Annotated in this window: 95 protein-coding genes, 2 tRNA genes, 1 other RNA gene and 1 pseudogene (1 of these 99 only partly in view); 69 read left to right on the top strand and 30 right to left on the bottom strand. The window is 62.9% G+C overall.

Features of this window, described 5'->3' with window-relative positions; translation table 11 throughout:
* From QCE79_RS08220 to QCE79_RS08195, 6 genes are all read right to left on the bottom strand, one after another.
* A protein-coding gene (locus QCE79_RS08220; protein ID WP_309843272.1) for a MaoC/PaaZ C-terminal domain-containing protein crosses the window boundary here: on the bottom strand, positions 1-268 show its beginning. It extends 629 nt beyond the left edge of the window; only the first 268 of its 897 coding nucleotides appear in the window; its start codon is at positions 266-268; the stop codon falls past the left edge of the window.
* A 3-nt stretch (positions 269-271) separates the two neighbouring features.
* Positions 272-1,699 (bottom strand): 3-oxoacyl-ACP reductase, encoded by a 1,428-nt coding sequence (locus QCE79_RS08215; RefSeq protein WP_309845254.1) that lies wholly within the window; start codon positions 1,697-1,699, stop codon positions 272-274.
* A 41-nt stretch (positions 1,700-1,740) separates the two neighbouring features.
* Positions 1,741-4,245 carry an acyl-CoA dehydrogenase gene (locus QCE79_RS08210; protein WP_309843270.1) on the bottom strand — a complete coding sequence of 835 codons (2,505 nt, stop codon included), beginning with the start codon at positions 4,243-4,245 and terminating at the stop codon, positions 1,741-1,743.
* A 101-nt stretch (positions 4,246-4,346) separates the two neighbouring features.
* The gene (locus QCE79_RS08205) at positions 4,347-5,567 is read right to left on the bottom strand and encodes an MFS transporter (protein WP_244825382.1); all 1,221 of its coding nucleotides are present in this window, start codon (positions 5,565-5,567) and stop codon (positions 4,347-4,349) included.
* A gap of 309 nt (positions 5,568-5,876) precedes the next feature.
* A tRNA-Leu gene (locus tag QCE79_RS08200) sits at positions 5,877-5,963 on the bottom strand.
* A 137-nt stretch (positions 5,964-6,100) separates the two neighbouring features.
* Positions 6,101-6,187: transfer RNA gene (locus QCE79_RS08195), tRNA-Leu, on the bottom strand.
* Between the two features lie 256 nt (positions 6,188-6,443).
* Between QCE79_RS08195 and rnr the strand changes: the two genes are divergently transcribed.
* The 5 genes from rnr to rpiA all read left to right on the top strand — a co-directional run bounded on the left by rnr (position 6,444) and on the right by rpiA (position 11,727).
* Entirely contained in the window at positions 6,444-8,906 is a 2,463-nt protein-coding gene (rnr, locus tag QCE79_RS08190; protein ID WP_309843268.1) for a ribonuclease R, read from the top strand.
* Between the two features lie 99 nt (positions 8,907-9,005).
* Positions 9,006-9,749 (top strand): 23S rRNA (guanosine(2251)-2'-O)-methyltransferase RlmB, encoded by a 744-nt coding sequence (rlmB, locus tag QCE79_RS08185; protein ID WP_244825380.1) that lies wholly within the window; start codon positions 9,006-9,008, stop codon positions 9,747-9,749.
* Positions 9,750-9,756: 7 nt separating this feature from the next.
* Positions 9,757-10,581 (top strand): N-acetylmuramoyl-L-alanine amidase, encoded by an 825-nt coding sequence (locus QCE79_RS08180; protein WP_309845251.1) that lies wholly within the window; start codon positions 9,757-9,759, stop codon positions 10,579-10,581.
* A 1-nt stretch (position 10,582) separates the two neighbouring features.
* Entirely contained in the window at positions 10,583-10,978 is a 396-nt protein-coding gene (locus tag QCE79_RS08175) for a SirB2 family protein (RefSeq protein ID WP_244825379.1), read from the top strand.
* A gap of 56 nt (positions 10,979-11,034) precedes the next feature.
* A complete protein-coding gene (gene rpiA / locus QCE79_RS08170) occupies positions 11,035-11,727 on the top strand; it encodes a ribose-5-phosphate isomerase RpiA (RefSeq protein WP_250465012.1) in 693 nt (230 codons plus the stop codon).
* 75 nt (positions 11,728-11,802) lie between these two features.
* Here rpiA and QCE79_RS08165 read toward each other — a convergent pair whose 3' ends face one another.
* From QCE79_RS08165 to QCE79_RS08155, 3 genes are all read right to left on the bottom strand, one after another.
* Positions 11,803-13,203, bottom strand: coding sequence for an undecaprenyl-phosphate glucose phosphotransferase (locus QCE79_RS08165; protein WP_244828053.1), 1,401 nt, complete (start codon positions 13,201-13,203; stop codon positions 11,803-11,805).
* A 29-nt stretch (positions 13,204-13,232) separates the two neighbouring features.
* Positions 13,233-13,979: a Crp/Fnr family transcriptional regulator gene (locus QCE79_RS08160; RefSeq protein ID WP_244825377.1), complete on the bottom strand. Its 747-nt coding sequence runs from the start codon at positions 13,977-13,979 to the stop codon at positions 13,233-13,235.
* A gap of 975 nt (positions 13,980-14,954) precedes the next feature.
* On the bottom strand, positions 14,955-15,995 hold the full coding sequence (locus QCE79_RS08155; RefSeq protein ID WP_309843267.1) for a DUF1839 family protein: 1,041 nt from the start codon (positions 15,993-15,995) through the stop codon (positions 14,955-14,957).
* A 422-nt stretch (positions 15,996-16,417) separates the two neighbouring features.
* Between QCE79_RS08155 and QCE79_RS08150 the strand changes: the two genes are divergently transcribed.
* The 4 genes from QCE79_RS08150 to QCE79_RS08135 all read left to right on the top strand — a co-directional run bounded on the left by QCE79_RS08150 (position 16,418) and on the right by QCE79_RS08135 (position 20,594).
* Positions 16,418-16,942 carry a GNAT family N-acetyltransferase gene (locus QCE79_RS08150; protein WP_244825375.1) on the top strand — a complete coding sequence of 175 codons (525 nt, stop codon included), beginning with the start codon at positions 16,418-16,420 and terminating at the stop codon, positions 16,940-16,942.
* 123 nt (positions 16,943-17,065) lie between these two features.
* Positions 17,066-18,217, top strand: coding sequence for a glycosyltransferase family 4 protein (locus tag QCE79_RS08145; RefSeq protein WP_250465008.1), 1,152 nt, complete (start codon positions 17,066-17,068; stop codon positions 18,215-18,217).
* 492 nt (positions 18,218-18,709) lie between these two features.
* A complete protein-coding gene (locus QCE79_RS08140; RefSeq protein WP_244825373.1) occupies positions 18,710-19,468 on the top strand; it encodes a FadR/GntR family transcriptional regulator in 759 nt (252 codons plus the stop codon).
* A 112-nt stretch (positions 19,469-19,580) separates the two neighbouring features.
* Entirely contained in the window at positions 19,581-20,594 is a 1,014-nt protein-coding gene (locus QCE79_RS08135; protein ID WP_309843265.1) for a Gfo/Idh/MocA family oxidoreductase, read from the top strand.
* A gap of 19 nt (positions 20,595-20,613) precedes the next feature.
* Here the strand turns inward: QCE79_RS08135 and QCE79_RS08130 are convergent, their stop codons facing one another.
* From QCE79_RS08130 to QCE79_RS08105, 6 genes are all read right to left on the bottom strand, one after another.
* Complete coding sequence (locus tag QCE79_RS08130; protein ID WP_244825371.1) at positions 20,614-21,273, bottom strand: amino acid ABC transporter permease; 660 nt, start codon at positions 21,271-21,273, stop codon at positions 20,614-20,616.
* A gap of 162 nt (positions 21,274-21,435) precedes the next feature.
* Positions 21,436-22,227 (bottom strand): transporter substrate-binding domain-containing protein, encoded by a 792-nt coding sequence (locus tag QCE79_RS08125; RefSeq protein ID WP_250465002.1) that lies wholly within the window; start codon positions 22,225-22,227, stop codon positions 21,436-21,438.
* Positions 22,228-22,338: 111 nt separating this feature from the next.
* Positions 22,339-23,361 (bottom strand): quinone-dependent dihydroorotate dehydrogenase, encoded by a 1,023-nt coding sequence (locus QCE79_RS08120; protein WP_309843262.1) that lies wholly within the window; start codon positions 23,359-23,361, stop codon positions 22,339-22,341.
* A 187-nt stretch (positions 23,362-23,548) separates the two neighbouring features.
* Positions 23,549-24,367 carry an arginyltransferase gene (locus QCE79_RS08115; RefSeq protein ID WP_309843259.1) on the bottom strand — a complete coding sequence of 273 codons (819 nt, stop codon included), beginning with the start codon at positions 24,365-24,367 and terminating at the stop codon, positions 23,549-23,551.
* Between the two features lie 105 nt (positions 24,368-24,472).
* Positions 24,473-25,204 carry a leucyl/phenylalanyl-tRNA--protein transferase gene (gene aat, locus QCE79_RS08110; protein ID WP_309843257.1) on the bottom strand — a complete coding sequence of 244 codons (732 nt, stop codon included), beginning with the start codon at positions 25,202-25,204 and terminating at the stop codon, positions 24,473-24,475.
* A gap of 27 nt (positions 25,205-25,231) precedes the next feature.
* Positions 25,232-25,777: an NUDIX hydrolase gene (locus QCE79_RS08105; RefSeq protein ID WP_244825366.1), complete on the bottom strand. Its 546-nt coding sequence runs from the start codon at positions 25,775-25,777 to the stop codon at positions 25,232-25,234.
* Positions 25,778-25,861: 84 nt separating this feature from the next.
* Here QCE79_RS08105 and QCE79_RS08100 point away from each other — a divergent pair, with 84 nt between their 5' ends.
* From QCE79_RS08100 to moaE, 4 genes are all read left to right on the top strand, one after another.
* A complete protein-coding gene (locus QCE79_RS08100) occupies positions 25,862-26,257 on the top strand; it encodes a hypothetical protein (RefSeq protein ID WP_309843255.1) in 396 nt (131 codons plus the stop codon).
* Between the two features lie 80 nt (positions 26,258-26,337).
* Positions 26,338-27,576, top strand: coding sequence for a gephyrin-like molybdotransferase Glp (gene glp / locus QCE79_RS08095; protein ID WP_404989362.1), 1,239 nt, complete (start codon positions 26,338-26,340; stop codon positions 27,574-27,576).
* Positions 27,577-27,587: 11 nt separating this feature from the next.
* Positions 27,588-27,845, top strand: a complete 258-nt coding sequence (gene moaD / locus QCE79_RS08090) for a molybdopterin converting factor subunit 1 (protein ID WP_244825364.1) — start codon at positions 27,588-27,590, stop codon at positions 27,843-27,845.
* A 1-nt stretch (position 27,846) separates the two neighbouring features.
* On the top strand, positions 27,847-28,311 hold the full coding sequence (gene moaE, locus QCE79_RS08085) for a molybdopterin synthase catalytic subunit MoaE (protein ID WP_244825363.1): 465 nt from the start codon (positions 27,847-27,849) through the stop codon (positions 28,309-28,311).
* A 177-nt stretch (positions 28,312-28,488) separates the two neighbouring features.
* On the opposite strand, the gene QCE79_RS08080 is transcribed toward moaE, so the two are convergent.
* Positions 28,489-29,031: a group III truncated hemoglobin gene (locus QCE79_RS08080; protein WP_309843251.1), complete on the bottom strand. Its 543-nt coding sequence runs from the start codon at positions 29,029-29,031 to the stop codon at positions 28,489-28,491.
* Positions 29,032-29,343: 312 nt separating this feature from the next.
* Between QCE79_RS08080 and QCE79_RS08075 the strand changes: the two genes are divergently transcribed.
* A complete protein-coding gene (locus QCE79_RS08075) occupies positions 29,344-29,829 on the top strand; it encodes an Rrf2 family transcriptional regulator (protein ID WP_309843250.1) in 486 nt (161 codons plus the stop codon).
* Positions 29,830-30,017: 188 nt separating this feature from the next.
* Positions 30,018-32,615, top strand: a complete 2,598-nt coding sequence (clpB, locus tag QCE79_RS08070) for an ATP-dependent chaperone ClpB (protein WP_250492287.1) — start codon at positions 30,018-30,020, stop codon at positions 32,613-32,615.
* 178 nt (positions 32,616-32,793) lie between these two features.
* Here clpB and QCE79_RS08065 read toward each other — a convergent pair.
* The 10 genes and pseudogenes from QCE79_RS08065 to trxA form a co-directional block, all read right to left on the bottom strand.
* A pseudogene (locus QCE79_RS08065) lies at positions 32,794-33,285 on the bottom strand (YidB family protein); the annotation flags it as partial.
* Between the two features lie 130 nt (positions 33,286-33,415).
* Positions 33,416-34,024, bottom strand: a complete 609-nt coding sequence (locus QCE79_RS08060) for a helix-hairpin-helix domain-containing protein (protein WP_250464988.1) — start codon at positions 34,022-34,024, stop codon at positions 33,416-33,418.
* Positions 34,025-34,252: 228 nt separating this feature from the next.
* A complete protein-coding gene (gene pbpC, locus QCE79_RS08055) occupies positions 34,253-36,475 on the bottom strand; it encodes a penicillin-binding protein 1C (protein WP_309843248.1) in 2,223 nt (740 codons plus the stop codon).
* Positions 36,476-36,479: 4 nt separating this feature from the next.
* Positions 36,480-42,497: an MG2 domain-containing protein gene (locus tag QCE79_RS08050; protein WP_404989233.1), complete on the bottom strand. Its 6,018-nt coding sequence runs from the start codon at positions 42,495-42,497 to the stop codon at positions 36,480-36,482.
* A 107-nt stretch (positions 42,498-42,604) separates the two neighbouring features.
* Positions 42,605-43,963, bottom strand: a complete 1,359-nt coding sequence (locus QCE79_RS08045) for an MATE family efflux transporter (protein ID WP_250465062.1) — start codon at positions 43,961-43,963, stop codon at positions 42,605-42,607.
* A gap of 39 nt (positions 43,964-44,002) precedes the next feature.
* Positions 44,003-45,766: a glycosyltransferase family 39 protein gene (locus QCE79_RS08040; RefSeq protein ID WP_250464983.1), complete on the bottom strand. Its 1,764-nt coding sequence runs from the start codon at positions 45,764-45,766 to the stop codon at positions 44,003-44,005.
* 256 nt (positions 45,767-46,022) lie between these two features.
* Positions 46,023-46,277: a type B 50S ribosomal protein L31 gene (locus QCE79_RS08035; RefSeq protein WP_016345518.1), complete on the bottom strand. Its 255-nt coding sequence runs from the start codon at positions 46,275-46,277 to the stop codon at positions 46,023-46,025.
* Positions 46,278-46,411: 134 nt separating this feature from the next.
* Entirely contained in the window at positions 46,412-47,236 is an 825-nt protein-coding gene (locus QCE79_RS08030) for a zinc-dependent peptidase (RefSeq protein ID WP_250464981.1), read from the bottom strand.
* Between the two features lie 212 nt (positions 47,237-47,448).
* Complete coding sequence (gene rho / locus QCE79_RS08025; protein ID WP_244825353.1) at positions 47,449-48,714, bottom strand: transcription termination factor Rho; 1,266 nt, start codon at positions 48,712-48,714, stop codon at positions 47,449-47,451.
* A gap of 240 nt (positions 48,715-48,954) precedes the next feature.
* Complete coding sequence (trxA, locus tag QCE79_RS08020; RefSeq protein WP_008349330.1) at positions 48,955-49,281, bottom strand: thioredoxin TrxA; 327 nt, start codon at positions 49,279-49,281, stop codon at positions 48,955-48,957.
* 347 nt (positions 49,282-49,628) lie between these two features.
* Here trxA and ffs point away from each other — a divergent pair.
* The 6 genes from ffs to QCE79_RS07990 all read left to right on the top strand — a co-directional run bounded on the left by ffs (position 49,629) and on the right by QCE79_RS07990 (position 55,628).
* Positions 49,629-49,727: signal recognition particle sRNA small type (gene ffs, locus QCE79_RS08015), an RNA gene on the top strand.
* A gap of 185 nt (positions 49,728-49,912) precedes the next feature.
* On the top strand, positions 49,913-53,053 hold the full coding sequence (gene dnaX, locus QCE79_RS08010; protein WP_309843241.1) for a DNA polymerase III subunit gamma/tau: 3,141 nt from the start codon (positions 49,913-49,915) through the stop codon (positions 53,051-53,053).
* 118 nt (positions 53,054-53,171) lie between these two features.
* Positions 53,172-53,498 carry a YbaB/EbfC family nucleoid-associated protein gene (locus QCE79_RS08005; RefSeq protein WP_244825351.1) on the top strand — a complete coding sequence of 109 codons (327 nt, stop codon included), beginning with the start codon at positions 53,172-53,174 and terminating at the stop codon, positions 53,496-53,498.
* A gap of 59 nt (positions 53,499-53,557) precedes the next feature.
* Positions 53,558-54,154 (top strand): recombination mediator RecR, encoded by a 597-nt coding sequence (gene recR / locus QCE79_RS08000; protein ID WP_244825350.1) that lies wholly within the window; start codon positions 53,558-53,560, stop codon positions 54,152-54,154.
* Between the two features lie 22 nt (positions 54,155-54,176).
* On the top strand, positions 54,177-54,401 hold the full coding sequence (locus QCE79_RS07995; protein ID WP_014191626.1) for a DUF1653 domain-containing protein: 225 nt from the start codon (positions 54,177-54,179) through the stop codon (positions 54,399-54,401).
* A 21-nt stretch (positions 54,402-54,422) separates the two neighbouring features.
* Positions 54,423-55,628 (top strand): CaiB/BaiF CoA-transferase family protein, encoded by a 1,206-nt coding sequence (locus tag QCE79_RS07990; protein ID WP_309843237.1) that lies wholly within the window; start codon positions 54,423-54,425, stop codon positions 55,626-55,628.
* A gap of 130 nt (positions 55,629-55,758) precedes the next feature.
* Here QCE79_RS07990 and QCE79_RS07985 read toward each other — a convergent pair whose 3' ends face one another.
* Complete coding sequence (locus tag QCE79_RS07985; RefSeq protein ID WP_309843236.1) at positions 55,759-56,733, bottom strand: NADPH:quinone oxidoreductase family protein; 975 nt, start codon at positions 56,731-56,733, stop codon at positions 55,759-55,761.
* Positions 56,734-56,836: 103 nt separating this feature from the next.
* Between QCE79_RS07985 and surE the strand changes: the two genes are divergently transcribed.
* The 6 genes from surE (at position 56,837) to rlmD (ending at position 63,051) form a co-directional block, all read left to right on the top strand.
* Complete coding sequence (gene surE / locus QCE79_RS07980) at positions 56,837-57,595, top strand: 5'/3'-nucleotidase SurE (RefSeq protein ID WP_309843235.1); 759 nt, start codon at positions 56,837-56,839, stop codon at positions 57,593-57,595.
* Positions 57,592-58,689 carry a protein-L-isoaspartate(D-aspartate) O-methyltransferase gene (locus QCE79_RS07975; protein WP_250464973.1) on the top strand — a complete coding sequence of 366 codons (1,098 nt, stop codon included), beginning with the start codon at positions 57,592-57,594 and terminating at the stop codon, positions 58,687-58,689. Before surE ends, QCE79_RS07975 begins: the two co-directional genes overlap by 4 nt.
* A gap of 5 nt (positions 58,690-58,694) precedes the next feature.
* Positions 58,695-59,636, top strand: a complete 942-nt coding sequence (locus QCE79_RS07970) for a peptidoglycan DD-metalloendopeptidase family protein (RefSeq protein WP_244825345.1) — start codon at positions 58,695-58,697, stop codon at positions 59,634-59,636.
* Between the two features lie 11 nt (positions 59,637-59,647).
* Positions 59,648-60,745, top strand: a complete 1,098-nt coding sequence (rpoS, locus tag QCE79_RS07965) for an RNA polymerase sigma factor RpoS (protein WP_250464972.1) — start codon at positions 59,648-59,650, stop codon at positions 60,743-60,745.
* Positions 60,746-60,790: 45 nt separating this feature from the next.
* Positions 60,791-61,567 (top strand): 3'-5' exonuclease, encoded by a 777-nt coding sequence (locus QCE79_RS07960; RefSeq protein WP_250464970.1) that lies wholly within the window; start codon positions 60,791-60,793, stop codon positions 61,565-61,567.
* Between the two features lie 65 nt (positions 61,568-61,632).
* Complete coding sequence (gene rlmD, locus QCE79_RS07955) at positions 61,633-63,051, top strand: 23S rRNA (uracil(1939)-C(5))-methyltransferase RlmD (protein WP_309843234.1); 1,419 nt, start codon at positions 61,633-61,635, stop codon at positions 63,049-63,051.
* Positions 63,052-63,121: 70 nt separating this feature from the next.
* Here the strand turns inward: rlmD and QCE79_RS07950 are convergent, their stop codons facing one another.
* Complete coding sequence (locus QCE79_RS07950) at positions 63,122-63,820, bottom strand: Bax inhibitor-1/YccA family protein (protein WP_250492297.1); 699 nt, start codon at positions 63,818-63,820, stop codon at positions 63,122-63,124.
* A gap of 356 nt (positions 63,821-64,176) precedes the next feature.
* Between QCE79_RS07950 and ndk the strand changes: the two genes are divergently transcribed.
* The 17 genes from ndk to QCE79_RS07865 all read left to right on the top strand — a co-directional run bounded on the left by ndk (position 64,177) and on the right by QCE79_RS07865 (position 83,727).
* Entirely contained in the window at positions 64,177-64,602 is a 426-nt protein-coding gene (ndk, locus tag QCE79_RS07945; RefSeq protein ID WP_244825340.1) for a nucleoside-diphosphate kinase, read from the top strand.
* Between the two features lie 163 nt (positions 64,603-64,765).
* A complete protein-coding gene (gene rlmN, locus QCE79_RS07940; protein ID WP_309843231.1) occupies positions 64,766-65,908 on the top strand; it encodes a 23S rRNA (adenine(2503)-C(2))-methyltransferase RlmN in 1,143 nt (380 codons plus the stop codon).
* Positions 65,909-66,095: 187 nt separating this feature from the next.
* On the top strand, positions 66,096-67,184 hold the full coding sequence (locus QCE79_RS07935) for a helix-turn-helix domain-containing protein (RefSeq protein WP_244825338.1): 1,089 nt from the start codon (positions 66,096-66,098) through the stop codon (positions 67,182-67,184).
* 150 nt (positions 67,185-67,334) lie between these two features.
* Positions 67,335-68,663, top strand: a complete 1,329-nt coding sequence (ispG, locus tag QCE79_RS07930; RefSeq protein ID WP_309843229.1) for a flavodoxin-dependent (E)-4-hydroxy-3-methylbut-2-enyl-diphosphate synthase — start codon at positions 67,335-67,337, stop codon at positions 68,661-68,663.
* Positions 68,664-68,669: 6 nt separating this feature from the next.
* Positions 68,670-70,010 (top strand): histidine--tRNA ligase, encoded by a 1,341-nt coding sequence (gene hisS, locus QCE79_RS07925; protein WP_250525902.1) that lies wholly within the window; start codon positions 68,670-68,672, stop codon positions 70,008-70,010.
* A gap of 111 nt (positions 70,011-70,121) precedes the next feature.
* Positions 70,122-70,751 carry a tetratricopeptide repeat protein gene (locus QCE79_RS07920; RefSeq protein ID WP_250492301.1) on the top strand — a complete coding sequence of 210 codons (630 nt, stop codon included), beginning with the start codon at positions 70,122-70,124 and terminating at the stop codon, positions 70,749-70,751.
* A gap of 128 nt (positions 70,752-70,879) precedes the next feature.
* The gene (gene bamB, locus QCE79_RS07915; RefSeq protein WP_244825334.1) at positions 70,880-72,025 is read left to right on the top strand and encodes an outer membrane protein assembly factor BamB; all 1,146 of its coding nucleotides are present in this window, start codon (positions 70,880-70,882) and stop codon (positions 72,023-72,025) included.
* Between the two features lie 390 nt (positions 72,026-72,415).
* The gene (der, locus tag QCE79_RS07910; RefSeq protein WP_244825333.1) at positions 72,416-73,756 is read left to right on the top strand and encodes a ribosome biogenesis GTPase Der; all 1,341 of its coding nucleotides are present in this window, start codon (positions 72,416-72,418) and stop codon (positions 73,754-73,756) included.
* A 149-nt stretch (positions 73,757-73,905) separates the two neighbouring features.
* Positions 73,906-74,142 carry an RNA chaperone Hfq gene (gene hfq, locus QCE79_RS07905; RefSeq protein ID WP_006999489.1) on the top strand — a complete coding sequence of 79 codons (237 nt, stop codon included), beginning with the start codon at positions 73,906-73,908 and terminating at the stop codon, positions 74,140-74,142.
* Positions 74,143-74,225: 83 nt separating this feature from the next.
* A complete protein-coding gene (gene hflX, locus QCE79_RS07900) occupies positions 74,226-75,491 on the top strand; it encodes a GTPase HflX (RefSeq protein WP_250492302.1) in 1,266 nt (421 codons plus the stop codon).
* Positions 75,492-75,574: 83 nt separating this feature from the next.
* A complete protein-coding gene (gene hflK, locus QCE79_RS07895; RefSeq protein WP_309843221.1) occupies positions 75,575-76,996 on the top strand; it encodes an FtsH protease activity modulator HflK in 1,422 nt (473 codons plus the stop codon).
* 13 nt (positions 76,997-77,009) lie between these two features.
* The gene (gene hflC, locus QCE79_RS07890) at positions 77,010-77,915 is read left to right on the top strand and encodes a protease modulator HflC (RefSeq protein WP_309843218.1); all 906 of its coding nucleotides are present in this window, start codon (positions 77,010-77,012) and stop codon (positions 77,913-77,915) included.
* A 54-nt stretch (positions 77,916-77,969) separates the two neighbouring features.
* Complete coding sequence (locus QCE79_RS07885; RefSeq protein ID WP_244825329.1) at positions 77,970-78,155, top strand: DUF2065 domain-containing protein; 186 nt, start codon at positions 77,970-77,972, stop codon at positions 78,153-78,155.
* A gap of 94 nt (positions 78,156-78,249) precedes the next feature.
* Entirely contained in the window at positions 78,250-79,401 is a 1,152-nt protein-coding gene (locus QCE79_RS07880) for an ATP phosphoribosyltransferase regulatory subunit (RefSeq protein WP_250464955.1), read from the top strand.
* 143 nt (positions 79,402-79,544) lie between these two features.
* Positions 79,545-80,891, top strand: a complete 1,347-nt coding sequence (locus QCE79_RS07875) for an adenylosuccinate synthase (RefSeq protein ID WP_250492305.1) — start codon at positions 79,545-79,547, stop codon at positions 80,889-80,891.
* 104 nt (positions 80,892-80,995) lie between these two features.
* On the top strand, positions 80,996-81,556 hold the full coding sequence (locus QCE79_RS07870; protein ID WP_244825326.1) for a phosphoribosyltransferase: 561 nt from the start codon (positions 80,996-80,998) through the stop codon (positions 81,554-81,556).
* 278 nt (positions 81,557-81,834) lie between these two features.
* Positions 81,835-83,727 (top strand): potassium transporter Kup, encoded by a 1,893-nt coding sequence (locus QCE79_RS07865; RefSeq protein WP_244825325.1) that lies wholly within the window; start codon positions 81,835-81,837, stop codon positions 83,725-83,727.
* 72 nt (positions 83,728-83,799) lie between these two features.
* On the opposite strand, the gene QCE79_RS07860 is transcribed toward QCE79_RS07865, so the two are convergent.
* Positions 83,800-86,148: a Tex family protein gene (locus QCE79_RS07860; RefSeq protein WP_309843213.1), complete on the bottom strand. Its 2,349-nt coding sequence runs from the start codon at positions 86,146-86,148 to the stop codon at positions 83,800-83,802.
* Between the two features lie 265 nt (positions 86,149-86,413).
* On the opposite strand from QCE79_RS07860, the gene QCE79_RS07855 reads away from it, so the two are divergent.
* From QCE79_RS07855 to QCE79_RS07845, 3 genes are all read left to right on the top strand, one after another.
* Positions 86,414-87,274, top strand: coding sequence for a colicin transporter (locus QCE79_RS07855; protein WP_244825323.1), 861 nt, complete (start codon positions 86,414-86,416; stop codon positions 87,272-87,274).
* Positions 87,275-87,318: 44 nt separating this feature from the next.
* Positions 87,319-87,540, top strand: coding sequence for a DUF465 domain-containing protein (locus QCE79_RS07850; protein ID WP_244825322.1), 222 nt, complete (start codon positions 87,319-87,321; stop codon positions 87,538-87,540).
* Positions 87,541-87,623: 83 nt separating this feature from the next.
* Positions 87,624-89,852: an ATP-dependent DNA helicase gene (locus tag QCE79_RS07845; RefSeq protein ID WP_309843209.1), complete on the top strand. Its 2,229-nt coding sequence runs from the start codon at positions 87,624-87,626 to the stop codon at positions 89,850-89,852.
* A gap of 96 nt (positions 89,853-89,948) precedes the next feature.
* Here QCE79_RS07845 and QCE79_RS07840 read toward each other — a convergent pair whose 3' ends face one another.
* Complete coding sequence (locus tag QCE79_RS07840; RefSeq protein WP_244828049.1) at positions 89,949-90,752, bottom strand: outer membrane protein assembly factor BamD; 804 nt, start codon at positions 90,750-90,752, stop codon at positions 89,949-89,951.
* 292 nt (positions 90,753-91,044) lie between these two features.
* On the opposite strand from QCE79_RS07840, the gene QCE79_RS07835 reads away from it, so the two are divergent.
* From QCE79_RS07835 to QCE79_RS07730, 22 genes are all read left to right on the top strand, one after another.
* Positions 91,045-92,277 carry an RluA family pseudouridine synthase gene (locus QCE79_RS07835; RefSeq protein ID WP_309843205.1) on the top strand — a complete coding sequence of 411 codons (1,233 nt, stop codon included), beginning with the start codon at positions 91,045-91,047 and terminating at the stop codon, positions 92,275-92,277.
* Entirely contained in the window at positions 92,274-93,107 is an 834-nt protein-coding gene (gene pgeF / locus QCE79_RS07830; protein ID WP_309843203.1) for a peptidoglycan editing factor PgeF, read from the top strand. Before QCE79_RS07835 ends, pgeF begins: the two co-directional genes overlap by 4 nt.
* A 319-nt stretch (positions 93,108-93,426) precedes the next feature.
* The gene (gene phaC / locus QCE79_RS07825; RefSeq protein ID WP_309843198.1) at positions 93,427-95,505 is read left to right on the top strand and encodes a class I poly(R)-hydroxyalkanoic acid synthase; all 2,079 of its coding nucleotides are present in this window, start codon (positions 93,427-93,429) and stop codon (positions 95,503-95,505) included.
* Positions 95,506-95,560: 55 nt separating this feature from the next.
* Positions 95,561-96,742 (top strand): acetyl-CoA C-acetyltransferase, encoded by a 1,182-nt coding sequence (locus tag QCE79_RS07820; protein ID WP_309843196.1) that lies wholly within the window; start codon positions 95,561-95,563, stop codon positions 96,740-96,742.
* 82 nt (positions 96,743-96,824) lie between these two features.
* Positions 96,825-97,565 (top strand): 3-ketoacyl-ACP reductase, encoded by a 741-nt coding sequence (locus QCE79_RS07815; RefSeq protein ID WP_244825316.1) that lies wholly within the window; start codon positions 96,825-96,827, stop codon positions 97,563-97,565.
* Between the two features lie 170 nt (positions 97,566-97,735).
* Positions 97,736-98,311 (top strand): polyhydroxyalkanoate synthesis repressor PhaR, encoded by a 576-nt coding sequence (phaR, locus tag QCE79_RS07810; protein WP_244825315.1) that lies wholly within the window; start codon positions 97,736-97,738, stop codon positions 98,309-98,311.
* A 355-nt stretch (positions 98,312-98,666) separates the two neighbouring features.
* Complete coding sequence (rimO, locus tag QCE79_RS07805; RefSeq protein WP_370652021.1) at positions 98,667-100,055, top strand: 30S ribosomal protein S12 methylthiotransferase RimO; 1,389 nt, start codon at positions 98,667-98,669, stop codon at positions 100,053-100,055.
* Positions 100,056-100,058: 3 nt separating this feature from the next.
* Positions 100,059-100,985 carry a sugar kinase gene (locus QCE79_RS07800; RefSeq protein WP_309843191.1) on the top strand — a complete coding sequence of 309 codons (927 nt, stop codon included), beginning with the start codon at positions 100,059-100,061 and terminating at the stop codon, positions 100,983-100,985.
* A gap of 30 nt (positions 100,986-101,015) precedes the next feature.
* Complete coding sequence (gene bktB / locus QCE79_RS07795; RefSeq protein WP_309843188.1) at positions 101,016-102,200, top strand: beta-ketothiolase BktB; 1,185 nt, start codon at positions 101,016-101,018, stop codon at positions 102,198-102,200.
* 29 nt (positions 102,201-102,229) lie between these two features.
* Positions 102,230-102,865 (top strand): hypothetical protein, encoded by a 636-nt coding sequence (locus QCE79_RS07790; RefSeq protein ID WP_404989215.1) that lies wholly within the window; start codon positions 102,230-102,232, stop codon positions 102,863-102,865.
* 120 nt (positions 102,866-102,985) lie between these two features.
* The gene (locus QCE79_RS07785; RefSeq protein ID WP_309843185.1) at positions 102,986-104,179 is read left to right on the top strand and encodes a cystathionine beta-lyase; all 1,194 of its coding nucleotides are present in this window, start codon (positions 102,986-102,988) and stop codon (positions 104,177-104,179) included.
* A gap of 145 nt (positions 104,180-104,324) precedes the next feature.
* Entirely contained in the window at positions 104,325-104,888 is a 564-nt protein-coding gene (gene ddpX / locus QCE79_RS07780) for a D-alanyl-D-alanine dipeptidase (protein ID WP_309843182.1), read from the top strand.
* Between the two features lie 29 nt (positions 104,889-104,917).
* Entirely contained in the window at positions 104,918-106,519 is a 1,602-nt protein-coding gene (locus tag QCE79_RS07775) for an ABC transporter substrate-binding protein (RefSeq protein ID WP_309843180.1), read from the top strand.
* Between the two features lie 19 nt (positions 106,520-106,538).
* Entirely contained in the window at positions 106,539-107,609 is a 1,071-nt protein-coding gene (locus QCE79_RS07770) for an ABC transporter permease (protein WP_250509082.1), read from the top strand.
* A 45-nt stretch (positions 107,610-107,654) separates the two neighbouring features.
* Positions 107,655-108,566 (top strand): nickel transporter permease, encoded by a 912-nt coding sequence (gene nikC / locus QCE79_RS07765; RefSeq protein WP_250509140.1) that lies wholly within the window; start codon positions 107,655-107,657, stop codon positions 108,564-108,566.
* A 1-nt stretch (position 108,567) separates the two neighbouring features.
* Positions 108,568-109,434: an ABC transporter ATP-binding protein gene (locus tag QCE79_RS07760; protein ID WP_404989211.1), complete on the top strand. Its 867-nt coding sequence runs from the start codon at positions 108,568-108,570 to the stop codon at positions 109,432-109,434.
* On the top strand, positions 109,431-110,189 hold the full coding sequence (locus QCE79_RS07755) for an ABC transporter ATP-binding protein (protein ID WP_309843173.1): 759 nt from the start codon (positions 109,431-109,433) through the stop codon (positions 110,187-110,189). The genes QCE79_RS07760 and QCE79_RS07755 overlap by 4 nt, the downstream gene beginning before the upstream one ends.
* Before the next feature lie 207 nt (positions 110,190-110,396).
* Positions 110,397-110,783: a DnaJ family domain-containing protein gene (locus QCE79_RS07750; protein ID WP_244825306.1), complete on the top strand. Its 387-nt coding sequence runs from the start codon at positions 110,397-110,399 to the stop codon at positions 110,781-110,783.
* 2 nt (positions 110,784-110,785) lie between these two features.
* Complete coding sequence (gene tadA, locus QCE79_RS07745; RefSeq protein ID WP_309843168.1) at positions 110,786-111,385, top strand: tRNA adenosine(34) deaminase TadA; 600 nt, start codon at positions 110,786-110,788, stop codon at positions 111,383-111,385.
* Between the two features lie 5 nt (positions 111,386-111,390).
* Positions 111,391-112,314, top strand: coding sequence for a muramoyltetrapeptide carboxypeptidase (gene ldcA, locus QCE79_RS07740; protein ID WP_250509077.1), 924 nt, complete (start codon positions 111,391-111,393; stop codon positions 112,312-112,314).
* A 295-nt stretch (positions 112,315-112,609) separates the two neighbouring features.
* Positions 112,610-113,371, top strand: coding sequence for a GntR family transcriptional regulator (locus QCE79_RS07735; RefSeq protein WP_250509076.1), 762 nt, complete (start codon positions 112,610-112,612; stop codon positions 113,369-113,371).
* A gap of 292 nt (positions 113,372-113,663) precedes the next feature.
* Entirely contained in the window at positions 113,664-115,160 is a 1,497-nt protein-coding gene (locus tag QCE79_RS07730) for an NCS1 family nucleobase:cation symporter-1 (protein ID WP_244825303.1), read from the top strand.
* The last annotated feature ends 183 nt before the right edge of the window (positions 115,161-115,343 follow it).

The raw sequence follows: 115,343 nt of genomic DNA, 5'->3' as shown, positions 1-115,343 counted from the left end.
TAAGCATCATCAGATGCAGCGGAAACGCGAGCACATGCGGGAACGTGAGCGGCACGCCGTGCTCGGGGATGAAGCCGCATACGCGCGCATACCGGCCGATATGTTCGGGGTCGAGCCGCACGTCGGGGCGAATCAGGCGTAGCGCGGGCAGATCGGTTGCGTGGCCGCGCCGGAACAGGCCCGGCAGCAAGCGGCCATAGAGCTTTGCGGGCGACGGCAGCGTATCGACGACGACGGTGCGCGGGCGGGGCATCGTGGAGACGTGCATCCGTCAGGCTCCGACGAGGCTCTGGCCGCAGACGCGCACCACCTGGCCGGTCACGCCCGCGCTGCCGGGACTCGCGAGCCATGCCACGGTTTCGGCGACATCGACCGGCAAGCCGCCCTGGCCCATCGAGTTGAGCCTTCGTCCGGCCTCGCGCACGCCGAATGGCATGCGCGCGGTCATTTGCGTTTCGATGAAGCCCGGCGCCACCGCGTTGATGGTAATGCCGCGTGCCCGCAGTATCGGCGCCATGCTCTGCACGCGCCCGATCACGCCGGCTTTCGAGGTGGCGTAATTGGTCTGGCCGCGATTGCCCGCAATGCCGCTGATCGACGACACCGCGACGATGCGCCCGCCCGCGCCGATCACGTTCTGCGCGAGCAGGGCTTCGTCCATGCGTTCCTGCGCGAGCAGATTGATGTCGATCACGCTGTCCCACATCTCTGCGCTCATGCGCGCGATGGTCTTGTCGCGCGTGATGCCCGCGTTATGCACGACGATATCGATGCCGCCCGACGCCGCAAGCGCGGCCGCGAGTTCGGCGGGCGCTTCGGGCGATGCGATATCGGCATAGAGCGCGGTATGCGCGCCGTTAGAAGGCGACGCGTCTTCTATGCCGAGCATGGTCTGATCGAGCGCGTCGCGCGCGGCGGCCACGTCGAGCCCGGTGACGATGGCGCCGTGCGCCGCGAGCACCGCCGCAATCGATGCGCCGATGCCGCGCGCCGCGCCCGTCACGAGCGCGCGCTTTCCGGCGAGCGGCGCGGCCCAGTTCGCGGGCGAGGGCGCCGCGCCTTCGAGATGCACGACTTGCCCCGACACATATGCCGAACGCGGCGACAAAAAGAAGCGCAGCGCGCCTTCGATGGAAGCCTGCGGACTCACGCGCAGTAGATTCGCCGTGCTGCCGTTGCGCGCTTCCTTGCCGAGCGAGCGCGTGAGACCTTCGAGCGCGCGCTGCGCGGTCGCCGCACGCGGATCGCTCAAAGCGCCGGGCGGGCGGCCGAGCACGACGATTCGGCCGCTTCTGGCAAGCGAGCGCAGCGCGTCGTGGAAGAAGGCGTAGAGCGCATGCAGTTCGCTGCTTTCGACAATGCCGGTGGCATCGAAGATCAGCGCTTGGACGCGGTTGGCGGGGCTGGAATCGGTGGCGCGCGCCTCGAAACGCCCGCTCATCGCGCCATGACGGCTTGCCACGGCGAGCCATCCGGACGCGCTGTCATGCGCGATGCCCGTCATGCCGATGCCGGACAACACCGCGAGGAGGTCGTCGAACAGTGCCGGCGACGGTCCCGCGCCGATGGCCGCCATACCGCCGAACTCGGCTTCGCCTGCGCGCAGGCGGCGCAACGCTTCGGGGCGCGGCAGCCCGAGCGAGCGGGCGATGCTCGTGCCGAAGGGCGAATTGACGAAGTCGAGGTAGCGGTCTTTCATCGATTGGCACGCGGTCGTCGGCTGGGTAGTGGGCTTGGACATCAGGCGACCGTTTCGGGCATTTGTTGCTCGATCTCGGCGCTGCGCTTTTGCAATGCTTCGAGGATACCGAAGTCTGCGGAAAAATCATCGACTTTCACGGCTTCGCGCGCAAGCGATGCCCATTCTTTGAGCAGAGCCGCCTCGCTCGTATCGATCAATCCGAGCGCGGTCGCTTGCCGCGCCCAGGCTTCGATCTCGTCCGGGCTTTGCGGCAGAGGAGCGGTCTTGCCGGATTTCACGGCGTCGCGCAGGCGCGCTTCGAGTGCGACGACGGCGGGCGTGAGCGCGAGCAATTTCTCGCCGACCGCGATCGGATCGTCCTCGAGCGCGGACACGTGCGAGCCTTCGACAAGGCGGCTGCGCGCATCGCCGGGCGTCTGCATCAGGAGCGCGACGTCGTTGCCGAGAGAGTCCGTGCTGGGTGTGTGCGGCAGGCCGAACGGGAACGCGAAGACGCGCAAGAAGGCCGCGGCGGCGCGGTTCGGATAGTTGGCGAGCAAGCCGTCGAAGGCAAGCCGCGCCTGATACAGCGCGTCCTCCACGCCCCAGCGCACGAGCGGCAAGTCGCTTTCCGGGCGGCCGTCGTCCTCGAAGCGCTTGAGCGTCGCGGAGATCAGATAAAGCTGCGCGAGGATGTCGCCCAGGCGCGCGGACAGGCGCTCGCGACGCTTGAGCTCGCCGCCGAGCGCGAGCATCGAGATATCGGCGAAGAGGGCGAACGCGCTCGACAGTCGTGTCGCGGCGCGATAGTACGGGACGAGGCGCGCGTCGGCCTGTGCGGGTTTGCGGATCGACACGCCGCCGCCGAGCGCGTAGACGAGGCTGCGGATCGCGTTGGACGCGAGAAAGCTCGCATGACCGAAGAAGGCCGCGTCGAAGTCGGTGAGTGCGCGTTTTGCGTCGGGCTCGCGCGTGGCCGCCATCTCCTTGAGCACATACGGATGACAGCGAATCGCGCCCTGTCCGAAGATGATCAGGCAGCGCGTCAAAATGTTCGCGCCTTCGACGGTGATCGAGATCGGCATCTGCTGATACGCGCGCGCGAGAAAATTCGACGGCCCCATGCAGATGCCCTTGCCCGCGACCACGTCCATGCCGTCGTTGATCACTTTGCGCGCGCGCTCGGTGATGTGATATTTCGCGATCGCCGAAATCACCGAGGGCTTTTCGCCGAGATCGACGGCCTGTGCCGACAGGCGGCGCGCCGCATCCATCACGTACAGATTGCCGCCCATGCGGCCGAGCGCTTCCTGAATGCCCTCGAAGCGTCCGATCGACGTCCGGAACTGGCGGCGCGCGGCGGCATAGGCGCCGGTGCCGCGCACGGCGAGTTTGGCCATGCCGACATTCGACGACGGCAGCGAGATCGCGCGGCCCGCCGCGAGACATTCCATCAGCATGTGCCAGCCGCGTCCGACCTGTTCGCGTCCGCCGATAACCCATTCCATCGGGATGAAAACGTCTGTTCCCCAGTTCGGGCCGTTCTGGAACACGGCGTTGAGCGGCCAGTGACGTCTGCCGATATGCACGCCGGGATGCGTCGTCGGAATGAGCGCGCAGGTGATGCCGGGCGCTTCGTTGCCGCCGAGCAGACGTTCGGGATCGAGCGCGCGAAAGGCAAGGCCGAGCACGGTGGCAATCGGTCCGAGCGTGATGTAGCGCTTGTTCCAGGTGACGCGAAAGCCGAGCGTCTCGCGGCCTTCGTGCATCGCGCGGCAGACGACGCCGACATCGGGAATCGCAGCGGCGTCGGAGCCGGCATACGGACTCGTCAGCGCGAAGCAGGGGATTTCATCGCCGCGCGCGAGGCGTGGCAAGTAGTAGTTCTTCTGTTCTTCGGTGCCGTAATGCAGCAGCAATTCGGCGGGTCCGAGCGAGTTGGGCACCATCACCGAGACCGCCGCCGCCGACGAATGCGTCGACAGCTTCATGATGACTTGCGAGTGCGCGTAAGCGGAGAACGCCTTTCCGCCGTACTGCTTCGGAATGATCATGCCGAGAAAGCCCTTCTCCTTGATAAAGGCCCAGGCTTGCGGCGACAGATCCTGCCAGATCGTCGTGGTGTCCCAGTCGTTGGCGATGTCACAGAGATGGGCGCATTCGTTGTCAACGAAGCTTTGTTCTTCCGGCGTGAGTCTTGGCGCGCCGTGAGCGAGGAGCGAGTCCCAGTGCGGGCGGCCGGAAAAGAGTTCGGCGTCCCACCAGACCGTGCCCGCTTCGATGGCGTCGCGTTCGGTGGCCGACATCTGCGGCAGGATCTTTTGAAATACGCCCAGCACCCGCCGGCTGATGAGCACGCGGCGCAACGGCTTGATGGAGAGGAGAAGCGCCGGAAGCACGAAGACGATGGCCAGCAGCGCGGTGACTATCGGCCCGACGATGCCGGTGAATGCGCCCGCCGCGACCCAGATCGTGAGCGCCGCGAGCCAGGCGACGGCGGGCGCTTGCACGAAGGTCAACGCGCCAGCGACAAGGAGGAAAGCGATGACGAAGAGGGCGAGCATCACGGGTCTCCGAAGCGGCGGTGGTTCGGAGGAGCAGCACGGGGCGTGCCGAATGCGTCGGCATCGCCCTCTAAAATAGCTTGTGGCGCCCGATGGCTCGCTTACGTCTGCGCCGCCACTTCCTCCGCCGAGCGCGTCATATCGATACCCCTACGCTCGCGGCTGAAGAAGATCAACGCGGCGATCACGACAGCGACGGTTCCCGCAACGATCGCCATTGCCGTGCCGTAGTCCTTGCCGTGTGCCTCGGCGATCGATGCCTGCATCGTCGCATTGACGGCCGCCAGCAGGTTGCCGAGCTGATAAACGAGCCCCGGAAACGTCGCGCGAATCTCATCCGGCGAAATCTCGTTCAGATGCACTGGAATCACGCCCCACGCGCCCTGCACGGAAATCTGCATGAGGAACGCGCCGATGGCGAGCATCACCGGGCCTGTCGAGAACGCCCATAGATACAGAACCGGCAACGCGATCAGCGCGGCGATGAAAATCGCCACGCGCCGTCCGATCTTCTCGGAAAGCGACCCGAAAAAGAGTCCGCCGACAATCGCGCCGATATTGAGCACGATGGTAATCAGCGAAACCGTGTGCGGGTCGAAATGATGCTGTTCGCGCAGGAAGGTCGGATACAGATCCTGCGTGCCATGCGAGAAAAAGTTGAACGCGGTCATCAGGACGATCGCGTAAAGCGAGAGCTTCCAGTTCTGCTTGAGCGTGGCGAGCAGACCCGGCCGCTTGCGCTTTTCGAGCGCGCGCCACGCGGGCGATTCCGGCACGTGCGCGCGCACATAGAGCACGAGCAGCGCGGGCGCGACGCCGACAAAGAACATCCCGCGCCAGCCGACGAACTGATAAAGCACGCCGAATACGATCGACGCGAGCAAGTAGCCGCTCGGATATCCCGCCTGCAGCAAGCCCGAGACGAAGCCGCGCGAGGAAGGCGGCACGGTTTCCATCGTCAGCGCGGAGCCGACGCCCCATTCGCCACCCATCGCGACGCCGAAGAGAAAGCGCAAGATCAGCAAAGTCGTGAGATTCGGCGATAAACCCGAGAGCAATTCGAGCAGCGAATAAATCGCGATGTTGATCATCAATGTCGGACGGCGGCCGAATTTATCCGCGAGCCGCCCGAAGATCAACGCGCCAAGCGGACGCGCCGCCAGCGTAAGCGTAATGGCAAAGGCCACCTTGGGAATGCCGGTATTAAATTCGGCGGCGATGTCCTTCAATATGAAGACCATCAGAAAGAAGTCGAATGCGTCGAGTGTCCAGCCCAGGTAAGCCGCAATCGTTACGTTTCGTTGTTCGCGCGTCCAACTCATTGCCGTGGTCTCCGTTCGATTAATTGATTGGCTTGCCTGGCGAGCGGCGAGGCCGGACAGGCAGGGCCGCAGGCACGCTGAGTGTACGCCCGTGTTTAATTAGCTGCAGGAGGTCAAGAAAGCGCGTGGCACGAATAAGCGCGATTAAATCGTGATCGTAAGCGCGAATGATTCGAATCGATTCGAATCAACAGAAGATCGAATAGACGACGTAAGAAAATTGAATAGGATTTGAAAAGAAAAGGCGCGGAAACAAAAAACCCCACGCGTCGATTCGTGGGGTTGTTTGCAAAACGCTGAAAGAGACCTTGGTGCCCAGGAGAGGACTCGAACCTCCACGGTGTTGCCACCGCTAGGACCTGAACCTAGTGCGTCTACCAATTCCGCCACCTGGGCCAAGGGGTACAGCGAGCCCGCTATTCTAGCGGTAACGGTCGCCGTGTCAACCAACTGCGCTTTTATGGAGCGCCGCCGGAAGCAGGACTTCCGCATAAAAAGAAAAAGCCACCCGAAGGTGGCTTTTTCAAACATCTTGGTGCCCAAGAGAGGACTCGAACCTCCACGGTGTTGCCACCGCTAGGACCTGAACCTAGTGCGTCTACCAATTCCGCCACCTGGGCAAGGGTGCGTGTACTGCGTTTTTGTGCTTCGTGAGCAGCAAAGAACGCCATTATATCGACCGGATTGCGTCTGTCAAGCATTTCCATTCGACGATTCGCAGCGCGAGCGTGATCCTCGCCGCGGCACGCTCAAGCGCCTGCACGCCTCATGAGGGCCCGAATACGGGTGTTAGAATGATCCGCAACGATGCCCGCCATTGAAGGCTGCAAAGTTCCGCGAAAGTCCATCTAAACGAGAAGAAAGACGATCAAGCCCTTGAGCAAATATCCGTATCCGATTCCCAGCCGCGAAGAGATTCTCGGCGTGCTGCGCACGAGCGAGACTCCGCATGCCGCGAACGACATCGCCGAGGCATTGTCGATCAAGCGCCAGGAGCGCGAAGGATTTTTCAAGCGACTGGCGGCCATGGAACGCGACGGGCAAATCCGCCTCGACAAGCGCGGTCACTACCAGCTCACGCATCCTTCGAACTTCGTTGCAGGCCGCGTGCAAGGTCATCGCGATGGCTTCGGCTTCCTGATCCGCGACGACGGCCAGGACGATCTCTTCCTTCCCAATGGCGAAATGCAGAAGGTCATGCACAACGACCGCGTGCTTGCGCGCATCGTCGGCTTCGACCGGCGCGGCCGGCCGGAAGGGCATATCGTCGAGGTCACGGACCGCGCGAACAAGCGCATCATCGGTAGGCTCATCAACGAGAATGGCGCGTTGATTCTCGTGCCGGAAGACAAGCGCATCGGTCACGACATTCTCATCACGCAGAACCCGAAGAAGGCGAAGGTCGGGCAAGTGGTTTCCGTCGATCTCACCGATTTCCCGAGCCGTCATTCGCAGCCGCTCGGCCGCGTGGCCGAAGTGATCGGCGATATCGACGATCCCGGCATGGAGATCGAGATCGCCGTGCGCAAGTACGGTGTGCCGCACGAATTCAGCGACGCCGCGCTTGCCGCCGCCGCGAAGCTGCCCGACGAAGTGCGTCCGGTGGACATACGCCATCGCGTGGACTTGCGCGATGTGCCGCTCGTCACGATCGACGGCGAAGACGCCCGCGACTTCGACGATGCCGTGTATTGCGAGCCCATCTCCGTGGGCCGCGGTTCGGGCTTCCGGCTGCTCGTGGCGATTGCGGACGTGTCGCATTACGTGCGCCCGAACGAAGCACTCGATGTCGACGCGCTCGACCGCAGCACGTCGGTGTACTTTCCGCGTCGCGTGATCCCGATGCTGCCGGAGAAGCTCTCGAACGGTTTGTGTTCGCTGAACCCGAACGTCGACCGTTGCGTGCTCGTGTGCGACATGGTCATCACCGCGCGCGGCGAAATCAAGGCATATCAGTTTTATCCTGGCGTGATGCATTCGGCCGCGCGTCTCACCTACACCGAAGTCGCCGCGGTGCTCACGAACACCAAGGGACCGGAAGCCGCGCGCCGCGCCGACATCCTGCCGCAATTGCAGGATCTCTACGGCGTCTACAAGGCGCTGCACGCCGCGCGTCAGAAGCGCGGCGCAATCGATTTCGACACCACCGAGACGTATATCGTCGTCAACTCGCAGGGCAAGATCGAGCAGATCGTGCCGCGTCATCGTAACGACGCGCATCGGCTGATCGAGGAATGCATGCTGGCGGCCAACGTCTGCGCGGCGGACTTTTTGAAGCGTAACAAGCATCCGGGCCTCTACCGCGTGCATGCGGGACCGACCGAGGAGAAGCTCGAAAACCTGCGCACGTTCCTGCGTGGCGTCGGTCTCACGCTGACGGGCGGCGCGAAGCCTCACGCAAGCGATTACGCTGCGCTGATCGCTCAGATTCGCGACCGGCCCGACGCGCAGATGCTCCAGTCGATGGTGCTGCGCTCCATGCAGCAAGCGGTGTATAGCCCGGACAACATCGGTCACTTCGGGTTGGCTTACGAGGCGTACGCGCACTTCACGAGCCCGATTCGCCGCTATCCCGACTTGCTCACGCATCGCGCCATTTACGCCATTTTGCAGGGCAAGAAGTATCTGCCCGAAGTGGGTCACGACACATCGCTTAGCACCGGCCTCACGAAAGCCGCGCGCGAGATGCAGAAGAACGACGATCAGTCGCGCGGCCGTTCGCGCAACAACGTCGCGATTTGGGAAGAACTCGGGCTGCATTGTTCGTCGAACGAACGTCGCGCCGACGAAGCCTCTCGCGATGTCGAAGCCTGGCTCAAGTGCTATTTCATGCGCGACAAGCTCGGCGAGGAATACGGCGGCATGGTGAACGGCGTGACGTCGTTCGGCATCTTCGTGCAACTCGATTCGCTGTTTATCGAAGGGCTCGTGCATATCACCGAACTGGGCTCGGATTACTTCCAGTACGACGAGATCAAGAACGAACTGCGCGGCGAACGCACGGGTATCCGGTATCGCATGTCGGATCGTGTGCGCGTGCAGGTGGGCCGCGTCGATCTCGATGCGCGCAAGATCGACTTCCGTCTCGTGCGCGACACGCCGGTGAAGCCGCCGGCGCCGCGTCCGTCCGCGAATGCGGGCGCCGAGCATGCATCGGGCGGCGATGCGGGCGGTCCGCGCATCCGCGCTTTCGACGACGACGTCACCGGCACGCGTACGCGTGGCGGCACGAAGAAGGGCGCGGCGGTGGCGTCGGCCACGCGTGGTGGCGCGGCCAGAAAGCGTGGCGTGGCGTCGAAGTCATCCGCGCAGGGCAGGCCGGCGCGCAAGAAACGATAAGACGCGCTTCAGGGCGCTAGCTGGCAATCGCGCGGTCCGACGCCACGAGCTTCGGACCGCGTCATGCTTTTATGGATTTCACGAAGGTTTGGATCAGTCATGTCACGTCTCAAGGTTCTATACGGTTTTCACGCAGTGACCGCGCGTTTGCGTGCGGATGCATCGTCGATCGAAGAGGTCTTGTACGACCCTTCGCGCAAGGACCGGCGCATGCAGGATTTTCTGCGGACCGCGAAGGAAGCGGGCGTTCGCCTGATCGCAGCCGAGGAATCGCGCTTGTTCGGGCTCGCGGGCACCATTCAGCATCAGGGCGTGGTGGCGCGCGGGCAAGACTTGCCGCTCGCGCAGAATCTGGCCGAATTGCTCGATGGCGTGACCGGCACGCCGCTTCTGCTGGTGCTCGATGGCGTTACCGATCCGCATAATCTCGGCGCGTGTCTGCGTGTCGCCGATGCGGCGGGCGCGCATGCCGTGATCGCGCCGCGCGACCGTTCCGCCGGGCTGAACGCAACGGCGGCGAAGGTGGCGAGCGGCGCGGCGGACAGCGTGCCCTACATCACCGTGACGAATCTGGCGCGCGCGCTGCGCGAATTGAAGGATGCGGGCGTGTGGGTGATCGGCACGGCGGGCGAGGCGTCAGCGAGTCTCTTTGAAACGAAGCTGGACGGCCCGGTGGCTATCGTGGTGGGCGCGGAAGGCGAAGGCATGCGCCGTCTCACGCGCGAGACGTGCGACGAGATCATGAATATCCCGATGGCCGGCGCGGTGGAAAGTCTCAATGTGTCCGTGGCGAGCGGGGTTTGTTTATTCGAGGCCGTGCGGCAGAGAAGTGTGAAGAAGTAACGTGCCAATGTTGTCCCGCCTGACCGCCCTGATCTGCGCCTGTGCGCTCACCGCCTGCACCACCACCATGATCGACCGCGGCACCTACCTCGCCGACACTCAGCACCACGCAAAAGGCGCCGATTCCCGCGTGCGCTTTCTCGTCATGCACTACACCGAGATCGACGAAGCGAAGTCTCTCTCGGTCCTGACCGGCGATCAGGTGAGCGTGCATTACGTCGTCCCCGATGCCCCGCGTATCGAACGAGGCGAGCCGGTCGTCTATCAACTCGTGCCGGAAGACCAGCGCGCGTGGCACGCCGGGCTGAGTTACTGGCAAGGCGCGACGGAACTCAACGCTTCGTCCATAGGGATCGAGAACGTGAATCTCGGGCCCATCGACACGCCGTCCGGCCGCGGATGGCAACCTTATCCGCCCGCGCAGATCGACGCGCTCATCGAGCTGTCGCGCGATATCGTCACGCGCTATCGCATTCCGCCGACGCGCGTCGTCGGCCATAGCGATATCGCACCGCAACGCAAGATCGATCCCGGTCCGCTTTTTCCGTGGCACACGCTTTACCAGGCGGGCATCGGCGCATGGCCCGACGATGCCACGGTCGCCGCGCATCTCGCCGGCCGTGCGCCGAAGGCGCCCACGGATGTCCGCGCGCTTCAGGAAAAGCTCAAACGTTACGGTTACGATGTCGCCACCGACGGTGTCCTCGACGAAAAAACGCGCCGCGTCTTCGGCGCGTTCCAGATGCACTTCCGCCCGTCGGACTACGCGGGCGACGCGGATGCCGAAAGCGACGCTATCGCGTCCGCGCTCATCGACAAATATCTGCCCTGACATGAGCGACTACTTTCTGCCGCTTCGCGCGCTCCATATGACCTGCGCGGGACTGAGCATCGCCGGTTTCTTGCTGCGCTGGATCTGGATGCTCGCGGATTCGCGTCTCTTGCAAAAGCGCGCGGTAAAAATCGTCCCGCATATCGTCGATACCGTGCTGCTCGTCTCGGCCATCGCGCTCGTCGTCATCATCGGCTTCGACGCGAATGCCGCATGGCTCGCAGCGAAGATCGCGGGCCTCGTCGTCTATATCGTGCTCGGGACGTTTGCGCTCAAACGCGGCCGCACCAAAACCTCGCGGGCAATCTTCGGCGTGCTCGCCATCGTCGTCTTCGCGTTCATCGCTTCGGTGGCGCGCACGCACGATCCGCTCGGTTTCCTGCACGCGTTCGCTTAGCGGAGCAAGATGCTCCCTTGGACTCGAATTCTCACCTCGAAAGCAGCAACACCATCATGACTCAGGACGAACTCAAGCAACTGGTCGGCCAGGCCGCCGCCGATTATGTCGACGCGCAGGCGCCCGAAGGCTGCATCATCGGCGTTGGCACGGGGTCCACCGCTAATTGCTTCATCGATGCGCTCGCAAAGTCGAAAGCGCGTTATCGCGGCGCGGTATCGAGTTCGCTCGCGACCACGGCGCGCCTCGAAGCGCATGGCTTCAAGGTGTTCGATCTCAACGAAATCGAAAACTTGCCCGTGTACGTGGACGGCGCCGATGAAATCGACGGCAGCGGCGCGATGATCAAGGGCGGCGGCGGCGCGCTCACGCGCGAGAAAATCGTCGCGTCGGTGTCGGACGTGTTCGTGTGCATCGCCGATGCAAGCAAGCGCGTCGACGTAATGGGCAAGTTCGCGCTGCCCGTCGAAGTCGTGCCGATGGCGCGCACGGCTATCGGCCGCAAGCTCGTGACGCTCGGGGGCGTGCCGATCGTGCGCGTGACGCTGGACGGTTCACCCTTCATCACGGACAACGGCAACGAGATCATCGACGTGAAGGGGCTTTCCATCACCGACCCGCGCGCGCTCGAAGCGCAGATCAACGCGTGGCCGGGCGTCGTGACCGTCGGACTGTTCGCGGCGCGCGGCGCGAATGTGTGTTTGCTGGGCACGGAGAAGGGCGTCGAACGTATCGACTACGCGGCATAAAAAACCGCTCGAAGGCAGCACGCTCAAACAAAAATGGCCCGGAATGTCCGGGCCATTTTTTATCCAAAGGCAAAATTAGAACGCGTTACGTCCGATAAAGCCCTTGAACATGGTCATCGCGACAATCTTGATGTCGAACCAGAACGACCAGTTGTGGATATAGAACAGGTCGAACTTCACGCGGCTCTGCATCTTCTCGACTTTTTCTGTCGCGCCACGATAGCCGTTCACCTGCGCCCAACCCGTAATGCCCGGCTTGATGCGGTAACGGAACATATAACCGTAGACGAGATCCTTGTACAAGTCGTCGTGTTCGAGCGCGTGCGGGCGCGGGCCCACCACCGACATATGTCCGAACAGTACGTTCAGGAACTGCGGCAGCTCGTCCAGACTCGTGCGGCGCAGGAATGCACCGATCTTCGTCACACGCGGGTCGTTGCGCGTTGCCTGGGTCACGTGGCCGCTCGTTTCCTTGTGCACGGCCATCGAACGGAACTTGTAGATGCGGAACGGCCGTCCGTCAGCGCCCTTGCGGTTCTGCGTGAAGAAAACCGGTCCCTTCGAGGTAGCCTTCACCGCGATCGATATGCCGATCATGAGCGGCGACAGCGCCAAGAGCGCGGCGGCCGCGAACAGGCGGTCGAACAGCATCTTCGGCCACATTTGCAGCGTGCTGACCGGCGAGGTCGTCAGGTTGATGGTGGCGAGCCCGGCGACATCCGTCATCGAATGATTGAAGAGCGAGATGCTGCGGGTGTCTGGAATCAAACGCAGATTCACGAAGTCATGGCGCAGCGCGTGCACGAAGCGGTAGATGGTGTGCTCTTGCGAAAGCGGCAGCGCGAGCCACACTTCGTTGATCTCTTCACGGCGCACTTTCTCGACGAGTTCGTCGAAGTCGTTGAGCACCGGCATGCGCATGGAAGCGCCCAGCGTGCTGCCTACGCCGCTCGCGTGCAATTCCTCGTCGCCGGTCGTATCGAGCAGGCAAACCGGCGTAAAACCCTGTTCGGGCGTGCTGCTGAGGTGCGCGAGCAAGGTGCGCGCGAAACCCTGCGCGCCGACGATCGCCACCGTGCGCTGGTTGAAGCCGCGGCCACGCATGGCTCTAAGGCTCAGATAGACCGCGCACTTCGCGACGACGATCAGCGCGCCGGAAATCAGCGTGGAATAAGCGAACCACAGACGCGAGACCAGATCCATCCGATGCAGCGTGAACGCCAGCAAAAGCGCCGCCGCCGCCACCGCGACCCAGGCGAGCGTCACGCGTGCGAGCATCACCGGCAACGGCTTGCCGCGCCAAGCTTCGTAGACGCCGAACGCCGGAAACAGCAAGAGGGCGAGCACGCAATTGAACGCGATCAGCAACTTTTCGACATCGCTGAAATCGAGCGAGGAGAAGCGCATGAAGTGCGCAATCACCCCGCCTGCGATGATCAGGAACACGTCGAGACAACGTGCCGAGCGGGCGAACATATCGCGATTTTTAGTTTGCATCTGCATTATCAGGCGCTGGGAACAGAGACGTTTTCCTGCACGCGCATGCGCGGCAGCAGGCGGTCGAATTCGCGCTTCACGAGGCCGTAGCACTCGCAGGCGCGGGCTTCGAGCCCTTCGCGGTCCACCACCTTGATACAGCCGCGGCTGTGATGGATGAGGCCCGCATCGTGCAGCTTGCCGGCTGCTTCGGTCACGCCTTCACGGCGTACGCCCAGCATATCGGCAATTAATTGTTGCGTCACTTGTAGTTCGTTGGACGCCGTACGATCGATTTCGATCAGAAGCCAGCGGCAAAGTTGCTTATTGAGCGAATGATGGCGGTTGCATGCGGCCGTCTGCGCGACTTGCGTGAGCAGCGCTTGCATATAGAGAAGCATCAGGCGGCGCAGGAAGTCGGAACGCGCGAACTGGTCGCGCAGGGCTTGCGCGCTCATGCGATACGCGAAGCCGGGGCACTGCACTTGCACGCGCGTCGGCATGGTTTCGCCGCCCGTGAGCACCGGCACGCCCGTCATGCCTTCGCGGCCGACCGCCGCGATTTCGACGGAACCGCCATCTTCCATGGTATGCAGCAACGAGATGATGGCCGTCGTCGGGAAATAGACGTGATGAATGCGCTGGCCGGAATCGCACAGCAGCTGTTCGGTGCGCAATTGAACGAGCTCGAGATGCGGAGTCAGTGCTTGCCATTCGTGCGCCGGAAGCGCGCCAAGCAAATGGTTGCCGTGCAGGTCGGACTGGAGGGTCAGCATGGTTGTTCTCTCGTAGCTCGCGCAGTGCGCTTCACTCTTTTATTTACTGATGTGAACGTTATCCAACACATTCCGTCCTTCACATCAGCCCCGTAGCTCCTGTGTCGCGCATGAGTTGATTTGGTTGATTGCGTCGATCGGGTGGCGACACTCTTTTAGCGAGGACTGTGCCAATGCGGCGAGCGTCAATGTGGGCGGGGCCTCAGTGCAAATCCGCCGTTTGTGATGCAGTGCAGCGAAGCGTTTTTGTTTCAGTTTTGAACATTGCTGGTCTTAGGAATACGTATGCGACCCAATACGTAGCATTGTTGCGATCCCCCCGAATGAAGGATTGGTCATATCGCATTACCGCGCGACAGGGCTCTTGGGGAGACATCAGGTTGCAAACCTTCCCTCTTTCGTAGGGAGTTTGAAAATTGATTCATCCGTGTTCCATCGGCTTCGTGGGCAAGCGAACGTGCATTCGTGGATGATTCGCTTGCTTATCCGCAAAGCCTTGCTGCGTATGTCTTTGCGACATGCAAGCCGTGCATGGTCGTGATTCGCGTTCAAGGGCAAAACGTTGCGGCTCTTGCGCGATGTGGAAACCTCACGCGATAAGCATCACGGTGAACGATCTTCATGTCGGCCGTGATGGCTTACATCGGCCCATACGAGGCTTGCACAGCATGCTTCAACGAACATCATCACGATGATTCAGCGTAAAACGTTTGCGTGACAATTGATGGTTTGGTGCTTTGCGACAACGCCGGATTACGCGGAGGGAAGAATTCAGAAATGTTTCATCGAGGACAACTTCGAGCGCTTGTGTGTCGCGTGAAGCGTTGAACACAGCGCAAAGCAGCGTGAGATTTGACTAACACACTTGGCGTGCCATGTCGCCGAGAGATTGGAGCAAGCAGAAAACCCCTTGAAATAAGGCTCGAAATGAGGGCGCCGCAAAGGGCGCATCTCATGAATCATGCTATGAAATGTTCAACAGACGATAGCGGCGAGAGGCGGCACTACGCGCGAATACGCATCTTCGAGAACATCGAAAGAGGCTTCGCAAAGCTCGCGATGTTGTCGTGAAAGCGAGCGAGCGAGACGGCATTGCATGACCATGGTCTCGCTTGCGATCTTGCGGGCGCTGGTATGCGTTTGCACGGGTATGTCGAAGCCTTGCTCGCGCATCCATTGCAGGTAGTGCGCAAGCAGTTCGAAGTTCGCGCCGAGCTGTCGCATTACGTTTGCGAAGTAGAGCTGCGTGTAAGCGTCACCGCGCGCGAGCATGGCATCGACATGTTCGGGAAAGGCAGCACGCCAGCGCGTGATCGGATTGTGCAAAGGACGTCGCAGCAAATGCGCGCACAACAGATCGGCCGATGCTTCCGCCAAGGCCGTTCCGGTAAGCGGTTCACGTACACGCTTGACGAACTCGACATGCGGGAAAAGTGTCGCGGCCAACGTGCCTGCGTCGCTGGCGGGCAAGCCCAGCACGCCGTTGTAGTCATCGCCATCGAGCAGATGGTAGCCCGTGTGATGAAAGTAGCCGAGACGCCGCGCATTGGGATCGATCACATCGATACCGATAGTCGTCTTCGCATGCTCGCGATGGTAGGAAGCCGACCGCGTGTCGGGCAAGAAGAACGCATCCGTTTCGATCAGCACGGTGTTTGCGCGGCGCGTCTGCACGAGCGCGCGTTCTTCGAGCGAATGGAAGATCGAAAGCTCCTGCACTTGCAGGCCGTAAAGCTTTTCGATGTCTTCCGGTGTCATGCGGCCGAGCGTGAACTGGTCGTCCTCGAAGTCTTGCGCGACGCTATACGCGAGTGCCGCGCGCGGTTCGAGACCATTGCCATGCAGAAGCTCGATCCAGAGATCGACGGGTCCCGCGCCGTCGCGCCAGATGCGCTCGCCACGATGCAACGCATGCGCGTGATGCCGCCGCGCGCGCAGGCGCAAGGGGTCGAGTTGCACGACGCGCGAACGGCCTGCGTCGGAACCCGTCACACCGCCGGTGTGGAACGCGCTCATGCGTTGACCTCTGAGCAGTAAGGACGGCGTCCGATACCGCCCGTGCGGTCGGGCATGCAGTCATTTTTGCTTTCGTTTTTTTGCGCGCCCGAGTCGCGGTCGACGGCGGTAAGCATCTCGATTTTCCCATGAAGGTGCCGCATGAAGCGAGCGCTATCGGTGCATGCGAATGCACGAAATCGCGCCGGGTGCACGGTTGCATGCACTTATGGGCGGCGAACGGTGCATCGCGGCCCGTGTATGCGGTTTTAGGTTCGAAGGCGTCTTTTTCCCCGAGACGCCTTGCGTGCGGTTGGCCTTATTTGACGGGGCTGCAAGGGCTATCGTCGGTGCGCCGCCGCACGGAATGTTGGCTCACCGGGACGTAACGTGTGATGGTCGCCACGCCGGTTTTATCCGGCCCGAGCATGGAGAATAAAACGATGAACTGGAAAGCCCTTGATTTCGAACAGCTCACTGCGCGAGAGCTTTATCTGATTCTGCGCGCACGCAGTGCGGTGTTCGTCGTCGAACAGTCGCATGTGCACCTCGATCCCGATGGCCGCGATGAAAGCGGCGTGCATGTCTTCGCAGCCGAAGACATGACTCGTTCGATGCCCGTGCTCGCCTATGCGCGCATTCACGAAGGCGATGCCGAAGACCCGGAAGTTGTCGTCGACAAGATCTTGACGAGCCCGCTGCGTCGCGGCGATGGCACCGCGCATGCGCTCATCGAACGCGTGCTCGAAGTGACCGCGGAACGTTGGCCCGGACGCGGCGTGCGTCTCACGGCGCCTGTGAGTCTGCGCGGCTTTTACGAAGCGTTCGGCTTTCGCAAGACCGAAGGTCCGTTCCTCGAACACGGCATGCCGTACATCGGCCTGACGCGAAAGAGCCGTCAGACGGCGCGCGAAACGGCGAGCGCCAGCAAGGCGCAACTGCACGCCAACACCTACGAGTTGCTGTAAGCAGCTTTGCGCGCGCTGCTTGGCCGTTAAGGCGGCGCGCGCGATCTAACGAATTCCACGCTGTAAAAACGAAAGGCAATCCAGGACACGCGCGCCGACCAAGGTCGCGCGTGCCGAACCCACATGCGAATAGTCCATCTAGCCAACCACGCACAGACGATTGGCAACGGCACCGTCAACATGATGGTGGACCTCGCCTGCATGCAGGCGCGCATGGGGCAGGAGGTAATCGTGGCGTCATCCGGCGGCGGATTCGAGCCGCTCTTGCGACGTCACGGCATCACGCATATTCCGTTGCAACAGTCGCGCCAGCCTTGGCGCGTCCCTTCGATGATCGCGGGCTTCAATCGCCTTATCGACCGATTCGATCCCGATATCGTGCACGCGCACATGATGACGGGCGCATTGATCTCGCGGTTTGGCAGCATGCGCCGCCGCTTCGCGCTCGTCACGACCGTGCACCATGAATTGCAGAAGAGCGCGTCGCTAGTGCGCTCGGGCGATCGCATGGTCGCCGTGAGCGATGCGGTCGCGAAGGATCTCGTCGCCCGCGGTATCGGGGCCGAGCGGCTTTCGGTCGTGCGCAATGGTGCGATAGGCGCGCCGCGGCTCGTGTGCCGTCCCGCGCCGAAACCCCTGCGTTTGAAGCATCCGAACGTAGTTTGCGTGGCGGGGATGTATCGAAGAAAGGGTATTACCGATTTGCTGCATGCATTCGCGCTGTTGCGCGAGCAATCGATGCACGACCGGGAATTCATACCGGAGCCGCATCTGTACCTGGTAGGCGACGGGCCCGATCGCAGCGCGATGGAAACGCTCGCCGCCGAGCTAGATCTGGGCGCGACGGTGCATTTCACCGGCTTCGTCGCGGACCCGCGTCCGTATCTCGCCGAAGCCGATGTCTTCGCGTTGCTGTCGCTCCAGGACCCGAGTCCGCTCGTGATCGCCGAGGCGCGCGAGGCAGGGTGCGCGATCGTTGCCACGCGTATCGGCGGTATCCCCGAATTACTCGATGGCGGCGCGGCGGGCGTGCTCGTGCCCGATGGAAATCCGGCCGAGGCGGCGGCGAAACTGCGCTGGCTGCTGCTCGACTCGCAGGCGCGCGGCCAACTGTCGGCGCGCGCGCGACAGAATCTGCATCAGCTTTCAGTCGAGCGCGTAAGCAACGAATACCTGACGATCTATCAGGAAACGCTCGCGGAACGCGCTTCGCAACGGCCGCGTGCGATGCCGGTCGGCCCGCGTCGCACGCGCGCGCCCGATGGCGCCGTATGAGCGAATAGACCGACGAATGAACTAAGTGGTGCACGACGAAAACGCGCATACGTACCGCATAAAGCGCGCGAGTGTCATACAAAAAGGGTATCGAATCGGGCGAGCGTTCGCGGTCGCACAGAACGCATACGAGATGCTTGCTCAAATGCTTGCATGACCGGTTCGCATTTCGGACGGACCGCAAAAAAACGCTCGCGCCGCGCTGCGACGTCGCCATTCTTCAGTTTCCCTGACGAATGCCGGCGCGCGCGCGGCGCGAGTGCAGCACTCAGGGCATGCAGCAAGAAGGGCGGCGACGTGGCGATTGCACCCCGTCAGAGGGAATACCCTGTCAGGAAATTCCCAACTGGTTTTCGGTGCAACGAAGACGCAACGTATCAGGCACGACGACCGGACCAGTCGGTTGTCGCCGTGCCTCGGCGCCTCTGAGCAAACAGCGTGTTCACGACGAACACACATGGCTACGGACAGGCGACAAAGGGGAGAAGCGAGATGGATGAAAACAAAGAGCGATCGCTGGTGGCGAAGGTCATGGACGGACTCGTCTCAGGGATCGTCGAGCAGAAATATGGGGCGATATTGCCGCCGCAGGACATCCTCTCGAAGGAGTTCGACGTAAGTCGGACCGTCATGCGTGAGGCGCTCTCCATGCTGCTCGCGCGGCATATGCTGGACGTGCGGCCGAAAACCGGCACGCGCATCCGGCCGATGAGCGACTGGCGCCTGATCGACGAAGATGTCGTGAGCTGGCGTTTTCGCGCGAAGCCCGATCAGACGTTTCTGCGCGATGTAATCGAATTCCGCATGCTGATCGAGCCCCGTGCCGCCGCGCTGGCAGCAGCCCGCGCGACGCCCGACGAGATCGCCGGCATTCGCGATGCCTTCGACGCGCTTTCGCAATTGCAGGTTGGCGAGCCGGAATATCAGGCCGCCGACGAAGTGCTGCATACGCGTATCGTGGCGGCGAGCGGCAATCAGTTCTTTCGCCAGATGACGGCGATCGTGCGCGGTGCGCTCGTCACGGTGAATCCGATCGTCGACGGCATCGAGTCGGTGCGTGAAGCGACGCTCGCGGCGCAGCGGCTCGTGGTCGAAGCCATCGAATCGAAAGATACCGATGCAGCCGAACGCGCGACGCGCGCACTCGTCGACCTCGCGGCGGAAGAAGTGGGCCGCGCGTTCTCGCTCGAGCGCTCGAGCCCGCAGTATCCGGCGCAGCCGCCGAGCGTGAATGCTCCGGCAGGCGCGTAACGGCGTCCGTATCGCGCGAAAAGCCGGGACCTGTCCCGGCTTTTTGCATTTGGCCGCGCGGTTCCTTGAGGCACAATGCCTCCCACGATGAACATCTCGCGGGAGACCGGCTTTGAGCAATACCGAAACGAACACGACGACGAACACGGGAAAGACGAACGCGATCCGCTGGGGCATCGTGGGTGCGGGACGCATTGCACGGCGCTTTGCCGAAAGCCTGGGGCATGTCGATGGCGCGGCACTCGCGGGCGTCTGGTCACGACGCGCCGAACCCGCTCGCGCGCTGGCGGCACCGCATGGCGCGCGTGCCTTCGACGACCTCGACGCCATGTTCGGCGAGATCGACGCGGTCTATATCGCGACCATGCAGGACAGTCATCCCGAATACGCGCTGCGTGCCTTCGCGGCGGGCAAGGCCGTGCTCTGCGAGAAACCGGCCGCCGTGAACGCGCGCACCTTGCAGACCATGATCGACGCCGCGCGCGCGTCCAAGCTGCTTTTCATGGAAGCGATGAAGCCGCCGTTCTATCCGCTTTATCGCCGCTTGCGCGAGCATCTTGCGCGCGATCGCATCGGCGAGATCGGACTCGTGCGCGCGGGCTGTTCGATAGCCGGCGTGCCGCTCGATCATCCGTCGTTCTCACTCGAAGCGGGCGGTGGCGCGCTGCTCGATATCGGCGTCTACGAAGCGTTTCTGGCGGTCGACTGGCTCGGCGAGGCGCTCGACGTGCAGACGATCGGCCGCGTGGGCGAAACGGGCGTGGATGTCTTCGCGAGCCTCAACGTGCGCCACGAGCGCGGCATCGCGCAGATATTCTGCGGGCTCGATCTGCAAGGTCGTGGCGATGCGCTCATCGGCGGCACTCAAGGCACGGTGACGATCCACGAGAACTGGTGGAACCCGGCGCGCGCAAGCATCGTTTATACGGACGGACGCCGCGTCGAACTCGACGAGCCTTTCAGCGGCGGCGGCCTGAACTACGAGACCGCGCACTTCTGCGAGCTGCTGCGCGCGGGCGCCACCGAAAGCCCGATCATGCCGCACGCCATGTCGATGCGCATGATCGCCATCATCGATGCCGCGCGGCGCGATCTGAACGTGCGCTTCCCGTTCGAGGCAGATTAGCGTTCGCCGCCCGTGCAGCTCAATGCCGGCCCGGCAGCGCGAGGCGTCTTTCGAACCTGCGCTGCACGAATTCCAGCACGCTGCAGAGCACCCAATAGACGAACGCCGCCGCGAGATAAAGCGGCAACGGCTGATACGTCGCCGCGATCACTTCCTGCGCGCTGCGCAGCAACTCCGTCACGGTGATGACCGAGACGAGCGACGTATCCTTGATCAGGCTGATGAGACTGTTCGACAAACTCGGCACCGCAATGCGCAAGGCTTGCGGCCCGACCACGTAGCGCAGCGTCTGGGCGCGCGACAAACCGAGACTGTAGGCGGCGAGCCATTGCCCGTTGGGGATGCCGAGAATCGCGCCGCGCATGCTTTCCGAAAGATACGCCGCCACGTTCGCCGACAGGGCGATTACGCCCGCGGGCGTCGGGTCGAGCGAGATGCCGAGGCTCGGGAGGCCGTAGTAGATCACGAAGATCTGCACGAGCAGCGGCGTGCCGCGCATCACGCTCACATAGCAGCGGCCGATGGCGACGAGCGCGCGGCTGCGGCTGATGCCCATCAACGCCAGGACGACGCCCGCGATGAGTCCGAAGAACATCGAATAAAGCGCGAACTTGATCGTCAGTAGCGCGCCTTGCGCCAGCACCGGGGCCGATTGAACGAGCAGGGAGGTCGTGGACATGAACGGGGAAGCAGGAAGGAGAGCGGGCACGTTGCCGCGCAAAGCGCACATCATAAACCGCGCGCGAAAAAGACAAGGGCGACACCGTCAGACGATGCCGCCCTCGAGCCGCGCGTTACGCTCTAAACGTCCGCAACGCCTTTCGGCGCGCGGGCGCGAGGCTTACTTCGCGGGCTTGGTCACGTCGATACCGAACCACTTCTGCGAGATCTTCGTGAACGTGCCGTCCTGTTCGAGCTGGGTCATAGCGTCGTCGATCGCCTTGGCGAACTTCGGGTTGCCCTTCTTGAACGGGATGCCGGACGGGCTGCCCTTGTCGAGATTCGCGCCCGTGCGCAGCGGCAGTTGCGAGTTCTTCAGCAGATAGGCGAGCATCAGACGGTCGTTGAGCGCGGCGTCCAGACGGCCGGCTGCCAGATCGCGCAGATATTCGGGCGCGCCTGGATACGTCTTCACATCGATACCCGGCACCGACTTCGCCATGTCCATGTAGTTCGTGCCGAGACCGACGCCGAGCTTCTTGCCCTTCAGTTCGTCGAGCGACTTGAATTCGCGCTTGTCATCCGCGCGCTGGATCAGCTGCGCGTTCGAGTACGTGTAGGCGGGCGAGAAGTCGAGCGTGGCCTTGCGCGCATCGGTGATACCGACTTGATTCACGATCACGTCGAACTTGCCAGCCTGCAGACCCGCGATGATGCCGCTCCACTCCGTCGTCACGAACTCGGGCTTCACGCCGAGCTTGGCGGCAACCGCCTTGGCGATATCCACGTCGTAACCGACCAGCTCGCCTTGCGGCGACTTCGAGTTGAACGGGGGGAAGGTGCCCTCCAGACCGACGCGCAGCGTGCCGCGTTGCTTGACGGAATCGAGCAGGTCTTCGGCATGCGCCGCAGCCGACAGGGACGCGCCGATCAGACCGGCGACGAGCACTTTCTTGAGCGTGGACAGTTTCATCGTGTTTTATTCCTCTTGAATGGCATCGCGACGGCGAGCCGTGCTTTGCAGGTGCGGCATCATAGATAAAAGGCAAGCGATGCGTAAGATCGTTTGCTTATTTCCATATTCCTACGCGAGGGCTTCGACGCACTCGCGCACGAGCGCCGGTCCCTTGTAGATCAGCCCCGTATAAATCTGCACGAGCGATGCTCCCGCCGCGAGCTTCGCGCGCGCGTCCTCGCCCGAGAAAATCCCGCCCACGCCGATGATCGGCACATCCGCGCCCAGTTCGGCGCGCAGCTTGCGGATCACCTCGTTGGACGCATCGAAGACGGGGCGGCCCGACAGGCCTCCGGTTTCCTCGCCGTGCCGCATGCCGCTGACGGCGGTGCGCGAGAGCGTGGTGTTGGTGGCGATCACGCCGTCGATACCGTGCGTGAGGACGGTTCCGGCGATCGACTTGATCTGCTCGTCGTCGAGATCGGGCGCGATCTTGAGCGCGAGCGGCACGAGCTTGCCGTGAAGATCGGACAGACGCTGCTGCTTGTCCTTGAGCGCGCCGAGCAGCGAATCCAGTTCGCCCGCGCCCTGTAGCTGCCGCAGATTCTTCGTGTTCGGCGACGAGATATTGATCGTCACGTAGCTCGCGAACGGATAGACGCGTTCGAGGCAGTACAGATAGTCATCGGCGGCGCGTTCGATCGGGGTATCGGCGTTCTTGCCGATATTGAGCCCCAAGATGCCGCGATAGCGCGCCGCCTGCACGTTGGCGACGAACTGTTCGACGCCGCCGTTGTTGAAGCCCATGCGGTTGATCAGCGCGCCCGCTTCCGGCAGCCGGAAAATGCGCGGCCGCGGGTTGCCCGGCTGCGCGCGCGGCGTGACCGTGCCCACTTCGATGAAGCCGAAGCCGAGCGCCGCCAGTCCGTCGATGCACGCGCCGTCCTTGTCCAGTCCCGCCGCGAGACCGACGGGATTGCGGAACGTGAGGCCCATCACGTTGCGCGGCGAGTCGGGGCCGCGTTTGGCAAGCATGCCGGCGAGTCCGGTGCGGCCGGCCGCGCCCAGCATGCGCAGGGTGAGGTGATGAGCGTCTTCCGCGTCCATCTTGAACAGATGCGAGCGCGCGAGCGGGTAAAGGGAGCTGAACACGAAGTGAACGCCTGCGACGGCGAGTTTTTTGAGACCCGCTATTTTAGCGGCTTTGCAGAGGGCGCCGGAGTGGATGGTTGCGGCGCGAGTTTTGTCGGCGAGGTGCGGCGATTCGGGGAAGCGGTTGTTTCCTGCCGATGGGGCTTTCCGAGCGTCAAGCGCAAGGTTGCCGCGCGCGAGGCGCTTGCTACTTCGCCTGACTCACGTTGTGGATGCGGCCCGGCATCGGCAAGGTTCCGGCGGAAAGCGTCGTTGCGGGATCGAGCGGTGACCAGCGGCCATCGATCAGCCCTTCCAGCGGCCGAAAGTTGGCCTTGTACGCCATCTTTTCGCTTTCGCGAATCCAGTAGCCGAGATACACGTGCGGCAAGTCGAGGCTCTTCGCCTGCTCGATCTGCCAGAGGATGTTGAACGTGCCGAAGCTCGTGTGCGGCAGGCCCGGCTCGAAGAACGTGTACACGGACGAAAGCCCGTCGCCGAGAATGTCGATCATGCTGATCATGCGCAATGCGCCGGGCGTGTCCGCGTGGCCCGGCTCGCGGAATTCGACGAGCCTCGAGTTGATCCTGCTTTGCAGCAAAAACTGTTCGTACTGGTCGCGGCTGTCGCGATCCATGCCGCCACCCGCGTGCCGCGCCGATTGATAGCGCATATAAAGCGCGTAGTGCTCTTCGTCGTAATGCAGCGGCGCGACGCTCGCGACGAGATTGCCGTGCTGCTTCCAGACGCGCCGTTGCGTGCGGTTCGGGGTGAAGCGCGCCACCGGCACGCGCACCGGCACGCAGGCACGGCAACCGTCGCAATACGGGCGATACGTGAACACGCCCGAACGCCGGAAGCCGGCTTTGACGAGTTCGGTGTAGACGTCGGAATTGATGAGATGGCTGGGCGTCGCGACTTGCGAGCGTGCCACGCGTCCTTCCAGATAACTGCAAGGATAGGGCGCTGTTGCATAGAATTGCAGCGCGGAAAGCGGTGACAGCGGCAGCTCGTTCGGATGTGTCACGTTGGCGGCTCTCGTCTCGCGGGCGTCTCGTCGTTGCTGGTTTCTGGTTGCCTGGTTGATGCCTGTCCGGTGCCTGGTTCCGTTCCGGTGTCCTTGCGTCGTCGTCTAGCGCTCGATCAGTTCCGCGAGAACCGATTTATCGAAGCGCCAGGGAATCGGCGCATCTTCGACCGCGTGACGCAGATGCGTGACAAACGCGCGGCGGCCGATCTCGCGGCCGCCCAGCGACGCCAGATGCGCCGTATTCTGCTGACAGTCTATCATCCCAATTTTATGGCGGCGCAAGTGCGCGATGAGCGCGGCGAGGGCGATTTTCGAGGCATCGGTCTTGTGCGCGAACATCGATTCGCCGAAGAACATCTTGCCGAACGACACGCCATAAAGCCCGCCCACGCGCCGCCCGTCGAACCACGTTTCGACGCTGTGCGCCTTGCCCGCGCGATGCAGCGTCGAGTACGCCTCAACGATTTCGGAAGTGATCCACGTGCCGCGCTGACCGTCGCGCGGCGTGTCGGCGCACGCGTGCATCACGGCGGCGAAGTCGTCGTCCACGCGCACTTCCCAGAGCGGCTCGCGCGACACGCGTTTGAGCGTCTTGCGCAGCGAATCGGAAACCTTGAACTCGTCCGGAACCAGCACCATGCGTGGATCGGGACTCCACCACAGCACGGGCTGACCGTCCGAATACCACGGAAAGATGCCGCGCCGGTAGGCATCGACGAGACGCGCGGGCAAAAGCTCCGCGCTCGCGGCGAGCAAACCCGGCGCGCCGCTCGATGCGCCGAGCGCGCGCTCGACGGGCGGGAACGGATCGTCGTCGGCGAGCCAGGGAACCATGGTCGAAGCGGTCGATGCGCGAGGCGCTCAGCCTTCGCGCAGCGTGCGGAAGATGTCGCCCGTGTGCAGCGTGAAGTTGCCCGCGGCGCGGTCGGCGAAGAAGAAACGCAGCGTCTGGCCGACGGTCGGAAAGGCGATTTCGTCCCACGGAATCTCGCTTTCCTCGAAGAGACGCACTTCGAGACTTTCCTCGCCGGCGTCGATTTCGATATCGAGCAGACGCGCGAGATAGAACAGATGCACCTGATGCACGTGCGGCACGTTGAGCAGCGTGAAAAGACTTTGAATCTCGACGCGCGCGCCTGCTTCCTCGAGCGTTTCGCGCGATGCGCCTTCGCTCGTGGTCTCGTCCATTTCCATGAAGCCTGCCGGCAAGGTCCAGTAGCCGTAGCGCGGCTCGATTGCCCGGCGGCACAAGAGCACCTTGTCGTCCCACACCGGCACCGTGCCGACGACGTTGCGCGGATTCTGGTAGTGAACGGTGCCGCAACTGCCGCAGACGAAGCGCTCGCGGTTGTCGCCAGGCGGGACCGAAAGGGCGACCTCGTGGCCGCAGACGGAACAGAATTTCATGGAAATGGACGTGGGAAGTGTGGTGCGAGTGTATCACCGGCTTGGGGGTCGTCATGAAGGGCGGGTGAGGCGGAAAGCGGGGGCGTGATCGGTTGGTCGGGCGGAACTCGCGCAGGCGACGCGAACGAAGTGAACGAAGCGAACGAAGCGAACGAAGCGAACGAAGCGAACGAAGCGAACGAAGCGAACGAAGCGAACGAAGCGAACGAAGCGAACGACGCGAACGACGCGAACGACGCGAACGACGCGAACGACGCGAACGACGCGAACGACGCGAACGACGCGAACGACGCGAACGACGCGAACGACACGAACGACGCGAACGACGCGAACGACGCGAACGACGCGAACGACGCGAACGAAGCGAACGAAGCGAACGAAGCGAACGACACGAACGACACGAACGACGCGAACGACGCGAACGACGCGAACGCCAGAGCGCTTCGCCTCACCGCCCATCTCGCTACAATGGTTGGCTGACGTTGCCAGCTACTCCCCATTCACGATTGACGGGCGCATCGCTCCGTACGAACTCCATGTCCACTTCTCCTCGTCCCCCGATGCTCGCGACCGCGCAAGCGCTCGGTCTTCTCCTCGACGCCGCGCATCGGGTCGATGGCACCGAGCGCATCGATACGCTCGATGCCGCGGCGTCGCTCGGCCGCGTCCTTGCCGCCGATGTCACGTCGCCGCTAGACGTTCCGCCAATGCACACCAGCTCGATGGACGGTTACGCCGTCCGCGCCGCCGATCTCGCCGGCGCAAGCGAGGCCGCGCCGCGCGCGCTGCCGGTGTCGCAACGCATTCCGGCTGGCCACGCCGCCACGCCGCTCACGGCAGGCACGGCCGCGCGCATCTTCACCGGCGCGACGGTGCCTCCGGGCGCCGATACCGTCGTCATGCAGGAAATGGCGCGTGCGGCGGACGACGGCAGCGTCGCGTTCGCGCACGCGCCCGCAGCTGGCGAATGGATCACGCAACAAGGCGCGGACATCCGCGGCGGTTCGGCGATCCTGCCTGCGGGCACGCGCCTCACGCCGCAAGCGTTGGGTCTCGCGGCATCGGTCGGTTGCGGCGCGCTCGATGTCGTGCGGCGCGTGCGCGTCGCCATCTTCTTTACCGGCGACGAACTGCGCATGCCCGGCGAGCCGCTCGCGCCCGGCGCCATCTACAACTCGAATCGCTTCGTGCTGCGCTCGCTGCTTGCGAAACTCGGTTGCGACGTGACCGACCTCGGGATCGTGCCGGATCGTCTCGACGCAACGCGCGAAACCCTGCGCCGCGCGGCCGGGGAACACGATCTGATTCTGACGTGCGGCGGGGTATCGGTCGGCGAGGAAGATCACGTGAAACCGGCGGTGGAAGCCGAAGGACGCATCGCCATGTGGCAGATCGCGATGAAGCCCGGCAAGCCGCTCGCGTTCGGCAACGTGCGACGTTCGGATGCCGCACTCGGCGAAGCATATTTCATCGGCCTGCCGGGAAATCCGGTGTCGAGCTTTTGCACCTTCTTGCTGTTCGTGCGGCCGTTCCTGCTGCGGCTGGCAGGCGCGAGCGACGTCGCGCCGCGCGTCTACTCGATGCGTGCCGACTTCAGCCAAAAGAAGGGCGACCGCCGCAACGAGTTCCTGCGCGCGCGCGTGAACGACGCGGGCGGCCTCGATCTCTTTCCCAATCAAAGCAGCGCCGTGCTGACTTCGACCGTGTGGGGCGACGGCCTCATCGACAATCCGCCGGATCACGCCATCCGCGCGGGGGAGACGGTGCGCTTCATTCCCTTTTCAGAGTTGATGCGGTAGAAGGCCATCAAATGCATATCGAACTGAGATTTTTTGCCAGCGTGCGCGAAGCGCTGGGTGTCGCGAACGAGACGGTCAGCGTGCCGGACACCGTCGTGAATGTCGGCGATGTACGCGCCTGGCTGCGCATGCGCGGCGGCGCGTGGGCCGAAACGCTCGCCGAAGGCCGCGCGTTGCGCATGGCCTGCAACCACGTCATGACGGACCCGTCGCAGCGCATCACGGATGGCTGCGAAGTGGCGTTTTTCCCGCCGGTCACGGGCGGTTGACATGACGATCGTGCGCGTACAGGAGGCGGATTTCGATCTCGGCGCGGAAGTCGCCGCGCTGCGAGCGGGCAATCCGAAAGTGGGCGCAGTGGCGTGCTTCGTCGGCACGGTGCGCGACTTGAACGAAGGCAGCGCGGTCGAGACGATGGAGCTCGAGCACTATCCCGGCATGACGGAGAAATCGCTGCACGAGATTGCCGAGTCGGCGCGTGCGCGCTGGCCTGGGTCGGACGTGCTGATCGTACATCGCGTGGGAAAACTGAAGCCGCTCGATCAGATCGTGCTGGTCGCAACCACGGCGATGCATCGCGGCGAGGCGTTCGAATCGTGCGCCTTCGTCATGGACTACTTGAAAACGCAGGCGCCGTTCTGGAAGAAGGAAAAAACCGACGCGGGCGAGCGCTGGGTCGATGCGCGTGAATCGGATGATACGGCGCTGGCTCGCTGGCAAAAGCCGAAAAGCTAAAGCGCGGCGATGGTCATAGGAAAGGCGACGATCCGCAGATGAGTCCACCGCTTACCGCGTGATTGGCGAGACAAAAGCGGCACGCGAAATCGCGCTAAGAGCGCTCGCAAACGGGTAAAAGCCAAAAACCTTGGGCGGCAAGACAAGCGTGATCGGCGAGGAAGAACGCCGCGAGCGTCACTTCGTATCCGCCGAACGTCCCACGAACCTCGCTGGAAACGCTTCCCCCGAAGGCCGCTTTGCGAAACGCGGCTCTTCCCGGCCGCCGGTGCGCTGCCGTTTGAGCGCCGCGAGAAGTTCCTGCTGCGCGTCGGGAATCTTGTAATCCCAGCCGAACTTGCTCAATTGCAAACTGTGCGCGATCCGCAGTGCCGGTTCCATGAACTGCACGGCGGCGGCCGGCTCGTAACGCGCGTCCACGGTGTCGAGAAAGAGCGTAAGCCAGCGTGCGAAATGCTCGGGCGCGATACCTTCGAGCGGCCGATGCGCCTCTTGCACATTCCCGCGATACTGCTTCGTTCCCAACACGAGGCTCGACCAAAAGGTCGTCATTTTGGCGAGATGCTCGTCCCAGCGGCCCGTCAGTTCGTGCGAAAAGATCGGGCCGAGCAGGGGATCGTCATCGACACGGCGATAGAACGTCTCCACGAGCGTGCGGATGTTGGCTTCGTCCGGTTCCGCAAAGCGAGCCGGGCGGGCAGATGATTCGTGAAGGGTCATGGCAAATAAATGTTATGCGGATGCTTACACGCAAGCGTCAGCACATTATGCTGACGATAGGCGCTGTTTTGTCGCAAAATGTCGCGTCTTGAACAGCGATAATCCGACCGGTCGTTCAATTTTTCGTGGCAGGCCGCGTCAGGATGTTAGACCTTATGTGCGCGTTGAGGTCATTGTCGCTGGCGCGCGCACGGTGTTTTTCCGCGCATCCCGCGTCGCGCCGCTTTCGCCGTCTGCTCTTCGTTTGCCCGCGTGCCTCTGGCTCCGTTGTTCTCGATGCGCGTGTTCCGCGCACAAAATCATCGTGACATCATGCGACTGACCGACTACACCGACTACACCCTGCGCGTCCTGCTTTATCTTGCCGTGCGCCCGTCCCGCCTTTCGACCATCGGCGAGATATCCGAGGCGTATGGCATCTCGCGAAATCATCTGATGAAAATAGTCCAGCAATTGGGCGAACTCGGCTGGGTGGAAACAGTTCGAGGGCGTCATGGCGGACTGCGGCTTGGCGAGCGCACGCCTTATCTGACGATCGGCGAGATCGTGCGCACAATGGAAAGCGACTTCGACATCGTCGGTTGTTTTTCGCGCGACAAGGCACACCGGCAATGCGTGATTCAGTCGGCCTGCTTGTTGCGCGGCGTATTCGCGACGGCGCGCGATGCCTTCCTTGCGGAACTCGACAAGCATACGGTCGGCGAACTCGCGCGTCCGGCGGATGAGCTCTCGCAGTTGCTTGGCATCGTGAGCGTGATTCAGGTATCGGTCGAGCGCATGCAGAGTTCGTCTGCCTGACGCGCGGTTCAGTCTTGCACGCGGCCGGTCGGTGAACGAAAACCGGACGGACAGGTCATTCTCATGCGCCGACGCTCGCGCGGGCTTTCTCGAAATCAAGCGAAAAAGTGCACGCAAACGGCTAAACAAGGCTTGAAACCGAACAAAAGCGCCTCATTTTGGTCGTATTCGAATCGGAGCTTTCAATAATGAGAATCGACAAACTCACCACCAAATTTCAGGAAGCGCTGTCAGACGCGCAAAGTCTGGCGGTCGGTCACGACAACCAGTACATCGAGCCGGTTCACTTGCTTGCCGCGCTGATCGCGCAGCAGGACGGTTCCGCGCGCTCGCTCATGTCGCACGCGGGCGTGCAGGTTCAGGCACTGCAAAACGCGCTCAACGACGCGATGAATCGTTTGCCGCAAGTGCAGGGCACGGACGGCAACGTGCAGGTAAGCCGCGATCTCGCGGGCCTGCTCAACAACGCCGATAAAGAAGCACAGAAACTCAACGACACCTACATCGCGAGCGAAATGTATCTGCTCGCGGTCGCGGACGACAAAGGCGAAGTGGGCCGCGTAGCCCGCCAGCATGGTCTTACGCGCAAGGCGCTCGAAGCCGCGATCAACGCGGTTCGCGGCGGCGCGCAGGTCGATAGCCAGGACGCCGAAAGTCAGCGCGAGGCGCTCAAGAAGTACACCGTCGACCTGACCGAGCGCGCCCGCGCAGGCAAGCTCGATCCGGTGATCGGCCGCGATGACGAAATCCGCCGCTCGATCCAGATTCTGCAACGCCGCACCAAGAATAATCCGGTGCTGATCGGCGAACCGGGCGTCGGCAAGACGGCTATCGTCGAAGGACTGGCGCAGCGTATCGTCAACGGCGAAGTGCCCGAAACGCTCAAGGGCAAGCGCGTGCTGTCGCTCGACATGGCGGCGCTGCTCGCGGGCGCGAAGTATCGCGGCGAGTTCGAGGAGCGGCTGAAGGCCGTGCTGAGCGATATCGCCAAGGACGAAGGCATGACCATCGTCTTCATCGACGAGATTCATACGATGGTCGGCGCGGGCAAGGCCGAAGGCGCAATGGACGCGGGCAACATGCTGAAGCCGGCGCTTTCGCGCGGCGAATTGCATTGCATCGGCGCGACCACGCTCGACGAATATCGCAAATACATCGAGAAGGACGCGGCGCTCGAGCGGCGTTTCCAGAAAGTGCTGGTCGACGAACCTTCGGTGGAAGCGACCATCGCGATCCTGCGCGGCTTGCAGGAAAAGTACGAGTTGCATCACGGCGTGGAGATCACGGACCCGGCTATCGTCGCGGCGGCGGAGTTGTCGCATCGCTATATCACGGACCGTTTTCTACCGGACAAGGCGATCGATCTGATCGACGAAGCGGCGTCGCGCATCAAGATGGAAATCGATTCGAAGCCCGAAGAGATGGACAAGCTCGACCGCCGTCTCATCCAGTTGAAGATCGAACGCGAGGCCGTGAAGAAGGAGAAGGACGAGGCATCGCAGAAGCGTCTGCAACTCATCGAGGAAGAAATCGACCGGCTCAATCGCGAATATTCGGATCTCGAAGAAATCTGGACCGCCGAAAAGGCCGCCGTGCAGGGCAGCGCGCAGCTCAAGGAAGAGATCGAAAAGGCGCGTGCGGACATCGCGCGTTTGCAGCGCGAAGGCAAGCTCGAGAAAGTGGCCGAACTGCAATACGGCAAGCTGCCCGAACTCGAAGCGCGTCTCAAGCAAGTGACGCAGGCCGAGTCGCAGGAGCAGAACAACCCGACGCGTCCGCGTCTTTTGCGCACGCAAGTGGGCGCCGAGGAAATCGCGGAAGTGGTGTCGCGTTCCACGGGCATTCCGGTCTCGCGCATGATGCAGGGCGAGCGCGAGAAGCTGTTGCAGATCGAGGGCAAGCTGCACGAGCGTGTGGTCGGTCAGGACGAAGCCATCGGCGCGGTGGCCGACGCGATCCGCCGTTCGCGCGCGGGTCTGTCCGATCCGAACCGTCCTTATGGCTCGTTCCTGTTCCTGGGGCCGACGGGCGTCGGCAAGACGGAACTGTGCAAGGCGCTGGCCGCGTTCCTGTTCGATTCGGAAGATCATCTCATTCGTATCGACATGAGCGAGTTCATGGAGAAACACAGCGTCGCGCGTCTGATCGGTGCGCCGCCGGGATACGTCGGCTATGAAGAAGGCGGTTATCTCACCGAAGCCGTGCGTAGAAAGCCGTACAGCGTGATCCTGCTCGATGAAATCGAGAAGGCGCATCCGGACGTCTTCAACGTGCTCCTGCAAGTGCTCGACGATGGCCGCATGACCGATGGACAAGGCCGCACCGTCGACTTCAAGAACACGGTGATCGTGATGACGTCGAACCTCGGTTCGCATGTCATCCAGAGCATGGTCGGCGAACCGCACGAAGCGGTGAAGGACGCCGTCTGGGAAGAGGTGAAGCTGCATTTCCGGCCGGAATTCCTGAACCGGATCGACGACGTGGTGGTGTTCCATTCGCTGGATCGCGCGAATATCGAATCGATCGCGAAGATTCAGTTGCAGCGTCTGCACGACCGCCTGGCCAAGCTCGACATGCAGTTCGACGTGTCGGATGCGGCGCTCGAACAGATCGGCAAGGTCGGCTACGACCCGGTGTTCGGCGCGCGGCCGTTGAAGCGCGCGATTCAGCAGGAGATCGAGAATCCGGTCGCCAAGCTGATTTTGGCTGGCAGGTTCGGACCGAAGGACGTCATTCCGGTCGATATCAAGGACGGGAAGTTCGTGTTCGACCGCGTAGTGCACTAAAGGCGGTTGATCGCTGCTTGTTCTTCGGCGGCGATTTCTAAAGGGCGATGGGTGATCCATCGCCCTTTTTGTTTGGCGGCAGCGGAAACGATCGATGACGCCAACGCCGCGGCCCGCAAAACAAAAACCCCGCAAGGCGACCGCCCGCGGGGTCCAACACAAACGCGATGAATCAGACTCAGCCTTGTTTCGGCGCTTCGTTCTTGCCGAAGAGACCCGCCAGGCCGCCTAGCGATCCGAGCACACTCGACAGATCCATCTGGCCACTGGCGGGCACTTCGCCGTTCGGCGTCGCGCGATCGACGATATGCGGAAGCACCGCCGCGAGCATGCCCGACAACTGATCGCTCGACACGCCGGCTTTCTGCGCGAGCGCACCGACGTTGTCCGAGCCGAGCGCGTTGTTCAGCGTGTCCGGGCTGATGGGCTTGTTTTCGCCCGTGCCGATCCATGACGACACGATGTCGCCCGCGCCCGCCTGATGAAAGCGCTGGATCAGCCCCGCAATACCGCCCGGCTGGTTGTTGACGAATTCGAGCGCCGCCGTGATCAGCGCAGCCTGGCCGGATTGACCGGGTTGGCCGCCTTGTTGCGACGAGTTGCCGAGGGTAGAGGCGAGGATATCGATTAGGCTCATGGCAGTCTCACTACGAGAAGTTGCGGGGTGGGGTTGCTCGCGTGACGCGCTTGCATGGTGCGAAAAGAGCGAAACGCGAGCTTTGAGACGAAGTACTTGAGGTTGAAGGGCGACGGCATGATGCGGTTTGCCGTCGCCTGCTCGCCTCGATCTTTTCTAACTTTTATTGACTGGCAGCCGCGGCGCTCGCGGCCTTGTCTTTCTTGCTCTTGCGCTTCGAAGGCTTCGCATCGCTTGCAGCGGCGGGTGCCGTCGTCGCTGCCGGCGCCGCGCTTGCAGCCGCCGCCGCGCTTGCGGCCTTGGACTTGCGCGAACTCTTTTTCGTAGCCGAAGCAGGTGTGGCGGTAGCCGGCGCTTGCGGCGTGGCGGCTGGCGTTTGCGCGGTGGTGGCCGCGGGCGAGGTTGCCGCCGTGGCGGCTGTCGACGATTTGACCGTCGAGTTGGACGGCGCGGCGCCTTGCGTGCTGCTCACGGCGGGCTTCGTGGTCTTGCCCGTGGGCGGCTGCGACGATCCGCCGATGGTCAGACCGTTCTCCTCGAGCTTGGCCACGGACTTCGTTCCAAGACCCTTCACGCGCGTCGCGAGATCGTCGGCGTCCTTGAACGGGCCGTTCTTCGCGCGCTCGTCGACGATCGCTTTCGACTTCACCGGACCCAAGCCCTTCACGGAATCGAGCGCGGCTTGATCGGCCGTATTGACATCGACCGCGGCAAACGCGGTTCCGACGGACAGCATCAACGCAAAGCACAGCATCAGCAGCTTTTTCAGCATGACGGCACTCCAGGCAATGGAAAAGAATGATGAATCGATGCGTCCGGGCTTACGACAGAATAACGACTTTGCCGTTAAGCATAGGGCAAAAACAAGTCCCGAACGATGACGGCTCGCATTGTGCACGACCCCGCCGCGCGCACCACACGAGCGCACAATCTTTAACGTCGCGCAATGCAGATTAGATGACGCATCAATATTTTGCATGCTGCAAGGCATGCTTCGGCCTCACCGCGACGGCCTTTGAGCAGTCTTGAGAAACGCGCCGCGCACTTCGAAGGCGATTGAATCGACCGCGTTGCCGCGCGCATCGACGAGTTCGAGGACGTGATGTCCCGGCCATGGCAGCCAGGCGACGCGCGCATCGCGGCCGAACGGCTTGCCGTCGAGGCGCCACGCGAGCGCGCCGTTGCCCGAGCGTTCGAACCACACGCGCTGGCGCGCGGGCGGAATGTCGGGATCGAGCGCGAAGATGGTGCCATTGGTCGGCGCTCCGATGCGCGCCGCCTGGCTGTCCCCTTTGCCGCTCGCTCCGCTTGAGGCCGCCGCGTTCGCCGTGATGCCGATAGCGCTCATCTGCGTGCCGCGCACGAACCATTCTCCGCGCTTCGGTTCGATATCGTTCTGATACGCGACCTGCGTTTCGATCACGCCCGACGGCGCAGTCGGCGCGTGGCTGGCGGCTCGCCGATGCAAATAGCCGACGAGCGCATTCCACGCGGGCGCCGCGCCGGTGACGCCGGAGACGTCCCACATAGGCGCGCCATCGGCATTGCCGACCCACACGCCGACGGTGTATCGCGAAGTGAAACCGACGGCCCAGTTATCGCGCATGTCCTTGCTGGTGCCGGTCTTGACCGCGCTGAAAGTGCGCGTGGCGAGCACGCTGTCGAAACCGAAGGTGCGCGTGCGCGCGTTGTTGTCGGCGAGCATGTCCGTGACGATGAAACTCGCCTCCGGGCTGAACACGCGCTTTCCCGCAGGCGCGGCAGCGTGGCTCGCAAGATCGAACGACGGCCGCGCGACACCGCCGTTGACCAGCGCGCGATACGCATTGGTAAGCGTGGCCAGCGTGACATCCGCGCTGCCGAGCGCGAGGCTGAAGCCGTAATAATCGCCCGCTTGCGTGAGCGGCAGACCGAGCGCGACCAGCGTCTTTGCAAAGCGATGCGGCGTGACGAGCACGAGCGCGCGCACTGCCGGTACGTTGAGCGACGACCCGAGCGCCGTACGCACGCTCACCCAGCCCTTGAAGTCGTGATCGTAGTTTTGTGGAATATAGAGGCCGCCGCCGGTGGCGAGATCGAGCGGCGCGTCGTCGAGCAGCGTGGCCGCGGTCAGGCGTTTTTCGTCGATGGCCTGCGCATACAAAAACGGCTTGAGCGTCGAGCCGGCCTGCCGCCCGGCGAGCACCGCATCGACTTCGGGCGCGTTCGACAAGCCGCCCGCCGAACCGACCCAAGCGAGCACATCGCCGGATGCGTTGTCGATCACCACCGCCGCCGCGTCGTGCACATTGCGCGGATGAGCCCGCGCGTTGAGTTCGGCAAGCGTGCGCGCGAGCGTGTCGCGCGCGAAGCGCTGCACATGCGCATCGAGCGTCGAGCGCACGCGATCGCCCGCCTTGGGATGCGTTTCGCCTGCAACGCGCCGCGCGAAATGCGGCGCGAGCGCGTCGTCGCCTTGTGCGAAGCCCGGCGCCGACGCGGTGCGTGTGAGCGTCAGTTGCACATAGCTGTCCAGGTTGACGCACGGGTCGTTCGCGTGCGTCTTGTCGCGTGTATGCAAAGCCTGCATGTCGCGCAAGATGACGCAGGCGCGCGACGCGACCTTGTCATAACGCGCATTCGGCGCGCGCACGAGCGCGGCGGCGAGCGCGCCCTCGCGTTCATCGAGCCCGGACGGCGCCTTGTTGAAAAGCGTCTGCGACAACGCCGATAAACCCACGATCTCACCGCGAAACGGCACGAGATTCAGATACGCCTCGAGAATCTGGTCCTTGCGCCAGCTCCGTTCGAGCCATAGCGCGCCTACTGTCTGCTGCGCCTTTTCGCCGATATTGCGGCGGCCGTTCGGCTTGCCGTTATCGTCGTCGATGAGTCCGGTGAGCTGCATCGTCACCGTCGATGCGCCACGCGTGCGCGTGTTCCAAAGATTCGCCCATGCCGCCGCCGCCGCGCCGCGCCAGTCGACGCCCGCGTGGTCGTAGAAGCGCTTGTCTTCCGAAACCACGATGGCCTCGCGCAACGCGGGCGAGACATCCGCAAGCGCAACCCAGTCGCCGCGCCGCGCGTGCGTATCGACACGCGTGCGTTGCAGCGGTTCGCCATCGCGCGACAACAGCACCCAGTCGGAACTGCGCCAGTTCGCGCGCACCTCGTCGAAGCTCGGCGACGCGCACGCCGCCGTTGCCACGACGCAGCCGATCAGAAAGCACAGGGCGCGCTTCACGGCGTCACTTCGCGCTGGCGGCGAGCGGCTTCACGACGACCGTCGCGTTGGGCAATGCGCCGAACGATGACGGCGCGTAGAGCGCTTCCACACGCGTCGGCGGCAGGCCGAACGAACCGGCGTTATTCAGCCGCATCGTGTATTCGACTTGCAGCTTGCCCTTCGGCAGATAGTCGTAATACGCGCGATACCCTTCGAAACCGCGTTCCACGAAGGCCGGCCACGAACCGCGATCCGGCTTCTCGCCGGAAGTCGCCGCTTCCGAGTCGCGTCCGAGACCGGAGCCGAGAATGGTCGCGCCAGCGGGAATCGGATCGTTGACGACGACCCAGGTCATGTCGCTTTGCGCGTCGATGTCGAGATGCACGCGCACGATGTCGCCGCGCGAGAGCACGCCCTTCACGGCGGGATCGACCGGCGTCACCGTCTTCACGATGCGATAGCCCGCCGCGAACGGCGCCTTCAACGCGACGGCCGCAAGGCTTTCGATGGTCGCCCAAGGTTTGCCCGTGCCGTCTTGCGTCAACGTGAGCGAGCCGGTTGACCACGGCAGCAAGCTGCTGCGCGTGTTGACACTCTTAGTGATCGGGGTCGCCGACGACGACGCCGATGCAGGCGCGGCAGCGCTCCAGTCCACGCTCTGCGTCGCCGCGCCCAGCGCAATGTTCGTGCGTCCCGTGACCGGCGTGCTTTCGAAAATTTGCGAGAAGCGTCCCACCGCGAGCGAGCCCCACAGATTGGCGGTCGTGGTCTGCCATGCGCCGTTTTTCTGCAGCGCGAGGAGGCCGGCCACGAGGCGCGGCATCTCGTCCTTCCACGCGGGCGCGTTTGCGAAGATGAGTGCGGTGCGCGCGGCGTTGGTTTCGCTGCCAGTCATGAGCCACCAGAGATCGTCGTCGCGTTCGGTCGAGAACGTGAGACGCGTGCCCTGATACGTGAGCCGCGCACGGATGATCTGCTCGGCCTGCGCGCGCTTCGCTTCACGATCGGCTATACCGTCCACGCGCGAAAGTATCGCGTAGTAGTCGAGCACGGCCGAGGTCGGCCATTGATCCGGCGCGACGGTGATTGAACCGAGCATGCGCGGCTGGGCGAGACCGTAGCGCGAAAGCGCTTCGATGGCGGCGAGCTTTTCGAAGTCGAGGTCGTTGCGCGGCGCCCAGAACTTGCGTTCGAGCTTGCCGTCGACGAAATTCGCGAGACCGGCGGCGAGCTGATCGCGCAATTCCGCGGGCATCGCAAAACGGCGGTCGAGCTTCGACGCTTCGTCCGATACCGCGAGCAAGTACGCGCTGAGCGTCGGGCTGCCGGTCGGACGTTCGTCGTCGTAGGGCGGGAAGTAGTTCGCGAGACCGTCGCGATCCAGATACGACGGCATGCGCGTCTGCACGGCTTGCCATTGCGCTGCGTCCATGAGGCCGAGCGCGCGCGAAGTCTGCTGTTCGAGGCAGTTATACGGATAGCGTTCGAACCAGCGTCGCACGCCGGGCAAGCCGTCCGCGAGCTTCGGCTGCAAGGACACCGCGATACCGCCGCGCACGGCGCCGTTGCTCGACGTGCTGGCATCGGCGGGCGGCGCGACGGGCACGCTGAACGTGCCGTCCACCTGCGCGATGGTCGCTTGCTGCGTCGTGACCGGAATGGCCGCGACGACGCGCTGCTGCAGCTTGACGGCATCGCTCGCGGGCTTCGTGGCCGAAGCGCTGCCTTGCTCCACCGCGCTCACGTCCCAGGCGAGACTCGCCGATGCGTTCATGCCGAGCACGTCGGGCGTGGTCACGTCCCAAGCAACTTCCCGCGACGATTCCGGCGCGAGTTCCACCGTGCGTGCATCGAGCGCGAGCGAACCGGCGTGCGGCGTGACGACGACGCGCATGGTGCGCCGCGTCGTGTTGCGCAGCGTGAACTGCGCATGGAATGCGTCGCCCACACGAACGAGCGGCGGCAACCCGGAGAGGAGTTGCAAGTCCTGCGTGCTTTGAATCGATGCGCTGCCCGTGCCGAAGCGTCCCGCGCCCACCGCCGCGATGGCGACGATGCGAAAGCGCGTGAGCGCGTCGTTCAAGGGCACATCGACGGATGCTTCTCCGTTCGCATCGAGCGCAACGCGCGGATTCCACAGCAGGAGCGTATCGAAGAGTTCGCGCGTGGCGCTATGTCCGCCGCCGCCGCCCGCTGGCACCGCCTTGCGCCCGAAGTGCCGCCGCCCGATGATCTCCATCTGCGCGGTCGATGTTTCCACGCCGTATGCGCGCTGCTGCAACATCGCGTCGAGCACGTTCCAGCTTTGGTTGGGCATGAGTTCGAGCAGGGCTTCATCGACGGCCGCGACCGCGATCTGCGTGCCTGCGGGCGCGGGCTTGCCGTCAGGCAGCGCGACCTTGACCTTCACATGCGCCTTGGCGCGCACCGTGTACAACTTCGCGTCCGGCGTGACGCTCACCGCCAGTTTGTGCGATGCCGTGCCCACCTTGATCGATGCCAGCCCGTAACGAAACGCGGGCTTCGAGAGATCGACGAGCGGCGTCGGCGCCTGATACTGACGGCCTTCGTACCAGAACGCGTGCGCCCATTCGACCGGCGCTTTCCAGCCCCACGTGAAGAACGAATACCACGGCACTTCATGGATACGTCCGCGCAACGCGAGCACCGACACGTAGACGTTCGGCCCCCACGCTTGCTCGACCTTCAGTTCGACGGTCGGGTCCTTGCCGTTCAGTTCGACCACATGGGTTTCGATGATGCCTTCACGCTCCACCGCGACGAGCGCAGTGGCCGAGCGGAAGGGCATGCGCACCTGGAAGCGCGCGGTCTCGCCGGGCTCGTAGCTGTTCTTTTCCGGCAGCACGTCGATACGGTCCGTGTTCTCGCCGCCGAACCAGAGTTCGTCTTCGCGCGTGACCCAGACCGACGTGCTCGCGTTGGCCGTGCGGCCATCGCCGTCTTTCGCGACGGCGATCAGATCGATATTGCCGGCGGTCTTGAGCTTGGCATCGCACGAGACGATGCCGTGATCGTCGCTCTTGCCGCTGCAAAGCGTGCCCAGGTCGTTCGTTTCGGAATGGTTGTCGTAGGCGTAGAAGCCGCCGACCATGCGCTTGCGCGAACTCGACATCACGCGCGCCATGCCCTTGATTTCGACCGATACGCCCGCGCGGGGCTTGCCCTGCAGATCGAGCGCAAGCGCTTGCACCGGCACCGAACCGCCGACCGACGCCCAATGCGCGGCCTTCACGCCCACGGCGACCGCGGCGGGCCAGAGCGTGGCGCTGCCGCTGATGGTCTGGATCTCGCCGTTCGGGTCGGCGAAGCTCGCTTCGAGCGCGAGACGCTTGGGCGAATCGACGGCGGGCAGCGGCTTCACGATCAGCTTGCCGTCGCCATTGCGATCGAGCGTCACGCGCAGCTTGTCGGCGACGAGTTTCGTCGTGGTCTCCGTCTGCTGCTCGCTGTCCTCGTCCTCGGCGGGCGCGCTCGCGCCATCGTCCGCGGGTTTGCGATACGGCGAGAAGCTGAATGCATCGTAGTCTGAAGCGAAGGGCGGCGACGTGTCGCGCACGAGCGCCGACACTTGCACCCGCTGGTTCGATGCCGGACCGCCTTGCACATATTCGAGGTGGACATCGACCGGCGCTTCTTGCGCGGCGATAAGACCGGCCGATTTGCTGTCGCCCGCCGAGACCGTGCCCTTGAACACCGGCAGACGGAATTCCTCGACGCGGAAGCTGCCTGTCTCGTACGACTGCGTGACATTGCTGCCTTCGCCGTCGTCGTCGCTCGCGTCGTTGGTGTCGCTGGCCGCGCCGTTATCGAGCGTCACGCTGTATTCGCCGAGTTTGGCCGCGGCGGGAATGGCGAAGCTCGAGTCGGCGCTGTGATCGGCGCTCCACGCGAGCGGCATGTGCCACGTCTGTCCGCTGCCGATATGACGAATCGTCACGCGCGTCGGATACTTCGGCGGGAAGCCGAAACCCTTGAGCGTTTCGACGCGCATCAGGTGCTTCATCGACACCGTTTCGCCTGCGCGCAGCAAAGTGCGATCGAAAATGGTGTGCGCGCGTACCGTGCGGCTCGTGCTCATGTCGGTCGGCACGTTGAAGCGCCACGATTCGATGCCGCGATTCCAGTCCGAGGTCACGAAGGCCATGTCGGGTCCGGTGACCGGATCGGTAACGCGCGCCGAGACGAAGAAGCCGCCGTACGACAAGCTGTTCTCGTTGCATTCGCGGATGGCCGCGAGCGGTTTGCCGATGGTCGCGAGCCCTTGCGCATCGGTCTTGCCGGTGGCGACTCGATCGCCGTTGCAGTCGGTCACGCGTACATCCGCATTGGCGACGGGCTTGCCCTTGTCGAGCGTCGTCACCCAGACGAGACTGTTTTCGCGCCCTTGCTTGAAGTGCACGCCGAGGTTCGTGACGAGCACCGACGTGCGCACGAACATCGACTTGTTCCGACCCATCAACGACGCGCCGAGCGCCGGCGACGCCAGTTCGACGACATAGAAGCCCGGCTTCGCGAGCGGAATGCCGACGACTTCGAACGGACGCAGCGCCTTGGGATCGGCGGCGGGCAGCGTGAGCGTTTCGACGCCCGCGCGCTTTCTCAAGAGCGAAAGCGAGCGAATGTCGATGGTCGGATCGCGGCTCACGGTGCCGTCCGATTCCGGCACGATGACGGGCGCGATACCGTTCTTCAAAAGCGAGGGCATGCGCGCTTCGATCGACGAGCGCGACATGCCGATGCCGTCGAACAAATCGACGTTGCGCATCCATTGGCGGATGTCGGTATCGGCGTCGAGTCTGAGCTTGGTGATCTGCGAGGTGCCCGAGTCGAGCCCTTGCACGTGCAGGTCGGCTTCCACATGGCGCAGCGTGACCGGCAACATGGCGGGCATGTCCGGCTCTGCAAAGCGCTCGATGATGCCGAACGTGCCCGAGGAGAACTTCGCGAGCGGCGGCATGGGCGCGGTCGCGGTCTTGAGCGGGAAGAAGTCGGCGTTGGCGAGCGTACGGCCGCTGACGTCCTTGAGATTGGCGGGCGCCTCGATGGTGAGATCGGTGCGCTCCGGCATCGGCGCGGCGAATTCTACTGCTTCGACTTCCGCGTCCTTGCTGTCTTCATCGAAGTGCGGCGCGACCGTGCCTTTGGGACCACGCAACGCGAACTTCTGGGCGTCGGCGCGGCTGATCGGCGCGGTGAACATGAGCCTGAGCGGGCGCAGCGGCGTGCAGGGCGCGTTCGCGTTCTCCCGTTCGCACGTGAAGCTCGCGGAAAACGGATCGCGCACCTTGTAGTCGAAGCGCTTCTCGACATCGTTGGGCATGCCGCTCGGCCCGGTGACGCCCGCGCCGTAGACGAACTGCATTTTCGAGCCGGACGGCAACGTTTGCCCGCATGCGAGCGTGAGCACGCGGTCGCTTTCCTTAGCGAGTCCGAAGTGTTTGAGAAGCGCGCCGCGCGTGGCGTCGTCGGCCGTCCTTACGGGAATGCGGTTGCCGAGTGCGCTCGATTCGCACCAGACGTGATCGAGCACCGACGCTTGCGTGGCCGGGCCGTTCAACCGCAGCACGAAGGTCTGGTCTTCCTCGATATCGCCGTAACTCGGCTCGACGCGTGTAACGAATGGCCCGCCCGTCTGAAACGCGAAGTGGCTGGGACCGGACAGCGCGTTGCCCGCGCTGGACTTAAGGCCGCTGTTGAGGTCGATGCCGCAGCGCACTCCTGGCGGCAAGTCCGCGTTGAAATCGTAGGCCCAGGTTTTTTCGTCGATCCAGCGCGCGCCGCCGGCGGTGGCTGCGGCGGGCGCGCCGCTACAGGCGAGCTTGCCGGGCGCGGCGGCGCTCGGACTGCCGAACGCGATCATGGCTTCGTCGAACTTCACGACGACCTGACGCACTTGCGCGACCTTGCCTTGTGGCGACACGGTCACGACGCGCGCGGCATCGGCCCGATACATCGCGACGCTCATGCCGAAAGCGGCGATGAGGGTGGTTGCGGCCAGAATCCATTTTTGTTTTTTCATGACGCGGCTCATCCACTCGTTCCGAGTAATTCTTGTCCGCGCGATTTTACTGGAGCCCTACGCCATTCTTGCGACGAATCGGTTGCGTTGACGCATTTCGGCGATTCTCAGCGCGTCGCCACGTTGCGATGCCGCGTACTCACGCGCCGCCAGTACAGAAAGAGGCCGACGCCCGCCACGCCGAGACTCACCGTATTGGCTATCCAGAAGCCGCGCGCGCCTTGCAGCCACTCGGGCACCATGCCGCCGACATCGAAGCCGAGCAGATAGCCGCCGCCGAGGCCGATGCCCCACAGCGCGATGGCGTAGATGACGGTCGGCACGAGCGTGACCTTGTACGCCCGCAGGATGAACGCCGTGGTGATCTGCAGCGCGTCGCAGAGGTGATAGAAGAAGATGATGAAGACGAGCGGCATCGCGGCGGCGATTACGTGGGCGTCGGGCGTGTAGGCGGCGATGATCTGCGGCCGCGCGGCAAGCAGGATCACGCCGTACACCAGCGCCAGCACGCACGCCATGCCGATGCCGTGCCGCGAGATCGAGGCCGCGTCGTCCAGACGCTTTGCGCCGAGCGCCTGCGACACCAGCGTCGACGACGCGATCCCGATGGCAAGCGGCGTCATGTAGAGCACCGCGCCGAGGTTGCCCGCGATCTGATGTCCCGCGAGCGTGGTCGTGCCGAAGCGCGAGATGAAGAGCGCCATGAACGTGTACGACGTCACTTCGATGAGATACGAAAGCCCCATCGGAATGCCGAGACGCAGCAGCGCCATCTGCCGCTTCCACACCGGCCAGCAAAAGCGCGCGAAGATGCCGAACGGCCGGAAGAATTCCACGCGCAGCAGCACCGTGATTCCGACGATGGCGAGCGCCCAATTGATGAGCGTGCTCGCAAGCGCGCAGCCGGGACCGCCGAGCGCGGGCACGCCGAAACCGCCGAAGATGAACCAGGTATTGAGCGGAAACTTGAGCACGAGCCCGCCGACTTGTAGAAACATCACGAGCCGCGGTTTGCCGACCGCGTTCGCCAGCGAGCTATACACGCGAAACACGAGACTCGCGGGCAGCCCGAACGAGAGAATGCGCAAGTAGTCCACCGTGCGGTCATGTAGCGCGGGCGGCGCTTTCGCGAGACTCAGCAGCGGTTCGGGAAAGTAGAGCAGAACGAAGCCGATCACCATGAGTACCGAAGCGAGCCACAGCGCCTGCCGCGTTTCCTCGCCGATTTCCGCCTCGCGGCCCGCACCGAAGAGTTGCCCGGCAATCGGCTGGAGCGCGACGAGAATGCCCGTCAAGCCGATATACACCGAGATATAGACGGACGAACCGAGCCCGAGCGCCGCGAGATCGGTGGCGGAGAAGCGGCCGACCATCGCGGTATCGATCACGCCGAACGCGATCACCGCAAGCTGGCCGATCAGCACGGGCCAGGCAAGCGCGCCGATCTTGCGGACATCGCTCAGCATGCCCGTGGCGGCTTTGGAAGACACGGCGGCGCCCATGCGTTATTGCACCCGGCGCAGGCTTTTCGGACGCAGCGGCTTCTTGACCGGCGGCGTGGGGCGCGCAATGCGCACGTAGAGGCGGAAGCGCTCGTCGCGGTCGGCCACGCGCCGGCCTTCCCAGACGAGCTTCCATTCGAACGCCGAGATGGACGGCGGATCGCCGTAATCCGCGCGATCCTGACGCAGCACCACGTCGCAATCTTCGTCGAACGCGAAGTGCATGCCGCCGAAGTACGCGAAGGTGGCGATCTGCGCGTCGCCGAGACGTGCGGGCGAGATGCAGTTGTAGTCGGGCGGAAGATGATCGGCGATCTGCTCCGCGACATCGCGATACGTCCGGCTGTAGTTGACGACCGGCAGCCATAAAGTCATGAGCAAAACCCACATCAGCGTGGTGCCCGCGCTCGATAGCACGACGCTGCGCCACAGCACCTTCGGATGGCGTGCAAGCCGCCAACGCGCGAGCAGGAACCAGCACGCCGTCACCGCGACCGCGCAGACGAACGAAATGAGTTTGAATTCGGGATGAAAACCGGGCGCGAGGCGTGCGAGATTGCGGGCCATGGGCGCGGGAAAGCCGAACATGCCGGCCGTCCACACGAGCCAGACGAGCGTGCCGATGATCGTGAAACTGAGCATGGCGAACCAGTCGATCGCGTTGATCGCGCCGCGTTTCAAGGTCGGCAGCGCGAAAGTCGCGAGCACGGACAGCGGCGGCAGCAGCAGCAAGAAGAGGCGATTGGTTTCGCGCGCCTGCAGCACGACGAGCACGAGCAGCGGTCCGATCACGGACAAGGGCACGGCGACGTGCGGCGAGCGGCGCATGCCGCCCCAGCTCACGAAGGCCCAGATTGCAAGCGGCCAGGCGGGCCAGGTGAAGAGCGGCAGGTTCTTCATCGCGTAGCCGAACACGAGCGACGGCGGCCCGGAGAAGGTATCGAAGCTGTTGCGCCACCATTGACGCAGCCACCATTCGCCATCGTCGGGGAAGAAATGCAGCGTCGGCAGCACCCACGCGGCGATCAGCACGACGGCGACGGGCAGGCCGTAGATCAGCAGCGGCGCGGCGCGCACCTGACGCACGATGATGGTCATTGCAAGCGTGCATAGCAAAAGCGCGAACACCAGCACGGGCGAGCTCGATAAGCCGACCACGCCGATTGCCGCGCCCCACACGAGCGCACCGTGAATCGGCTTGTCAATGCTGCGAACGAGGCCGTAGATGAGCATCGCGGTGCCGGCGAACTGCGCGAGCTGCGGCGTGGTTTCGTGACCGCGCTCGGCGAGCCCGAAGCAGGCGAGGAGAATCAGCAGGGCGCCGTCGGCGAGCGTGCGGCCGTAGTCGCGCGGCTCGGGTTCGCCGCCGAACGCGTATTTGAATGGCTGGGCTTCGTCGCGCCGGCCAAGCAGATAGGCCGTGTACCAGACGAACGCGCACGCGATGGTGAAGAGCAGGCCCGTGACCACGCGCGAGGCGTTGCTGGCATCGACCCACGGACTCAGGATCCGGATCGACGATGCCCCGAGCCAGTACATCAGCGGGCCGTCGCCCGTGAGCGCCTTGCCGACGAGATTGGGCAGCAGCCAGTCGCGCGCGTCGCCGTTGGCCATCGTCCACATCACGCCGAAGCCCGCCGCGTCCTCGTTCTTCCACGGGTCGCGGCCGAACAGCCCGAACGACGCGTAGACGATACAGATGGCGAGCAATAGCCAGCGCGGCAGGGCGCTGGTGGCGGAGGCGGTCAGACGAACGACAGATCGCATGCGTGAGGGCTTATCGAGAGAAACGGGCAGTGCGCCGTGCGTTGGTGCGTGCGGGTAGGTTGCCAGGTGCGTGCAAGCGCGGCGGGGGCCAGAGCATCCGGCATTGTAGACGCGCGCCTCGGAGTGCGTCAGTGTCGACGGGCTCGCGGTAACGCCGTGCAACAACCCTTACCGTTTTGCCGTGCAGCATCATGGAAACGGCAGAGACAAAAAAGGGCAGCCAGAGCTGCCCTTTTTGCTGAAGCGGTGGTCCGTCTTACTTCTTGGTGGAGAAGCGAGCGAACTTGTTGTTGAACTTCTCGACGCGGCCTGCCGTGTCCATGATCTTTTGCTGACCGGTGTAGAACGGATGCGATTCCGACGACACTTCGATCTTCGCGAGCGGGTACGACTTACCGTTGAATTCGGCGGTTTCGCGCGTCTGGATGGTCGAGCGGGTCACGAAACGGAAGTCGTTCGACATGTCGACGAACAGAACTTCGCGATAATTCGGGTGAATGCCTTCTTTCATGGTCTTTCCTGGTATCTGGCGGTAGCCAACCCGTTGCGTCTTGAGTTCAAGGCGCTCGTGCGAGTCACTTGCCTAGGGTCGAAAAACGGCGATTATGCCAGAAAATCAGACCCTTGACATCTTTTTGGAAAGCTTTAGAAGAGGGCGCCGACGCCCGCCGGGTCCTGCCGGTAATAGCGCGCAAGCAGGCGATACAACTCGGGATACTCCGCTTCGAAGGGTTTCGGCGTAACGAACAGCGCCTCGCTGCAGACCGCGAAAAACTCGGATGGATGATCTGTCGCGTAGGGATCGATCAGCGATTCGCGCTCGAAGCGGCCGAAACGGCGCTGCGGCACCGCGTCGACGCGGGCGCAGAATTGGTCATAGGCGTTATCGAAGACATCGGCCCATGCGGTCGAGTCGAGCGGCGCGTGCCAGCGTCGATAGAGCGGCGGATGACCATCGGCCTCGCCGTTCACCATGTCGATCTTGTGGGCGAATTCGTGGATCACCACGTTGTAGGCGTCGGCGCCATCGGCCATCTGGGCATCTTCCCACGAGAGCACGACCGGGCCGCCTTCCCATGCTTCGCCGCTGGCATCGTGTTCCACTTCGTGCACGACGCCGTCCTGGTCTTCCACCGTCTTTTTGATGACGAACTCGCCCGGATAGACAATCACGCCGACCCAGCCGCGATAAAGGTCGAGACTGAGGTTGAGGACGGGCAGACAGGCTTGCGCGGCGATGGAGACGATCATGGCGTCGGTCAGTTCGAGATCGTGCGCGGTCGAGAATTCCTTTTGCGCGATGAAGAGACTCGCGGTCTCGCGCAGACGTTCGAGGTCGGCAGGATTCAGGTGGCCGAAGCACGGATAGGCATCGAGGGTGCGCCGCCACAGGCTTTCGTCGATCGCGTATTTGCGCAGCGTGCGCTCGCGGCGTTGCGCGCCGAACCAGCGGGTGAAGGGATTGGTCATCGATTGAGGCGTTGGAAGCGCGATAGACCGGATTGTACGGATGGGGGAGGATCGTGGGCAGAATGCGCTGCTTGCGGGATCGGCTGGAGCTGTCGCCACGCGGATAGAGTGGCCGGCAAACGCGAATCGACATCAGCCGACAGCGACGACATAAAAAAAACCGCCTGACCAAAGGCAGGCGGTTTTTTCTCGACGCATAAGCGAATGGCAAATCAGCTGCCACCACGCCGCATCAAGTCGAAGAACTCGGAATTGCTCTTCGTCTGACGGATCTTGTCGAGCAGGAATTCCATGGCTTCGACTTCGTCCATGTCGTGAATGAACTTGCGCAGCACCCAAACCTTTTGCAGCAGGTCCGGCTTGATCAGCAGTTCCTCGCGGCGCGTGCCCGACTTGTTCAGATTGATCGACGGATACACGCGCTTTTCCGCGAGACGCCGTTCCAGGTGCACTTCCATGTTGCCGGTGCCCTTGAACTCTTCGTAGATCACGTCGTCCATGCGGCTGCCGGTTTCGATCAGCGCGGTGCCGATGATCGTGAGCGACCCGCCTTCCTCGATATTGCGCGCGGCGCCGAAGAAGCGCTTCGGACGCTGCAGCGCGTTGGCGTCGACACCGCCCGTCAGCACCTTGCCCGAGGCCGGCACGACCGTGTTGTAGGCGCGTGCGAGACGCGTGATGGAGTCGAGCAGAATCACGACATCGTGCTTCATTTCGACCAGGCGCTTGGCCTTTTCGATCACCATTTCCGCGACTTGGACGTGGCGCGCGGCAGGTTCGTCGAAGGTGGAAGCGATCACTTCGCCCTTGACCGAACGCTGCATTTCCGTGACTTCTTCCGGACGCTCGTCGATGAGCAGCACGAACAGCACGATATCCGGGTGGTTCGACTTGATGGCATGCGCGATGTGCTGAAGCATCACCGTCTTGCCCGACTTCGGCGACGCCACGAGCAGACCGCGTTGGCCCTTGCCGATAGGCGAGATCATGTCGATGATCCGGCCAGTGACGTTTTCCTCGCCGCGCATTTCGCGCTCGAGCGGCAACGGCTTATTCGGATGCAGCGGCGTGAGGTTCTCGAACATGATCTTATGTTTCGAGGCCTCGGGCGGCTGCCCGTTAACTTTGTCGACCTTCACCAGCGCGAAATAGCGCTCGCCGTCTTTCGGCGTGCGCACTTCGCCTTCGATGGTGTCGCCGGTGTGCAGATTGAAGCGGCGAATCTGCGACGGGCTGATATAGATGTCGTCCGTACTCGCGAGATACGAAGTCTCGGGTGAACGCAAGAAGCCGAAGCCGTCGGGCAGCACTTCGAGCGTGCCGTCGCCGAAAATCGTGTCGCCACCCTTGGCGCGCTTTTTAAGTATGGCGAACATGAGTTCCTGCTTGCGCAGGCGGTTCGCATTTTCGATCTCGAGGCCATTGGCCATCTCGATCAGTGCAGACACGTGCTGAGACTTGAGCTCGGATAAATGCATACGGATTTCCCGCCAGGGAGAAGAGGTACGACAGAAAGATTTGGGAGAAGAGGTGAGCGGAACCGCTCTAGGACTTAGTACTTCTTGAACTCTTGTAATTCTAGCATAGCACACGCGACGCGAGCCTTAGCTTGGCCGGGGGCGGGGCCTTGGCGCCGATGTTGTCGGTGGACAACATCGGCGCCGTGGTTCAAGCGCGGTTCAAAGGCCGACGATGCTGGCTCCGAACCGGTCGAGCTATTACAGGTTGCTGTCCAGGAACGCGGTCAACTGCGACTTCGACAGCGCGCCGACCTTCTGCGCGGCCACTGCGCCGTTCTTGAACAGGATCAGCGTGGGGATACCGCGCACGCCGAACTTTACCGGCGTCGATTGATGCTCGTCGACGTTGATCTTCGCGATTTGCAGGCGATCGCCGTAATCCTTTGCGACTTCATCGAGGATCGGGGCAATCATCTTGCACGGACCGCACCACTCGGCCCAGAAATCGAGCAGAACAGGTTTGTCCGACTTGACGACGTCTTGTTCGAAAGATGCGTCGCTGATGTGCTTGATTGATTCGCTCATTGTCTGAATACCTCTATTGATTCGAGGCCCGCGTTTGAATGCTCGCCACGATACACCAAAACAGTAAAAGATTTTCGTCGCCGCTTGGGCGAGACGAAGCCGGCTTACCACGTCTGACGAGCCTTGCGGACTGGCCGCATGGACGATGAAGCATGCGCCGCACGTGATTCAACGCTCATCTTAGCTTAATTTGCTATCTGTCGCCGATGCCGATAGGCGCCGTCGCGCAGCCCTTCATTGCTCAACTGGAGGCGCATTCGGGCAATGCAAGAGCGGAGCCGCATGCAGTCGGCGACGTGCTCGCGAGGTCTATCGGGCGCGGCTATCGGCGTGATATGATTCGACGTGACGGGCCTCCTCGCATGGTGGCGCGGTCAACCTGGTCAGGTCGGGAACGAAGCAGCCACAGCCGCTTTCCACCAGTGCCGAGGGTCGGGCTCGTCACCTTCCGCCTTATTTGCGTTTTTCCGGCTTCAGTCTCCGCGGTTTCCTGCTTCACTCTCCTCTGGTTTTTAGTCGATTCGCTCGCATCTACGCGACTTGAATCCGCATCTTCACGCGTGCTCCGGATGCGCCGGACAGCCGCTTTCGGCGGCGTTTGCCGCTAGTCGTTGCTGATACAATTTCGCGCATGACCTATCAAGTTCTCGCACGCAAATGGCGGCCGAAATCGTTCGAGTCGCTCGTCGGCCAGGAGCACGTCGTTCGTGCGCTCACGCACGCGCTCGACGGTGGCCGCCTGCATCACGCGTATCTTTTCACGGGTACGCGCGGCGTCGGCAAGACCACGCTTTCGCGCATCTTTGCAAAAGCGCTCAACTGTGAAACCGGCGTGACCTCGAAGCCGTGCGGCGTGTGCCGCGCTTGCCGGGAAATCGACGAAGGCCGTTTTGTCGATTACGTCGAAATGGATGCGGCGAGCAATCGCGGTGTCGACGAAATGGCGGCGCTGCTCGAGCGCGCGGTTTATGCACCGGTCGACGCGCGCTTCAAGGTCTACATGATCGACGAAGTGCACATGCTCACGAACCACGCGTTCAACGCCATGTTGAAGACGTTGGAAGAGCCGCCTCCGCATGTGAAGTTCATTCTCGCCACGACCGATCCGCAGAAGATTCCGGTCACCGTGCTGTCGCGCTGCCTCCAGTTCAATCTGAAGCAGATGCCCGCGGGACATGTCGTGTCGCATCTGGAGAACATCCTCCAGCAAGAGAGCATTGCTTTCGAAGTGCAGGCGCTGCGGTTGTTGTCGCGCGCGGCGGACGGCAGCATGCGCGACGCGCTTTCGCTGACCGATCAGGCTATCGCCTATTCGGCCAATCAGGTGACCGAGGAAGCCGTGCGCGGCATGCTCGGCGCGCTGGATCAAAGCTATCTGATCCGTCTGCTCGATGCCCTCGCCGCAAGCGATGGCGCGGGCGTGCTTGCCATCGCCGATGAAATGGCTTTGCGCAGTCTATCGTTCTCGACCGCGTTGCAGGATCTGGCGAGCTTGCTGCATCGGATTGCGTGGGCGCAGTTCGCGCCGGCATCGGTGCTGGACGAGTGGCCGGAGGCGGGAGATATTCGTCGATTCGCCGAGGGCTTGTCGGCCGAACAGGTTCAGTTGTTCTATCAGATCGCGACCGTCGGACGCAGCGAACTGGGGCTCGCGCCGGATGAATACGCGGGCTTCACCATGACGCTTCTGCGCATGCTCGCGTTCGAACCCGCTGGCGGTCCTGGCGGAGGTGGCGGTGGCGGGCTCGCGGTGAGTGCGCCGCAAAGCGTGAAGGGCGCGCGCAATGCGGCGCTCGCGGGAGCTATGGCGGAGCGGGCCGTGGCGCCGGCACCGGTGGCTCGCGATGGCGTTCTGGCGGATCGAGCGGGCGCGCGGCACCAGATTAGCGACCGTTCTTTTGAAAAGTTGGCTGAGTCAGGTGAAGCGGCTGCTTCCGATTTGGACATGCATGGCGCACGGTCTGCGACCTCGGCGAAAGTCGGGCCACGTGACGCATCCGACGAGCTTGCGGGCGCTGAAGCGAAGCGCAGTGTCGAATCGGCTGAATCAGTCGCGGAGCCAGTCGCGAAGCCAGTCGGCGCGTCCGATGCACGAGAATCGGCGATGGCGGATGCGGCATCGCGTGCGGCTTACGCCGGTTCCGCGGACTTGCCGGACGCTGGAGGAAGTGCCGCTCCTTCGGGCGCGAAGAACGCGACCTCTGGCGATTCGACTGCGCTTGCAAACACGGCTGGCTTGTCAAGCGCATCGAGAGCGGACGTCGGTTATTCAGCTTTAGTGTCGGACAGCGCCGCATCTTCAGGCGCGCAGACGGCCACTGCCAATCCCGCTCCTGCCGCAGATAGCGCCACGCCTTCAGGCGCACGGGATATTGCCGTTGCCGATTCAGCCGCGCCTCTGAACACCATCGCATCTTCAAGCGATGCACCAGTGGCGCAGGAAGACTTCAATTCGGCCACGCCGAGCGCCGCATCTTCAGATGTGCGGAAGGCCGACTCTGCCGATTCGCCTTCTGTAGCCGAGGCCGCCGAATCGCCGCTTGCTCAAGGCACAGGAGAGATCGTTCAGGCCAATACACCATCTGCTGTCGGGAATGCACGAGACGTTGTTTCCGACGAAGTGCCAGTCGCATCGGCGCCGCTTTCTGCCGCGGCTCGGCAAGCTGTAGACGAGGCTTCTAATAATGGCGCGTCCGAAACCACGTCGCCGTCTGCCGGATCAGTCGCGCCGCGCAGCGCCGCAGGTGGCGCAAGGGACGCGCTCGAAGTATTGCGTAGTGCGGGCATGCGACTTTCATCGGATCGTGGTGGAAGAGGCGCGGCGGCAGCGCCAGCGGGCGCTCCTGCTGCAACGAAACCTGCCGTGCCGAAGCCCTCGGTTCCCGTGCCGACGCCGCGCCGCGTCGCGCCGCGCGCCAGCGCGGGCTCTGACGTACAGGCGACGCCTGCGGCAGACAACGCGGGTGCTGATGCCATTGGCGGGAGCAACGTCGGCCTCGACAATGGCGTTCGCGAGCGCAGCACCGGCGTGGGCGTCGACAGCAAGGGCAACGGTAGCGCCCACATCAACACCAACACGAACGCTAGCGTCGACAATACCGCTCGCGCCGGCAATGACGCCAACGCGAAAGCAAGCCCCAAGGTCATCCCTCCTTGGGAAGACATGCCGCCCGACGACTACCCGCCGCCCGGATCGGAGGATGAATACTTCTCCGCCGCTCCCGACGACGGCTACATGCCCGCGTTCGATAACGCACCGGACGACATGCGCTTCGGCAACGAACCCGCGCCCACAGCGAAGCCCGCGCCGAAGATCGACGCCACGCCGCTGCCGCCCGCCGTGCCGCTCGACCCTATCGGCATCGCGGGAGAATGGGCGACGCTCGCGGTCGATCTGCCGCTCAAGGGCATTGCATACCAGCTCGCGTTCAACAGCGAACTGACCGCCTGCGACGCCAGTTCGCTCACACTCGTCGTTCCCGTGCCGCAATACGCGGACGCCGCGCAAGTCGCCAAGCTCAAGACCGCGCTCACGGAGAAACTCGGCCGCGCGCTCGAGGTCAATGTGTCGGTTGCGCCCGCACGCCGCACCGCCGCCGCGCTCGACGCCGCCGAACGCGCGAAACGCCAGCAGCAAGCCGAGCAGGAAATCAGGCAAGACCCGTTCGTGCAATCGCTCATTCGCGATTTCGGCGCGAGCATCGTGCAGGGATCGATCAAGCCGGTTGCCGCAACGGGCGCGAATCCTTCGGGCGCGTCTTCTGTAAGATAAGCCATCCCGCGAGGCGCGCCGTCAGAAGCCGCGCCGCGAACGAATCAACCGGGCGCACGGGCATTTTCGCCTGAGCGTCTGCCCGTCATACGCACTATCCGTTTCAAGGAGCCGAATCATGATGAAGAACCAACTCGCCGGGCTGATGAAGCAAGCTCAGCAAATGCAGGAAAACATGAAGAAGATGCAGGATCAGCTCGCGCTGATCGAGGTCGAAGGCCAGTCCGGCGCCGGTCTCGTCAAGGTGACGATGACCTGCAAGAACGACGTGCGCCGCGTGCAGATCGACCCGAGCCTGCTCGCCGACGACAAGGACATGCTCGAAGACCTGGTCGCCGCCGCGTTCAACGACGCCGTGCGCAAGGCCGAAGCCACCACGCAGGAAAAGATGGGCGGCATGACGGCCGGCATGCCCATGCCGCCCGGCTTCAAGCTGCCGTTTTAAGCGCGTGGCCGAAGGCGCACGCGGCGTTTGCCGCGCTTTCGGCCCGCCCATGAGGACACATGAAACAACCATCCGCCTTGTCGGCGCTCGTCGAAGCGCTGCGTGCGCTGCCCGGCGTCGGCCCGAAGTCGGCGCAGCGCATGGCGTATCACCTGATGCAGCACGACCGCGCGGGCGCCGACAAACTCGGCAACGCGCTGCTGTTCGCGACCGGGCATCTGAAGCACTGCGAGAAGTGCAATACCTTCACCGAAGCCGACATCTGCGAAGTATGCAGCGACGAAGAACGCGATTCCGCGCTTCTATGCGTCGTCGAGACGCCGGCCGATCAGATCATGCTGGAGCAGACGCTCACGTATCGCGGGCTCTACTTCGTGTTGATGGGCCGGCTGAGTCCGCTCGACGGCATCGGGCCGAAGGAAATTCACTTCGAGCGGCTCATCAACCGCGCGCTCGACGGCACCGTGAATGAAGTGGTGCTTGCCACCAACTTCACCAACGAAGGCGAGGCGACCGCGCACTATCTGGCACAGACGCTCAAGTCGAAAGGGCTGAAGGTCACGCGGCTCGCGCGCGGCGTACCGGTGGGCGGCGAACTCGAATACGTCGATGCCGGCACCATCGCCCGCGCGATGCTCGACCGCCGCTCGGTGTGAGAAAAGATCAAGGACTGCATCGATGACAGAAACCGAAGCACTCGCGCTCGCGACGCATCGACATTACAAGGGCGGGCTGTATCGCGTGATCGGCGTCGCGCGGCACTCGGAAACCGAGGAAGCCATGATCGTCTACGAGCATCTCTGGCCGCATGATCGCGGTTTATGGGTCCGGCCCGCCGCGATGTTCAACGAGACGCTCGCCGACGGCGCGCCGCGCTTCAAGCCACTCGACATCCCACTTTAAAAATTGGCGGAGACGAACGACATGACCGCATCGACGGGCCCGCTTGCCGGCGTCAAGGTGCTGGAACTCGGCACGCTCATCGCGGGACCGTTCGCGGCGCGCTTCATGGGCGAATTCGGCGCGGATGTCATCAAGATCGAAGATCCGAAGGGCGGCGATCCGCTGCGCAAGTGGCGCAAGCTTTACCCTGAAGTGGGCGGAACGTCGCTCTGGTGGGCGGTACAGGCGCGCAACAAGAAGTCCGTGACGATCAATCTGAAGGCCGAAGAGGGCAAGGCGATCGTGCGGCGGCTGGCGAAAGAAGCGGATGTCGTCGTCGAAAATTTTCGGCCGGGCTTGCTCGAAAAACTTGGGCTCGGCTATGAGGTGCTTTCTGCCGAAAACCCCGGTCTCGCGATGGTGCGGCTCTCGGGATACGGCCAGACCGGGCCGTATCGCGACAGACCGGGCTTTGGCGCGATCGCCGAATCGATGGGCGGCTTGCGTCATATCACGGGCTATCCCGAGTTACCGCCGCCGCGCATCGGCATTTCCATTGGCGACTCCATTGCCGCGCTGCACGGCGTGATCGGCGCGTTGATGGCGCTGCATCATCGGCAGGTGAATGGCGGCAAAGGGCAGGTGGTCGATGTCGCGCTCTACGAAGCCGTCTTCAACATGATGGAAAGCGTGGTGCCCGAGTACGGCGTCTATGGCATGGTGCGCGAGCGCACCGGCGCGTCGCTGCCGGGCATCGTGCCGTCGAATACCTATCCGTGCCGCGACGGCAGCATCGTCATTGGCGGCAATAGCGATCCCATTTTCAAGCGGTTGATGACGGCAATCGACCGTGCCGATCTCGCCGACGATCCCGCGCTCGCTTCGAACGATGGCCGCGTGCCGCGCACGCAGGAAATCGACGATGCCATCGCCGCGTGGTTGTCGACGCGCAGTATCGACGAGGCGCTCGCCGTCCTCAACGCCGCCGATGTGCCCGCCGGCCGTATCTACAGCGTGGCCGACATGTTCACCGATCCGCAGTACATCGCGCGTCAAATGCTGCAGCGTTTTCCGTGGCAGGACGGCCGTGAGATCACGCTGCCGAACGTGACGCCGAAGCTGTCCGAGACGCCTGGCGAGACGCGCTGGCTCGGGCCGCAACTCGGCGAACATACGGATGAAGTGCTTCGGTCGCTTGGGTATGCCGAGGACGACATCGCGCGGTTGCGTGCGGCGAACGTGATCTGAGGAAGTCGTTACGCGTAAAAAACGCGAACTCTCGCGGCGGCCCGAAGATGGCCGCGACACCGGTGCCGGCTTGCGCATGGGGCAGGGCGTCGCGCATGCACCGTGGCCCACGACCAACCTTCGAAGCGCCTCAAGGCTCGATCACGATCTTCCCCGTCACGCGCCGGTTCATCATGTCGTCGAGGGCTTGCGCGGTTGCATCGAGCGGATAGCGTTTGGTCACCACCGGCAGCAACTTGCCGGCCTTGATCCAGTCGACCATGGTGGCAAATTCGGTATCGGCGATCGCGTGTTCGCGGCGCATGTGATCGCCCCAGAACACGCCGACAATGCTCGCGCCCTTCAACAACGCGAGGTTGAGCGGCAGCTTCGGGATCTCGCCGTTGGCGAAGCCGACCACGAGATAACGCCCGCGCCAGCCGATGCTGCGAAACGCCGGTTCGGCATAGGCGCCGCCCACCGGATCGAATATGACATCGGGACCTTGGCCATGGGTGAGCGCCTTGACGCGCTCGCGCAAGTCTTCGTTTCGATAGTCGATGATTTCATCCGCGCCTTGCTCGCGACAGAACGCGAGCTTTTCCGCGCTCGATGCCGCCGCGATCACGCGCGCGCCGAGAATCTTGCCGATCTGAATGGCCGCGACGCCGACGCCGCCCGCCGCGCCGAGCACGAGGAGCGTCTCGCCCGACTTGAGCGCGCCGCGATCCACGAGCGCGTGATAGGACGTGCCGTAGGCAAGCGTGAAGGCTGCGGCGAGCGCGAGGTTGACGTCGTCGGGCAGCACGACGCAATCCGTTTCCCGAGCACGCGCCTGTTGCGCGAATGCCCCTTGCGCGGTGTAAGCCGCGACGCGCATGCCAGGTTTCACGCGCGTGACGCCCGCACCCACCTCACGCACGATTCCCGCGAGTTCCGCACCCGGCGTAAATGGCAGCGGCGGTTTGAACTGGTACTTGTTCTGGATGATCAGTACATCGGGAAAATTCACGCTCGCGGCCTTCACATCGATGACGATTTCCCCGGCTTCGGGGTGCAAATCCGGCAGCGTTTCGACGGTGAGCGTATCGGGTAATCCGTGTTGGTTGCATCGAACGGCGCGCATGTGTCCTCCTTGATGGCCTGGCGCCAAGTGTAGGGCAGACGGCTGTCTGTGCGCGACCCCGCAAAGCGTGGGCGCGTCATGTTTCCTCGGTTACAATCGCCGGATGCGAATCCTACTCAGCAACGACGACGGCTACCTGGCGCGCGGCATCAACGTGCTGCACGACGCCTTGCAGCCGCTCGGCGAAGTAACGGTGATGGCGCCGGAGCAGAACTGCAGCGGCTCGTCCAACTCGCTCACGTTGTCGCGGCCATTGAGCGTGCATCAGTCGGCTAACGGTTTCAACTTCGTGAACGGCACGCCAACCGACTCGGTGCATATCGCGCTCACCGGCATGCTCGAAGCGCGGCCCGATCTCGTCGTGTCAGGGATCAACAACGGCCAGAATGTCGGCGAGGACACGCTCTATTCCGGCACGGTCGCGGCCGCCACCGAAGGCTTCATGTTCGGCATTCCGGCTATCGCGTTTTCGCTCGTCGGGCGTGACTGGCTGCATCTCGAAGATGCGGCGCGCGTGGCCGCCGAAATCGTCGCGCATTTTCTGGATCACCCCATGCCGGGTCATCCGCTTCTGAACGTCAATATTCCGAGCCTGCCGTACGACCAACTGCGCGAGTGGAAGGTCACGCGTCTGGGCAAGCGGCATCCGTCGCAGCCGGTAGTTCGCCAGACCGACCCGCGCGGCAACCCGATCTACTGGATCGGCCCGTCGGGCGACGCGCTCGACGCCAGCGAAGGCACCGACTTTCACGCAGTCGCGAACGGCTTCGTTTCGATCACGCCGCTGCAGCTCGACCTGACTCACACGAAACTCATGGCCGAGACCCGCGAATGGGCGCAAGCCGGGAGCCGTCGCTCATGAGCGACGAGCGCGCCAAGCGCTTCCCGCTGGCGCTCGCGGACCTCGTGCGCGAGCCGCGCAAGCCGGCCGGCCGCACGCAGGACGCGCGCGCCAAGTCGGTGGCGGTATCGACCACGAAAGCCGCTGCCGCGAAGCCGGGCAGTGTGCGCGGCGCGGCTTCAGCGCTCAAGAATCCGGCGAGCGCGGCGGCATCCGCCAAGTCTGCGACCACGGTTTTTCCGGTGCGCTCGGTAGCCCAGCCTGTCGTCAATTCCGTCGCCAAGGCCGCTACCAAACCGGCAAGTGGAACCGCGAAACCGGTTCCGGGCGCGAATCGCAGTCCGGCCCAGGCGCCGCATCCCCGAACGAGTGCATTGCGCACCGCGCAGCGTCCCGCCGGACGCGATCTGAACGCGGCATCGACGGCCACGAAAAAGGGCGCGCCCAACGTGGCATTCGCCAGCACGCAGACGCTCACCTCGGAACGGGTGCGCGAGCGCATGGTCGAACGCCTGCGCACGAACGGCGTGACCGACCCGCGCGTGCTGAACGCCATGTCGGTCGTGCCGCGCCATATGTTCGTCGACCCCGGCCTCGCCGCGCAGGCTTACGAAGATGCCGCGCTGCCGATCGGTCACCATCAGACCATCTCGAAGCCGTCGGTCGTCGCGCGCATGATCGAACTGGTCGCGGCAGGGCGCACGTTGGACAAGGTGCTGGAAATCGGCACCGGTTGCGGCTATCAGGCAGCGGTGCTGTCGCAGGTCGCGACCGAGGTTTATTCGATCGAGCGCGTGCGGCCGTTGTCCGAACGCGCCAAGCTCAATCTTCGGCCGCTGCGTGTGCCGAATATCCGGCTGCATTACGGCGACGGGCGGCTCGGACTGGCTGCCGCGGCGCCGTTCGATGCCATCGTGATCGCGTGCGCGGGACTCGACGTGCCGCAGGCCTTGCTCGAACAACTGGCGATAGGCGGCAGGCTCGTCGCGCCGGTGGGCTCGCAGGCCGCGCAGTCGCAGGTGCTCACGCTCGTCACGCGCGTGTCGGCCACGCAATGGCGGGAGTCGCAGCTCGATCGCGTTTTTTTTGTACCTTTAAAATCCGGAGTGATTTGAAACCGATGAGTATCTTGCGTGCTTTGCGAGAAACGCGTGCGGACGTTCGCCTAACGGCGGCGCAGCGCGGTGTGTGCGTCCTTGCGCTGTCCATGCTGGCGGCCTGTGCGTCGCGGATGGATTCAGCGCCGGTGGTCGACAGAACGGGCGCGCCTATCGCCACGGATGCCGCCGCGCTTGCCAACCAGCCGCCGCCGCCTGGCTATATTCGCGTGAAACCGGGCGACACCCTATATCGGATCGCATTGGAAAACGGTCAGAATTATCACGACATCGCAACGTGGAATAACCTGACGAACCCGAACCAGATCGAAGTCGGTCAACTGGTGCGTGTGGCGCCTCCGGGTGCGAATCTGGCAGCGGCGACGCCGGGCGTGTCGACCGCACCGATCGCGGGTGGCGCGGTGGCTACGCAACCGCTTAACGGCGGCGCGGGCGTCTATGGCACGCCGCAGTCGGGTGCAACGACGCAGCCGCCGTACTACGGTCCGTCGTCGGGCATGGGCGCGGCGCCGGGCGCTGCATCGGGTGCGCTCGCGGGCACCACGCCGGCGCCGGGCGTGGACAGCGCGGCAACGGCTCAACCGGCTTTCATCTGGCCGGCGCGTGGTCCGATTCTCGGCACATTCGACGACGCGAAGAACAAAGGTTTGAACATTGGCGGTGCACCGGGAGATGCAGTCAATGCATCGGCGGATGGCAGGGTCGTCTACTCCGGAAATGGCTTGCGCGGCTACGGGAATCTCATCATCATCAAGCACGACGCGACTTTTCTCACTGCGTACGCACACAACCGCGCTTTGATGGTAAAAGAAGGAGACGCGGTGACCAAAGGTCAAAAAATCGCCGAAATGGGCAACAGCGATTCAGACCGTGTGATGTTGCATTTCGAAGTTCGCCGGCAGGGAAAACCTGTTGACCCACTGAAGTATTTGCCGCCGCAATAAAGCGAGCCATCATGCAAAAAACGAAGCGCCGCCAGCCGCAAGCCGAGACTGAGACCATCAGCCGACCGTTGCAAGTGTCGGTGGAAGACGGTGCTTCGACCCGAGACGACGATGCCGAAAACATCGACGTCGATATCGATTCCGACGAAGAAGGCGAAAACCGTAAAAAGGGTGGCGACGAGTCGGGAGAAGGCGCAAACGATTCCGCGCCCGAACCCGACGACTTTCGCTCTCTTTTGCAGGCCGAACTGACGGCCGACACCATTCAGCATTACCTCAATCGCATCAGCGTGAAGCCGCTGCTCACCGTCGAGGAAGAGCAGCGTTATTCGCGTCTTGCCAAGGCGGGCGAGTTCGAGGCGCGCCAGGTCATGATCGAGCGCAATTTGCGGCTGGTGGTGAGTATCGCTAAGGGTTATCTCAATCGCGGCGTGCCTTTGCTCGATCTGATCGAGGAAGGCAACCTCGGTCTCATGCACGCAATCGAGAAATTCGATCCCACGCGCGGTTTTCGTTTTTCGACTTACGCCACGTGGTGGATTCGCCAGAGCATCGAGCGCGCAATCATGAATCAGGCGCGCACGGTGCGCCTTCCGGTGCATGTGATTCGCGAGCTGAATCAAGTGTTGCGCGCGAAGCGTCATCTGGAAAAGAACTCGGCGAATTCCACCGATCCCGTCGCGCCTGAGCGCCGCGACGCGAGCATCGAGGATATTGCGTATCTCACCGGCAAGACGCCGGAGGAAGTCACCGATATCCTCGCGCTCAACGAACACACGGCTTCGCTCGATGCCCCGCTCGACCTCGACCCCGGCAGCAGCCTGCTCGATCTCCTTTCGGACGATCAAAGCCAGTCGCCGGATGCCGAAGTTCAGCACCGCGAACTGGAAACGCTCACGCGGCTCTGGCTTTCGCGTCTGTCGGACAAACATCGGCATGTGATCGAACGGCGTTTCGGGCTGAACCATATCGAACCCGCCACGCTCGAAGAACTGGCCGATGAAATGGGCCTCACGCGCGAACGCGTACGGCAAATCCAGCAAGAGGCGCTCGTGCGGCTCAAACGCTTCTTCGCCTCGAACGGCGTGCGCAAGGACGCCGTGCTTTAACGCTCCAAAGCGGCGTTCGAAAAAGCGCCGCGTTTCCAGAATTCAATGACACCGATTCTCGTATTCGACATCGAGACCATTCCCGATGTCGACGGCATTCGCCGTCTCGAAGACTTACCCGACGATCTGTCCGCGCGCGAAGTCGCCGAACACGCGTTCGCCGCGCGCCGCGAGCGCGTAGGCAACGACTTCTTGCCGCATCATTTGCAACGCATTGCCGCGATCTCCTGCGTCTTTCGCGACGACAGCGGTTTTCGCGTGCGCTCGCTCGGCACGAAGACGGATGGCGAGGCATCGCTGATCCAGTCGTTTTATCGCGTGATCGAAAAATACACGCCGCAACTCGTCTCGTGGAACGGCGGCGGTTTCGATCTGCCCGTGCTCCATTATCGTGCGCTCGTGCATGGCATCGCGGCGCCGCGTTACTGGGACTTGGGCCAGGACGATCGCGAGTTCAGGTTCAACAACTACATCAGCCGCTATCACATGCGGCATCTCGACCTGATGGACGTGCTCGCGATGTATCAGGCGCGCGCCAACGCGCCGCTCGATGCACTCGCGAAACTGTGCGGCTTTCCCGGCAAGCTGGGCATGGACGGCGGCAAGGTGTGGGACGCCTATTGCGATGGTCAGATCGACGAGATCCGCAACTATTGCGAAACGGATGTCGTCAACACTTACCTTATGTATTGCCGCTTTCAGATGATGCGTGGCGGACTCACGCCGGACGAGTACGCGGACGAGATCAACTTCGTGAAGAACGCGCTCGCGCTGGAAGCGTCGCCGCATTGGGCCGAATATCTCGCCGCATTCGGCCGGTGAGTGCGAGGCCGTGACGTTCGTCTACAATCTCGCCTTTGCCAACACGTCAGTCAGGAAGTACGCAGGTGTCTGAAGCCGCTCGAAAAAATTCGCATCGCCGCCGCGCCGCGCCGGCCAAAACCGTTACGCCCGATCCGTCATTCGTCGCGCCCGAAATCGAAATCGAGTCACTCGACATGGACGCGCGCGGCGTCGGCCGCACGGTCAACGGGAACGGCGAGCCGGGCAAGGTGATCTTCGTCGAAGGCGCGCTGCCCGGCGAACGAGTGAGCTATTCGAGCTATCGCAAGAAGCCGAGTTTCGAGCAGGCGCAAGTGGTGAACGTGTTGCGCGAGGCGGTCATCCGCACGAAGCCGAAGTGTCAGTTCTTCGGCACGTGCGGCGGTTGTTCCATGCAGCATCTCGACGTGCGCGCGCAGATTGCCGTGAAGCAGCGGGTGCTCGAGGACAATCTCCAGCATTTGTCGAAACTGCGCGCGGAAACCATGTTCCGGCCGATTCACGGGCCGTCGTGGGGTTATCGCTATCGCGCGCGCCTGACGGTGCGGCACGTCGAGAAAAAGGGCGGCGTGCTCGTCGGCTTTCATGAACGCAAGAGCAGCTATGTCGCCGACATGACGAGTTGCGAGGTGCTGCCGCCGCACGTTTCCGCCATGCTCGTGCCACTGCGGCATCTGGTAGCCGGTTTGTCGATTCGTGACCGCATGCCGCAGATCGAGCTTGCGGTTGGCGCGGACGTGACGGCGCTGGTGTTGCGCATTCTCGAACCGCTCAACGACGCCGACGAAGCGCTTTTGCGCGCCTTTGCCGACGAACACGCCGGCGTGCAATTCTGGCTGCAGCCGAAAGGTCCCGACACGGTTTATCCGTTTTATCCGCTCGAGAGCGAACTGGCTTATACGCTGCCGGAGTTTCACATCCGCATGCCATTTAAGCCGACTGATTTCACGCAGGTGAACCATCAGATCAACCGCGTGCTCGTGGCGCGCGCGTTGAGCCTGCTCGCGCCGGAACAGAACGATCGTGTGCTCGATCTGTTTTGCGGCATCGGCAACTTCACGCTGCCGCTTGCGCGCGTGTCGCGCGAAGTGGTGGGTATCGAAGGAAGCGAAGCGCTGACCGCGCGCGCGCTGGAAAACGCGCATGCCAATGGCGTGGACGGCCATACGTCGTTTGCCTGCCGCAATTTGTTCGAAGTGACTGCCGACGATCTGCGCGCGCTCGGGCACTTCGACAAATATCTGATCGATCCGCCGCGCGAGGGCGCGCTCGCGGTGGCGAAGGCGCTTGCGGACATCGCTCAAAGCGGCGAGGGTTCGCTGCCGAAGCGCATCGTTTATGTGTCGTGCAACCCGGCGACGCTCGCGCGCGACGCCGGCCTGCTCGTCCACGAGGCGGGGTATCGGATGAAGGGCGCGGGCGTCGTCAACATGTTCCCGCATACGTCGCACGTCGAATCCATTGCATTGTTCGAACGCGACTGAAGCGCTTTTATTTAAGAAGGCAAAAAAAACCGGCCCGAAGGCCGGTTTTTCGTTTGAAGCACCGGTTCGATCAGTTCCGGTTGCCGCCGAAGATGCCGAGCAGTGCCAGCAAATTCGTGAAGACGTTGTACAGATCGAGGTAGATGGCGAGCGTCGCGCTGATGTAGTTCGTCTCGCCGCCATTCACAACGCGCTGCACGTCGAACAGCATGTAAGCCGAGAAGATGACGATGGCGAGCACGGAGATCGTCAGCATGAGCGCCGGCAGTTGCAGGAAAATGTTCGCGACTGCAGCCAGCAGAATGACCATCACGCCCATGAACAGCCACTTGCCGAGGCCCGAAAAGTCACGCTTGCTGACCGTGGCGATGGTCGCCATGGCCGCGAAAATCACGCCCGTGCCGCCAAAGGCCATCATGATGAGCTGCGGCCCATTCGAGAAACCGAGGATGAAGCTCAAAAGACGCGAGAGCATCAGGCCCATGAAGAACGTGAAGCCGAGCAGGACGACCACGCCCATGCTGCTGTTCTTCGTTTTCTCGATGGCGAACATGAAGCCGAACGCAATCGCCATGAACGCGATGAAGCTCATTGCCGGGCTGGTGGCCGCGAAGAGGGAAAAGCCCGTCGCTACGCCGACCCACGCGCCGAGCACCGTCGGCACCATGGAAAGCGCCAGCAGCCAGTAAGTGTTGCGTAGCACGCGGTTGCGCACCTCGACCGAAGTGACGCTGCCGTTGCGTCCAAAACTGTAGGGTGATTCGTTCATGGTTTCTCCTTGCTTCAAATTGTCTGTCGTCGACCCGCGCTACATCCGTCATATACGAATGATACGGTAGGAATACTTAAGCGATTATGAGGCCGTTGCCCGCGCCATTCCGGTTTCGTGCAGTGCCTGATGTCGCGAGGCGGTTGCAAAGCGCGGCTCGACTCCAATATGACTGCCGCACGGTCCGAAATCAATGGCGCCGACGTTTCTCGGCGCGATACACGCTCAAGGCACGCTGGCGTATGACGGTTCGACCCTTACGGCGCCGTAAGGTTTCAATCGCAATCATACCCTGCTTCATGCTACAATTGTCGATTCCTTTTAATCCGTAAACCGTTAATTTTTTGGAGTTTTTCATGGCAATCGAGCGCACCCTGTCGATTATCAAGCCGGACGCAGTGGCAAAGAATGTTATCGGCCAAATCTACAGCCGTTTCGAGAGTGCTGGACTCAAGATCATTGCTTCGCGCATGGTGCATCTGTCGCGCGCGGACGCGGAAAAGTTCTACGCAGTGCACGCTGCACGCCCGTTCTTCAAGGACCTCGTGGAATTCATGATCTCCGGTCCGGTGCAGATTCAAGTGCTGGAAGGCGAAGGCGCGATCATCAAGAACCGCGACCTGATGGGCGCGACCGATCCGAAGAAGGCAGACAAGGGCACGATCCGCGCTGATTTCGCGGACAGCATCGATGCAAACGCCGTGCACGGTTCCGACGCTCCGGAAACGGCAGCGCAGGAAATCGCGTTCTTCTTCCCGCAAGTGAACGTCTACTCGCGCTAAGTCGCGCGTTGGTTGCCGCATCGGTCCGTGCCTCGAGGCAGTGCGCCGGATCATGCGGCTGTCGCGCCGGCATCGCTTGAAAAGCTGGAACATGCAGGAATTGGCGCGAACGGTCTCGGGCAAAAGCTCCCGAGCTTCGCAATCTGAAATGGCAGGACTCGACATGACGAACAGCAGCACCGTCAATCTTCTCGATCTCGACGCCGCCGGGCTCGTCGCTTATTGCGACAGCCTTGGCGAAAAGCCGTTTCGCGCCAAGCAATTGCAGCGCTGGATCCACCAATATGGCGTCGACGACTTCGACGGCATGACGGACCTCGCGAAATCGCTGCGCGAAAAACTCAAGGGTCTCGCCAGTTTGGCGATGCCCGAAATCTCTCGCGATCACGTTTCCACCGACGGCACGCGCAAGTGGCTGATCGACGTAGGCAACGGCAACGCGGTCGAAACCGTGTTCATTCCCGAGGAAACGCGCGGCACGTTGTGCGTGTCCTCGCAGGCAGGCTGCGCGGTGAACTGCCGGTTTTGTTCCACGGGCAAGCAGGGATTCTCCCGCAATCTGACCACTGGCGAGATCATCGGGCAGTTGCGCATGGCTGAATTCGCGCTGCGCAAGTCGCTCGGGCGCGAAGTCGGCGGCCCGGGAAAGGGCGAGCGCGTCATCACCAATGTCGTGATGATGGGCATGGGCGAGCCCATGCTGAATTACGACGCCGTCGTGCCCGCCATGCGTCTGATGCTCGACGACAACGCCTATGGCCTGTCGCGCCGTCGCGTGACGCTATCCACTTCCGGCGTCGTGCCCATGATGGACCGCCTCGCCGCGGATCTGCCAGTGGCGCTCGCCGTGTCGCTACACGCGCCGAACGATCCGCTGCGCGACATGCTGGTGCCGCTCAACAAGAAGTATCCGCTGCGTGAATTGATGGCTGCGTGCCAGCGCTATCTGAAGGTTGCGCCGCGCGATTTCATCACGTTCGAATACTGCATGCTCGACGGCGTCAACGACACCGAAGCCCATGCGCGCGAACTGCTGGCCGTCACGCGCGACGTGCCGTGCAAATTCAACCTCATTCCGTTCAATCCGTTCCCGGAATCAGGTCTGACTCGTTCGAAGAACGAGCAGATCAAGCGCTTCGCGCAGGTTCTGATGGACGCGGGCATCGTCACCACCGTGCGCAAGACGCGCGGCGACGACATCGACGCAGCTTGCGGGCAGCTTGCGGGCGAGGTGAAGGATCGCACGCGCCTCGTGGAACGCATGGGTCGCGCGCCAGGCAAGGTGATCGAGGTGCGCGCGGTCTGACGCATTGCCGCCGTACAGCGAAGAAAAACAAGTCCGAAAAGACGGAAGTCGCGCCAGGCCGGCGCGCAAAGCCGAACATTTTGTTATAAAGCGGTCTGCAACATTGCCGGGGCTGTATCGTTCACGTTTTGATGCAATCCGCCGGCTTAGCCGCGCTATATAAAAGAATCGATGCGAGGAAATTGGGATGAGTGAGCCGCAGCACCCGACGCCTTTTGGCAGTCATACCGGGGGTCTTCCTGTCAATGAGCATGACAGTCAGGCGGGCACTGGCGGGGCGGCATCGAACGCGAGTCAGACGGGGCCTCTGGATTCGATTGCCGCCGTCGGCGCGCGGCTCGCGCAGCTTCGTCACGCGAAGTCATGGTCGATCGACGACATTTCAGCGCGTCTCAAGGTCTCGCCGAACAAGCTGCTCGCGCTCGAAGCGGGCGACATCAGTCAATTGCCCGATCGCACGTTCGCAGCGGGTATTGTGCGTAGCTACGCCAAGGTTCTTGGTACCGATCCCGCGCCTTTCACGCAGGCGTTTCGTCGCGAGGGCGCGGCGGTCGGGCAAAATCTGAAGGTGCCGGCTTCGGCGGGTGCGGGTCTGCCGCGACAGCGCGTGTCGGTGCCACTCGGTGGTTCGTCGGGCAAGAAACGCTCGTGGCTCTGGGGCATCGCGGCGGTCGTCGTGGTGTTGGCCGCGCTCGTGATGTGGCATACCGGCGGCGATTCGTCGGCGTGGCTCGCGCGCCTCAAGTCGAGCACGGGCGCTGGCACGGCTGCGCCGGGCGACACGGTGTCCGCTTCCGTCGTTTCCACGCCTGATGAAGCCGCCGCGGCGAACACCGGCGAAGCCGCCTCGCTGCCCGAAGTGGCCGCCGCGCCCGGCGAACAGCCAATGCCACGTCCGCTCGGCACGAACGCGTTGCCGGCCTCGTCGTCGACCATTGCGGCGTTGCAGGGCGCAAGCGCGTCGGCCGCAGCCAAGCAGGCGCCGGCCGCTGGCGCCGCCGCATCCGCGCCGGTCGTCGCCGGCACGGGCGCGAGCGCAGTCGAATTGAAAGTGAAGGAAGATAGCTGGTTCAGCGTGCGCGGCAAGGACGGCAAGGAGGTTTTCTCCGGTCTCGTCCACGCGGGAAGCACGCAACGCGTGCAGGGCGAAGCGCCGTTCAAGGTGACCGTCGGCAACGCGAAGAGCGTCGATTCCATCTCGTTTGACGATCAGCCGGTCGACGCCAAGAAATACGTTTCCGCACGCGGCAACGTCGCGCGCTTCACGCTGCCCTGAACGGGCGGCGCGTAGCGGTGTCGGAGTCGGAGGTTCAGCGCGCGTGCAAGTCATGGGCATTCCGGCTTTTGCCGTGATGCCCGTTCAAGGTTCCATATTCGCACCGTCGCGCCGCTTGCACGCGGCGCCTGGTGGCCAAAGGGTTTTTCGATGCAATCCGAAGCTCAATCCCTGATTAGCAGCAAGATCTGTTCGACCGAACCGGTGTTCGGCGGCTCGTTGAAGCGTCGTGCATCGCATGCGGTGGACGTGCGCTGGGGCGGTCAGCTCGTCACCATCGGCGGCGACTCACCGGTGCGCGTGCAGTCGATGACCAACACCGACACCGCCGACGCCATCGGAACCGCCATCCAGATCAAGGAACTGGCGCAGGCGGGTTCCGAACTCGTGCGCATCACGGTGAATACGCCGGAAGCGGCGGCGGAAGTGCCGCACATCCGCGATCAACTCGACCGCATGGGCGTGTCCGTGCCGCTCGTCGGCGACTTCCATTACAACGGGCATCTGCTGCTGCGCGATCATCCGGCGTGCGCCGAAGCGCTGTCGAAGTACCGCATCAATCCCGGCAACGTCGGACAGGGCGCAAAGCGCGACACGCAATTCGCGCAGATGATCGAAGCCGCGATCAAGTACGACAAACCGGTGCGCATCGGCGTGAACTGGGGCAGTCTCGACCAGGACCTGCTCGCGCGCATGATGGACGAAAACGCCGCGCGCTCGGCGCCGTGGGAACTGCAAAGTGTGATGTATGAAGCGCTGATCCAGTCGGCGGTCGGCTCGGCGGAACGCGCGGTCGAACTCGGCCTCGGTCGCGACAAGATCATCCTGTCGTGCAAGGTGAGCGGCGTGCAGGATCTGGTCGCCGTTTATCGCGAACTCGCTAAACGTTGCAGCTTCGCGCTGCATCTCGGCCTGACCGAGGCGGGCATGGGCTCGAAGGGCATCGTCGCTTCGACGGCGGCGCTGTCGTTGCTGCTGCAGGAAGGCATCGGCGACACCATCCGTATTTCGCTGACGCCCGAGCCAGGCGGCGCGCGCACGGGCGAAGTGGTCGTCGGCCAGGAAATCCTCCAGACCATGGGCCTGCGTTCCTTTACGCCCATGGTCATTGCATGTCCCGGCTGCGGGCGCACGACCAGCACGCTGTTCCAGGAACTCGCGTCGCAGATCCAAAGCTATTTGCGCAACTCCATGCCCGTGTGGCGCGACCAGTTTCCCGGCGTCGAGAAGATGCACGTCGCGGTGATGGGCTGCATCGTCAACGGGCCTGGCGAATCGAAACACGCGAACATCGGCATTAGTTTGCCGGGTTCGGGCGAAAATCCCGCCGCGCCCGTGTTTATCGACGGCGTGAAGGTGAAGACCTTGCGTGGCGAGCGTATCGCCGAGGAATTCCAGCAAATCGTCAGCGACTACGTCGAGCGCACCTACGGGCAAGAAACCGGCAAGCGCGAAGAAACGTCCGCGGCAACACTTTAAAGACAGATGACTGAACAGAAGAAACGGCTCGGCAAGCTGACCGGCGTCAAGGGCATGAACGACATCCTCCCGCAGGACGCCGCGTTGTGGGACTTCTTCGAATCCACGGTGAAGTCGATGCTGCGCGCATACGGCTATCAGAACATCCGCACGCCGATCATCGAGCATACGCAGTTGTTCACGCGCGGGATCGGCGAAGTGACGGATATCGTCGAAAAAGAGATGTACAGCTTCACCGATTCGCTCAACGGCGAACATCTCACCATGCGGCCCGAAAACACGGCGGCGGTGGTGCGCGCGAGCATCGAACACAACCTGCTTTACGACGGTCCGAAGCGCCTGTGGTACATCGGCCCGATGTTCCGTCACGAACGTCCGCAGCGCGGGCGGTATCGCCAGTTCCATCAGGTCGGCGTGGAAGCACTCGGTTTCGCGGGACCGGACGCGGACGCCGAAATCATCATGATGTGTCAGCGCCTGTGGGACGACCTTGGGTTGACCGGCATTCGCCTGGAACTGAATTCACTTGGCCAGCCTGACGAGCGCGCGGCGCACCGCAAGGAACTGATCGCGTATCTGGAGCAGCACGTCGACGCGCTCGACGAAGAAGCCAAACGACGTCTCTACACCAACCCGCTGCGCGTGCTCGACACGAAGAATCCCGCGCTGCAGGAAATTGCGCAGAACGCGCCAAAGCTCACCGACTTCCTGGGCGAAGAATCGCGCAAGCATTTCGAGGGCGTGCAAAGGCTGCTGAAGGCCAACAACATTCCGTTCAAGATCAATCCGCGTCTCGTGCGCGGTCTCGACTATTACAACCTCACCGTATTCGAGTGGGTGACCGACAAGCTCGGCGCGCAAGGCACGGTGGCGGGCGGCGGCCGGTACGACCCGCTCATCGAGCAACTTGGCGGCAAGCCCACGGCCGCGTGTGGCTGGGCGATGGGCGTCGAGCGTATCCTCGAGTTGCTGAAGGAAGAGAATCTCGTGCCGGAAGCGGAAGGTACGGACGTCTACGTAGTGCATCAGGGAGAAGCTGCCGCCGAGCAGGCGTTCATCGTGGCGGAGCGTCTGCGCGACACGGGCCTCGACGTGATCCTGCATTGCAGCCCGGACGGCGCGCCTGCCAGCTTCAAGTCACAGATGAAGAAAGCCGATGCGAGCGGCGCGGCTTTTGCCGTCGTGCTGGGCGAAGACGAACTCGCGCAGGGCACGATCGGCGTAAAGCCGCTGCGCCGCGCGGGCGCCGAAACGTCGGACGCGCAAAAGAACGAGCAGGTCAACGTTCCGGCGGAAGACTTGACCGAATACCTAATCAATGCGATGGTGGCATCCGCCGAAGACTAGGCGGCCCGACACGCGGGCAATGGCCGTGGGCATCGCGCTGGATGAGTGAACTGTCCGGCATCGCGCACGGCACTCGAAGTGCAATGAAACGCAGGAAGGAATAGCTGGACGATGAGCTATCACGACGAAGAAGAATCACTGGAAAGTTTGAAAGCCTGGTGGGCCAAGTGGGGTAATTCCACGACGTGGATCATCCTCGTGGCGCTTGTAATCGCAGCCGGATACAACGGCTGGAATTACTGGCAGCGTCATCAGGCGGCCGAAGCTTCCGTGCTGTACGACCAGCTTCAGCAGGCCGTCACCGGCAATGATCAGAAAATGGTGAGCCGTATTGCGACGGACATGGAAGACAAGTTCGGCAGCACGGCCTACGCTCAGATGAGCGCGCTCACGGCGGCCAAGTCGCTTTACACGGCGGGAGATACCGCCGGCACGAAAGCGCAACTGCAATGGGCCATCGATCACGCGAAGGACGACGAGTACAAGCAAGTCGCGAAGCTGCGTCTCGCGCTGGTGCTGCTCGACGAGAAAAATTACGACGCGGGTCTGAAGCTGCTCGCGGATGCGCCGCTCGACGCCTACAAGGGTGTGATCGCGGACCGTCGCGGCGATCTGCTTGCGGCGCAAGGCAAGCGCGACGACGCCCGCGCATCCTACAAGCTGGCGCTCGGTGCGCTGCCCGCGAACGATACCTCCGCGCGGCAACTGGTCCAGTTCAAGCTCGACGCGCTCGGCGGCTGATCAGCGCGCGCCGCCGCAATCGACCGAGCCATATAACAATCAGGCCGCCCGGCCGCGCAACGCCTTGAAGGCGAAGGCGCGGCCGGGCGCCGATCAACCGAATCCGATAATTCATGTTGCGTCCACCGATGACTTTTTTGAAACGCTACGCCGTGCCGTTTGCCTGCGCGATGACCGCCTTGCTCGCGGCTTGCTCATCCACCAAGGATGAACGCCGCGTGCCGACACCGCTCGTCGAGTTCAAGCCGGTGCTCAACGTCTCCCAGGCGTGGAAGGCGAGCGTCGGCAAGGCAGGCCGCTATCTGTTCGCGCCGGTTGCCGTGGGCGACGCAATTTTTGCCGCAGGCGAGAACGGCTCGGTCGTGAAGATCGACGCGAAAACGGGTCAGGATGTCTGGCGCATCAAGCTCAAGGACGATCTGTCGGCGGGCGTCGGCAGCGACGGCAATCTGACTGCGGTCGGCGGTCTGAAGGGTTCGGTCTACGTGCTCGGACCGGACGGCAAGCAGTTGTGGACGGCAGTCGCGCCGGGCGAACTGATCTCTCCGCCGCTCGTCGGCAATGATCTCGTGATCGTGCGTACCATCGACGGCAAGGTCGTGGCCTTCAACGCGCAGACCGGCGAACAAAAGTGGGTCTTCCAATTGCGCGCGGTGCCGCTGAATCTGCGCGTCGCGGCGGGCATGACCTTCGCCGGCAATCAGGCCGTGCTTGCTGGATTCCCGGGCGGCACGTTCGCGGCAATCAACCTGCAAACGGGCGATGCCTTCTGGCAAACGCCTGTTTCATATCCGAAGGGCGTGACCGAAGTCGAGCGCATCAACGACGTAACCGGCGCGCCGGGACTCGTCGGCGCGCAGAGCTGCGCGGTGACGTTCCAGGGCCGCATCGGCTGCTTCAATGCAAATTCCGGCCGTCCGGACTGGGAAAAGAGCTTCTCGTCCGACAGCGGTCTTGCGCAGGATTCGGACTTGGTCGCAGCAGGCGACGACTGGTCGGTCGTAAACGCATTCCGCACCTCGGACGGCTCGCAGCTCTGGAAAACGGACAAGCTGAAGAACCGCCAGGTCAGCGTGCCGTATATTCTCGGTCGCGCGGTCGTTGTTGGCGACTTCGAAGGTTACGTCCACTTCCTGAGCGCGGATAACGGCGAACTCGTCGGCCGCGCCAAGACCGACGGCAGCGCGATCACCGCGCCGCCCGTGCTCGCCGGCAACACGCTCGTGGTCCTGACGCACGACGGCGGCATCTACGGCTTTCGTCCCAGCAACTAACACGCGCGTGATCGTCTGATCGAGCGGTATTGCGCGCTCGAAGCCGATCGCGCGGCAGGTCCGGCCAGAACCGGGCCGCAAGAGAAAGCAGGAGGCGCGGCAATCGCGCGCACTCCCGAGAGCCTGCCAGCGGAACGCAAAACGCGCGGTGGGCTGCAAGAATCAAAGCGCGTCGCGCGAAGGCGGCGCGCCAAAACTGCCTCTGACGAGGCGCAGCGGCGTCCCAGCGCCGCAGGCTTGACACACTGACGCCGTGACGCGTCGCGCGTGCCGCAAGCCGAATCCATGCTAATTTTCGACAAGCGCAGCCGTGGCGCGGCATGAGCGGAACGAGAGGTCTCGTTCGCACGCCTCGTGTGCCGTCTTGCGTTCAACCTTGAACAACATCTGATGAAACCCGTGATTGCCCTCGTCGGGCGCCCCAATGTGGGGAAATCCACCTTATTCAACCGGCTGACGCGTTCGCGCGATGCACTCGTCGCCGATCTGCCCGGCCTCACCCGCGACCGCCATTACGGCGAAGGCCGCGTGGGCGGCGAGCGGCCGTATCTCGTCGTGGATACCGGCGGCTTCGAGCCGGTCGCGAAAGACGGCATCCTGCACGCAATGGCGCGGCAGACGCGTCAGGCGGTGGAAGAGGCAGACATCGTCGTGTTCATCGTCGATGGACGCAACGGGCTCGCGCCGCAAGACAAGGCGATTGCCGACTATCTGCGCAAGACCGGCCGGCCGCTTTTTCTCGTCGTGAACAAGGCCGAGGGCATGAAGTATTCGGCCGTCGCGTCCGACTTCTACGAACTCGGTCTCGGCGATCCGCGCGCGATCTCGGCTGCGCACGGCGACGGCGTTACCGAGATGATCAACGACGCGCTCGACATCGCTTATGCCGGTCAGCCCGAGGAGAGCGAAGAAGAGAAGGCGCAGCACGGCGTGAAGATTGCCATCGTCGGACGTCCGAACGTTGGCAAGTCGACGCTCGTGAACGCATTGCTCGGCGAGGAGCGCGTGATCGCGTTCGACATGCCCGGCACCACGCGCGATTCGATTTATATTGATTTCGAGCGACAAGGCCGCAAATACACGCTTATCGACACGGCGGGCTTGCGTCGTCGCGGCAAGGTGTTCGAGGCCATCGAGAAGTTTTCGGTGGTGAAGACCTTGCAGTCCATTTCCGATGCCAACGTCGTGATCCTTTTGCTCGACGCCCAGCAGGACATCTCGGATCAGGACGCGCACATCGCGGGCTTCGTGGTCGAACAGGGCCGCGCGCTCGTGGTCGGCGTGAACAAGTGGGACGGTCTGGACTCGCATGTGCGCGAACGCACGAAGGCGGATCTCACCCGCAAGCTCAAGTTTTTGGACTTTGCTAAATTTCACTACGTCTCGGCGCTGGAGAAGAGCGGCATCAGCCCATTGATGAAGTCTGTCGATGAAGCCTACGCCGCCGCCATGGCCAAGTTGCCAACACCGAAGCTCACGCGCGCGCTCATCGACGCGGTGGAGTTTCAGCAGCCGCGCCGTCGCGGTCCGGTTCGTCCGAAGCTGCGTTATGCCCACCAGGGTGGACAAAATCCGCCGATCATCGTGGTGCACGGCAATGCGCTCGACGCCATTACCGAGACTTATAAACGCTATCTGGAAGGGCGCTTCCGAGAAACTTTCGGATTGGTCGGGACGCCACTGCGCATAGAGTTCCGTTCGAGCCATAACCCATACGCGGACAAAGGCTGAAAGCCGCGTGAGTCAAGCGTTTCAGGCCGGTCGGCCATTTGGCCAGGCTGGTGCGGAAACGAAAATCGGCTATAGTGTAGCGATTGTCGGCGGATCTCTTTTTCTTCGCCGACAATACATCCAACCTGCAAAAAAACACGGAGTTTGCTATGAGCAACAAAGGGCAATTGTTACAAGACCCGTTTTTGAACGCGCTGCGTAAAGAGCACGTGCCGGTGTCGATCTATTTGGTCAACGGCATCAAGCTTCAAGGAAACATCGAATCGTTCGACCAGTATGTCGTGTTGCTCCGAAATACGGTCACACAGATGGTCTACAAGCACGCCATTTCCACCGTCGTGCCGGCCCGTCCGGTGAATTTCCACCCGGACGCTGAATCGTCCTAAACCTCGTCGCGACCGGCGCTGTTTTCACAAAAAGCGAACATCAAACCATTCGCCGGTCGCTTCAAAAACCGAAAAATATCAATTTGATCAATGCAGCGCTCGTCGGCATCGACTTCGGCAAGATCGATTTCGAAGCCAGTCTGGAAGAACTCAGCCTGCTCGCACAAAGTGCAGGCGCCCATCCCGCCGTCACGCTAACCGGCCGCCGTTCGGCTCCGGACGCCAAGATGTTCATTGGCAGCGGCAAGGTTGAAGAACTGCGCCTTTCTTGCGAAGCGAACGACGTCGAACTCGTCATCTTCAATCACGCACTCGCGCCCGCGCAGCAGCGCAATCTCGAACTCGCGCTCGACCGCCGCGTGGTGGACCGCACGAGCCTCATCCTCGACATCTTTGCGCAGCGCGCCCGCAGCCACGAAGGCAAATTGCAGGTCGAACTCGCACAGCTGCAGTATCTGTCGACACGGCTCATTCGCGCGTGGACTCACCTGGAACGGCAAAAGGGCGGTATTGGCCTGCGCGGTCCGGGCGAAACGCAACTCGAAACGGACCGCCGGCTGATCGGCGAGCGTATCAAGGCGCTCAAGACCCGGCTCGAGAAGTTGCGCCGTCAGCATGGTACGCAGCGTCGTCAGCGCACGCGTAATCGCACGATGTCGGTCTCCCTCGTCGGCTATACGAACGCGGGCAAGTCCACGCTGTTCAATGCGCTCACGAAGGCGCAGGCGTACGCCGCCGACCAGCTTTTCGCCACGCTCGACACAACCTCGCGTCGCGTCTATCTCGGGGAGGAAGCGGGGCACGTGGTGGTATCGGACACGGTCGGGTTCATCCGCGAATTGCCTCACCAGCTCGTCGCGGCCTTTCGCGCCACGCTCGAGGAGACCATCCACGCAGACTTGCTGCTGCATGTGGTCGATGCATCGAGCGCCGTGCGCCTCGATCAAATCGATCAGGTGAACGAGGTATTGCGCGGCATCGGCGCGGATTCCATCCGGCAGGTTCTCGTCTTCAACAAGATCGACGCGGTGCCTGAGCTGGCGGCCCGTGGCGAAGCGGTTGAAAGGGACGAGTATGGTAATATTTCGCGCGTCTTTTTGAGTGCACGCTCGGGCCAGGGGCTCGACGCGCTGCGCGCTGCCATCGCCGAAATCGCTGCTGCGGAAACGGACGAAAGCGAAGAGGCCTTACCGAGCGTGCTCGCTGAAATCGAAGCGCCGCAACTCGAGCCCGATGCAACGCAATCCCCGCTGTCCGGGTCAAACGAAACACACGACACGAACGCGCAGCCGGAAGACCACCGGCTGACCGAACAACGTGACCACAAGGTTTCCGAGCACGGTCACTGATCGGCTCGCGGAACTCCGGATTGCATCGCCCGGGCTTATCTGTCTGGATGTCTACCCCCGGCTGTCTAATGGTGAATCACCGAGTGAACGACTACAACGAGCGGACTAACAGGCAGCGCATGCATGCCGCCTTTTCGATCAACGATCCGCGCTGGGGGCGGGGCGAAGGCAACGGCGTGAAGAACGACTCGAAGCGTCCGCAAGACGGCAAGCGCCCGAACGGCAAGGACGAAGGCCCGCCCGATCTCGACGAGATGTGGCGCGACTTCAACCGTCGCATCGCCGGTCTGTTCGGGCGCAAGCCCAACGGCGGTGCGCCGCGCGAGAATGGCCGCGGCACGCGCATCGGGCTTGGCATCGTCATTGGCGTGCTGATCGCCATCTATCTCGGCAGCGGCGTGTTTGTCGTACAGGACGGTCATGTCGGCGTGGTATCGCAGTTCGGCAAATATCGGCAAACGGTGGCGCAAGGCATTCACTGGCGCCTGCCGTATCCGTTTCAGTCGCACGATATCGTCGACATCTCGCAGGTCCGCTCGGTCGAAGTGGGTCGCGGCACCGCGCTCGCGCAAGGCAACGTGCGCGATGCCTCGGTTCTGACGAACGACGCCGATATCGTCGACGTGCGCTTCGCCGTGCAATATCAGATCAAGTCGCCGACCGACTTCCTGTTCCGCAATCTCGATCCCGACCAGAGCGTCACGCAGGCGTCGCAGGCGGCAGTTCGCGAGATCGCTGGGTCCATCAGCACGGACGACATGCTCTACAAGGATCGCGAGGCGTTGCGCGCGCGTCTAACTGAATCTATCCAGCGCTCGCTCGATCTCTACCGCACCGGTTTGCAGGTGACGGGCGTGACCGTGCAAAGCGTGCAGGTGCCGACGCAAGTGCAGGCGGCATTCGAGGAAGCTTCGCGCGTGCGTCAGGACAACGAGCGCGCTCGCGACACCGCGCAAGCCTATGCCGATCAGCTGCTGCCGCGTGCGAAAGCCGACGCGGCGCGTCTCGTCGACGAAGCCACGGCCTACGGCAATCGCCAGGTCACCGAAGCACAGGGCGACGCCGAGCGCTTCAAGCAGGTCTACGAGCAATACTCGAAAGCGCCCGCGGTCATTCGTCAACGCATGTACCTGGACACGATGCAGCAAATCTATTCGCGTACCACGAAGGTCTTCGTGGACAGCAAGGCAGGCAATAACGTGGTGTATCTGCCGCTGGACAAGCTCGTCGAGGCGAATCGTCAGCAGGTGAAAGAAGCCGATGCCGCCAGTGTCGCCGCAGCCGCAAGCGCGCCGGCTGGCGATGGCGCACAGGCGCGTGCGCCGGGCGTGGCGTCGTCGCCGGCCGTGTTGAGCGCGCCGGCCAACGGTGCGATTAACGGCGCGGCCAGCGCGACGACTGCAGCCAGTGCGGCCAGCGCGGCCAGTGCCGCAAGCAGTGCAAGCGACCCGCTGCGCTCCCGCGATGCTTTCCGCTCGCGCAATCGTCAAGACGACCTGCAATAAGGAGCGCGAGAACATGAATCGAATCATTGCGCTTGTGGTCGCTGTCGTGATCGTGCTGTTCATCGGTTCATCGATGATCTTCACGGTCGACGAACGGCATGCTGCCGTCGTGGCTTCCCACGGTGACGGCGAACCGAAACTCGACGGCCCGGGCCTGCATTTCAAGCTGCCCGCGCCGTTCCAGACGCTCACGCTCGTCGATACCCGCACGCTCACCATCGACGAAGCGGGCGCGGACCGCTTCGCCACGTCGGACAAGAACGACGTGCTGGTGAATACCGTCATCAAGTATCGCGTGGCCAATCCGCTCAAACTGTTCGAGAGCAACGAGAAGAACACGCAGACCGCGCAGGAGCGCATCGTCGGGCTCGCGCGCACGTCGCTCGCCAGTGCGTTCGCGAAGCGTTCGCTCACGAACGCGCTCGGCAGCCAGCAAACGCTCGCAAGCGAAGCGCAGAAGTCGGTGGAAGACGCGGCGGCGGCCTTCGGCGTGCAGCTCGTGGATCTGCAGATGACGCGTATCGACTTTCCGTCCGTGGTAGCCGACTCCGTCTACAAACGCATGATCGCGGCGCGTCAGCAGGCCGCCGCCATCGAGCGCGCGAAGGGCACGGCGGACGCCGACAAGATCAAGGCGGACGCCCAGCGCGAACAACAGGCGATTCTCGCCGATGCATACAGTCAGGCACAGTCCATCAAGGGCGAAGGAGACAGCAAGGCGGCAGCCATAGCGGCGGACGCCTACGGACGCGATCCGCAGTTCTACCAGTTCTATCAGAGCCTCGAAGCGTATAAGAAGACCTTCAAACCGGGCGACGTGATGGTGGTCGACCCGAGCAGCGATTTCTTCCGCTTCATGCGCGGCCCGAACGGCGGCAGCGCGGATGTTTCTTCCGCGGCTGCCACGGCCAAGCGCTGATCGTGCCCCGCGAAAGCGCGATCCGTTCGCGCTTTCGCCTTTCTCCCTTGGAACATGGCCGAGACGTTACTGCTCGCACTTGCGTTGATGCTGATCATCGAAGGAATGTTTCCCTTCGTTTTTCCGACCGCGTGGCGCGATACCTTTCGCCGCATCGCGGAGCGCCCGACGCATCACATCCGCATCGGCGGACTGATCGCGATGGTGCTCGGGCTCATCCTGCTGCTCATCGCAACGTGAGCACACCGTGATGCGCCAATTGGCCTATCTTGTTTAAATCCGTTCGTCAAAGCGCGCCGCGTCACGCGCCGCGCGCCCCGTAGGAAACGTATCGATGTCCACCTGGTTACTTCCCGAGAATATCGCCGACGTCTTGCCGTCGGAAGCCCGCAAGATCGAAGAGTTGCGACGCCGTCTGCTCGATCGTTTCCGTTCGTACGGTTACGAGCTCGTGATGCCGCCGATGCTCGAATATCTCGAATCGCTTCTGACGAGCGGCGGCAGCGATTTGAACCTGCGCACCTTCAAACTCGTCGATCAGATGTCCGGGCGCACGCTCGGCTTGCGCGCGGACATCACGCCGCAGGTCTCGCGCATCGACGCGCATCTCTTGAACCGGCATGGCGTGACGCGTCTGTGCTATGCGGGCAACGTGCTGCACACGCGTCCGCGCGGCCTGCACGCGACGCGCGAGCAGATTCAGATCGGCGCGGAAATCTACGGTCACGCGGGGCTCGAAGCGGACCTCGAAATCCAGCAACTGATGCTCGATTCGCTGCATCTCGCGGGTCTCACGAAAGTGCGTCTTGATCTGTGCCATGCGGGCGTGCTCGCCGCGTTGCTGGAACTGGAACCGGCGGCTGCATCGCTTGGCGAAGCGCTCTATGAGGCGCTCGCGAGCAAGGATGTGCCGCGTATCAACGAACTCACGGCGCATCTCGGCCAGGTGCCGCGCGAAGCGTTGCGCGCGCTGCCTACGCTCTACGGCGACGCCTCGGTGCTCGAAACCGCGCGCGGCCGTCTGCCGAATCTGCCGGTCATCGCGCGTGCGCTCGACGATCTCGCGTTTCTCGCAAGCCAGGTCGACGGCGCCGAACTCATGATCGATCTCGCCGATTTGCGCGGCTACGCGTATCACAGCGGCGTGATGTTCTCCGCCTATGTCGACGGCGTGCCCAACGCGGTTGCGCATGGCGGCCGCTACGACGATGTCGGGCTCGCCTACGGACGTGCGCGTCCGGCAACGGGCTTTTCGCTGGACCTGCGTGAAGTCGCGCGCATTTCTCCCGTCGATGCCCGCGGCAGCGCGATCCTTGCACCGTGGAAGCACGAAGACACGCTACGCGCCGCCGTCGCCGCATTGCGCGATGCCGGCGAAGTGGTCATTCAGGCGCTGCCGGGCCACGAGCACGATCTCGACGAATTCGCCTTCGACCGCGTACTTATCGAGCGCGACGGCCAATGGATCGTCGAAGCGCGCGCCTGAACGCGGCGCCTGAGCGCGGCGCATGAAGTGAGACGCGCGTCATACGAATGGATGCCGATTTCCTAACCCCGACGTATCCCGAAAAATTCGGAACCTGTGGCGAACATAGGTAAAATACGTTTTTAACCAGCTAACGAATCAACATGTCTGCCAGTGCAGTGAATGTGAACCCGGGGCGCAACGTCGTCGTGGTGGGCACCCAGTGGGGTGATGAGGGCAAGGGCAAGATCGTCGACTGGCTGACGGACCACGCCCAGGGCGTCGTGCGCTTCCAGGGCGGTCATAACGCCGGCCACACGCTCATCATCGGCGGCAAGAAAACCATTCTGCGCCTCATCCCTTCGGGCATCATGCGCGCGGGCACGGCCTGCTATATCGGCAATGGCGTCGTGTTGTCTCCGGAAGCTTTGTTCAAGGAAATCGACGAGCTCGAAGCCGCGGGCATCGACGTTCAGAAACGCCTGTTCATTTCCGAAGCCGCCACGCTCATTCTTCCATATCACGTCGCGATCGATCAGGCGCGCGAAGCGCGTCGCGGCGCGGGCAAGATCGGCACCACGGGGCGCGGTATCGGTCCGGCATACGAAGACAAGGTCGGCCGTCGCGGGCTGCGCGTGCAGGACCTCTTCGACGTGCCGGTGTTTTCCGAACGTCTGCGCGAAGTGCTGGACTTCCACAACTTCGTGCTGAGCAAGTATCTGGGTGCGGCCGAAGTGGACTACCAGCAAACGCTCGACACCATGCTCGGTTACGCGCCGCGTCTCGAACCCATGGTTACGGACGTCTCGCGCCGTCTGTACGACGAAAACCACGCTGGCCGCAATCTGTTGTTCGAAGGTGCGCAAGGCACGCTGCTCGATGTCGATCACGGCACTTACCCGTTCGTCACGTCGAGCAACTGCGTCGCGGGTGCGGCGACTTCGGGCGCGGGTATCGGTCCGCAACGGCTCAACTACATTCTCGGCATCACCAAGGCGTATTGCACGCGCGTCGGTTCGGGCCCGTTTCCGAGCGAACTGTACGATGCCGACAACGCGCAACGTCAGGACCAGGTGGGCTTGAACCTGGCGACCGTCGGCAAGGAATTCGGTTCGGTCACGGGTCGTCCGCGTCGCACGGGCTGGCTCGACGCCGCCGCGCTGCGCCGCTCCATTCAGATCAACGGTATTTCGGGGCTGTGCATCACCAAGCTCGACGTGCTCGACGGTCTCGAGGAAGTGAAACTGTGCGTAGGCTATAAACTCGACGGCAAAGAGGTCGATATCCTGCCGCGCGGCGCCTCGGAAGTGGCGCGTTGCGAACCGGTCTACGAGACCTTCGGCGGCTGGAAGGAAAGCACCATCGGCATTACGCAATGGGACAGTCTGCCCGAGAACGCGCGTGCTTATCTCGTGCGCGTGCAGGAAGTTGCCGGCGTGCCCATCGACATGGTGTCGACCGGACCGGACCGCGATGAAACCATCCTGTTGCGTCATCCGTTCAAGGTCTGAGCGCGAGCGTTTCAACCTGAGCCGGACGCTGTAAAGAATGTGGCCGCTACCTTGCGGCCACATTTCATATATAACCTGTAGTACGTATTTGAAAGAGTCTTACCATGATCGCGATGACGGACCCGCGCAACGACGACAAAAATCTTTGGGTCAACTGGGATGAATATCACCGGTTGATCGAAGTCCTCGCGCTCAAAGTACACGACTCAGGCTGGAAGTTCGACAAGATCCTGTGTCTGGCGCGCGGCGGGCTGCGCGTCGGCGACCAACTTTCGCGCATTTACGACTTGCCGCTCGCCATTCTCGCAACGAGTTCGTATCGCGAAGCCGCGGGCACGGAGCAGGGCGATCTCGACATCGCGCAGTACATCACCATGACGCGCGGCGAGTTGTCCGGCAACGTCTTGCTGGTGGACGATCTGGTCGACTCAGGCGTTACGCTCGCGCGCGTGCAGGAGCATCTGAAGGAGCGCTATCCGGCCATTACGGCGGTGCGCTCGGCCGTGCTCTGGTACAAGGCGTGCTCGAAGGTTACGCCCGACTATCACGTGCAGTTTCTCGAAACCAATCCGTGGATTCATCAACCGTTCGAGGAGTGGGACACGGTACGGCCGCACAATCTCGGCGCCTGGATCAAGCGGGGCCTGCAGAACAGCCGCGAGTGAGCGCCACTCGTCGCCTCGTTCTTGCTGCCCGATAACGGGCAAGACGCCGTTCGTCCCGCTTCATCCCGGGCGCAACGGCGTTTTTGCTTTGGGTCACCTAATTTCACAGATGCAGCCAAGCGCCCTGAATCGTTCAGCCGACGCGCACGAAACGCGATGCTAAACTCACACACGCGTGTTGCCGGGCAATCGGGCAATACGAGAGGCAGCGTTTTTGCACGCGACGTTAGATAGAATGGCGTTCGTTTCTTTCCGCCCTGGACGGACATCTCGCTTTTATGACTAACATGACTCACGCGCAAGAGCATAAACAGCCTTTGCCGTCTCTTGCGCTCGCCGCCATTGGCGTCGTCTTTGGCGACATCGGTACGAGTCCGCTCTATTCCCTGAAGGAAGCCTTCAGCCCGTCGCACGGCATCGCGCTTTCCGAGGCGTCCATTCTCGGCGTCATCTCCTTGCTCTTCTGGGCCATCGTCATGGTGGTCGCGGTCAAGTACGTGCTCTTCGTCATGCGCGCCGACAACAACGGCGAAGGCGGCGTGTTCGCCATGATGACGCTCGCGCTGCGCAGCGTGAAGGAGCCGGGCCGCATGTCGGGCGTGCTGCTGATGCTAGGCATCTTCGGCGCCTGCATGTTCTATGGCGATGCGGTCATCACGCCCGCCATGTCGGTCATCTCGGCGGTGGAAGGGCTGGAACTCGCCGCACCGAAGCTGTCGCCTTACGTGCTGCCGATCACCATGGTCATCCTGGTCCTGCTGTTCTGGATTCAGCGCCATGGCACGGCAGTGGTCGGCAAGCTGTTCGGCCCGATCATGCTGGTGTGGTTCATCACGCTCGCCGTGCTGGGCGCTTATCACATCGTGCTCGCACCGGGCGTGCTGGTCGCACTCAACCCGTACTATGCAATCTCCTTCATGGCCTCGCACGTGTTGCAGGCGTATATCGTGCTCGGCTCCGTCGTGCTGGTGCTGACCGGCGCGGAAGCGCTCTATGCCGATATGGGCCACTTCGGCGCGAAGCCCATTCGCTGCGGCTGGTACGCGCTCGTCATGCCGTCGCTTCTGCTGAATTACTTCGGGCAGGGCGCGTTGCTCATGCATACGCCGTCGGCCATCGAAAGTCCGTTCTTCTTGCTGGCGCCAGACTGGGCCTTGCTCCCGCTCGTGATCCTTTCCACCGTCGCCACGGTGATTGCATCGCAGGCAGTGATTTCGGGCGCGTATTCGCTGACGAGTCAGGCTATTCAGCTCGGTTACGTGCCGCGCATGAAGATCCTGCATACGTCGGAACTGGCGATCGGGCAGATCTATATTCCGCTCGTCAACTGGATGCTGCTCTTCATCATTCTGTGCATCGTGGTGGGCTTCAAGAGTTCGGAGAATCTGGCGGCGGCTTATGGACTGGCCGTGACCGCGACCATGCTCGTCACGACCATCCTGCTCTCGGTGGTGATGGTCAATCTCTGGGGCTGGAACCGCTGGCTCGTCGGCGCGCTGATCGCGGTGCTGCTCACGATCGACATCGGCTTCTTCGGCGCGAGTCTGTTGAAGATCGGACAGGGCGGCTGGCTGCCGCTGTGCATCGGCGGAATACTCTTCTTCCTGCTGATGACCTGGTACAAAGGCCGCATGATCGTGAAGGATCGCACGGCCGCCGACGGTATTCCGCTCATGCCGTTCCTGCAAGGGCTGCTCGCGCATCCGCCGCATCGCGTGTCGGGTACGGCGATCTACCTGACAGGCAGCGATTCGCTCGTGCCCGTGAGTCTTCTGCACAACCTGAAGCACAACAAGGTGCTGCACGAGCGCACCATTTTCCTGAACTTCATCACGCGCGATATCCCGTATGTGGACGGCGCGCATCGCATGGAAGTGAAGGACGTTGGCGGCGGGCTCTTTCTCGTGAAGGCCGCGTATGGCTTCAATGAAACGCCGGACGTGAAAGCCGTGCTCGAACAGATCACGCGCACGCACGCAATGACGTTCGAACTCATGGACACGTCGTTCTTCATGGCGCGTGAAACCGTGGTGCCGACCGAGTTGCCGGGCATGTCGGTGTGGCGCGAGCGCGTGTTCGCGTGGATGCATCAGAACGCCGCGAAGCCGACGGACTTCTTCAGCATTCCGGCCAATCGCGTCGTGGAGTTGGGCACGAAGATCGAAATCTGACGAGCGCTTGCTCCCGGAAACAAAAAACCCACGCCGCAAAGCGTGGGTTTTTTGTTTGAAGCGTGCCGGCTGTCAGCGTTTGAGCTTGGCGAAAGCAGCGGCCATCGCACCACCCGGTTCCGGCTCGCGGCGCTGATTATTCGAACGCGCATCGCGCCCGCCGCCCGCGCGCCGGTCCTGCTGGCCTGCACGCGGTTGCGAAGGCGCGCCGCTGCCTGCCGCTGCCGGCGCGAAGTCATCGTCGAGACGCATGGTCAGCGAGATGCGCTGCCGCTTCACATCCGTTTCGAGCACCTTCACCTTGACGACCTGGCCTGCCTTCACGACTTCATGCGGGTCCTTGATGAACTTCGTCGACAGCGCGGAAACGTGCACGAGTCCGTCCTGATGCACGCCGATATCGACAAACGCGCCGAACGCCGCGACGTTCGTCACCACGCCTTCGAGCACCATGCCGGGTTCGAGATCGGCGATCTTCTCGATGCCTTCGCGGAACGCCGCAGTCTTGAACTCCGGACGCGGATCGCGGCCGGGCTTTTCCAATTCGGCGAGGATGTCGCGCACGGTCGGCAGACCGAAGCGGTCGTCGACGAATTCGGTGGGCGAGAGGCCCGTGAGCGCTTCACGCTTGCCGAGCACATCGCCGACATGCTTCTTGATTTTCGCGAGAATGCGCTCGACGACCGGATACGCTTCCGGGTGCACCGACGAGCGATCCAGCGGATTCTCACCGTTGTTGATACGCAGAAAACCCGCGGCCTGCTCGAACGTCTTGTCGCCGAGACGCGGCACCTTCTTCAAATTCTCGCGCGACGCAAACGGCCCGTTGGCATCGCGATAATCGACGATATTGCGTGCAAGCGTCGCGTTCAAACCGGATACGCGCGCAAGCAGCGCGACCGAAGCCGTGTTGGCATCGACGCCGACGGCGTTCACGCAATCTTCGACGACCGCATCGAGCGAGCGTGCGAGTTCGCGCTGATTCACGTCATGCTGGTACTGGCCGACGCCGATCGCTTTCGGGTCGATCTTGACGAGTTCCGCGAGCGGGTCCTGTAGACGGCGCGCAATGGAAACCGCGCCGCGCAGTGAAACATCGAGGTCCGGAAATTCCTTCGCCGCGAGTTCGGAAGCCGAATACACCGACGCGCCCGCTTCGGACACGACGATCTTCTGCAGCTTGAGTTCGGGATGCTTCGCGATGAGCTCGCTCGCGAGCTTGTCGGTTTCGCGCGATGCCGTGCCATTGCCGATGGAAATGAGCTCTGCCTGCGTCGCCTTGGCAATGCGCGCGAGCTTCGCGAGCGAACCGTCCCAGTCGCGGCGCGGCTCGTGCGGATAGATGGTGTCGGTGGCCAGCACCTTGCCCGTGCGATCGACGACGGCGACTTTCACGCCGGTGCGCAGACCCGGATCGAGGCCAATCACGGCTTTCGGGCCAGCGGGCGCGGCGAGCAGCAAGTCCTTCAGATTGCGCGCGAACACGCGAATGGCTTCGTGCTCGGCTTCCTCGCGCAACTTGGTGAGCAGTTCGTTTTCGATATGCGGCTGCACCTTGACACGCCAGCACCAGCGGCACACGTCGGCGAGCCATTTGTCGCCCGCGCGGCCGCGATTGGCGATGCCCACGTGCTGCGCGATCATCACTTCGCCCGGATGCGGCGTTTGTGCGTCGAGTTCCTCGCCGAGCCCGAGTTTCACGCTCAGGACGCCCGCGTTACGGCCACGGAACAGCGCGAGCGCGCGATGCGACGGCACCGTGCGGATGGTTTCGCTGTAGTCGTAGTAGTCGCGGAATTTTTCGCCTTCCTCGCCTTGCTTGCCCTCGACCACGGTCGACATGACAAGCCCCTGGTTGAACAGGTGCTCGCGCAGCTTGCCGAGAATCGCGGCCGTTTCGCCGAACTGCTCGGACAGGATATCGCGTGCGCCGTCGAGCGCGGCCTTGGTATCGGCGACGCCTTTTTCGGTATCGACGAACTTTGCGGCTTCGCTCTGCGGATCGAGCGTCGGGTCGGCGAGGAGCGCCTGTGCGAGCGGTTCCAGGCCGGCTTCGCGAGCAATCTGCGCGCGCGTGCGGCGCTTCGGCTTATACGGCAGATACAGGTCTTCCAGCACCTGCTTGCTGTCCGCGCCTTCGATCGATGTACGCAGTTCGTCGGTGAGCTTGCCTTGCTCGTCGATGCTCGAAAGAATCGTGGCGCGCCGGTCTTCGAGTTCGCGCAAATACAGGAGGCGTTCTTCGAGCGTGCGCAGTTGCGTGTCGTCGAGATTGCCGGTCACTTCCTTGCGATACCGGGCGATGAACGGGACAGTCGAGCCTTCATCCAGAAGCTGCACGGCGGCGGCCACCTGGCGCGGCTGCACGGTAAGCTCGGTGGCAATGCGCTGTACGATCTTGAGTGCTACGGTTTGCGTCATGGTCTGCGCTGTCTGCTCTCTGCTGGCCTTGTGCAACGGCAAGACGCAGGGCGCGCATCTCGTGCGACGCGTTGCGCGCTTTACGCCCTGTGTCCCGCTTGGTGCGCGCTGACTACTTCTTGCGCCTCGCAAAGCGGGCGTGCTGCCGGTTGCGGCCGGGTTGCTTGAGCGGGGGATTTTGCCATAAATGGAGAAGGGCTCCGGTTCACGGTGATAGAATTTCGGCATCGCGCAGGCTGCATTGCGTCTGTCGTTGCATCGCTTAATGCATCGGGTCTTTATCACGTTGCCGTCCATTCATTTGCCCAAACTTCGCCTTTCCCCGCTCGCGTCCATCTGCGCCGCGTGCGCGTTTCTGTGCACGCTCGTTCTCGCGCCGAATGCCATTGCGCAGACGCCCAAGGGCATTGACCCCACCACGTCGGTGCGCGCCACGCCGCTCGGCGATGCCTCATCCGCCATGGTCAGTGCCGAGCCGAGCGCCGAAGACGCGCTCAAGGCCGACAATGCGCGCCGGCAAAAGGCGCTCGACAAACGCACCGCGCAGAACGACTACGCATACGGCGTCAAGGAGCACGACTGCTACGGCAAGTTCTTCGTGAACCACTGTCTCGACAACGCGCGCACGGCCATGCGTGAAGAGCGCAAGCAGATTCGCCAGCAGCAGCTCGCTCTCGACGACGAACAACGCGCCGAGCGCACGAAGCAGCGCGACGAACAGACCGCGCTCAAGCAGGCACAATACGATGCGGAAGCGCCGCAACGCGCCGCCAGCGAAAAGTCGAGCCAGCAGTCCTACGAGGAAAAGCAGCGTCAGAACGCGCTGTCCGCCGCGCAACGTCAGGCCGAGGCGCCGCAGCGCGCGGCCAATCAGGCCGCGTACGACCGCAAGCAGGCGGACTATCAGCGACAACTCGAGGAAGCGCGCGCCCGCGGCGTGCAGGACGCGCAGGACCGCGAGCAGAAGGCGGACCGTTACGAACAGAAACAACGCGATGCCGCGCAGCATCGCGCGGAAGTCGAGGCGCGTCAGAAAGAAGCCGCGCGCAAGCAGCAGGAAAAGGCACAGCAAGCCCAGCAGGCGCAACAGCAGCAACAGCAGCAACAGCAGCAACCAGGTAAGTGACGCCCAAGGCACCGCCCGGGCGATGAGGATGAAAGGAGGCGAGCATGCAGCAGCGCTTGAACGCACCCCGACAACCCGCCGTGGATGCCACCGTGCTCCGCGATCGCATCACGCAATTGCAGGAAGAGCATCACGGCTTGTCCACGCTCATCGACAAGATGGGCGGTATCGACGACCTCGAGCTCAGGCGCTTGAAAAAGCGCAAGCTCAAGGTGAAAGACACCATACTTCTGCTGCAACTGCAGCTCGACGGCGACGCGCATTGAAGCGCATCGACGCGGGTCGAGGCGCTTGAGGCAGCAAAGCGCCGCCATGCGCCGTGACCGCAACCGCAGGATCTAGCCCCGCCTTGAACTTACCCGCACAACCCCGCGACAGCGCAAGCGCTGCGCTCGAACTCACGGACAAGCGCCGCACGGAACTCGACGCCATCTTCTCCGCCGAAGGCCTTCTCGCGCGCGCGATCGACGGCTATCGGCCGCGCGCGTCGCAGATCGACATGGCGCGCTCCGTCGCCGCCGCGATGGAAGCGTCCGGCCGCGCCATGCCCGAACCCGCGATGTTCGAATTGCAGCGCCGCCCGGCGCGCAAGCTCGGGCCATCGGACAAGCCGCATGCGGTAGACGAGGCATCCGCCGACGACGTGGGTATCGCCACCGCGACGAGCGCCGTCGACGGCGGCGAGAACACGCTGATCGTCGAGGCGGGAACGGGCACGGGCAAGACCTACGCTTATCTCGTTCCGGCCATGTTGTGGGGGGGCAAGGTCATCGTTTCGACCGGGACCAAACACTTGCAGGATCAGCTCTTTCAGCGCGATATCCCGACCGTGCGCGACGCGCTCGCCGTGCCGGTCACCGTCGCGATGCTGAAGGGCCGCGCCAACTACCTCTGCCACTACTATCTCGAACGCACCGCCGACAACGGGCGGCTGCCGACGCGTCAGGACACGTCGCAACTGCAGGAGATCGTGCGCTTCGCCAAGATCACGCGCACGGGCGACAAGGCCGAACTTGCGAGTGTCCCCGAGAACTCGCCCGTCTGGCCGATGGTCACGTCCACGCGCGACAATTGCCTCGGACAAGATTGCCCGCATTACAAGGATTGCTTCGTGATGCAGGCGCGCCGCGAAGCGCAACAGGCGGACATCGTGGTGGTGAACCATCACCTGTTCTTCGCCGATGTAATGCTGCGCGACACCGGCATGGCCGAACTCTTGCCGATGGCGAACACCATCATCTTCGACGAGGCGCATCAGTTGCCCGAGACGGCGACGCTCTTTTTCGGCGAGACGCTTTCGACCACGCAACTGCTCGAACTCGCCCGCGATGCGGTGGCCGAAGGTTTGTCCCACGCTCGCGACGCCGCCGACTGGACCAAGCTCGGCGCGGCGCTCGAACGCGCGGCGCGCGACCTGCGGCTCGCATTCCGGGAAGATTCGATTCGCCTCTCGCTCGGCCAACTCGCCGATGGCCATCCGCTTTTCGAGGCGCTCGACACGCTACAAACCCATCTCGATGCACTCACGGCCGCGCTCGGCGCACACGGCGAGCGCGCGGAGTCGCTGCAGGCGCTGGTGCGGCGCGCGCGCGAATTGCAAGGGCTTTTGTCGGGCTGGACCAAGCCGCCGACCGCGCTCGAACGTGCAGTGGTCGAAGACGCGGATACCGCCGCCGAAGCCGCGCGCGACGAGCCCAACGAGATGGTGCGCTGGATCGAAGTGTTCTCGCACACGGTGCAACTGCACGAGACGCCGCTGTCGGTCGCGCCGATCTTCGCGAAGCAGCGCGCGGGCGTGCCGCGTGCCTGGATCTTCACCTCCGCGACGCTTTCGGTGCGTGGCGATTTCACGCATTACGCGGCGCAAATGGGTTTGAACGCGCGCCGCTCGATGACCTTGCCGAGTCCCTTCGATTACCCGTCGCAGGGCCTTTTGTACGTGCCGCGCAATCTGCCGCAGCCGTCCTCGCCGCAGTTCACCGACGCCGTCTTCGACGCCGCGTTGCCGGTGATCGAGGCATCGGGTGGGGGCGTGTTCATGCTGTGCACGACGCTGCGCGCGGTCGATCGCATCTCCCAGCGTCTGCGCGACGTGATCGAGCGGCGCGGCTGGGACAATCCGCTGCTCGTGCAGGGCGACGCGAGCCGTACCGAGTTGCTCGACCGTTTCCGCGCGTATGGCAATGCGATTCTCGTCGGCAGCCAGAGCTTCTGGGAAGGTGTCGACGTGCGTGGCGATGCGCTTTCGCTCGTGGTCATCGACAAACTACCGTTCGCGCCGCCCGACGATCCCGTGCTTGCCGCGCGCCTCGACGCGCTCACGAAGAAAGGCTTGAGCCCGTTCGCCGTGCATCAGTTGCCGCAGGCCGTCATCACGCTCAAGCAGGGCGCGGGGCGGTTGATTCGCGCGGAGACGGATCGCGGCGTGCTCATGATCTGTGACACGCGGCTCGTCGATAAACCATACGGCCGACGCATCTGGCAAAGCCTGCCGCCGTTCAAGCGCACGCGTGAACTGGAAGTCGCGCGGGCGTTTTTCAGCGAAGCGGCGGACGCGTCGGCGGAGCTTGCCGAGTAGGGCTTGCAGCAGGGCGCGAGAGCGGTTGATCGACAAACAAAATGGGCGCCGAAGCGCCCATTTTTGCCTGACCAGCGGAACGATCTCGCGTTCTGCTTACCAGATCTGATACCACGCCTTTTCCGCGCTCGCGCGACGCTTGCCCGTGACATACGGGCTGTCGGGGAACGTGGCGGCAAGCACGCGCTTGGTGTCGTCGGCGAGTTGCGGCTGATCGAGCTTCTCGTATGAGAGCATCATGAGATGCAGCGCTTCTTCGGTGGCCGGCGCGTTCTTGTATTCGCGAATGGCGAGTTGCGCCCGGTTGATGGACGCGACATACGCGCCGCGACGATAGTAGTAATCCGCCGCGTGGACTTCGTGCGAAGCGAGCGCGTTCACGATATAGCGCATGCGTTGCGCGGCGTCGGGCGCATACTTGCTTTGCGGATATTTATCGACCACGACCTTGAACGCGTCATACGACTCGCGCAGCGACTTCGGGTCGCGCTCGCTCATGTCCTGGCCGGAGAAGCGGCCGAAGAGTCCGAGGTCGTCGTTGAAGTGAATCATGCCTTTCAGGTAGTAGGCATACGAGATGTCCGGATGATCCGGGTGCAGCTTGATGAACCGGTCGATCGCCTGATCCGCCGATGCGGTCTCGCCGTCTTTCCAGTTGCAGTAAGCCACGTTGATCTGCGCCTGCTGCGCGAAGTGACCGAACGGATCGCGGCCTTCGAGCGCTTCGAAATACTTGGAGCACTTGCCCCAGTCGCGGCCTGAAAGCGCGTCCTGGGCCTCCGTATATAATTTGTTGTTGTTCCACGTAGCCGTTTCGTCGGTCTTCTCCGGCAAGCCGTGGCAGGCCGTGACAATGGCGACGCTCGCGCCCAGCGCCAGATACTTGATCGATTGCTGCATCGATTGATGAATGGTGTTGAAGGCTCGCATTAGTGCTTGCTGTTCCTGGCTGAATCTCGCTATGTCTAGCTGTGTGTCCGGTGCGGTTTTCGCTCGGGATTTTCCGTTTGGACATCCCTCGAATTCCGCCCGGTTTCCCGGTCCGCAACGGTCTGGCGCGGCTTCCTTGCATTGCCTGCATTGAAGTTTGCCCGGCAGTGTCGCGCGCTGTAAAGAACGTCTTGCGCAATGTCCCGAACTGCAGCCCGAGATGAAGACTGACTCACCGGGTACAACCCGATATCCCGTTCAAATGACCCGCTCAAGTACACGCCGTACCAAAGACCAACTCAAAGATTATAGCCGAAGCGCCAAGCCCGACGACGCAGCTTCTACCGATTCGGACGCGCATGCGCCCGATGCCGGCACGCCGCATCGCGGCAAGGAAGCGCGGCATCGCAACGAGGAAGCGCCGCGCGAGGCGCGCGTGCCGGACGAACTCGCAGGCGAGCGGCTCGACAAGGTGCTGGCCAAGATCTTCCCCGAGTTTTCGCGCAGCCGTCTGCAAGGCTGGATCGAGGAAGGGCGCGTGCTCGTCGATGGCGCCAGCGCCAAGGTGCGCCAGCCCGTGCCGCTTGGCGCGACCATTGCGCTCGTGCCCGACCTGTTGCCCGAGCAACTCGCGTTCACGCCCGAGCCGGTGCCGCTTCACATCGTGTACGAAGACGAAACGCTCGTCGTCATCAACAAGCCCGCCGGCATGGTCGTGCATCCCGCCGCGGGGAACTGGAGCGGCACCTTGCTCAACGGTCTGCTACATCGTTATGGCGATGCGGCGGCGGGGCTGCCGCGCGCGGGCATCGTACATCGGCTGGACAAGGAGACCTCGGGGCTGATGGTCGTCGCGCGCACGCTCGAAGCCCAGACCGACCTCGTGCGGCAGTTGCAGGCGCGCACGGTGAAGCGCCGTTATGTCGCGTTCGTGTGGGGCAGGATGCCGGACGACGGCACCATCGACGCGCCCATTGGCCGCGATTCGCGCGACAGGACGCGCATGGCCGTGGTTCAAGGCGCATCGGGGAAACCGGCGCGCACGCACTTTCGCACCATCGACCGGACGCAGTGGAACGGGCAGCCCGTGAGCGCGATCCATTGCGATCTCGAAACCGGCCGCACGCACCAGATTCGCGTGCACTGCGCGGCGAGCGGCCATCCGCTTCTGGGCGATCCGGTCTACGGTCACATACGCGGCCGGCGTTCGGTGACGCCGCTGCCCGACGGCTTTGCGCGTCAGGCGCTGCACGCGTGGCGGCTCGGTCTGGTTCATCCGGCAACGGGAAAGCAGGTGCACTGGCGCGCGGACGTGCCCGAGGATCTCGTCAAGCTCGCCACGGAACTCGGCTTCGGGCGCGACGACGAAGTCGAACTAGACGAAGACGACGACTTCCCGCAAGTCTATGAAATGGACGACGGCGAAGACTGGGACGACGAATACGACGACGAAGAAGGCGAACACGATGCCGATGACGAGGACGACGAAGCATGACCCATCGCACTGACGTCACATTGAGCGCGGATGATTGCGTGTGGCCGCAATGGCGCGTCTCGCCGCGCGTGCATGCGTTCGTGACGACTCGCGCGGGCGGCGTGAGCGCGGCGCCTTTCGATGGCGGCACGCCGGGCGCGGGCGGTCTCAATCTTGGTTTGTCGAGCGGCGATGCGCCGGATGCCGTCGCTGAAAATCGCCGTCGCGCGCTGGCGTTGACGGGCATCGGACAAGCCGCGTGGCTCGAACAGATTCACGGCACGACGGTTGAAGATGCGCACGCGGTCATCGAGCGCCGTGCAGCCGGTCCGACGCGCGCCGATGCGAGCGTGACCGACCGGCCGGGCGTCGTCTGCGTGGTGATGACGGCGGACTGTTTGCCGGTCCTCTTCTGCGACGGCGAAGGCCGCGCGGTCGGCGCCGCGCATGCGGGCTGGCGAGGTCTTGCGGGCGGTATCGTCGAGAAGACGGGCGCGCGGGTGGCGCAACTCGCGGGCGTGCCGACATCGCGCCTCAATGCTTACCTCGGTCCGGCCATTGGTCCCGCTGCATTCGAAGTGGGCGAGGACGTGCTCGATGCCTTCGTGTCGATCGCGAATGCGGACCAACGCGACCTCACCGCGGCAGCGTTCAAGCCGACCGGCGCACAAGGCAAATACTTCGCCGATATCTATACGCTTGCGCGCTTGCGTTTAGCCGATATCGGCGTGGAAGCGAAGCGCGTTCATGGCGGTACGCACTGCACGGTGAGCGAGCGAGAGCGCTTTTATTCGTATCGTCGCGATCGCGTGACAGGGCGCATGGCCGCCATGATCTGGCTTGGCGATTAACTGCTCGTCATCTGCATTCAGCGACAACTGTCAGCTTTAAGTCGCAGGAACTTGCGTAAGCCCATGCGAATGCAATATCTCGCATGGGGAAAACGATAATTAAAAAAATATCGCACTGCGGCAAAATCAGGTGAAGCATTGACATGCCTGAGTCCTAAGAGCAAGAATGTTCCCGGAATTCATTCAATCGGGCACGGCGTAGCTAGGTGACTCTTGTGGCGCGCATAGTGCGCATCGACACTTGCGCGCTGGTTGAGACAAGCCCGGCGATGCCTGCATCAGCAATCAGTCTTGCGAGACTTACAGGTCAAAAGCGGGTATGGCTTCCAAATCTAGTTCCTCCTCTGCGTCCTCCGCCCGCTCCCGTACTGCCAGCAGTTCGACGGCTGAAGTTCCCGCTGATCCGACAGGCGTACAGCAAGCGTTCGATCAATGGCTCAACGCGTGGCGCTCGGTCGCCGATCCCGCGCAATGGGCGAAATTCAATCCCCAGACCAACGCGCAAACCAACGCGCAGACGAATGACGGAGCCGCTGCGAATAGCGCGAGCGCGCCGCCGTTCGGAGCGTTCGGTTCGTTTGGTTCGTTTCCCGGCTTGGGCGCGTTTCCGGGTTTGTCCGGTGCGGGTTTGCCCGGTGCATTTCCGAATGCATTCGGCGCGGTTCCAACCGTCATGCCGCAAATGCCCGACTTCGCGAAGATGAACGGCCTGGCCGAATTCGCCAAGCTCGCGAGCAGCATGCCGGGCTTCGGCGCGTCGATGCAGGGCTTGCCTACGTTGCCGAAGATTCCGACGGCAGCCATCGCGCCCGAGCGTCTGCAACAACTGCAAAGCAATTATTCGCGCGATGCCGCCGCATTGCTCAAGCAGGCGGGCGAGCAGAGCATCGACCCTGCATCGCTCAAGGACCGCCGCTTCACCGACACCACGTGGCAGAACACGCCGGCATATGCCTTCACGGCCGCGTGGTATTTGCTGAACGCGCGTTATCTGCAAGAACTCGCGGACGCCGTGCAGAGCGATCCCAAGACGCGCGAACGCATCCGCTTCACGGTGCAGCAATGGGCGGCTGCGGCTTCGCCGAGCAACTATCTCGCGCTCAATCCCGAAGCGCAGAAGACGCTCATCGAAAGCAAGGGCGAGAGCTTGCGCCAGGGCATGCTCAACCTGCTCAACGACTTGCAGCGCGGCAAGATTTCGCAGTCGGACGAGTCGCGCTTCGCGGTTGGCAAGAACATCGGTTCGACGGAAGGCTCGGTCGTGTACGAGAACGAACTCGTGCAACTGATCCAGTACAAGCCGCTCACGCCGAAGGTTTATGCGCGGCCTTTGCTGATCGTGCCGCCTTGCATCAACAAGTTTTATATCCTCGATCTTCAGCCTGAAAGCTCGCTCGTGCGTTATGCGCTCGAACAAGGGCAGCAAGTCTTTATCCTGTCGTGGCGCAATGCGGATCAATCGCTCGCCGCGAAGGAATGGGACGATTACGTCGAACAGGGCGTGCTCGAAACCATCGGCGTCATCAAGGACATCACGGGCGAGGAGCAGATCAACACGCTCGGCTTCTGCATCGGGGGAACCATTCTGGCGACGGCGCTCGCGGTAGCGAAGGCGCGCGGCGAAGAGCCGGCCGCGTCGATGACCCTGCTCACCTCGATGCTCGATTTTTCCGACACCGGCGTGCTCGACGTCTTCGTCGACGAAGCACACGTGCAGATGCGCGAGCAGTCGATCGGCGGCAAGAACGGCGCGCCCGCCGGGCTCATGCGCGGGATCGAATTCGCCAATACGTTCTCGTATCTGCGGCCGAACGATCTCGTGTGGAATTACGTCGTCGACAACTATCTCAAGGGACGCACGCCGCAAGCCTTCGACCTGCTGTTCTGGAACAGCGACTCGACCAACTTGCCCGGTCCGATGTGCGTCTGGTATTTGCGCAACACGTATCTGGAGAACAAGCTGCGCGAACCGGGCGCGCTGACGGTGTGCGGCGAGGCGATCGATCTGTCGACGCTCTCGTTGCCCACTTTCATCTACGGTTCGCGCGAAGACCATATCGTGCCGTGGAAGTCCGCGTATGCATCCGCGCCCATTCTCACGGGCCCGCAAAAGTTCGTGCTTGGCGCGTCGGGGCACATCGCGGGCGTCATCAATCCGCCGTCGAAGAACAAGCGCAGTTTCTGGATGCTCGACAGCCATGAGGAGCGCCTGCCCGAAACCGCCGACGCGTGGTTCGAGGCAGCCACGGAACATCCGGGAAGCTGGTGGCCGACGTGGTCCGCATGGCTCGCGCAAAACGCGGGCGAGGAAGTGAAGGCGGGCGCGTCGCAAGGCTCGAAGACTTATCCGGTGATCGAGCCCGCGCCCGGACGCTACGTGCTGGAGCGCGACTTCTGACACGGCGCGAAGTCGCACGCATAACCGAATTCATTTGATGCCAAAGGAAACTGAAATGACTGACGTAGTGATCGTATCGGCCGCGCGTACAGGGGTCGGCAAGTTCGGTGGTTCGCTCGCGAAGATCGCGGCGCCGGAACTGGGGGCAACGGTGATTCGCGCGGTGCTGGAGCGTGCGGGACTGAAGCCGGATCAGGTGAGCGAAGTGATTCTGGGTCAGGTGCTGACCGCGGGTTCGGGACAGAATCCGGCGCGCCAGTCGCTCATCAAGGCAGGGTTGCCCGACATGGTTCCGGGCATGACGATCAACAAGGTCTGCGGCTCGGGTTTGAAGGCGGTGATGCTCGCGGCCAACGCGATCATCGCGGGCGATGCGGATATCGTCATCGCCGGCGGTCAGGAAAACATGAGCGCGGCGCCGCACGTGCTGCCGGGCTCGCGCGACGGCTTTCGCATGGGCGACGCCAAGCTGATCGACTCCATGATCGTCGATGGCCTGTGGGACGTCTATAACAACTACCACATGGGCACGACCGCCGAGAACGTCGCGAAGGAATACGGCATCTCGCGCGAAGACCAGGACAAGTTCGCGGCGCTGTCGCAGAACAAGGCCGAGAAGGCGCAGAAGGAAGGGCGCTTCGACGACGAGATCGTGCCGGTGTCCATTCCGCAGCGCAAGGGCGAGCCGCTGCGGTTTGCCACCGACGAATTCGTGCGCCACGGCGTCACGGCCGAAGCGCTTTCCACGCTCAAGCCCGCGTTTTCGAAGGAAGGCACGGTGACGGCGGCGAACGCATCGGGCATCAACGACGGCGCGGCCGCGGTCGTCGTGATGTCGGCGAAGAAGGCCGAGGCGCTCGGTCTCACGCCGCTTGCGCGCATCAAGGCTTATGCGAATGCGGGCGTCGATCCCAAGGTCATGGGCATGGGTCCCGTGCCTGCATCGAAGCGTTGTCTCGAGCGCACGGGCTGGTCGGTGAACGACCTCGACCTGATGGAGATCAACGAAGCCTTCGCCGCGCAGGCGCTTGCCGTGCATAAGCAAATGGGCTGGGATCAGTCGAAGATCAACGTGAACGGCGGCGCAATTGCCATTGGCCATCCGATCGGTGCATCGGGCTGCCGCATTCTCGTGACGCTCTTGCACGAAATGCAGAAGCGCGACGCGAAGAAGGGTCTGGCGTCGCTGTGTATCGGCGGCGGCATGGGCGTGGCGCTTGCGCTCGAGCGTGACTGAGCGCAACACCCGAAGGCATGGGAAGGGCCAAGCGGAAGGCGTCGTTCGAACGCCGTTCCGCATAACGAAAATGGAGTGAGGAATGACAAAGCGCGTAGCGTATGTAACCGGCGGGATGGGCGGAATTGGCACGAGCATTTGCCAGCGGCTCCATAAAGATGGCTTCACGGTCGTCGCGGGCTGCGGCCCGAACTCGCCGCGCCGGGTGAAATGGCTGGAAGACCAGAAGACGCTCGGCTTCGATTTCATCGCGTCGGAAGGCAATGTGGGCGACTGGGAGTCTTCCAAGAACGCGTTCGACAAGGTCAAGGCGGAAGTCGGCGAAGTCGACGTGCTGGTGAACAACGCGGGCATCACGCGCGATGTCGTGTTCCGGAAGATGACGCATGAAGACTGGACCGCGGTCATCGACACCAACCTGACGAGTCTTTTCAACGTGACGAAGCAGGTGATCGACGGCATGGTCGAGCGCGGCTTCGGGCGCATCATCAATATTTCGTCGGTGAACGGTCAAAAAGGGCAGTTCGGCCAGACGAACTACTCCACCGCGAAGGCCGGTATTCACGGCTTCACGATGGCGCTGGCGCAGGAAGTGGCGACCAAGGGCGTGACGGTCAACACGGTGTCGCCGGGTTATATCGGCACGGAGATGGTGAAGTCCATTCGCCCCGAAGTGCTGGAGAAGATCGTGGCGACCATTCCCGTGCGCCGGCTCGGCACGCCGGATGAAATCGGCTCCATCGTCGCGTGGCTCGCTTCCGATGAATCGGGATTCTCCACCGGCGCGGATTTCTCGCTGAACGGCGGCTTGCACATGGGCTGACGGGCGGCGGCGTCCCTCACGGAAGGCGCGAAGGCGTGAAGGCGTGAAGAGGGGCGCTGCTGCTTGCCGGATAGATCAACGACGCGGCGAACTGGCGGCAACGCTTTATTGCGACAATGCAAGCCGTGGCGGCTGGCACCGCAGTAAAGTCCTGCGTTTAAAGGCGTTAAATGACCACCACTACTACAAAGAAATCCGCCGAACGACTCATCAAAAAATATCCTAACCGGCGGCTTTACGACACGGAAACGAGCACCTACATCACGTTGTCGGATGTGAAGCAGCTCGTGCTCGATCAGGAAGAATTCAAAGTGCTGGACGCGAAGTCGAGCGACGACCTCACGCGCAGCATTCTCCTGCAGATCATTCTCGAGGAAGAGAGCGGCGGCTTGCCGATGTTTTCATCGGTGATGCTCTCGCAGATCATCCGCTTCTACGGCCATGCCATGCAGGGCATGATGGGCACGTATCTGGAGAAGAATATCCAGGCGTTCATCGACATCCAGCAGAAGCTGTCCGAACAGAGCAAGGGCATCTACGACGGCAACGCGCTCAATCCGGAAGTCTGGTCGCAATTCATGAACATGCAGGCGCCGATGATGCAGGGCATGATGACGAGCTACATCGAGCAGTCGAAGAACATGTTCGTGCAGATGCAGGAGCAGATGCAGACCCAGGCGAAAACGATGTTTAACACGTTTCCGTTTCCGACGCCTGTCGTGCCGCCGACGACCGAGAAGAAATAGGCGCTCATGGCCCGAGCGCACGGGCCGACTCAGCCACCGCCGCGCCGAGCGGCGGATGCGCTTGAAAATCCGTCGAGACTTCGCTGAATGCCATGAAGCCGCCGCGGTTGACTGCGTGCTGGCGCCATCGTGCGTCATTGACCGGACAGCGCAACGCGCGCTTGAGGAAATCGCCCTTCTCGACGCAGGCAGGAATCTCGCCCGTCCAGTTAATACGCGCGTGGGAGAAATCGTCTGTGAAGATGTATGCGGCCGGCCGTCAGTGATTCTCCACGCCACAACCGGTTAAAATACGAGATTCGCCTCGACCGAGGCACGCGCTGTCGCCCGCGCGCGTCTTTCTCCGGATGTCCCCGTGAATACTTCTTTGAAATCAAGTACTAGCACGCCCGCGCCGCGCATCGGCATGGTCAGTCTCGGCTGCCCGAAAGCCCTTGTCGATTCCGAGCAGATCATGACTCAGCTGCGCGCCGAAGGTTACGAAATCTCCGGCACCTATGACGGCGCCGACCTCGTCGTGGTCAACACCTGCGGCTTCATCGACGAAGCCGTGCAGGAAAGCCTCGACGCCATCGGCGAAGCGCTTGCCGAGAACGGCAAGGTCATCGTGACGGGTTGCCTGGGCGCGAAAAAGAGCGCGAGCGGCACGGGGCTCATCGAAGAAGTGCATCCGAAAGTGCTCGCCGTCACCGGTCCGCACGCGACCAACGAAGTGATGAACGCCGTGCACTCGTATCTGCCCAAGCCGCACGATCCGTTCACCGATCTCGTGCCGCCCGCGGGCATCAAGCTCACGCCGCGTCATTACGCGTATCTCAAGATTTCCGAAGGCTGCAATCATCGCTGCACGTTCTGCATCATTCCCTCGATGCGCGGCGATCTCGTTTCGCGCCCCATCGCCGAAGTCATGCTCGAAGCCGAAAATCTGTTCAAGTCCGGCGTGAAGGAACTGCTCGTCATCTCGCAGGACACGAGCGCGTACGGTGTCGATGTCAAATACCGCACCGGCTTCTGGGACGGCAAGCCTATCAAGACGCGCATGACCGAACTCGTCGGCGCGCTCGGTGAGCTCGCGTCGCAATACGGCGCGTGGGTGCGTCTGCATTACGTGTATCCGTATCCGAGCGTCGACGAAGTCATCCCGATGATGGCCGAAGGCCCGCTGCGCGGCCACGTTCTGCCGTATCTCGATGTGCCGTTCCAGCATGCGCATCCCGAAGTCCTGAAGCGCATGAAGCGCCCGGCCAATGCCGAGAAAGTGCTCGAACGCGTGAAGACGTGGCGCGAGATTTGTCCCGATCTGACCATCCGCAGCACCTTTATCGCGGGCTTTCCGGGTGAAACCGAGGAGCAGTTTCAAACGCTGCTCGACTTTATCCGCGAGGCGGATCTCGACCGCGTCGGCTGCTTCGCGTATTCGCCGGTCGAAGGCGCAACGGCCAACGAACTCGATGGCGCGCTGCCCGACGAAGTCCGCGAGGAACGCCGCGCGCGCTTCATGGAACTGGCCGAGGAACTGTCGGCCGCGCGCATGAAAAAGAAAGTCGGCAAGACGCTGCGCGTGCTCGTCGATGAAGTGAGCACGGACGGCGGCGTTGGCCGCACGGCGGCGGATGCGCCGGAAATCGACGGCGTGGTGTATATCGCGCCGGCGACAAAGGCGTCGAAGCGCTACAAGGCCGGCGACTTCGTCTCCGTCAAGATCACCGGCGCGGACGGCCACGATCTCTGGGGCGAGGTATAAGTCATGGCGCATTCCATGCCTTCGGTGCTCGCGCTCGGCGAGGCGATGATCGAGTTCAACCAGTCGACGCGAAATCAGCCGAACTATCTGCAAGGCTTCGGCGGCGATGTCTCGAACTTTCTGATCGCGGCGTCGCGGCAAGGCGCGTCGACGGGCTTCGTGTCCGCCGTCGGCAACGACCAGTTCGGGCAACTGCTGCTCGATCTCTGGCGCACGGAGAATGTCGATACATCGACGGTGCGTATCGACGATACCGCGCCCACGGGCGTTTATTTCGTGTCGCACGGCGAGAGCGGGCATCGCTTCGATTACTTGCGCGCGGGTTCGGCGGCGAGCCGTTATGCGAGCGCGCATCTGCCGCTCGACGCGATCGCGGCGGCGAAGGTCGTGCATCTGTCGGGAATCAGTCTCGCAATCGGCGTATCCGCGTGCGATGCCGCTTTTACCGCGATGGATCACGCGCGCTCGCACGGCGCAAAGGTGAGTTTCGACACGAACCTGCGCCTGAAGCTGTGGCCGCTCGCGCGCGCCCGCGCGGTGATGCTCGAAGCGCTGCGCATGACGGACATCTGCCTGCCGAGCTGGGACGACGTGACCGTCATCACGGGCCATGAAGACAAGGACGCCATCGTCGACTTCCTGCTCGCGCTCGGCTCGAAAGTCGTCGCGCTCAAGCTCGGCCGGGAAGGCGCGTATATCGCGACACCCAATGAGCGGCGCGTGGTGCCGGGCCGCGTCGTGAACGCGGTCGATGCCACCGGCGCCGGAGATTGCTTCGGCGGCGCGTTCATCGCGCGTATCGTCGCGGGTGACGACCCTTTTACGGCGGCGCGTTATGCCAACGTGGCGGCGGCGTTATCGACGCAAGGCTTCGGCGCGGTAGCCCCCATTCCGACCAGAAAGACAGTGGAGTCCGCGCTCGCGGAGTAAAAGACCCACGCAAACTCAGGAGACAAGAACATGACGCGAGAAGTAGTGGTGGTAAGCGGTGTACGCACGGCAATCGGCGACTTCGGCGGCGCGCTCAAGGAATTCACGCCGACCGATCTCGGCGCGCGCGTGGTGCGCGAAGTGTTGTCGCGTGCAAACGTGCAGGGCGACGAGGTCGGCCATGTCGTGTTCGGCAACGTGATCCAGACCGAGCCGCGTGACATGTATCTCGCGCGCGTGGCCGCGCTCGACGGCGGCGTGACGCAACACGCGCCCGCGCTCACGGTAAACCGTCTGTGCGGCTCGGGCTTGCAGGCCATCGTGTCCGCGTCGCAATCCATCTTGCTGGGCGACGCCGAGATCGCCATCGGCGGTGGCGCGGAAAGCATGAGCCGCGCGCCTTACGTCATGCCCGCCGCGCGCTTCGGCCAGCGCATGAACGATGCACGCGTCGTCGACATGATGCTCGGCGCGTTGAACGACCCGTTCGACAAGATCCACATGGGCGTGACGGCCGAGAACGTCGCGAACAAGTACGGCATCACGCGCGAGGCGCAGGACGCGCTCGCGCTCGAATCGCACCGGCGCGCGGCGCGGGCTATCGAAGCCGGTTACTTCAAGGAACAGATTCTGCCGATCACGCTGGCATCGAAGAAGGGCGACACCGTTTTCGATCGCGACGAGCACGTGCGCATGAACGCGACGGCCGAAGATTTTTCGAAGCTGCGTCCCGTGTTCGCGAAGGAAAACGGCACGGTCACGGCGGGCAATGCATCGGGCATCAACGACGCGGCCGCGGCCGTCGTGCTGATGGAGCGCGGCGTCGCCGAGAAGCGCGGCGTGAAGCCGCTCGCGCGCCTCGTCGCTTACGCGCATGCGGGCGTCGATCCGAAAATCATGGGCATTGGCCCCGTTCCCGCCACGCAAAAGGCGCTGGAGCGCGCGGGACTGAGTGTCGCCGATCTCGACGTGATCGAAGCGAACGAAGCCTTCGCCGCGCAAGCCTGCGCGGTCACGCAGGAACTGAAGCTCGATCCGGCGAAGGTCAATCCGAACGGTTCGGGCATTTCGCTTGGGCATCCGATCGGCGCGACGGGCGCGCTCATCACCGTGAAGGCGCTGTACGAGTTGCAGCGCATTGGCGGGCGGTATGCGCTCGTGACGATGTGCATCGGCGGCGGTCAGGGTATCGCGGCGATTTTCGAGCGCATCTGACGCTCGGAGCTTGGGTCAAGGAACGAAGGATGATCGAAACAATGAAGCGCTTGCACTGGGCGACGATCGCAGGCGCCGCATTCGCGTTTGCCGGCTGTAATTCTCCAATGCCGCCGGATGCGTCGACGGCCGCGGCGAATGCGCCTGTCAGCGCGAAGGGCGAGTCGCATGGCGCGCAGCAGGCTATCGAAACGCTTGCCTTGCCACCGCAAAAGCCGCTCACGCCGAATCCGGAATACGCGCGCTTTCCGCGTTATGTCGGCACGCTCGGCGACCGGCAAATCGAAATGAGGCTCGGCGCGAAGACCGACGATCCCTCGGGCGTGCATGGCGAGTATCGGTTCGCGGGCAGCCCGTCGGTGATTCTCGTTGCTGGCGATCGCGATGGCGATACGCTGGAGATCGAGGAATCGAACGACGGCACGCATATCACTGGCAACTGGGTGGGAAAGTTCGCGGCGGATGGCAGCGTGTCGGGCGAGCGCATGGACCCGGACGATTCCAATTCCAGGCCATTCGATCTTCGTCCAGCGGTGGCGGGAGCGACGCTGCCCGCTGTGCAGGGTGCGCCGCTCACGCGCAGTGCGCCGCCCGCGCCTTCGCTCGAACCTGCGCCGCCGCGTAATGCGGTGGGCGGGACGAGCAACGTGATCATCGGTGAGTGATGGTCGTTCGAAGCGGGCGTCAGTGCTCGACACGACGCCCATTGCGAACCTTCCCACTTCTATTCCTCGGCCGAGCGTTGGCGACACTCCCGCGCATCAACCACTCAACTCTGCTTCGACATGACCGATTCAAGCAACTCCGAACGCGACCTGCAAACCCGTATCGTCCAGCCAGATGACCGCATCACGCCGGGCTTCGAGTCCTTTTCAGTGCCGGTTACGCGCGCCTCGACCGTGGTGTTTCCGGACCTCGCCACCTTGCGCGAACTCGTCTGGAGCGACGATTCGAAATGGCGCTACGGGCTGCACGGCACGCCTACGACGGTCGCGCTTGCGCAGCGGCTTGCGACGATCGAAGGCGGCGAGCACGCACTGTTGCAACCGTCCGGGCTCGCGGCCATTTCGAACGTGTACTTTGCGTTGGTGAAGTCGGGCGATCACGTGCTCGTGCCGGACAACGTGTATGGACCGAATCGCGATCACGCAGACTGGCTCGCGAGCGACTTCGGCGTGGAGGTGACCTACTACGATCCGATGAAGGGCGCGGGCATTGCCGATGACATCCGTGACAACACGAAGCTCATCTGGCTCGAAGCGCCCGGCTCGGTGACGATGGAAGTTCAGGACGTGCCGGCCATGGTTGCCGCGGCGCGCGCGCGCGGCATCGTGACGGCGATCGACAACACGTATTCGGCGGGGCTCGCGTTCAAGCCGTTCGAACATGGCGTCGATATCTCGGTGCAGGCGCTGACGAAGTATCAGTCGGGCGGCAGCGACATTCTGATGGGCGCGACCATCGTTCGCGATTTCGAGCTGCATAAGAAGCTCAAGCGCGCGCGCATGCGGGTGGGCGTGGGTGTGTCGTCCGACGACGCATCGCTCGTGTTGCGCAGCTTGCCGACGATGCAACTGCGCTACGAGGCCCATGACCGTTCCGCGCTTGCTTTGGCGAAATGGCTGAAGACGCGCCCGGAAGTCGCGGCGGTGCTGCATCCGGCGCTGGACGATTGTCCTGGCCACGAGTTCTTTAAGCGGGACTTTTCGGGCGGCGCGGGCGGCTTGTTTTCGTTCGTGTTCGACGCGCGCCATGGCGCGGCGCAAGTCGATGCGTTCGTCGAGGCGCTCGAGCTTTTTTCCATCGGCTGGAGTTGGGGCGGGGCGCACAGCCTCGCGATGCCCTACGACATCCGGTCGATGCGCACGGCGTCGAAGTGGCCGCATGAGGGCGTGCTGGTGCGGCTTTATATCGGGCTGGAGAGCGAGAGCGATTTGAGGGCGGACGTGGAAAGCGCGTTGGCGAAGGCGTTGGGGTGAAATGCTCGCCCGGTGGCGCTTGCTCGCTTGACCCAACCCGTCAGCCGAAACAAAACCACCCAAACAAACAGTTTCGCGGATTTTTCTATCGGGTTAAGGTTCGTCTATCGGAATGAAACGAACCGCAGCTCCCGCATCCAGAAACATGACTCGATTCTCCTTGCTGCACATCACGCCACGGACGCATCAGGTGGAGATCGATCTCGTCTACGCGACCGATTGCAATCTCACCGGCAAACCCATCTACAAAGCGCAGCATTGTCTGCTGCTCGAACCCGCCGAGGCGGCCTTGCGCCGCGCGGTCGCCATTGCGCAAAGCTTCGGCATGACGCTCAAGATTTTCGACGCCTATCGGCCGCCGCAAGCGCAGCAGGTGCTCTGGGACTTTCTTCCCGACCCGACCTTCATCGCCGATCTCAAGCGCGGCTCGAATCACAGCCGCGGCACGGCAGTAGACCTCACGCTCGTCGATGAAAACGGCGGCGAGCTCGACATGGGCACGGGCTTCGACGCAATGGTCCCCGAGTCCGCGCACTTTCACGCGGGTTTGCCGAGGCACGTACAGCACAACCGCACGCTGCTGCTCGGCGTGATGCACGGCGCGGGCTTCGCGCATATTCCCAGCGAGTGGTGGCATTACGAATTGCCGGGCTCGCGCGAACTTGCTCTCATCGACAACGAAGAAAGCGGCCTGTTGCGGCTGATGTGAACCCAACCTCACTTCGAACGGAAAAGCACATGGTCTTGCGCAAGGCAGTCGCGGCGGCACTGGCAACGGCTCTGGTTTTGGCGGGCGCGGGAACACTGACACTCGCGCAGGCCGCCACGCCGAAGGACATGTTCGTCATGGCAACGCTGCTCGACGAGTTCACCTCGCTCGATCCCGGCGAAATCTACGAACTCGTGCCCGAGGAATACGTCGCGAACACGTACGACCGGCTGGTGCGCGTCGATCTGAAAGACCCGTCGAAGTTCAACGGCGACGTCGCGCAGTCGTGGTCGGTCAGTCAGGACGGTCTGACGTTCACGTTCAAGATTCGCCCCGGCCTCAAGTTCCATTCGGGAAATCCGCTTTCCGCCGACGACGTCGCCTGGTCCATCCAGCGCACCGCGTTGCTGGACAAGGGCGCGGCCGCCGTGCTTGCGGGCATCGGGCTCACGAAGGCCAACGCGCTGCAGAACGTGAAGAAGATCGACGATACGACCGTCGCCATAACCACCGATCAACGCTACGCGCCGACTTTCGTGCTGAACGTGCTCGGCTCGTGGCCGGCGTCGGTGGTGGATCGCAAGCTGCTCGAATCGCATCAGAAGGGCAGCGACTACGGCAACGAATGGCTCAAGACGAACGAGGCCGGTTCGGGCGCGTACAAGCTCGTGAAGTGGACGGCCAACGACAGCATCGTATTGCAACGTTTCGACGGGTATCGCGCGCCGCTTGCCATGAAGCGCATCGTGCTGCGCCATGTGACCGAAGCGGCGAGCCAGCGTCTGATGATCGAGAACGGCGACATCGACGTGGCACGCGATCTGAGCCCCGACGACCTCGACACGCTTGTCAAGGCCGGCAAGATCAAGGTGAACGCCGTGCCGCAGGCAACGCTCATGTATCTCGGCCTCAACAACAAGAATCCGAATCTGGCGAAGCCCGAAGTCTGGGAGGCGATGAAGTGGCTGATCGACTATCAGGGCATTCAGAAGAACGTCATCCGCACGACGTACAAGGTGCACGAAACCTTCCTGCCCGAGGGATTCCTGGGCGCGCTCAATGACAATCCGTATCACCAGGATGTCGCGAAGGCCAAGGCGTTGCTGGCCAAGGCCGGTCTTGCGAATGGCTTCACTGTGAAGATGGACGTGCGCAACGACTATCCATACAGCGAGATTGCGCAGGCGGTGCAGGCGAACCTCGCGCTTGCCAACATCAAGGTTCAACTCATGCCGAGCGACAACAAGCAGACGCTCGGGCGCTACCGGGCGCGCGCGCATGACATCTATATCGGCGAATGGTCGGCGGACTATATCGATCCGCATAGCAACGCGCAGGGCTTCGTGTGGAATCCGGACAACTCGGATGCGTCGAGCTACAAAATGCTTGCGTGGCGCAACGCCTGGGACATTGCGCAACTGACGAAGGAAACGAACGCCGCGCTCGCCGAAAGCGATACGAAAAAGCGCGCGCAGAGCTACGAGACCATGCAGCGCGAAGTGCTCGCGAAGTCGCCCTTCGTCATCATGTTCCAGAAGGTGTCGCAGGTGGCGTCGCGGCCGGGCGTGAGCGGGCTGGAAGTCGGGCCGATCAACGATCTCGTCTCTTACAAAGACATCAAAAAGCAATAACCAGCGAAGCAGCCTGCGAATGTCCGTCACGCCCACGTTTTTCGACCGAATGCGCGCCGCGAGCGGCCGGCGAAGGGGCGTGCGCTTCGTGCTTGCACTCGTGCGCTGGATCATCATGCTCGCGGTGACGTTCACCGGGCTGCTTGCGATCACGTTCTTTATCGGCCGCAAGATTCCCATCGATCCCGTGCTCGCCATTCTCGGCGACCGCGCATCGGCGGCGGCGTATGCGGCGGCGCGTTTGCAGCTCGGGCTCGACAAGCCGCTCATCGAGCAGTTCATGATCTACGCGCGCGATGTCCTGCACGGCAATCTGGGCGTGTCGCTCTTGACGGCGAATCCCGTCATCGACGACATCAAACGCGTGTTTCCCGCGACGCTCGAACTGGCGACGCTCTCCACTTTCATCGGCGTTTGCATCGGCGTGCCGCTCGGCGTGATTGCGGCCGTGAAGCACAACCGCATGGTCGATCACATCGCGCGCTTCATCGGGCTCGCGGGCAGTTCCGTGCCCGTATTCTGGCTCGCGCTGATGGGTCTGTTGCTGTTCTATGCGCGCCTTCATTGGGTTTCGGGTCCGGGCCGTATCGACCCGATGTACGACGGCATGGTCGATACGCGCACCGGCAGTCTGCTGATCGATTCGCTCCTCGCGGGCGAGTGGGACGTTTTTAGGAACGCGTTCTCGCATATCGCGTTGCCGGCGGGCGTGCTGGCGTTTTATTCCATCGCTTATCTGAGCCGCATGACGCGCTCGTTCATGCTCGAACAACTGAGCCAGGAATACGTGACGACCGCGCGCGCGAAGGGCTTGTCCGAGCGGCGCGTGATCTGGCGGCACGCGTTCGGCAATATCGCGGTGCCGTTGCTGACGGTGATCGCGTTGGCGTACAGCTATCTGCTCGAAGGCTCGGTGCTGACAGAAATCGTGTTCGCGTGGCCGGGCATCGGCTCGTATCTGACGGGCGCGCTTTTGAACGCGGACATGAACGCGGTGCTCGGCAGCACGCTCGTGATCGGCGCGACGTTCATTGCGCTTAACTTGCTGACCGACGCGCTTTACCGCGTGTTCGATCCGCGCGCACGCTGACATGGAGGACGCTTGTCGATGCATTCGCCCGTCGAGCGCACGCCGATGAATCCCGCGCGGGCGCACTGGCGCGCGTGGTTGCTCACCGACACGCCCGCGTCGCCGCGTCAGGCGGCGCTCGGGCGCGCTTATCGGCGCTGGCGCGCGTTCTCGGCGAATCCGCTCAGCATGTTCGGTCTCGCGATACTCGTGCTGCTCGTCGTGGTGGCGATCTTCGGGCCGCTCGTCGTCACGCGCGACCCGTTGCAGCAAGTGCTCGCCGAACGCCTTACGCCGCCCAACGCCGCCCACTGGTTCGGCACCGATCAGCTCGGCCGCGACATCCTGTCGAGGCTCGTGCACGGCTCGCGGCTCACGTTGAGTATCGCCATGCTGGTCGTGGTGCTCGTCGTACCCGTGGGTTTGCTCATGGGCACGGTGGCGGGTTATTGCGGCGGTTTCGTCGATACCGTGCTCATGCGCATTACCGATGTCGCGCTCGCGTTTCCAAAGATCGTGCTCGCGCTCGCGTTTGCGGCGGCGCTCGGGCCGGGCGTGCTCAACGCGGTCATCGCCATTTCGATCACGGCGTGGCCGCCGTATGCGCGGCTCGCGCGTGCCGAATCGCTGCGGCTCGCGCAGGCCGACTTCATCCACGCGGCGCGTCTGCAGGGCGCGTCGCCCGCGCGCATTCTGTTGCGCTATATCGTGCCGCTGTGTTCGTCGTCGGTGATCGTGCGCGCGACGCTCGACATGGCGGGCATCATCCTCGCCGTCGCGGGGCTCGGATTTCTGGGACTGGGTGCGCAGCCGCCGAGTCCCGAATGGGGTTACATGGTTGCCTCTGGCCGCAATGTGCTGCTCGATGCATGGTGGGTCGCAACTATTCCCGGCCTCGCCATTCTCGCCGTGAGCCTGGCGTTCAATCTGCTCGGCGACGGTTTGCGCGATGTCTTCGATCCCCGTCACGGAGGCTGACATGTCCTTGTGCGAGATCGATGGACTCGATATTTCTTTCGCCAGCCACGACGGCGTGCCAATGCCCGCCGTGCGCGGCGTCTCGTTGTCGGTCGAGCGCGGCGAACGGTTGGGTATCGTCGGGGAATCCGGTTCGGGCAAGTCGCTTACCGGCCGCGCGCTGCTCGGTCTCTTGCCGCAAGGGGCGAACTGGTCCGCGAAAGCCCTGCGTTTCGACGGCCAGGACTTGCTCGCGATGAAGCCGAACGAGCGCCGGCGTTTATGCGGCACGCAGATGAGCATGATTCTGCAAGACCCGAAATTCTCGTTGAACCCGGTCATGACCGTCGCGCAACAAATGCGCGAAACCTTCGCGCGGCAAGGCGAACGCCTCGGCCGCAAGGCCATGCGCGCGCGTATCGTCGAGGCGTTGTCGGCGGTGCATATCCGCGACCCGGAGCGCGTGGCGGATGCGTATCCGCAAGAGCTGTCGGGCGGCATGGGCCAGCGCGTGATGATTGCGATGATGGTCTTCGCCGGCCCGCGCCTCTTGATCGCCGACGAACCCACCAGCGCGCTCGACGTGCTCGTCTCCATGCAAGTGCTTGCCGTGCTCGACGAGATGATCGAGCGTCACGACACAGGACTCGTCTTTATCAGCCACGACCTGCCGCTCGTGATGTCGTTTTGCGACCGCGTGGCAGTGATGTACGGCGGGCGGATCGTCGAGACATGCGCGGCGGCGGATCTCGCGCACGCAAAGCATCCGTACACGCGCGGGTTGCTGGCCGCCAATCCGCCGCTCGTCGATCCACCCGCCGAGTTGCCGACCTTGCGGCGCGATCCGGCGTGGCTCACGGAATCGTTCGAAGGAGACAGCGCACGATGATCGATATCGACCGCGCGAGCATTCGTTTCCGCACGAAGACCGGTCACGTCGATGCCGTGCGCGACGTGACTTTTCGCGTGGAGGAGGGCGAGGTGTTCGGGCTCGTCGGCGAATCGGGCAGCGGCAAGTCGACCTTGCTGCGCGCACTTGCCGGCCTCGTGCCACTGTCGAGCGGAAGCCTGCGAGTCAGCGATAGCCGTCCGCAGATGGTGTTTCAGGACCCGTACGCGGCGCTGCATCCGCGCTTCACGGTCGACAAGACCTTGCGCGAGCCGCTCGCGATCAACGGTATCGGCGATGAAGACGCGCGCATTTTGGCCGCGCTTGCCGAGGTCGGGCTCGGACCGGCGTTCAGATTTCGGTATCCGCATCAATTGTCGGGCGGGCAGCGGCAGCGCGTGTCGATTGCGCGCGCGTTGATCGTGGGTCCGCGCGTGCTCTTGCTCGATGAACCGACGTCCGCGCTGGATGTCTCCGTGCAAGCCGAAATCCTCAACTTGCTGCGTCGCTTGCACACGGAGCGCAAGCTCACGATGATGCTCGTGAGTCACAACCTCGCCGTGGTCGGTTTTCTGTGTCAGCGCGTCGCGGTGATGAAAAACGGCGAGATCGTCGAGCAACTCGATGTGGAAGCCGTCCGCGCGCGCGACGTGAAGCACGAATACACGCGCAGCCTCATGCGGGCGACCGAAGGCTATACGCGCAAGCACATTCGTCGAAACGACGCCATCGAATGTGGCGAAAATCACGCATAAAGCCGGTATACAATGCAGCCCGATCGCGCTCTGGCCGCGCGATGAAAACAGCGTGCCAGCCGCTGTTAGAATAGGAATTGGATTGTCGGGATCTGCCGAACAGCGCTTCAAGCGTGGTATTTCCGGCTGCCATCCGACTTCAGGCTAACCAACGGAAATCGCGACAGACCGCGCCCGCCAACCAGTGAGAGCCGGTCGAATCCCCCGATGAAATTGCTAGATGCTTTGGTCGAACAGCGGATCAACGAAGCCGCCTCGCGCGGCGAATTCAACGATCTTCCCGGCGCAGGCGCGCCCCTCGCCTTGGACGACGATCTCCTCGTGCCGGAGGAAGTGCGCGTCGCCAATCGTATTCTCAAGAACGCGGGTTTTGTCCCGCCAGCCGTCGAACAGCTGCGCGCATTGCGCGGGCTTCAGGACGAGCTGGACCGCGTGACCGACCCGGCCGCGCGCTGCCGTATTCAGGTGAAGATGCTCGCGCTCGACATGGCGCTCGAATCCTTGCGCGGCGGCGGTTGCGTGCCGCATGAATACAGGCGGCGCATTGCCGAGCGGCTGTCCGAGCGCGCTCAGGGCCGCAGCGAGATGGGCTGATCTTGTCGCCCGACCTCCCCAACCTTTCCGACGCTTCCTTTTCCACCGCATCCGTCGATTCCTCCGACGAACGCGATCGCCGCTTCATGGCGCTCGCGCGACAAGCCGCCGACGAAGCGCGCCGCGCGGGCGAAGTGCCCGTGGGCGCGGTGATCGTTCGTGGCGATGAAGTCATCGCGACGGGCTTCAATCATCCCATTGGCGGACATGACCCGTCCGCGCACGCCGAAATGGCCGCTTTGCGGGCGGCGGCGCAATCGCTCGAAAACTACCGGCTGCCGGGCTGCGAGCTTTATGTCACGCTCGAACCGTGCCTCATGTGCGCGGGCGCTATCATGCATGCTCGGATCGCGCGCGTGGTGTTCGGTGCGGCCGATCCGAAAACGGGCGCATGCGGCAGCGTGGTCGACGTGTTCGCCAACGAGCGGCTCAATCATCACACCAGCGTGACAGGCGGCGTGCTTGCGGACGAATGCGGCCGGTCGCTCAAGAACTTCTTTGCGGAACGAAGGCGTCTGGCGCGCGAAGAACGCGATTTGCGGCGCGCGCGCGAAGCCGGGCAGGGCGGCGAGTTCGCTGTTTCCACCAACAAAACGAACTGATAAACGTGAAATCACGCACCATCGATCTGATCGCGCCTTCGGGCTATCCGAACGATCCGGCGGCTGTCGAGCGCGGCATCGGCAGGTTGAAAGCTCAAGGGCACAAGCTTGAAAACATCGATGCCACGCGGCGCCGTTTCCAGCGTTTTGGCGGCACCGACAGCGAGCGCGCGGCCGATTTGAACCGGCTCGCCGATCCGTCGCGTCGTTTGCCGGACGTGGTGCTTGCCGTGCGCGGCGGCTATGGCGCGTCGCGCATTCTTCATGGTCTCGATTACGACGGCTTGCGCGACAGGCTGCGCGATCAACCTGTTGCGCTCGTCGGCCATAGCGATTTCACGGCCATCCAATGCGCGCTTTTTGCGCAAGCGGGCGTCAAGACCTTCGGCGGCCCCATGTTCGCGGGCGACTTCGGCGCGGAGCATCTGAGCATCTTCACGATGACGCATTTCTGGCAGGCGATCTCGCATCCCACGCTGACTGTGACGAGTCATGAGCCGCAGCATCAATCCGTCGATGTGAGCGGCATGTTGTGGGGCGGCAATCTGGCCATACTTGCGTCGCTGGTCGGTACGCCGTATTTGCCGCCGGTCGAGGGCGGCATTCTGTTCATCGAGGATGTGAACGAGCATCCGTTTCGCATTGAACGGATGATTTATCAGTTGCATCAGTCGGGCGTGCTTGGGCGGCAGCAGGCTATCGTGATGGGCGAGTTCTCGGGCGGACGCTTGTCCGAATACGACAACGGCTATTCACTCGACGCGATGATCGATCAGGTGAGGGCAGTAACGGGAATTCCCGTCGTCACCGGCTTGCAGTTCGGACACGTCGATAACCTGCTTACGTTGCCGTTCGGCGCGTCGGCGCATCTCGTATCGAACGAGCGCGGGTTCAAGTTGACGATGTCCGATTATCCGCATCTGGTTTGATCGGGGAACGAGGGCGCTTGTCATAGCGCCTTTCTTTTCTTCGCGCATCGCAACTAACTGTCTTTCTTCTATTTCCACGCGAGTTGATATCGGCTCACTTCCCGTGCTCAATTGTCGACAAAAAAGTGCGAACAATGCTGACAAAACGTCGATGAATCCTCGCTCATGCCCGTGGCAAAAGGCTGTACGAACAATGGGCCGTCCCTGTACGCCTGATTCATTGCGGCTTTTTACAACAAATTGTTGACAATCTTTATGTCGATTCTAAGATGGTCAACATGCAAGCGAGCACATCATGTCCGAACCCAAACCGAGTGCAGCATCGATCGCTTCGAATTTGAATGGCGGAGCGAATGCCGAGTCGATCGCCGAGAACATTCGCGCCGCGATCCTCGAGCATCGGCTTGCGCCTGGGGCCAAGCTGACCGAAGCGCAGTTATGCGAAGTGTTCGATGTGAAACGCGGCACGGTACGTCAGGCGCTCGCGCAACTGGCGAACGAGCGACTGGTCGATCTGGAGCCGAACCGCGGCGCCTTCGTCGCAAGTCCGTCGCTGCAGGAAGTACATGAGGTGTTCGAGATGCGACGCATCATCGAACTGGCGGTGGTGGAGCGCATCGGCAAGGGGCACGGCATGCGTCGGCTCAAGTCGATCAGCACGACTATCGGGCGGGAGCGGCGTGCGTTCGAGAGCCGGGACTTTTCGCAATGGATTCGCCTTTCCGGCGAGTTTCACACGGAGCTCGCCGCACTCACCGGCAACACCGTGCTGTGCGAATGTCTGTCCGGACTCGTTGCACGCTCGACGCTGATCTCGGCGCTGTATGAATCGCTCGGCAGGAGTTCTTGCTCGTTCGAAGATCACGAAGCGATTCTCGCCGCACTCGACGCCGGCGATGCCGCGAAAGCCGCGAATCTGATGGCGCAGCATCTGCGCGATGTCGAATTGAAAATGTTGGAGCGGCCAGCGCGCGGCGCGGTCGATCTGAAAGAAGTCTTTGCGCGGCCGGCCGAAAGCGCGCCGATTCTCGACGCTGTCGACCCTGTCGACCGGTAGCAAGCAACGCCTTAAATCTGCAATGCACGCGCCATCCAACGCGCGTCATGCTGCACTGAATGACCGCTCGGGAAATAGAAGAGCGCGCAATGAAAATCGCCGTGGCGGCAGGCGCGAAGGCAAGTGCCCGCGCGTTTTTGTCATCACGCTCCCGGCGAACCAGCAAATCCCAAGAGTACCGCGTCAGAGCCCGAGTGAAATCCGAAGGCCGGCGAAGGTATCCGACTGATCTCAGTCACGCACGAGCATTTGCCTTTTTTCATCACGCAAGCAGCCTATCGAAGGAGACGTCATGGGCCAGTTCAGTGCATCCGGCAGCTCAGCTCTGCCGCCGTACGAAAGCGAGTTTCAAGGAGACGGCGACCATTCTGGTATGCCTGCCGGTTATAGCGACCGGCTCTATAACGAAGACCTCGCTCCGCTAAAAAATCAGACCTGGGGCGCGTACAACATCTTCGCTTTCTGGATGTCGGACGTGCATAGCGTCGGCGGTTATGTTTTCGCGGGCAGTCTGTTCGCGCTCGGCCTCACGAGCTGGCAAGTGCTCGTGTCGTTGTTGATCGGCATCGGGCTCGTCAACGTGTTGTGTAATCTCATCGCGAAGCCGAGTCAGGTTGCGGGCGTGCCGTACCCGGTTGCGTGCCGCGCGACCTTCGGCGTGCTCGGCGCGAATATTCCGGCGGTCATTCGCGGGCTGATCGCGGTGGCGTGGTACGGCATCCAAACTTATCTGGCATCGAGCGCGCTGGTTATCGTCGTGCTGAAATTCGTGCCCTCGCTCATGCCTTACGCGGATGTGCATCGGTATGGCTTCGTCGGGCTGTCCGCGCTCGGCTGGGCGGGCTTCATGTTGCTGTGGGTGCTGCAGGCTATCGTGTTTTGGCGCGGCATGGAGATGATCAAGAAGTTCATCGACTTCGCCGGCCCGGCTGTGTATGTCGTGATGTTCATTCTTGCGGGCTACATGGTGTGGCGTGCGGGCATTCAGAACATCGGGCTGAATCTGGGCGGCGTGAAGTATCACGGCATGGAAGTGGTGCCGGTGATGATCACCGCGATCTCCCTGGTGGTCTCCTACTTCTCCGGTCCGATGCTGAACTTCGGCGACTTCTCGCGCTATTGCAAGAGCTTTCGCAGCGTGAAGCGCGGCAATTTCTGGGGCTTGCCGGTCAACTTCCTGGCGTTCTCGCTCGTGACCGTCGTCACGACTGCCGCGACGCTGCCGGTGTTCGGACAATTGATCACCGATCCGGTGGAAACGGTTGGCCGTATCGATCATCCGACGGCTGTGATTCTCGGCGCGCTGACGTTCACGATCGCGACCATCGGCATCAATATCGTGGCGAACTTCGTGTCGCCGGCGTTCGACTTTTCGAACGTGGCGCCGCGTCTGATCAGCTGGCGCGCAGGCGGGATGATGGCCGCGACGGCATCGATTTTCATCACGCCCTGGAACCTGTTCAACAATCCGGCCGTGATTCATTACACGCTGGATATTCTCGGCAGCTTCATCGGGCCGCTATATGGCGTCCTGATCGTGGATTTCTATTTGATGAAGCGCGGCAAACTCGTGGTCGATGACCTCTACACGACTTCAGAGAGCGGTCGATACTGGTACACGAAGGGCGTGAATCGTCGCGCGGTGATGGCGTTGTTGCCCGCTGCGGTGATCGCGATTCTTTGTGTGATGCTGCCGTCGCTGGAAAGCTCCGCGAACTTTTCGTGGTTCATCGGCGCGGGATTGGCGGCGGTGTTTTATTACGTGTTGGCAGATCGGAAGCGGGTTTGACGCGTATTGCGATGACGGGCGGCTGGCATGCAAATGCTCTATGTCGGCCGGCTGCATGCAAAAGACAAGATGTCAGCGGGTGGCATGGACCTATCCGTAATTCTGTGGGCGAGGCATATTATGAGAGGTAAAAGTCATGGATATGCCGATGAAGAAGAAACGCACCGTCGCTTCTCAGGCAGC

This window comes from Caballeronia sp. LZ003 (assembly GCF_031451465.1).
Lineage (GTDB): Bacteria > Pseudomonadota > Gammaproteobacteria > Burkholderiales > Burkholderiaceae > Caballeronia.
The sequence above is the reverse complement of the archived record's forward strand: the minus strand, read 5'-3'. Positions and strand labels throughout refer to the sequence as shown.

Excerpts from the sequence above, each read along its gene's own strand:
- QCE79_RS07975 (WP_250464973.1), top strand. The coding sequence starts at position 57,592 with ATGAGCGACGAGCGCGCCAAGCGCTTCCCGCTGGCGCTCGCGGACCTC.
- hflC (WP_309843218.1), top strand. The coding sequence starts at position 77,010 with ATGAATCGAATCATTGCGCTTGTGGTCGCTGTCGTGATCGTGCTGTTC.
- rlmB (WP_244825380.1), top strand. The coding sequence starts at position 9,006 with ATGTCACGTCTCAAGGTTCTATACGGTTTTCACGCAGTGACCGCGCGT.
- moaD (WP_244825364.1), top strand. The coding sequence starts at position 27,588 with ATGCATATCGAACTGAGATTTTTTGCCAGCGTGCGCGAAGCGCTGGGT.
- QCE79_RS07880 (WP_250464955.1), top strand. The coding sequence starts at position 78,250 with ATGTCCACCTGGTTACTTCCCGAGAATATCGCCGACGTCTTGCCGTCG.
- QCE79_RS08005 (WP_244825351.1), top strand. The coding sequence starts at position 53,172 with ATGATGAAGAACCAACTCGCCGGGCTGATGAAGCAAGCTCAGCAAATG.
- QCE79_RS07960 (WP_250464970.1), top strand. The coding sequence starts at position 60,791 with ATGACACCGATTCTCGTATTCGACATCGAGACCATTCCCGATGTCGAC.
- surE (WP_309843235.1), top strand. The coding sequence starts at position 56,837 with ATGCGAATCCTACTCAGCAACGACGACGGCTACCTGGCGCGCGGCATC.
- phaC (WP_309843198.1), top strand. The coding sequence starts at position 93,427 with ATGGCTTCCAAATCTAGTTCCTCCTCTGCGTCCTCCGCCCGCTCCCGT.
- moaE (WP_244825363.1), top strand. The coding sequence starts at position 27,847 with ATGACGATCGTGCGCGTACAGGAGGCGGATTTCGATCTCGGCGCGGAA.
- QCE79_RS07770 (WP_250509082.1), top strand. The coding sequence starts at position 106,539 with ATGTCCGTCACGCCCACGTTTTTCGACCGAATGCGCGCCGCGAGCGGC.
- QCE79_RS07860 (WP_309843213.1), bottom strand. The coding sequence starts at position 86,148 with ATGACGCAAACCGTAGCACTCAAGATCGTACAGCGCATTGCCACCGAG.
- ispG (WP_309843229.1), top strand. The coding sequence starts at position 67,335 with ATGCAATCCGAAGCTCAATCCCTGATTAGCAGCAAGATCTGTTCGACC.
- hfq (WP_006999489.1), top strand. The coding sequence starts at position 73,906 with ATGAGCAACAAAGGGCAATTGTTACAAGACCCGTTTTTGAACGCGCTG.
- QCE79_RS08140 (WP_244825373.1), top strand. The coding sequence starts at position 18,710 with ATGGATGAAAACAAAGAGCGATCGCTGGTGGCGAAGGTCATGGACGGA.
- QCE79_RS07970 (WP_244825345.1), top strand. The coding sequence starts at position 58,695 with ATGAGTATCTTGCGTGCTTTGCGAGAAACGCGTGCGGACGTTCGCCTA.
- rpoS (WP_250464972.1), top strand. The coding sequence starts at position 59,648 with ATGCAAAAAACGAAGCGCCGCCAGCCGCAAGCCGAGACTGAGACCATC.
- nikC (WP_250509140.1), top strand. The coding sequence starts at position 107,655 with ATGAATCCCGCGCGGGCGCACTGGCGCGCGTGGTTGCTCACCGACACG.
- bamB (WP_244825334.1), top strand. The coding sequence starts at position 70,880 with ATGACTTTTTTGAAACGCTACGCCGTGCCGTTTGCCTGCGCGATGACC.
- pgeF (WP_309843203.1), top strand. The coding sequence starts at position 92,274 with ATGACCCATCGCACTGACGTCACATTGAGCGCGGATGATTGCGTGTGG.
- QCE79_RS08050 (WP_404989233.1), bottom strand. The coding sequence starts at position 42,497 with ATGAAAAAACAAAAATGGATTCTGGCCGCAACCACCCTCATCGCCGCT.
- glp (WP_404989362.1), top strand. The coding sequence starts at position 26,338 with ATGCTCGCGACCGCGCAAGCGCTCGGTCTTCTCCTCGACGCCGCGCAT.
- QCE79_RS07750 (WP_244825306.1), top strand. The coding sequence starts at position 110,397 with ATGAAATTGCTAGATGCTTTGGTCGAACAGCGGATCAACGAAGCCGCC.
- QCE79_RS07920 (WP_250492301.1), top strand. The coding sequence starts at position 70,122 with ATGAGCTATCACGACGAAGAAGAATCACTGGAAAGTTTGAAAGCCTGG.
- QCE79_RS07885 (WP_244825329.1), top strand. The coding sequence starts at position 77,970 with ATGGCCGAGACGTTACTGCTCGCACTTGCGTTGATGCTGATCATCGAA.
- QCE79_RS08165 (WP_244828053.1), bottom strand. The coding sequence starts at position 13,203 with ATGTTCGCCCGCTCGGCACGTTGTCTCGACGTGTTCCTGATCATCGCA.
- ndk (WP_244825340.1), top strand. The coding sequence starts at position 64,177 with ATGGCAATCGAGCGCACCCTGTCGATTATCAAGCCGGACGCAGTGGCA.
- aat (WP_309843257.1), bottom strand. The coding sequence starts at position 25,204 with ATGGTTCCCTGGCTCGCCGACGACGATCCGTTCCCGCCCGTCGAGCGC.
- QCE79_RS07840 (WP_244828049.1), bottom strand. The coding sequence starts at position 90,752 with ATGCAGCAATCGATCAAGTATCTGGCGCTGGGCGCGAGCGTCGCCATT.
- der (WP_244825333.1), top strand. The coding sequence starts at position 72,416 with ATGAAACCCGTGATTGCCCTCGTCGGGCGCCCCAATGTGGGGAAATCC.
- QCE79_RS07855 (WP_244825323.1), top strand. The coding sequence starts at position 86,414 with ATGCATCGGGTCTTTATCACGTTGCCGTCCATTCATTTGCCCAAACTT.
- QCE79_RS08060 (WP_250464988.1), bottom strand. The coding sequence starts at position 34,024 with ATGCTGAAAAAGCTGCTGATGCTGTGCTTTGCGTTGATGCTGTCCGTC.
- bktB (WP_309843188.1), top strand. The coding sequence starts at position 101,016 with ATGACGCGAGAAGTAGTGGTGGTAAGCGGTGTACGCACGGCAATCGGC.
- QCE79_RS08040 (WP_250464983.1), bottom strand. The coding sequence starts at position 45,766 with ATGCGATCTGTCGTTCGTCTGACCGCCTCCGCCACCAGCGCCCTGCCG.
- QCE79_RS07950 (WP_250492297.1), bottom strand. The coding sequence starts at position 63,820 with ATGAACGAATCACCCTACAGTTTTGGACGCAACGGCAGCGTCACTTCG.
- QCE79_RS08180 (WP_309845251.1), top strand. The coding sequence starts at position 9,757 with ATGTTGTCCCGCCTGACCGCCCTGATCTGCGCCTGTGCGCTCACCGCC.
- QCE79_RS08130 (WP_244825371.1), bottom strand. The coding sequence starts at position 21,273 with ATGTCCACGACCTCCCTGCTCGTTCAATCGGCCCCGGTGCTGGCGCAA.
- QCE79_RS07985 (WP_309843236.1), bottom strand. The coding sequence starts at position 56,733 with ATGCGCGCCGTTCGATGCAACCAACACGGATTACCCGATACGCTCACC.
- QCE79_RS07735 (WP_250509076.1), top strand. The coding sequence starts at position 112,610 with ATGTCCGAACCCAAACCGAGTGCAGCATCGATCGCTTCGAATTTGAAT.
- QCE79_RS07835 (WP_309843205.1), top strand. The coding sequence starts at position 91,045 with ATGACCCGCTCAAGTACACGCCGTACCAAAGACCAACTCAAAGATTAT.
- trxA (WP_008349330.1), bottom strand. The coding sequence starts at position 49,281 with ATGAGCGAATCAATCAAGCACATCAGCGACGCATCTTTCGAACAAGAC.
- QCE79_RS08080 (WP_309843251.1), bottom strand. The coding sequence starts at position 29,031 with ATGACCCTTCACGAATCATCTGCCCGCCCGGCTCGCTTTGCGGAACCG.
- QCE79_RS07775 (WP_309843180.1), top strand. The coding sequence starts at position 104,918 with ATGGTCTTGCGCAAGGCAGTCGCGGCGGCACTGGCAACGGCTCTGGTT.
- QCE79_RS08175 (WP_244825379.1), top strand. The coding sequence starts at position 10,583 with ATGAGCGACTACTTTCTGCCGCTTCGCGCGCTCCATATGACCTGCGCG.
- clpB (WP_250492287.1), top strand. The coding sequence starts at position 30,018 with ATGAGAATCGACAAACTCACCACCAAATTTCAGGAAGCGCTGTCAGAC.
- QCE79_RS07730 (WP_244825303.1), top strand. The coding sequence starts at position 113,664 with ATGGGCCAGTTCAGTGCATCCGGCAGCTCAGCTCTGCCGCCGTACGAA.
- QCE79_RS08030 (WP_250464981.1), bottom strand. The coding sequence starts at position 47,236 with ATGACCAATCCCTTCACCCGCTGGTTCGGCGCGCAACGCCGCGAGCGC.
- QCE79_RS07755 (WP_309843173.1), top strand. The coding sequence starts at position 109,431 with ATGATCGATATCGACCGCGCGAGCATTCGTTTCCGCACGAAGACCGGT.
- QCE79_RS08075 (WP_309843250.1), top strand. The coding sequence starts at position 29,344 with ATGCGACTGACCGACTACACCGACTACACCCTGCGCGTCCTGCTTTAT.
- QCE79_RS07870 (WP_244825326.1), top strand. The coding sequence starts at position 80,996 with ATGATCGCGATGACGGACCCGCGCAACGACGACAAAAATCTTTGGGTC.
- rlmN (WP_309843231.1), top strand. The coding sequence starts at position 64,766 with ATGACGAACAGCAGCACCGTCAATCTTCTCGATCTCGACGCCGCCGGG.
- QCE79_RS08215 (WP_309845254.1), bottom strand. The coding sequence starts at position 1,699 with ATGAAAGACCGCTACCTCGACTTCGTCAATTCGCCCTTCGGCACGAGC.
- hisS (WP_250525902.1), top strand. The coding sequence starts at position 68,670 with ATGACTGAACAGAAGAAACGGCTCGGCAAGCTGACCGGCGTCAAGGGC.
- QCE79_RS07760 (WP_404989211.1), top strand. The coding sequence starts at position 108,568 with ATGTCCTTGTGCGAGATCGATGGACTCGATATTTCTTTCGCCAGCCAC.
- QCE79_RS07790 (WP_404989215.1), top strand. The coding sequence starts at position 102,230 with ATGATCGAAACAATGAAGCGCTTGCACTGGGCGACGATCGCAGGCGCC.
- rpiA (WP_250465012.1), top strand. The coding sequence starts at position 11,035 with ATGACTCAGGACGAACTCAAGCAACTGGTCGGCCAGGCCGCCGCCGAT.
- rho (WP_244825353.1), bottom strand. The coding sequence starts at position 48,714 with ATGCATTTATCCGAGCTCAAGTCTCAGCACGTGTCTGCACTGATCGAG.
- QCE79_RS08035 (WP_016345518.1), bottom strand. The coding sequence starts at position 46,277 with ATGAAAGAAGGCATTCACCCGAATTATCGCGAAGTTCTGTTCGTCGAC.
- QCE79_RS07935 (WP_244825338.1), top strand. The coding sequence starts at position 66,096 with ATGAGTGAGCCGCAGCACCCGACGCCTTTTGGCAGTCATACCGGGGGT.
- QCE79_RS07850 (WP_244825322.1), top strand. The coding sequence starts at position 87,319 with ATGCAGCAGCGCTTGAACGCACCCCGACAACCCGCCGTGGATGCCACC.
- QCE79_RS08045 (WP_250465062.1), bottom strand. The coding sequence starts at position 43,963 with ATGCTGAGCGATGTCCGCAAGATCGGCGCGCTTGCCTGGCCCGTGCTG.
- QCE79_RS07990 (WP_309843237.1), top strand. The coding sequence starts at position 54,423 with ATGACCGCATCGACGGGCCCGCTTGCCGGCGTCAAGGTGCTGGAACTC.
- QCE79_RS07785 (WP_309843185.1), top strand. The coding sequence starts at position 102,986 with ATGACCGATTCAAGCAACTCCGAACGCGACCTGCAAACCCGTATCGTC.
- QCE79_RS08150 (WP_244825375.1), top strand. The coding sequence starts at position 16,418 with ATGAACTGGAAAGCCCTTGATTTCGAACAGCTCACTGCGCGAGAGCTT.
- QCE79_RS08160 (WP_244825377.1), bottom strand. The coding sequence starts at position 13,979 with ATGCTGACCCTCCAGTCCGACCTGCACGGCAACCATTTGCTTGGCGCG.
- QCE79_RS07995 (WP_014191626.1), top strand. The coding sequence starts at position 54,177 with ATGACAGAAACCGAAGCACTCGCGCTCGCGACGCATCGACATTACAAG.
- QCE79_RS08155 (WP_309843267.1), bottom strand. The coding sequence starts at position 15,995 with ATGAGCGCGTTCCACACCGGCGGTGTGACGGGTTCCGACGCAGGCCGT.
- QCE79_RS07875 (WP_250492305.1), top strand. The coding sequence starts at position 79,545 with ATGTCTGCCAGTGCAGTGAATGTGAACCCGGGGCGCAACGTCGTCGTG.
- QCE79_RS08125 (WP_250465002.1), bottom strand. The coding sequence starts at position 22,227 with ATGAAACTGTCCACGCTCAAGAAAGTGCTCGTCGCCGGTCTGATCGGC.
- QCE79_RS07865 (WP_244825325.1), top strand. The coding sequence starts at position 81,835 with ATGACTAACATGACTCACGCGCAAGAGCATAAACAGCCTTTGCCGTCT.
- QCE79_RS08205 (WP_244825382.1), bottom strand. The coding sequence starts at position 5,567 with ATGAGTTGGACGCGCGAACAACGAAACGTAACGATTGCGGCTTACCTG.
- dnaX (WP_309843241.1), top strand. The coding sequence starts at position 49,913 with ATGACCTATCAAGTTCTCGCACGCAAATGGCGGCCGAAATCGTTCGAG.
- QCE79_RS07820 (WP_309843196.1), top strand. The coding sequence starts at position 95,561 with ATGACTGACGTAGTGATCGTATCGGCCGCGCGTACAGGGGTCGGCAAG.
- QCE79_RS08210 (WP_309843270.1), bottom strand. The coding sequence starts at position 4,245 with ATGCTCGCCCTCTTCGTCATCGCTTTCCTCCTTGTCGCTGGCGCGTTG.
- ddpX (WP_309843182.1), top strand. The coding sequence starts at position 104,325 with ATGACTCGATTCTCCTTGCTGCACATCACGCCACGGACGCATCAGGTG.
- QCE79_RS07815 (WP_244825316.1), top strand. The coding sequence starts at position 96,825 with ATGACAAAGCGCGTAGCGTATGTAACCGGCGGGATGGGCGGAATTGGC.
- recR (WP_244825350.1), top strand. The coding sequence starts at position 53,558 with ATGAAACAACCATCCGCCTTGTCGGCGCTCGTCGAAGCGCTGCGTGCG.
- phaR (WP_244825315.1), top strand. The coding sequence starts at position 97,736 with ATGACCACCACTACTACAAAGAAATCCGCCGAACGACTCATCAAAAAA.
- QCE79_RS08145 (WP_250465008.1), top strand. The coding sequence starts at position 17,066 with ATGCGAATAGTCCATCTAGCCAACCACGCACAGACGATTGGCAACGGC.
- QCE79_RS07800 (WP_309843191.1), top strand. The coding sequence starts at position 100,059 with ATGGCGCATTCCATGCCTTCGGTGCTCGCGCTCGGCGAGGCGATGATC.
- QCE79_RS08105 (WP_244825366.1), bottom strand. The coding sequence starts at position 25,777 with ATGAAATTCTGTTCCGTCTGCGGCCACGAGGTCGCCCTTTCGGTCCCG.